The organism is Mesorhizobium sp. M1B.F.Ca.ET.045.04.1.1, from assembly GCF_003952465.1.
Lineage (GTDB): Bacteria > Pseudomonadota > Alphaproteobacteria > Rhizobiales > Rhizobiaceae > Mesorhizobium > Mesorhizobium shonense.
Genome location: NZ_CP034448.1, coordinates 1 through 114,223, shown reverse-complemented (window position 1 = coordinate 114,223; position 114,223 = coordinate 1). Strand labels below are relative to the sequence as shown.

97 protein-coding genes, 1 tRNA gene, 5 pseudogenes and 1 riboswitch (1 of these 104 cut by a window edge) are annotated in these 114,223 nt (G+C 64.2%); of the genes and pseudogenes, 51 read left to right on the top strand and 52 right to left on the bottom strand.

Going from position 1 to position 114,223, the window contains the following annotated elements:
- Both fabB and fabA read right to left on the bottom strand, forming a co-directional pair.
- Positions 1-1,151 (bottom strand): annotated as a pseudogene (gene fabB, locus EJ071_RS00520) (beta-ketoacyl-ACP synthase I); it reaches 69 nt to the left of the window's first position.
- A 127-nt stretch (positions 1,152-1,278) separates the two neighbouring features.
- Positions 1,279-1,794 (bottom strand): 3-hydroxyacyl-[acyl-carrier-protein] dehydratase FabA, encoded by a 516-nt coding sequence (gene fabA, locus EJ071_RS00515; RefSeq protein WP_027165888.1) that lies wholly within the window; start codon positions 1,792-1,794, stop codon positions 1,279-1,281.
- A gap of 245 nt (positions 1,795-2,039) precedes the next feature.
- On the opposite strand from fabA, the gene irrA reads away from it, so the two are divergent.
- Both irrA and EJ071_RS00505 read left to right on the top strand, forming a co-directional pair.
- Positions 2,040-2,471: an iron response transcriptional regulator IrrA gene (gene irrA / locus EJ071_RS00510; protein WP_126096323.1), complete on the top strand. Its 432-nt coding sequence runs from the start codon at positions 2,040-2,042 to the stop codon at positions 2,469-2,471.
- Between the two features lie 9 nt (positions 2,472-2,480).
- Positions 2,481-2,861, top strand: coding sequence for a DUF4260 domain-containing protein (locus EJ071_RS00505; protein ID WP_126096322.1), 381 nt, complete (start codon positions 2,481-2,483; stop codon positions 2,859-2,861).
- Here the strand turns inward: EJ071_RS00505 and EJ071_RS00500 are convergent.
- The gene (locus tag EJ071_RS00500) at positions 2,851-3,408 is read right to left on the bottom strand and encodes an SH3 domain-containing protein (protein ID WP_126096321.1); all 558 of its coding nucleotides are present in this window, start codon (positions 3,406-3,408) and stop codon (positions 2,851-2,853) included. The genes EJ071_RS00505 and EJ071_RS00500 overlap by 11 nt on opposite strands.
- 169 nt (positions 3,409-3,577) lie before the next feature.
- On the opposite strand from EJ071_RS00500, the gene EJ071_RS00495 reads away from it, so the two are divergent.
- Positions 3,578-4,579 carry a D-glycerate dehydrogenase gene (locus EJ071_RS00495; RefSeq protein ID WP_126096320.1) on the top strand — a complete coding sequence of 334 codons (1,002 nt, stop codon included), beginning with the start codon at positions 3,578-3,580 and terminating at the stop codon, positions 4,577-4,579.
- A 15-nt stretch (positions 4,580-4,594) separates the two neighbouring features.
- Here EJ071_RS00495 and EJ071_RS00490 read toward each other — a convergent pair whose 3' ends face one another.
- From EJ071_RS00490 to EJ071_RS00440, 11 genes are all read right to left on the bottom strand, one after another.
- A complete protein-coding gene (locus EJ071_RS00490; protein ID WP_126096319.1) occupies positions 4,595-5,002 on the bottom strand; it encodes a DUF126 domain-containing protein in 408 nt (135 codons plus the stop codon).
- Positions 4,999-6,252, bottom strand: a complete 1,254-nt coding sequence (locus EJ071_RS00485) for an aconitase X catalytic domain-containing protein (RefSeq protein ID WP_126096318.1) — start codon at positions 6,250-6,252, stop codon at positions 4,999-5,001. Before EJ071_RS00485 ends, EJ071_RS00490 begins: the two co-directional genes overlap by 4 nt.
- On the bottom strand, positions 6,249-6,737 hold the full coding sequence (locus tag EJ071_RS00480) for a GNAT family N-acetyltransferase (RefSeq protein ID WP_126096317.1): 489 nt from the start codon (positions 6,735-6,737) through the stop codon (positions 6,249-6,251). The genes EJ071_RS00485 and EJ071_RS00480 overlap by 4 nt, the downstream gene beginning before the upstream one ends.
- A gap of 4 nt (positions 6,738-6,741) precedes the next feature.
- Complete coding sequence (locus EJ071_RS00475) at positions 6,742-7,497, bottom strand: molybdopterin-synthase adenylyltransferase MoeB (RefSeq protein ID WP_126096316.1); 756 nt, start codon at positions 7,495-7,497, stop codon at positions 6,742-6,744.
- Between the two features lie 205 nt (positions 7,498-7,702).
- The gene (gene recF, locus EJ071_RS00470) at positions 7,703-8,842 is read right to left on the bottom strand and encodes a DNA replication/repair protein RecF (RefSeq protein WP_126096315.1); all 1,140 of its coding nucleotides are present in this window, start codon (positions 8,840-8,842) and stop codon (positions 7,703-7,705) included.
- 68 nt (positions 8,843-8,910) lie between these two features.
- Entirely contained in the window at positions 8,911-10,029 is a 1,119-nt protein-coding gene (gene dnaN / locus EJ071_RS00465) for a DNA polymerase III subunit beta (protein ID WP_126096314.1), read from the bottom strand.
- A gap of 174 nt (positions 10,030-10,203) precedes the next feature.
- Entirely contained in the window at positions 10,204-11,676 is a 1,473-nt protein-coding gene (dnaA, locus tag EJ071_RS00460) for a chromosomal replication initiator protein DnaA (protein ID WP_245460144.1), read from the bottom strand.
- A gap of 908 nt (positions 11,677-12,584) precedes the next feature.
- A complete protein-coding gene (rpsT, locus tag EJ071_RS00455) occupies positions 12,585-12,851 on the bottom strand; it encodes a 30S ribosomal protein S20 (protein ID WP_059185001.1) in 267 nt (88 codons plus the stop codon).
- Between the two features lie 244 nt (positions 12,852-13,095).
- Positions 13,096-13,869 (bottom strand): enoyl-CoA hydratase, encoded by a 774-nt coding sequence (locus tag EJ071_RS00450; protein ID WP_126096312.1) that lies wholly within the window; start codon positions 13,867-13,869, stop codon positions 13,096-13,098.
- A 36-nt stretch (positions 13,870-13,905) separates the two neighbouring features.
- A complete protein-coding gene (mutM, locus tag EJ071_RS00445; RefSeq protein WP_126096311.1) occupies positions 13,906-14,796 on the bottom strand; it encodes a bifunctional DNA-formamidopyrimidine glycosylase/DNA-(apurinic or apyrimidinic site) lyase in 891 nt (296 codons plus the stop codon).
- On the bottom strand, positions 14,780-16,027 hold the full coding sequence (locus tag EJ071_RS00440) for a phosphopentomutase (protein ID WP_126096310.1): 1,248 nt from the start codon (positions 16,025-16,027) through the stop codon (positions 14,780-14,782). The genes mutM and EJ071_RS00440 overlap by 17 nt, the downstream gene beginning before the upstream one ends.
- A gap of 238 nt (positions 16,028-16,265) precedes the next feature.
- Here EJ071_RS00440 and EJ071_RS00435 point away from each other — a divergent pair, with 238 nt between their 5' ends.
- Entirely contained in the window at positions 16,266-17,201 is a 936-nt protein-coding gene (locus EJ071_RS00435; protein WP_126096309.1) for a PhnD/SsuA/transferrin family substrate-binding protein, read from the top strand.
- Between the two features lie 4 nt (positions 17,202-17,205).
- Here EJ071_RS00435 and EJ071_RS00430 read toward each other — a convergent pair whose 3' ends face one another.
- From EJ071_RS00430 to EJ071_RS00420, 3 genes are all read right to left on the bottom strand, one after another.
- Positions 17,206-17,826 carry a TadE/TadG family type IV pilus assembly protein gene (locus tag EJ071_RS00430; RefSeq protein ID WP_126096308.1) on the bottom strand — a complete coding sequence of 207 codons (621 nt, stop codon included), beginning with the start codon at positions 17,824-17,826 and terminating at the stop codon, positions 17,206-17,208.
- Between the two features lie 40 nt (positions 17,827-17,866).
- Entirely contained in the window at positions 17,867-18,442 is a 576-nt protein-coding gene (locus EJ071_RS00425; RefSeq protein ID WP_245460395.1) for a TadE/TadG family type IV pilus assembly protein, read from the bottom strand.
- A 168-nt stretch (positions 18,443-18,610) separates the two neighbouring features.
- Entirely contained in the window at positions 18,611-19,033 is a 423-nt protein-coding gene (locus tag EJ071_RS00420; protein WP_126096306.1) for a pilus assembly protein N-terminal domain-containing protein, read from the bottom strand.
- 356 nt (positions 19,034-19,389) lie between these two features.
- On the opposite strand from EJ071_RS00420, the gene EJ071_RS00415 reads away from it, so the two are divergent.
- The 9 genes from EJ071_RS00415 to EJ071_RS00375 all read left to right on the top strand — a co-directional run bounded on the left by EJ071_RS00415 (position 19,390) and on the right by EJ071_RS00375 (position 28,685).
- Positions 19,390-19,566 (top strand): Flp family type IVb pilin, encoded by a 177-nt coding sequence (locus EJ071_RS00415; RefSeq protein WP_126096305.1) that lies wholly within the window; start codon positions 19,390-19,392, stop codon positions 19,564-19,566.
- A 177-nt stretch (positions 19,567-19,743) separates the two neighbouring features.
- Entirely contained in the window at positions 19,744-20,262 is a 519-nt protein-coding gene (locus EJ071_RS00410; protein ID WP_126096304.1) for a prepilin peptidase, read from the top strand.
- A gap of 298 nt (positions 20,263-20,560) precedes the next feature.
- Entirely contained in the window at positions 20,561-21,373 is an 813-nt protein-coding gene (gene cpaB / locus EJ071_RS00405; protein WP_126096303.1) for a Flp pilus assembly protein CpaB, read from the top strand.
- On the top strand, positions 21,370-22,911 hold the full coding sequence (locus tag EJ071_RS00400) for a type II and III secretion system protein family protein (protein WP_126096302.1): 1,542 nt from the start codon (positions 21,370-21,372) through the stop codon (positions 22,909-22,911). The genes cpaB and EJ071_RS00400 overlap by 4 nt, the downstream gene beginning before the upstream one ends.
- A gap of 14 nt (positions 22,912-22,925) precedes the next feature.
- Positions 22,926-23,666 (top strand): CpaD family pilus assembly protein, encoded by a 741-nt coding sequence (locus EJ071_RS00395; protein ID WP_126096301.1) that lies wholly within the window; start codon positions 22,926-22,928, stop codon positions 23,664-23,666.
- Positions 23,667-23,696: 30 nt separating this feature from the next.
- Positions 23,697-24,980, top strand: coding sequence for a CpaE family protein (locus EJ071_RS00390; RefSeq protein WP_189521515.1), 1,284 nt, complete (start codon positions 23,697-23,699; stop codon positions 24,978-24,980).
- A 30-nt stretch (positions 24,981-25,010) separates the two neighbouring features.
- Positions 25,011-26,510 carry a CpaF family protein gene (locus EJ071_RS00385; protein ID WP_126096299.1) on the top strand — a complete coding sequence of 500 codons (1,500 nt, stop codon included), beginning with the start codon at positions 25,011-25,013 and terminating at the stop codon, positions 26,508-26,510.
- A 131-nt stretch (positions 26,511-26,641) separates the two neighbouring features.
- The gene (locus tag EJ071_RS00380; RefSeq protein WP_126096298.1) at positions 26,642-27,655 is read left to right on the top strand and encodes a type II secretion system F family protein; all 1,014 of its coding nucleotides are present in this window, start codon (positions 26,642-26,644) and stop codon (positions 27,653-27,655) included.
- A gap of 13 nt (positions 27,656-27,668) precedes the next feature.
- Positions 27,669-28,685 carry a type II secretion system F family protein gene (locus tag EJ071_RS00375; RefSeq protein ID WP_126096297.1) on the top strand — a complete coding sequence of 339 codons (1,017 nt, stop codon included), beginning with the start codon at positions 27,669-27,671 and terminating at the stop codon, positions 28,683-28,685.
- Between the two features lie 199 nt (positions 28,686-28,884).
- On the opposite strand, the gene EJ071_RS00370 is transcribed toward EJ071_RS00375, so the two are convergent.
- Positions 28,885-29,712, bottom strand: a complete 828-nt coding sequence (locus EJ071_RS00370; RefSeq protein ID WP_126096296.1) for a tetratricopeptide repeat protein — start codon at positions 29,710-29,712, stop codon at positions 28,885-28,887.
- 123 nt (positions 29,713-29,835) lie between these two features.
- Between EJ071_RS00370 and EJ071_RS00365 the strand changes: the two genes are divergently transcribed.
- The 5 genes from EJ071_RS00365 to pdeM all read left to right on the top strand — a co-directional run bounded on the left by EJ071_RS00365 (position 29,836) and on the right by pdeM (position 36,279).
- Positions 29,836-31,200 (top strand): leucyl aminopeptidase family protein, encoded by a 1,365-nt coding sequence (locus EJ071_RS00365; protein ID WP_126096295.1) that lies wholly within the window; start codon positions 29,836-29,838, stop codon positions 31,198-31,200.
- Positions 31,201-31,442: 242 nt separating this feature from the next.
- Positions 31,443-31,793, top strand: coding sequence for a MarR family winged helix-turn-helix transcriptional regulator (locus EJ071_RS00355; RefSeq protein WP_126096294.1), 351 nt, complete (start codon positions 31,443-31,445; stop codon positions 31,791-31,793).
- A gap of 29 nt (positions 31,794-31,822) precedes the next feature.
- Positions 31,823-32,683 (top strand): NlpC/P60 family protein, encoded by an 861-nt coding sequence (locus tag EJ071_RS00350; protein WP_189521390.1) that lies wholly within the window; start codon positions 31,823-31,825, stop codon positions 32,681-32,683.
- A gap of 264 nt (positions 32,684-32,947) precedes the next feature.
- Positions 32,948-35,482, top strand: coding sequence for a ligase-associated DNA damage response DEXH box helicase (locus EJ071_RS00345; protein ID WP_126096292.1), 2,535 nt, complete (start codon positions 32,948-32,950; stop codon positions 35,480-35,482).
- Positions 35,483-35,562: 80 nt separating this feature from the next.
- Positions 35,563-36,279, top strand: a complete 717-nt coding sequence (pdeM, locus tag EJ071_RS00340) for a ligase-associated DNA damage response endonuclease PdeM (protein WP_126096291.1) — start codon at positions 35,563-35,565, stop codon at positions 36,277-36,279.
- Between the two features lie 3 nt (positions 36,280-36,282).
- On the opposite strand, the gene EJ071_RS00335 is transcribed toward pdeM, so the two are convergent.
- From EJ071_RS00335 to EJ071_RS38305, 4 genes are read right to left on the bottom strand one after another with little or no spacing between them, the layout of a single operon-like run.
- Positions 36,283-37,221 (bottom strand): DmsC/YnfH family molybdoenzyme membrane anchor subunit, encoded by a 939-nt coding sequence (locus EJ071_RS00335; protein ID WP_126096290.1) that lies wholly within the window; start codon positions 37,219-37,221, stop codon positions 36,283-36,285.
- Between the two features lie 12 nt (positions 37,222-37,233).
- Positions 37,234-37,968, bottom strand: coding sequence for a 4Fe-4S dicluster domain-containing protein (locus EJ071_RS00330; protein WP_126096289.1), 735 nt, complete (start codon positions 37,966-37,968; stop codon positions 37,234-37,236).
- Positions 37,965-40,895 (bottom strand): molybdopterin oxidoreductase family protein, encoded by a 2,931-nt coding sequence (locus EJ071_RS00325; RefSeq protein ID WP_126096288.1) that lies wholly within the window; start codon positions 40,893-40,895, stop codon positions 37,965-37,967. The genes EJ071_RS00330 and EJ071_RS00325 overlap by 4 nt, the downstream gene beginning before the upstream one ends.
- A complete protein-coding gene (locus EJ071_RS38305) occupies positions 40,892-41,050 on the bottom strand; it encodes a hypothetical protein (RefSeq protein WP_189521389.1) in 159 nt (52 codons plus the stop codon). Before EJ071_RS38305 ends, EJ071_RS00325 begins: the two co-directional genes overlap by 4 nt.
- Before the next feature lie 123 nt (positions 41,051-41,173).
- Between EJ071_RS38305 and EJ071_RS00320 the strand changes: the two are divergent.
- Positions 41,174-42,050: pseudogene (locus tag EJ071_RS00320) on the top strand (LysR substrate-binding domain-containing protein).
- A 329-nt stretch (positions 42,051-42,379) separates the two neighbouring features.
- Here the strand turns inward: EJ071_RS00320 and EJ071_RS00315 are convergent.
- The 4 genes and pseudogenes from EJ071_RS00315 to EJ071_RS00300 form a co-directional block, all read right to left on the bottom strand.
- A pseudogene (locus EJ071_RS00315) lies at positions 42,380-43,635 on the bottom strand (Hsp70 family protein).
- A 310-nt stretch (positions 43,636-43,945) separates the two neighbouring features.
- Entirely contained in the window at positions 43,946-44,740 is a 795-nt protein-coding gene (locus EJ071_RS00310; RefSeq protein WP_126096287.1) for a TIGR02186 family protein, read from the bottom strand.
- Positions 44,740-45,663, bottom strand: a complete 924-nt coding sequence (locus EJ071_RS00305; RefSeq protein ID WP_126096286.1) for a sulfite exporter TauE/SafE family protein — start codon at positions 45,661-45,663, stop codon at positions 44,740-44,742. Before EJ071_RS00305 ends, EJ071_RS00310 begins: the two co-directional genes overlap by 1 nt.
- 210 nt (positions 45,664-45,873) lie before the next feature.
- Complete coding sequence (locus EJ071_RS00300; RefSeq protein WP_126096285.1) at positions 45,874-50,019, bottom strand: peptidoglycan-binding protein; 4,146 nt, start codon at positions 50,017-50,019, stop codon at positions 45,874-45,876.
- 460 nt (positions 50,020-50,479) lie between these two features.
- Here EJ071_RS00300 and EJ071_RS00295 point away from each other — a divergent pair, with 460 nt between their 5' ends.
- From EJ071_RS00295 to EJ071_RS00270, 6 genes are all read left to right on the top strand, one after another.
- Positions 50,480-50,941, top strand: coding sequence for a MerR family DNA-binding transcriptional regulator (locus tag EJ071_RS00295; protein ID WP_126102429.1), 462 nt, complete (start codon positions 50,480-50,482; stop codon positions 50,939-50,941).
- A gap of 339 nt (positions 50,942-51,280) precedes the next feature.
- Positions 51,281-53,077: an acyl-CoA dehydrogenase gene (locus tag EJ071_RS00290; protein WP_126096284.1), complete on the top strand. Its 1,797-nt coding sequence runs from the start codon at positions 51,281-51,283 to the stop codon at positions 53,075-53,077.
- Between the two features lie 118 nt (positions 53,078-53,195).
- Entirely contained in the window at positions 53,196-54,365 is a 1,170-nt protein-coding gene (locus tag EJ071_RS00285; RefSeq protein WP_126096283.1) for an acyl-CoA dehydrogenase family protein, read from the top strand.
- A 33-nt stretch (positions 54,366-54,398) separates the two neighbouring features.
- Complete coding sequence (locus EJ071_RS00280) at positions 54,399-55,607, top strand: acetyl-CoA C-acetyltransferase (RefSeq protein ID WP_126096282.1); 1,209 nt, start codon at positions 54,399-54,401, stop codon at positions 55,605-55,607.
- A gap of 14 nt (positions 55,608-55,621) precedes the next feature.
- Positions 55,622-57,841: a 3-hydroxyacyl-CoA dehydrogenase NAD-binding domain-containing protein gene (locus EJ071_RS00275; protein WP_126096281.1), complete on the top strand. Its 2,220-nt coding sequence runs from the start codon at positions 55,622-55,624 to the stop codon at positions 57,839-57,841.
- 9 nt (positions 57,842-57,850) lie between these two features.
- The gene (locus EJ071_RS00270) at positions 57,851-58,393 is read left to right on the top strand and encodes a thioesterase family protein (RefSeq protein WP_126096280.1); all 543 of its coding nucleotides are present in this window, start codon (positions 57,851-57,853) and stop codon (positions 58,391-58,393) included.
- Between the two features lie 25 nt (positions 58,394-58,418).
- On the opposite strand, the gene EJ071_RS00265 is transcribed toward EJ071_RS00270, so the two are convergent.
- A complete protein-coding gene (locus tag EJ071_RS00265) occupies positions 58,419-60,101 on the bottom strand; it encodes an ankyrin repeat domain-containing protein (RefSeq protein WP_210211906.1) in 1,683 nt (560 codons plus the stop codon).
- Between the two features lie 277 nt (positions 60,102-60,378).
- Here EJ071_RS00265 and EJ071_RS00260 point away from each other — a divergent pair, with 277 nt between their 5' ends.
- Both EJ071_RS00260 and EJ071_RS00255 read left to right on the top strand, forming a co-directional pair.
- On the top strand, positions 60,379-61,020 hold the full coding sequence (locus EJ071_RS00260; protein WP_126096279.1) for a helix-turn-helix transcriptional regulator: 642 nt from the start codon (positions 60,379-60,381) through the stop codon (positions 61,018-61,020).
- Between the two features lie 10 nt (positions 61,021-61,030).
- Positions 61,031-61,906, top strand: coding sequence for a thermonuclease family protein (locus EJ071_RS00255; protein ID WP_348628128.1), 876 nt, complete (start codon positions 61,031-61,033; stop codon positions 61,904-61,906).
- On the opposite strand, the gene EJ071_RS00250 is transcribed toward EJ071_RS00255, so the two are convergent.
- Positions 61,869-63,518 (bottom strand): lysine--tRNA ligase, encoded by a 1,650-nt coding sequence (locus EJ071_RS00250; RefSeq protein ID WP_126096277.1) that lies wholly within the window; start codon positions 63,516-63,518, stop codon positions 61,869-61,871. The genes EJ071_RS00255 and EJ071_RS00250 overlap by 38 nt on opposite strands.
- A gap of 157 nt (positions 63,519-63,675) precedes the next feature.
- On the opposite strand from EJ071_RS00250, the gene EJ071_RS00245 reads away from it, so the two are divergent.
- Positions 63,676-64,086 (top strand): tellurite resistance TerB family protein, encoded by a 411-nt coding sequence (locus EJ071_RS00245; protein WP_126096276.1) that lies wholly within the window; start codon positions 63,676-63,678, stop codon positions 64,084-64,086.
- Positions 64,087-64,279: 193 nt separating this feature from the next.
- On the opposite strand, the gene EJ071_RS00240 is transcribed toward EJ071_RS00245, so the two are convergent.
- Positions 64,280-65,131 carry a transporter substrate-binding domain-containing protein gene (locus EJ071_RS00240; RefSeq protein ID WP_245460143.1) on the bottom strand — a complete coding sequence of 284 codons (852 nt, stop codon included), beginning with the start codon at positions 65,129-65,131 and terminating at the stop codon, positions 64,280-64,282.
- Positions 65,132-65,379: 248 nt separating this feature from the next.
- Here EJ071_RS00240 and EJ071_RS00235 point away from each other — a divergent pair, with 248 nt between their 5' ends.
- The 3 genes from EJ071_RS00235 (at position 65,380) to EJ071_RS00225 (ending at position 67,781) form a co-directional block, all read left to right on the top strand.
- Positions 65,380-66,111, top strand: coding sequence for a LuxR family transcriptional regulator (locus tag EJ071_RS00235; protein WP_126096274.1), 732 nt, complete (start codon positions 65,380-65,382; stop codon positions 66,109-66,111).
- A gap of 273 nt (positions 66,112-66,384) precedes the next feature.
- Positions 66,385-67,023, top strand: coding sequence for an acyl-homoserine-lactone synthase (locus tag EJ071_RS00230; RefSeq protein ID WP_126096273.1), 639 nt, complete (start codon positions 66,385-66,387; stop codon positions 67,021-67,023).
- An 11-nt stretch (positions 67,024-67,034) separates the two neighbouring features.
- On the top strand, positions 67,035-67,781 hold the full coding sequence (locus tag EJ071_RS00225; protein WP_126096272.1) for an enoyl-CoA hydratase-related protein: 747 nt from the start codon (positions 67,035-67,037) through the stop codon (positions 67,779-67,781).
- A gap of 86 nt (positions 67,782-67,867) precedes the next feature.
- Here EJ071_RS00225 and ppk2 read toward each other — a convergent pair whose 3' ends face one another.
- Complete coding sequence (ppk2, locus tag EJ071_RS00220; RefSeq protein ID WP_126096271.1) at positions 67,868-68,773, bottom strand: polyphosphate kinase 2; 906 nt, start codon at positions 68,771-68,773, stop codon at positions 67,868-67,870.
- A gap of 195 nt (positions 68,774-68,968) precedes the next feature.
- Here ppk2 and EJ071_RS00215 point away from each other — a divergent pair, with 195 nt between their 5' ends.
- The 3 genes from EJ071_RS00215 to EJ071_RS00205 all read left to right on the top strand — a co-directional run bounded on the left by EJ071_RS00215 (position 68,969) and on the right by EJ071_RS00205 (position 72,166).
- A complete protein-coding gene (locus EJ071_RS00215) occupies positions 68,969-70,234 on the top strand; it encodes an ATP-binding protein (protein ID WP_126096270.1) in 1,266 nt (421 codons plus the stop codon).
- Positions 70,235-70,342: 108 nt separating this feature from the next.
- Positions 70,343-71,068, top strand: coding sequence for a phosphate signaling complex protein PhoU (phoU, locus tag EJ071_RS00210; RefSeq protein WP_126096269.1), 726 nt, complete (start codon positions 70,343-70,345; stop codon positions 71,066-71,068).
- 87 nt (positions 71,069-71,155) lie between these two features.
- The gene (locus EJ071_RS00205) at positions 71,156-72,166 is read left to right on the top strand and encodes a magnesium and cobalt transport protein CorA (RefSeq protein WP_126096268.1); all 1,011 of its coding nucleotides are present in this window, start codon (positions 71,156-71,158) and stop codon (positions 72,164-72,166) included.
- 178 nt (positions 72,167-72,344) lie between these two features.
- On the opposite strand, the gene EJ071_RS00200 is transcribed toward EJ071_RS00205, so the two are convergent.
- Entirely contained in the window at positions 72,345-72,863 is a 519-nt protein-coding gene (locus EJ071_RS00200; RefSeq protein ID WP_126096267.1) for a GcrA family cell cycle regulator, read from the bottom strand.
- A gap of 354 nt (positions 72,864-73,217) precedes the next feature.
- Between EJ071_RS00200 and EJ071_RS00195 the strand changes: the two genes are divergently transcribed.
- The 3 genes from EJ071_RS00195 to EJ071_RS00185 all read left to right on the top strand — a co-directional run bounded on the left by EJ071_RS00195 (position 73,218) and on the right by EJ071_RS00185 (position 76,485).
- Positions 73,218-74,417 carry an aspartate aminotransferase family protein gene (locus EJ071_RS00195; RefSeq protein WP_126096266.1) on the top strand — a complete coding sequence of 400 codons (1,200 nt, stop codon included), beginning with the start codon at positions 73,218-73,220 and terminating at the stop codon, positions 74,415-74,417.
- Between the two features lie 16 nt (positions 74,418-74,433).
- Positions 74,434-75,345: an ornithine carbamoyltransferase gene (gene argF / locus EJ071_RS00190; protein ID WP_126096265.1), complete on the top strand. Its 912-nt coding sequence runs from the start codon at positions 74,434-74,436 to the stop codon at positions 75,343-75,345.
- 108 nt (positions 75,346-75,453) lie between these two features.
- Positions 75,454-76,485: an Hsp33 family molecular chaperone gene (locus tag EJ071_RS00185; RefSeq protein WP_126096264.1), complete on the top strand. Its 1,032-nt coding sequence runs from the start codon at positions 75,454-75,456 to the stop codon at positions 76,483-76,485.
- Positions 76,486-76,735: 250 nt separating this feature from the next.
- Here the strand turns inward: EJ071_RS00185 and apaG are convergent, their stop codons facing one another.
- On the bottom strand, positions 76,736-77,128 hold the full coding sequence (apaG, locus tag EJ071_RS00180) for a Co2+/Mg2+ efflux protein ApaG (RefSeq protein WP_126096263.1): 393 nt from the start codon (positions 77,126-77,128) through the stop codon (positions 76,736-76,738).
- 218 nt (positions 77,129-77,346) lie between these two features.
- Here apaG and EJ071_RS00175 point away from each other — a divergent pair, with 218 nt between their 5' ends.
- Positions 77,347-78,492: a ceramide glucosyltransferase gene (locus EJ071_RS00175; protein ID WP_126096262.1), complete on the top strand. Its 1,146-nt coding sequence runs from the start codon at positions 77,347-77,349 to the stop codon at positions 78,490-78,492.
- Between the two features lie 31 nt (positions 78,493-78,523).
- Here EJ071_RS00175 and EJ071_RS00170 read toward each other — a convergent pair whose 3' ends face one another.
- Positions 78,524-79,711, bottom strand: a complete 1,188-nt coding sequence (locus tag EJ071_RS00170) for an O-succinylhomoserine sulfhydrylase (protein ID WP_126096261.1) — start codon at positions 79,709-79,711, stop codon at positions 78,524-78,526.
- 67 nt (positions 79,712-79,778) lie between these two features.
- Positions 79,779-79,856, bottom strand: a riboswitch (SAM riboswitch).
- Positions 79,857-80,058: 202 nt separating this feature from the next.
- Between EJ071_RS00170 and EJ071_RS00165 the strand changes: the two genes are divergently transcribed.
- A complete protein-coding gene (locus tag EJ071_RS00165) occupies positions 80,059-81,153 on the top strand; it encodes a 2'-deoxycytidine 5'-triphosphate deaminase (RefSeq protein WP_126096260.1) in 1,095 nt (364 codons plus the stop codon).
- Between the two features lie 191 nt (positions 81,154-81,344).
- On the opposite strand, the pseudogene EJ071_RS00160 reads toward EJ071_RS00165, so the two are convergent.
- The 5 genes and pseudogenes from EJ071_RS00160 to chvE all read right to left on the bottom strand — a co-directional run.
- Positions 81,345-81,596: pseudogene (locus EJ071_RS00160) on the bottom strand (GIY-YIG nuclease family protein); the annotation flags it as partial.
- 200 nt (positions 81,597-81,796) lie between these two features.
- On the bottom strand, positions 81,797-82,786 hold the full coding sequence (araD1, locus tag EJ071_RS00155; RefSeq protein WP_126096258.1) for an AraD1 family protein: 990 nt from the start codon (positions 82,784-82,786) through the stop codon (positions 81,797-81,799).
- Positions 82,787-82,994: 208 nt separating this feature from the next.
- A complete protein-coding gene (gene mmsB, locus EJ071_RS00150; RefSeq protein ID WP_126096257.1) occupies positions 82,995-84,287 on the bottom strand; it encodes a multiple monosaccharide ABC transporter permease in 1,293 nt (430 codons plus the stop codon).
- Positions 84,284-85,819: a multiple monosaccharide ABC transporter ATP-binding protein gene (mmsA, locus tag EJ071_RS00145; protein WP_126096256.1), complete on the bottom strand. Its 1,536-nt coding sequence runs from the start codon at positions 85,817-85,819 to the stop codon at positions 84,284-84,286. The genes mmsB and mmsA overlap by 4 nt, the downstream gene beginning before the upstream one ends.
- Positions 85,820-86,008: 189 nt before the next feature.
- Entirely contained in the window at positions 86,009-87,079 is a 1,071-nt protein-coding gene (gene chvE, locus EJ071_RS00140; protein ID WP_126096255.1) for a multiple monosaccharide ABC transporter substrate-binding protein, read from the bottom strand.
- A 293-nt stretch (positions 87,080-87,372) separates the two neighbouring features.
- Between chvE and EJ071_RS00135 the strand changes: the two genes are divergently transcribed.
- Both EJ071_RS00135 and EJ071_RS00130 read left to right on the top strand, forming a co-directional pair.
- The gene (locus EJ071_RS00135; protein ID WP_126096254.1) at positions 87,373-88,362 is read left to right on the top strand and encodes a LysR substrate-binding domain-containing protein; all 990 of its coding nucleotides are present in this window, start codon (positions 87,373-87,375) and stop codon (positions 88,360-88,362) included.
- Positions 88,363-88,466: 104 nt separating this feature from the next.
- Positions 88,467-88,823: a protamine-2 (modular protein) gene (locus EJ071_RS00130; protein WP_126096253.1), complete on the top strand. Its 357-nt coding sequence runs from the start codon at positions 88,467-88,469 to the stop codon at positions 88,821-88,823.
- 235 nt (positions 88,824-89,058) lie between these two features.
- Here EJ071_RS00130 and EJ071_RS00125 read toward each other — a convergent pair.
- Positions 89,059-89,132 (bottom strand) — tRNA-Gly (locus tag EJ071_RS00125).
- 217 nt (positions 89,133-89,349) lie between these two features.
- On the opposite strand from EJ071_RS00125, the gene EJ071_RS00120 reads away from it, so the two are divergent.
- The gene (locus EJ071_RS00120; RefSeq protein WP_126096252.1) at positions 89,350-89,613 is read left to right on the top strand and encodes a DUF6460 domain-containing protein; all 264 of its coding nucleotides are present in this window, start codon (positions 89,350-89,352) and stop codon (positions 89,611-89,613) included.
- Positions 89,614-89,623: 10 nt separating this feature from the next.
- Here EJ071_RS00120 and EJ071_RS00115 read toward each other — a convergent pair whose 3' ends face one another.
- Positions 89,624-90,526, bottom strand: a complete 903-nt coding sequence (locus tag EJ071_RS00115; RefSeq protein ID WP_126096251.1) for a histone deacetylase — start codon at positions 90,524-90,526, stop codon at positions 89,624-89,626.
- Between the two features lie 205 nt (positions 90,527-90,731).
- Here EJ071_RS00115 and EJ071_RS00110 point away from each other — a divergent pair.
- Positions 90,732-91,992: pseudogene (locus tag EJ071_RS00110) on the top strand (MATE family efflux transporter).
- 102 nt (positions 91,993-92,094) lie between these two features.
- Here the strand turns inward: EJ071_RS00110 and EJ071_RS00105 are convergent.
- Positions 92,095-92,577, bottom strand: a complete 483-nt coding sequence (locus tag EJ071_RS00105; RefSeq protein ID WP_189521388.1) for a MarR family transcriptional regulator — start codon at positions 92,575-92,577, stop codon at positions 92,095-92,097.
- A 108-nt stretch (positions 92,578-92,685) separates the two neighbouring features.
- Between EJ071_RS00105 and EJ071_RS00100 the strand changes: the two genes are divergently transcribed.
- Positions 92,686-93,090, top strand: a complete 405-nt coding sequence (locus EJ071_RS00100) for a VOC family protein (protein ID WP_126096250.1) — start codon at positions 92,686-92,688, stop codon at positions 93,088-93,090.
- A gap of 224 nt (positions 93,091-93,314) precedes the next feature.
- Here EJ071_RS00100 and EJ071_RS00095 read toward each other — a convergent pair whose 3' ends face one another.
- Positions 93,315-94,391 (bottom strand): quinone-dependent dihydroorotate dehydrogenase, encoded by a 1,077-nt coding sequence (locus tag EJ071_RS00095; RefSeq protein ID WP_126096249.1) that lies wholly within the window; start codon positions 94,389-94,391, stop codon positions 93,315-93,317.
- Positions 94,388-94,738, bottom strand: coding sequence for a DUF952 domain-containing protein (locus EJ071_RS00090; protein WP_126096248.1), 351 nt, complete (start codon positions 94,736-94,738; stop codon positions 94,388-94,390). The genes EJ071_RS00095 and EJ071_RS00090 overlap by 4 nt, the downstream gene beginning before the upstream one ends.
- Positions 94,739-94,927: 189 nt before the next feature.
- Here EJ071_RS00090 and EJ071_RS00085 point away from each other — a divergent pair, with 189 nt between their 5' ends.
- Positions 94,928-95,365, top strand: coding sequence for a hypothetical protein (locus EJ071_RS00085; RefSeq protein WP_126096247.1), 438 nt, complete (start codon positions 94,928-94,930; stop codon positions 95,363-95,365).
- Positions 95,366-95,484: 119 nt separating this feature from the next.
- On the top strand, positions 95,485-96,144 hold the full coding sequence (locus EJ071_RS00080) for a response regulator transcription factor (protein WP_126096246.1): 660 nt from the start codon (positions 95,485-95,487) through the stop codon (positions 96,142-96,144).
- 15 nt (positions 96,145-96,159) lie between these two features.
- Here the strand turns inward: EJ071_RS00080 and EJ071_RS00075 are convergent, their stop codons facing one another.
- On the bottom strand, positions 96,160-97,422 hold the full coding sequence (locus EJ071_RS00075; protein WP_126096245.1) for an MFS transporter: 1,263 nt from the start codon (positions 97,420-97,422) through the stop codon (positions 96,160-96,162).
- A gap of 154 nt (positions 97,423-97,576) precedes the next feature.
- Entirely contained in the window at positions 97,577-98,233 is a 657-nt protein-coding gene (locus tag EJ071_RS00070) for an O-methyltransferase (protein ID WP_126096244.1), read from the bottom strand.
- 94 nt (positions 98,234-98,327) lie between these two features.
- Between EJ071_RS00070 and EJ071_RS00065 the strand changes: the two genes are divergently transcribed.
- Positions 98,328-98,969 (top strand): TetR family transcriptional regulator, encoded by a 642-nt coding sequence (locus EJ071_RS00065; RefSeq protein ID WP_126096243.1) that lies wholly within the window; start codon positions 98,328-98,330, stop codon positions 98,967-98,969.
- A gap of 19 nt (positions 98,970-98,988) precedes the next feature.
- On the opposite strand, the gene EJ071_RS00060 is transcribed toward EJ071_RS00065, so the two are convergent.
- Positions 98,989-102,474, bottom strand: a complete 3,486-nt coding sequence (locus EJ071_RS00060; protein ID WP_126096242.1) for a PAS domain-containing hybrid sensor histidine kinase/response regulator — start codon at positions 102,472-102,474, stop codon at positions 98,989-98,991.
- A gap of 325 nt (positions 102,475-102,799) precedes the next feature.
- Between EJ071_RS00060 and mscL the strand changes: the two genes are divergently transcribed.
- Positions 102,800-103,219: a large conductance mechanosensitive channel protein MscL gene (gene mscL / locus EJ071_RS00055; protein ID WP_126096241.1), complete on the top strand. Its 420-nt coding sequence runs from the start codon at positions 102,800-102,802 to the stop codon at positions 103,217-103,219.
- Positions 103,220-103,330: 111 nt separating this feature from the next.
- The gene (locus EJ071_RS00050) at positions 103,331-104,497 is read left to right on the top strand and encodes a pyridoxal phosphate-dependent aminotransferase (RefSeq protein ID WP_126096240.1); all 1,167 of its coding nucleotides are present in this window, start codon (positions 103,331-103,333) and stop codon (positions 104,495-104,497) included.
- A 70-nt stretch (positions 104,498-104,567) separates the two neighbouring features.
- Here EJ071_RS00050 and hemA read toward each other — a convergent pair whose 3' ends face one another.
- Complete coding sequence (gene hemA / locus EJ071_RS00045) at positions 104,568-105,845, bottom strand: 5-aminolevulinate synthase (protein ID WP_126096239.1); 1,278 nt, start codon at positions 105,843-105,845, stop codon at positions 104,568-104,570.
- Positions 105,846-106,176: 331 nt separating this feature from the next.
- Between hemA and galE the strand changes: the two genes are divergently transcribed.
- Both galE and EJ071_RS00035 read left to right on the top strand, forming a co-directional pair.
- Complete coding sequence (gene galE, locus EJ071_RS00040) at positions 106,177-107,172, top strand: UDP-glucose 4-epimerase GalE (RefSeq protein WP_126102426.1); 996 nt, start codon at positions 106,177-106,179, stop codon at positions 107,170-107,172.
- A 111-nt stretch (positions 107,173-107,283) separates the two neighbouring features.
- Positions 107,284-108,540: a D-amino acid dehydrogenase gene (locus EJ071_RS00035; protein ID WP_126096238.1), complete on the top strand. Its 1,257-nt coding sequence runs from the start codon at positions 107,284-107,286 to the stop codon at positions 108,538-108,540.
- Between the two features lie 277 nt (positions 108,541-108,817).
- On the opposite strand, the gene EJ071_RS00025 is transcribed toward EJ071_RS00035, so the two are convergent.
- From EJ071_RS00025 to EJ071_RS00005, 5 genes are read right to left on the bottom strand one after another with little or no spacing between them, the layout of a single operon-like run.
- Positions 108,818-110,176: an FGGY-family carbohydrate kinase gene (locus tag EJ071_RS00025; protein ID WP_126096237.1), complete on the bottom strand. Its 1,359-nt coding sequence runs from the start codon at positions 110,174-110,176 to the stop codon at positions 108,818-108,820.
- Positions 110,173-110,487, bottom strand: a complete 315-nt coding sequence (gene rhaM / locus EJ071_RS00020; protein WP_189521387.1) for an L-rhamnose mutarotase — start codon at positions 110,485-110,487, stop codon at positions 110,173-110,175. Before rhaM ends, EJ071_RS00025 begins: the two co-directional genes overlap by 4 nt.
- On the bottom strand, positions 110,487-111,488 hold the full coding sequence (locus tag EJ071_RS00015; protein WP_126096236.1) for an ABC transporter permease: 1,002 nt from the start codon (positions 111,486-111,488) through the stop codon (positions 110,487-110,489). Before EJ071_RS00015 ends, rhaM begins: the two co-directional genes overlap by 1 nt.
- On the bottom strand, positions 111,485-112,462 hold the full coding sequence (locus EJ071_RS00010; protein WP_126096235.1) for an ABC transporter permease: 978 nt from the start codon (positions 112,460-112,462) through the stop codon (positions 111,485-111,487). The genes EJ071_RS00015 and EJ071_RS00010 overlap by 4 nt, the downstream gene beginning before the upstream one ends.
- A complete protein-coding gene (locus tag EJ071_RS00005; protein ID WP_126096234.1) occupies positions 112,459-114,018 on the bottom strand; it encodes a sugar ABC transporter ATP-binding protein in 1,560 nt (519 codons plus the stop codon). Before EJ071_RS00005 ends, EJ071_RS00010 begins: the two co-directional genes overlap by 4 nt.
- Positions 114,019-114,223: the final 205 nt, after the last annotated feature.

Sequence of the window (114,223 nt, the reverse complement as noted above, 5' to 3'; positions counted from 1 at the left end):
GGTGTCGATCTTGGCGTTGTCGATGCGCTTGCGCACGATCGGCATGCCCTCGAATTCCGGATCGAGCTCCTCGATATGGGCGCTCTCGCCGACGAAGCCGCCCTGCATCATCAGGATCGAGTAGATCGATTCCTGGACCCCGGCGGCACCGAGCGAATGGCCGGTCAGCGACTTGGTCGAGGTGATGTACGGCATCTTGTCGCCGAACACCTCGCGGATGGCGCCCATCTCCTTGGAATCGCCGACCGGCGTCGAGGTGCCGTGCGTGTTGATGTAGTCGACCGGCGTCGAAACCGTGGCAAGCGCCTGCCGCATGCAGCGCACCGCGCCTTCTCCCGAAGGGGCAACCATGTCGTAGCCGTCGGAGGTGGCGCCATAGCCGACGACCTCGGCATAGATCTTGGCGCCGCGCGCCTTGGCGTGCTCCAGCTCTTCCAGCACCAGCACGCCCGCGCCGCCGGCGATGACGAAGCCGTCGCGGTTGACGTCATACGCGCGCGAAGCGGTCGATGCCTTGTCATTGAATTTCGACGACATGGCGCCCATGGCGTCGAACAGGTCCGACATCGTCCAGTCGAGATCCTCGTGGCCGCCGGCGAACATCATGTCCTGCTTGCCCCACTGGATCAGCTCGTAGGCATTGCCGATGCAATGCGCTGAGGTCGAGCAGGCCGACGAGATCGAGTAGTTGACGCCGTGGATCTTGAACCAGGTGGCTAAAGTGGCCGAAGCGGTCGAAGACATCGCCTTCGGCACCGCGAACGGGCCGATGCGCTTCGGGCTGCCGTTCTTGAGCGTGGTTTCGGCGGCTTCGACGATGGTCCTGGTCGACGGCCCGCCGGAGCCCATGACGATGCCGGTCCGTTCGTTGGTGATGTCGCTTTCGCCTAACCCGGCGTCCGCGATCGCCTGGTCCATGGCGACGTGGTTCCAGGCGGCACCTTGGCTCAGGAAGCGCATGGCGCGGCGGTCGATCATCGCCGACGGGTCGAGCGTCGGCGCCCCCACACCTGGCAGCGGAAGCCGTGCTCGGCAAAAGAATTGGAAAAGCTGATGCCGGACTTGGCATCGTAAAGCGAGGACTGCACCTCGTTGGCGTTGTTGCCGATCGACGACACAATGCCGAGGCCTGTCACTACGACACGTCTCATTCGCAACTCCTTCCGGCGTACTTTGGCGAAAAACCTAGTCGGTTTTCGCCTTCGATCATACGCAAAATAAACTGTCGCGGCGTCCTTGCGCATCCGTCGGACACGCGAGGCCCCGTGGCGGTGGCGATCAGGCGGCCGACTGCTTGGACAGGCCGACCTTCAGATCCGTTGCCGCATATATGGGTTCGCCATCCGCCTTGAGCCAGCCATCGGCGATGCCGAGCACGAGGCGTCCGCGCATCACGCGCTTGAAGTCGACGCCGTATTCGACCTTCTTGACCGACGGCGTCACCATGCCCTTGAACTTCACCTCGCCGGTCGACAGCGCCATGCCCTTGCCGGGCTCGCCGAGCCAGCCGAGATAGAAGCCGGTCAATTGCCACATGGCGTCGAGGCCGAGGCAGCCCGGCATGATCGGATTGCCGATGAAATGGCAGGCGAAGAACCAAAGATCCGGCTTGATGTCGAATTCGGCGCGGATGAAACCCTTGTCGAAGGCGCCGCCGGTCTCGCTGATCTCGGTGATGCGGTCGAACATCAGCATCGGCGGGTAGGGCAGCTGGGCGTTTCCCGGTCCGAACAACTCGCCGCGGGCGCAGGCAAGCAGTTCCTCGTAATCGTAGCTGGACTTTTGACCCGCCATTAACTCCGTCCCCGTTTTCGTTCCGGGCGGCAGGGCGCCCATGTCGTTGGTTTCCTAACACACTCTGTTTGCGGCCGGAAACCGGCGTTTGCGCTTAACCCGTGCGCCTGCCTGGGTCAATGCGCGCTATTGATCGCATTTGGGCGACAGAATATATGTCGAGTGATGTCCAGTTTTTGGCGATGACGTCTTTTTGCCATTCTGGGCCTGTCTATGGGGCTGGGCCACGAGCTTTGACGGGATAGATGGATTCGGGTTGCCGGAAGGAAAATGTCGCTGTGGACAAGCGGGTTCGCGAAGCCGGCCTGAGGCCGACGCGCCAGCGCATCGCGCTGGCCGATCTGCTTTTCGCCAAGGGCGACCGTCACCTCTCGGCCGAGGAACTGCATGAAGAGGCGGTTGCCGCCGGCGTGCCGGTTTCGCTGGCGACCGTCTACAACGCGCTGCACCAGTTCACCCAGGCCGGCCTGTTGCGCATCCTCGCGGTCGAAGGATCCAAGACCTATTTCGACACCAACACCTCCGATCACCATCATTTCTATGTCGAGGGCGAGAACCGGATCTTCGATATCGCCAGCGGCCCGGTGAGCGTGTCCAACCTGCCGGACCCTCCGGAAGGCATGGAGATCGCCAATGTCGACATCGTGGTGAGGCTGCGCCCGAAGCGCCGCGATTGATCGTTGGCGATGCGGCCCGTCGATCTGATGGTCCGGCTGGAATGGGCCGCCGTCGCCGTGGTGGCCATCGTCTTCTATAAAATGACCGGCGTGTCGTGGTGGTTGTTTGCGCTGCTCATCCTGGCGCCTGACCTGTCGATGCTCGGATACCTGGCTGGGCCGCGTGTCGGCGCCTTCGCCTACAATGCCTTGCACATCCTGATTGCCCCGCTTGTCCTTGCGCTCGCCGGCGTCCTGCTTGCCGGTCCGATCACCACTGCCGTGGCGCTGATCTGGATCGCGCACATCGCCATCGACCGCGCCCTGGGCTATGGCCTGAAACTATCCACCGGTTTCCAGGATACGCATCTCGGTCGCATCGGACGCGATCGGGGCAGGATCAGTTCTTGACCTTTTCGCCCGGATAGGCGCCCCAGACCTGCGACTGGGCCATCCAGCCGGTGTGGCCGTCGAAGGTCATTTCGCACCATTGACCGTCGCATTTCTTGATCGAGCCTATCACCCCCGGCTCGATGATGGCGACGACGTTGGCGTCCTTGTTGGGATCGTCGAGCAGATTGATTCGCCCGCCCTTGCCGCGCTGCCAGGGCGCGACGATCGCCGTGCGGCGGCCCGAGAGCAGCGACTGGTTGATCCAGCCCTCGGAGCCGTCGGCATCGCGCACGCGGCGCCAGGTGTCGAATTCCTGGATGACTTCCATAGGCAACCCGGCCTTCATGTACATCCAGTTGACGGAATAGTTGGCGCCCGGGCCGACGCGCGAGTTGACGCGCGCCGGCTTAAGGCTGACGAAGCGCGGCAGCGGCAGGCCGCTCGGCCCCAGAGTCACCGTTTGCGCAGGGGCGGCGGCACTTTGCGCGGATGCCTGCGGCGCGCAAAGCATAGCGCCGAGAACGGCTGCGCTGAAAGCCAGGCGAAGCGACGCGAAACCAGACACTTTCGTTCCTTTCGGCGCCGGTCCGTCGGGATGAGCGCCCCTTTTTCTTTGTCTTCGGCGGCACCGCTTGTTACAGGAGTGGGCTGGTACCGCGATCGGCTACAAGTTTCGCCGGTCTTGGTTAAAGAGGTCTCAACGAGATCGGTTTCGAGGAAGCTTCGGGGATAAAATGGCAGGCAAAAAACGGCCCCTCGTCGTCATCACGCGCAAGCTGCCCGATCCGGTCGAAACCCGCATGCGCGAGCTGTTCGACGCGCGCCTCAATGTTGAGGACCGGCCGATGACCCAGCCGGAACTGGTCGCGGCCGTCAAGGAAGCCGACGTGCTGGTGCCGACCATCACCGACCACATCGATGCCGCGCTGATCGCCCAGGCCGGCGAGAACCTGAAGCTGATCGCCAATTTCGGCAACGGCGTCGACAAGATCGATGTCGCCGCGGCGGCCAAGAAAGGCATCACCGTCACCAACACGCCGAATGTGCTGACCGAAGACACCGCCGACATGACCATGGCGCTGATGCTCGCCGTGCCGCGGCGGCTCGCCGAAGGCGCCAACGTGCTTACCGGCGAGAAGAAATGGGCCGGCTGGTCGCCGACCTGGATGCTCGGTCGCCGCATCTGGGGCAAACGCCTCGGCATCGTCGGCATGGGTCGCATCGGCACGGCGGTTGCGAGACGTGCCAAGGCGTTCGGCCTGTCGATCCACTACCACAATCGCCATCGTGTGCTGCCGGCGGTCGAGGACGAGCTGGAAGCGACCTACTGGGAGAGCCTCGACCAGATGCTGGCCCGCATGGACATCATCTCGGTCAACTGCCCGTCGACGCCGGCGACCTTCCATCTCTTGTCCGCCCGGCGGCTGGCGCTGATGCAGCCTTCGGCCTACATCGTCAACACCGCGCGCGGCGACATCATCGACGAGGAATCGCTGGTCAAGCTCATCCACGACGGCAAGATCGCCGGCGCCGGCCTCGACGTCTACGAGCACGAGCCGGCGCTGAACAGCAAGCTTTTGAAGCTCGCCGCCAGGGGCAAGGTCGTTCTTTTGCCGCATATGGGCTCGGCCACGCTCGAAGGCCGCATCGACATGGGCGAGAAGGTGATCATCAACATCCGCGCCTTCTTCGACGGCCACCGCCCGCCGGACCGCGTGCTGCCGCTCAGGACTTGAAAATACCTCGGGTGTTCAGGCGACGGTGACGACGCCGTCGCCGTCGACTTTGACGCCGCTTCCGCGATAGGTCTCGAACAGGCCACGCTCGAGCCTCACCGCCATCGGCGTTTCCCAGCCCATTTCCCGGGCGACGATCAGTCCGAGCAGCAGGATGGCGTCCGGCTCGTGCAGCACCAGGGCCGCCGGCGCGCGGCCGTTGTGGACCAGCTCCATCAGCACCGCCGAAGCCGACGATGAGCCGATAGTGCCCGGCAGGAACAGCACGCGGCCGGAAATCACCTCGCCATGCTGCGGGTGGCGAACATCGGCGATGCGCCCGGTCTTCGGGTCGACGCCGCCCCAGAAACTGATAGGCGCCGTCAGCACCAAAGCCTCCCCTTCGCCGGCCTTGCCCGGCACAAGGATCTCGGCGGCGCTCATGCGGCGATATCCGTGAAGCGCGGTTTGCCGACGACGGCGCTTTCGACGCAATCGGCGAGCGAGGCATAGAGCACCGCGTAACCGGTGTTGCCCGGCGCGTAATGCGCGAACTTGCCCGAATTGGTCATCAGCACGCCGCCGTCGAGATCCGGCATGATCGGCGTCACCACCACGCAGGTGTCGGCGACGATGACGACCCCGCTTGTTTCGAGCGCCTTTCGTCTACCGTCCTGCTCGAGCGAGGCCAGCACGTGGCGGCCGGTGCAGGCATAGATCGGCACGGCAAGCCGTCTTCCGGCGATCAGCCGCTCCAGCATGCTAAACTCGGCGTCTGACAGATGCGGACTGCCGATCGCCACCGCATCGATCGCCTTGGTCGCTGCGGCGGTCGACAAGCCGGCGCGAGCTTTCGCCACCATCTGCGGCGTGACGTGGATCACCGCCTCCGGTTCCGGCCCGGCCAGAATGGTTTCGGCGTCGGGAGCCTCGGGCGTCACGCCGGCAATATGGAAGAGCCCGACCGCGCCGGACGACGCAGCCGCTGCGCCGAAAGCCTTCAGCGCATCCTCGCCGGGGTGATTGGCGATGCCCGAGACGACGCCGACCGCATTGCCGACCTCGCGGCCGTAGAGGCTGCCCAGCACCGGCCAGGCGATCTCGGTAGCGAGGAAGGAAAGAGGAAGGTCAGAGACGTCGAACATCAGCCGCGCTCTGCGGTTCTCCGGGCGATGCAGGCCATAGTCGGGCGCCTGGCCGGTTATGGCGCAGGCAATGTCGAGGAAGTCGCCGTAGCGGTTGGTGCGGGCGCCCAGCACCGAATTGCAGAACACCACTGCATTGGACTCGCCCCAGGCGACATCGCTGCCCTGCGCGGGCCTGTGCCCGGCCTGATAGGGCGCGCAGGTCCAACTCTGCTCGCAGCCGAGCCTGCGATAGGCCTCCATCATCCGCCGCGCCATGCCGCGCTGCGGCTCTTGCAGCCGAATGCGCGAGCAGCCCATCAAGTCGAGCGCTCCGACATTGAGCGTCGAGCGCACCGCCACCCTGGCGCCGTCCTCGACCAACCGCTCGGCGAACAACGTGCCGGAATCGCCATGGTAGAGCGCGCCGTCGATATGCGCCGAAGCGATTGGGATCAGCCGCGGCGCTCCGAGAAGCCGCGCGCTCTCAGCGACGATGCGCATCGCCATCCCAGCGCCGTCCTTGCCGGCGGCGATTGCCTGTTGTTCGGGGCTGAGCGCGAGGCTCAAGACAACGCCTTTCGCATGGTGATCGAGGTTGGCCGGTCGTAGCCCTCATGCGCCGTGCGCGCGATCTCGCGAAAGCCAAGACGAGCAAAGGCCGCGTGATTTGCGGCGAGCTCGATCCGCGTCTGCAGCTCGATCGCATGCTTGCCGCGCCGCCGGGCAAAATCCTCCACGGCCTGCATCAGCCGCCCGCCGATGCCCCGCCCCTGAAGGCCGGGCTCGACGGCAAGCTTGCCGACATAGAAATCCTTCGCCCTCTCGAGCGCGAAGATGCAGCCGACGACCTGGCCGTTCTCCACCGCCAGGAACGCCGTTTCCTGCCCTGCCTTGCTCATAAGGTTTTCCGGCGTCAGCAGACGCGCCGAGGATGGCGGGTCGATGACGCCGTCCATATAGGCGAAGGCGCGCAGAATCAGCGCCAGCAATTCGTCCCACCGCGCGAAGTCCGGCGGAAGCTCGCTGACAAGGAGAGCGGCCGGCTGGTCCATGCGCTCAGACCGCCTTGTAGCGGACGGTGTCGAAACGGGCGGTGAGCCCGTCGTAAAGCAACAGCCGGCCGACCAGCGGCTCGCCGATCCCGGCAATCAGCTTGATCGCCTCCATCGCTTCGAGCGTGCCGATGACGCCCGTCAGCGCGCCGACGATGCCGGCGACGGCGCAGGATGGCACCAGCCCTTCGGGTGGCGCTTCCGGGAACAGGTCGCGGTAGCTTGGATTGCGCTTGCCGTCGGCACCCGTTTCGTACGGCTTCAGCACCGTCACCGAGCCGTCGAAACGGCCGACGGCGGCGGTGACCAGAGGCTTCTTTTCCAGGGCGCACGCATCGGCCAGCGCATAGCGTGTCTCGAAATTGTCGGAGCCGTCGACGACGACGTCGTAGCGGGCGACAAGGGCGGGGGCGTTTTCAGCCGTGAGCCTGAGGCGATGCAGTTCCATCCTGACATTGGGGTTGATGCGCATGATTGCCGCCGAAGCGCTGTCGGTCTTTGCCATGCCGATTGTGTCGCTGCCATGGATCACCTGCCGCTGCAGGTTGGACAGCGAGACATCATCGTCGTCGACGATGCCGAGCGTGCCGACGCCTGCCGCGGCAAGATATTCGAGCACCGGTGCGCCCAGCCCCCCGGCGCCGATCACCAGCGCCCGCGCCTGCTTCAGCTTCTGCTGGCCGGGGCCGCCGATTTCCGGCAGCACGATGTGGCGGGCATAGCGTTCGAGTTCTTCGTCGGTCAGGGCGGCATTGGTCATAGCTGGACCTTATAGCGGGCGGAAAACCTTGTCATGTACGGGCAAGGCGAAGCCTTGTCCCGCAGCGCAAGTACGGGCAAGGCGAAGCCTTGTCCCGCAGCGCAAGTACGGGCAAGGCGAAGCCTTGTCCCGCATGGCAGGCACGGGCAAGGCGAAGCCTTGTCCCGAAGGGCAGGCGGTGACGCCCGTTGGTTTTTTCAAGAGGTTAGCCGGTCGGCCCGACGCTGCCGTGATCGACCGTCAGGAACTGCGCCCGTCCGGCAAGGCTTGAAAACAGCGCCGCGTCGGTGCCGGTCATGAAGGCCTGGCAGTTCAGCTCCTCAAGGATGGAAAACAGTGCCGCCCGCCGGCCGCTGTCGAGATGCGCGGCGATCTCGTCGAGCAGCAGGATCGGCGTCAGGCCCGACATCTCGCCGGTCAGCCTCGCATGCGACAATACGATGCCGACCAGCAGCGCCTTCTGCTCGCCGGTCGAGCACAGTTCGGCCGGCATCGACTTCGGCCTGTGCCGGACCACGAGATCCGAGCGATGCGGACCGTCGAGCGTGCGGCCGGCGGCGCGGTCGCGCTCGCGGCCGTTGGCGAGGGCAGCGCGGAACCACTCCTCGACATCGACCGCCGGCGCGACGGCGATCTCGCTCTCCAACTCGCCGGAGAGGCTGATGTCGGCCTGCGGAAACGGGCCGCTGCCAGGCAGCTTGTCGATCATGGCGGCAAGCAGCCGCACCAGTTCCGCCCGCGCCGCCGCGATCGCCACGCCGGTTTCGGCCATCTGCGTCTCGATCGCGTCGAACCAGTCGCTGTCGCGGGAACCTTCCGTAAGCAAACGGTTACGACCGCGCATCGCCTTTTCATAGTCCAGCGCCCGCTGGCCGTGGCTGGGGTCGATTGCCAGCACGAGCCGATCGAGGAAGCGGCGGCGGTCGGCGGCCGGCCCCGGAAACAGCCCGTCCATCGCCGGCGTCAGCCAGACGACCCGCAGCCATTCTAGCATGTCCTCCGCCGACTTCGCCGGCGCGCCGTTGATGCGAACGCGTCTGCCGCCTTCTCCGGCACCGTCGCCGCCGGCAATGCCGGTGCCGATTTCGACCTGGCCTTCCGGTCCCTCGATGCGGGCATGCAAGGCAAAGCCGCCGTCACCGCCCTCGCGCGCCACGTCCGCATAGGGGGCGCGACGGAGCCCGCGTCCGGGTGTCAGCAGCGAGATGGCTTCGAGCAGATTGGTCTTGCCGGCACCATTGTCGCCGGACAGCACAACGGCGCCAGGGCCGAGCTCGAGCGAAAGTCCAGCATAGTTGCGAAAATTGGTAAGCGTAAGCTTACTTATATGGGTCTGTTCCGGCAACCGCTATCCGTCCGTGCAAGCCGCCGTAATCATCGCTCCATCGCCAGCCGGCGCGAAACCGGATGCGGCTAGACCCGCATCGGCATCAGCACGTAGAGCGCGGTCTCGTCGGCCATGTCGTGAATCAGCGTCGGCGAGCCGGCGTCGGCCAGCATGAACTTCGCCTCCGAGCCGGTGAGCTGGGCTGCGACATCGAGCAGATATTTGGCGTTGAAGCCGATCTCGATCGGGTCCGACGTATAGTCGGCCGCCAGTTCCTCGGTGGCGCTGCCCGAATCCGGATTGTTGACGGCAAGCGTCAGCTGGCCTTCGTGAATCGACAGTTTCACCGCCCGGCCGCGCTCGGACGAAATGGTCGAGACGCGGTCGACGGCGGCGGCGAAGCTCTGGCGGTCGATGATCAGCTTCTTGTCGTTGCCGGTCGGAATGACGCGCTGATAGTCCGGGAAGGTGCCGTCGATCAGCTTCGAGGTCAGGATGACGCTGCCGATGGTGAAGCGGATCTTAGTGTCCGACAACTCCGTCGTCACCGCCACATCCGGATCGTCGACCAGCTTCTGCAGCTCGCTCACCGTCTTGCGCGGGATGATGATGCCGGGCATGCCTTCGGAGCCTGCCGGCGCGTCGATCTCGGCGCGCGCCAGGCGGTGGCCGTCGGTTGCGACCGAGCGCAGCTTCAGCTTGCCGCCGGCCTCATGCGTGTGCAGGAAGATGCCGTTGAGATAGTAGCGCGTCTCTTCGGTCGAAATGGCGAACTGCGTTTTTTCGATCAGGCCCTTGAGCGCCACCGAGTCGAGCCGGAAGATGTGCGAGAAGGAGCCGGCCGAGAGCTCCGGGAAATCGGACTGCGGCAGGCACTGCAGGCGGAAGCTGGAGCGGCCCGACGTGACGGTCATCGCGTTGCCGTCCTCGTCGGTCTTCAGCATCACTTCGGCGCCGTCGGCGAGCTTGCGCACGATGTCGTAGAGCAGGTGCGCCGGGACCGTCGTCGCGCCGCCGCGCTCGACCTTGGCGGGCGTGGCTTCCGTCACTTCGAGGTCGAGGTCGGTCGCTTTCATTTCGAGGCTCGCGCCTTCGGCGCTGAGCAGCACATTCGACAGGATCGGAATGGTGTTGCGCCGCTCCACCACGCGATGAACGTGGTTGAGGGACTTCAGGAGATTGGACCGTTCCAGGATAACACGCATGACGAAACAGGCTCGCTTCAATGAATGGCGGGTCACCGGGGAGCGGCATCCCGCGAAAGCTCCGAAAAGCTCAGAATCTGTGTAAGCTGACAGTAAAAAACCTGCAAGCGCAAGCCCGCGACACCGGTTCCGGCCGGTTGCGCGGGCTTTCTGGGGATAAAGCCTGCGAAGCGCTCAGGCCTGCTCGTTGATCAGCCTTCTGAGCAGTTCGAGTTCCTGTGCCAGCGTGTTGTCGGCACCGGAAAGATCCTCGATCTTGCGCACGGCATGCAGAACCGTCGTGTGGTCGCGGCCGCCGAAGCGCCGTCCGATCTCGGGCAGCGAGCGCGGCGTCATCACCTTCGACAGATACATCGCCACCTGGCGCGGCTTGACGATGGTGCGCGTGCGCCGGTTGGACAGCAGCTCCGTCTTCGACACGTTGTAGTGGCGCGCCACGATGCGCTGGATGTCCTCGATGCGCACCCGCTTCGGCTCGCCCGAGCGGTAGATGTGGCCGAGGATCTCGTCGATGCGGTCGATGGTGATCTGCGGTTCGAAGGACTGGCGAAACAGAAGCTGGTTGAAGGCGCCTTCGAGCTCGCGCCCGCTGCCCGTCACCGTGCGGGCGACGTGATCGAGGATCTCGTCCGAAATGTCGAGCGAGGAATCGTCGATCTTGGCGGTGGCAAGGCGCAGCTTCAGCATGCCGAGCCGCATGGCGAAGTCCGGCGCCGACATTTCGAGCGCCACGCCGCCATTGAGGCGCGAACGCACGCGCGGTTCCAGCGATTCCAGTTCCGACGGCGGCCGGTCGGCGGCGACCACCACCTGCTTGGCGCTGTCGAGCAGCATGTTGATGAGATGGCAGAACTCATGCTGGATCGACTTGCCCTGCAGGAACTGCATGTCGTCGATGATCAGGAGATCGATGTCGCGCAGTTGCTCCTTGAGGGTGAGCGCATTGTTGTCGCGGATCGCGGTGGCGAAGCGCCACATGAAATATTCCGCCGTGAGATAGACCACCCGCGACTTCGGGTTGTGCCTCAGCGATTCCGCCGCGATCGCCTGTAAAAGGTGCGTCTTGCCGAGGCCAACGGTCGCGTGAAGGAAAAGCGGGTTGAAGCGCACCGCGCTCGACTGCGATTCCGCCACCGCCTTGGCCGCCGCGAAGGCCACCCGGTTCGAGGGCCCTTCGATGAAAGAGGTGAAAGTGTAGCGCGGGTCGAGCGGTGACCCCAGCACATTGTGGCGGAACTCGGTCTCCGCCGGCATGCCCTGGCGGGGCGCCGGCGTCCGCTCCACCCGGCCGGCGCTCGCGGTGCCGGCGGCGAGCGCGGTCTGCGCCTGCTTGGTCATCTTGCGCGCAGGTGCGATCTCAGGCTCGACATTGTTGCGGCCCTGCCGCGTGGCGGTCCGCACGATGATCTCGATCTTGAGAATGTCGGGATCCTCATGTCTCCACAGTTCCGCGATAAGGTCGAGATAGTGGCCGTTGATCCACGACCGCAGGAAGGCCGTGGGCACGGAGATGCGGACAATGCCGCGCGAGGCCTCGGCAACCTTCATGCGGCCAAACCAGCTCGAATAGACCTCGGCTCCCAGACGCGCCTTAAGCTGGGTCTTGACCCGCTCGAACTTCTGTTCAGCGTCGCTGGATGCCGTCATTCCGTCCCCTCCGACGAAAGTTGTAGGGAATGGGAGTTCGCCCGCTATCTCCCGTTCGATGCCGCTCTGCATGATCAAGTTCCTTGTCTTCTCGTACCCTTTTCCCGCCGGGAGTGCGCCTCCTGCACCCTGGACCCGGCGACGTTTTTCGCTGCGCTGTCATCGCCGCCGCCGGCGATATGGTCGCAACGTTGCGCAAGGGACCGATGCCGGCTTTTGCAAGCCGGCTTGATCATGCCAGGGCAATACAACACCGTCCGGCGAAAACGCCGGCCAAACGTCGACTGCCATGTACAATTACGCCAGTCCCCTACCCACCGAAGAGACAGACCAAGCCGCACGCGGAATTGCTCCACGTCATGAATTCCGCCATTTTGTGCTGGCCGATTCAGGCTGGGTCAGGGGCTAAAGCCCGTCCCTTCGATGAATGGACATTACCGAAATCGCTGTGGATAGGGCAAGGCCACGTCTAACCGATTTTTAACGAATCTGGTTACCGGAGACGTGTTCGAAGCGGGTGCCACTGGGGCGTGTTTTGACAAAGCCATTGTGATTCAAACCCTTTTCCGGCGAATATGAAAAAGGCCGGCCGATACGAAATTTTCTGAAATAATTCTCTTGACAGCTACTTGTCCCCCGCCGCTCCTCCGCGCGTTGAACAAGCTGTGGATGACCATCCGTAAGTTTCTGAAAAATAAGCGGAATTTTTGACAGGCTAATTTATGGCCATGCCCGCATTCGACGGGCCTCAACATCAGCGATTATGTATATGCCGGCAAAACATTCGCAACTTTGAAATTCGGGCCGAGCTTCGTTATGCACGCGTTCTTTTTAAGTACTTGCCGGCAAACGAAAAAACCCGGCCTATGCGGCCGGGTTCAAGGATAACGGTTCTAAGCGGAAGTCGGTCAGGCCGACAGCACCTTGACCCTCTGGGCCAGCCGCGAAACCTTGCGGGAAGCCGTGTTCTTGTGGATGACACCCTTGGTTGCGGCGCGCATCAATTCCGGCTCGGCGACCTTGAAGGCTTCGAGCGCCGCGGCCTTGTCGCCGGCGGCAAGCGCCTCTTCGACCTGGCGGACATAGGTGCGGACGCGCGACCGGCGGTTCTTGTTGATCGCCGCGCGGCGGGCGATCTTGCGCGTTGCCTTTTTGGCCGAGGACGTATTGGCCATGGATGCCTCTCTTCTGATCTGGTGAGCGCCAGCGGGATGCCGCAGGGCGCAAAAAACAAACGGGCAGCCACGGGGCCGCCTCGGTTGGTGCGGCTTATAGTTCAGCTTTTCCGGCGCGTCAACGCCGCTTCGCGGTCTTTTTGGCGCCTTGTAACGCGCCGCGCTGAAACGCTCGACGCACCGCAAGTCTTTGCCTTATGCGTGCCGTTTTCCAAACTGCCACGCGCTTCCGGAGGGACACGCATTAGCTGTTGGTGAAATTCGGCTTCCGCTTCTCGACGAAGGCGGCCATGCCTTCCTTCTGGTCGTCGAGCGCAAACAGCGAATGGAAGAGGCGACGCTCGAAGCGCAGCCCTTCGGCAAGCGTCGTCTCATAGGCCCGGTTGACGGCTTCCTTGGTCATCATTACCGACGGCAGTGAAAACTCGGCGATCTTGCCCGCCGCCTTCAGCGCTTCCTCGGTGAGCTCGCCTGCCGGCACCACCCGCGACACCAGCCCGCAGCGCTCGGCTTCGGCGGCGTCCATCATGCGCCCGGTCAGGCACATGTCCATCGCCTTCGATTTGCCGACGAAGCGGGTCAGCCGCTGCGATCCGCCCATGCCCGGCATGACGCCGAGCGTGATTTCGGGCTGGCCGAATTTTGCATTGTCGGCGGCGATGATGAAGTCGCACATCATCGCCAGCTCGCAGCCGCCGCCGAGCGCATAGCCTGCAACCGCCGCGATGATCGGCTTGCGCGCACGCGTAAGCTCCTCCCAGCCGACGAAGAAATCCTGGGTGTAGGCGTCGACGAAGGAGATCGCCTGCATTTCCTTGATGTCGGCACCGGCCGCGAAGGCCTTTTCCGAGCCTGTGAGGACCAATGCGCCGATGCCGGCATCGGCGCCGAACGCGTTCACCGCGGCCACGATCTCTGCCAGCACCTGCGAATTGAGCGCGTTGAGCGCCTTCGGCCGGTTCAGCGTGATCAGCCCGACCTTGCCGCGTGTCTCCACGAGAATGGTTTCATAGGCCATGGCATCGTCTCCTTCGATTGAGGAGACCGGTCTAGCTCACCGCTGACAGGTCCGGCAATAGAAGGTCGAGCGGCCGCTCTGCACGATGCGCTCGATATGGCCGCTGCAGCCAGGTTTCGGACATGGCATTCCTTCGCGGTCATAGACCGCGAAGGAATGCTGGAAATAGCCGAGCGACCCGTCTGCCTGGACATAGTCGCGCAGCGAGGATCCGCCGGCGGCGATCGCGTCGGCGATGACCGAGCGGATGGCCTCGGCCAGGCGTTCGCACTTCTCTTTTGCTTTCTTGCCGGGGCCGGCGATGGTGCCGGCTTCGCGCAGCGGCGACAGGCCGGCGCGCCACAGCGCCTCCGACACATATATGTTGCCGAGCCCGGCGATCAGCCGCTGGTCGAGCAATGCCGCCTTGAGCGGCGACCTGCGGCCTGCGAGCAGCGAGGCGAGCAGGGAGCCGTCAAGCGCGTTGCCGGTCGGCTCGATGCCCAGGCCCGCCAGCATCGGATGCGTGTCCGGCGCCCCTTCGGCAAACAGCATGAAGCCGAAACGGCGCGGGTCGTTGAAGATGACGCGGGACCGCTCGCCCTTCGGCGAAGCGATGTCGAACACGACATGGTCGTGCGCCGCGCTTTTCGAGCGCTGATGGTGGAAGCCGCCGGGCGTGTCGCTGCTCCCGGCGGCTTCGACGCGGAACGATCCCGACATGCCGAGATGGCAGATCAGCACCGGACCGTCTTCGATGTGCATCGTCAGATATTTGGCGCGCCTGCCAAGCGCCGTCACGGTCTTTCCGGCAAGCCGCTCCGAAAAGCGCTCGGGAAAAGGAAAGCGAAGGTCGGGCCTGCGCGCCTCGACGTTGACGAGGCGGGCCCCTTCCAGAACCGGCTGCAGCCCGCGCCGGACCGTTTCGACTTCAGGCAGTTCGGGCATGGCCGCCTATCGTCGCCAGGAAAGAGCTGCCGTGGCGGCCGGGCGCCAGGCCGAGATGGTCCGCGACGGTTTCGCCGATATCGGCGAAGGTCGGCCTGAGCCCGATGTCGCCGCCCTTCAGCCCCGGCCCGATGCCGATCACCGGAATGCGTTCGCGTGTATGGTCGGTGCCGCGCCAGGTCGGATCGTTGCCATGGTCGGCGGTGAGGATGAGCAGGTCGCCTTGCCCGATACGCGACAGCGCTTCCGGCAGCCGGCGGTCGAAGGCCTCGAGCGCTCCGGCATAGCCGGCGACGTCGCGCCGGTGGCCGAACTCGGTGTCGAAATCGACGAAATTGGCAAAGACCAGATCGCCGTCGCCGGCGTCGTCCATGGCGCCGAGCGCCTTGTCGAACATCGCCATGTTGCCGCCCGCCTTGCGCACCTCAGAGATGCCGCGATGGGCGAAGATGTCGCCGATCTTGCCGATGGCGACGACCTTGCTGCCGCGCTCCGTCAGCCGGTCGAGCAGGGTCGGCTCCGGCGGCGGCACGGCATAGTCGCGGCGGTTGTGGGTGCGCTGGAAGGTGGCTCTCGTCTCGCCGACGAAGGGTCGCGCGATCACGCGCCCGATCTTGAGCGGATCGACCAGCCGGCGCACCGTCAGGCAAAGCTCATAAAGCCGCTCCAGGCCGAAATGCGTCTCGTGCGCGGCGATCTGCAGCACGGAGTCTACCGAAGTGTAGCAGATCGGCTTGCCGGTGCGGATGTGCTCCTCGCCGAAGCGCTCGATGATCTCGGTTCCGGGCGCATGGCAATTGCCGAGGATGCCCGGCACCTTGCCTTCGTGGACGATCGCGCTGGTCAGCTCGGCCGGGAAGGCCGGCACGGTGTCGGGAAAGTAGCCCCAGTCGAAGCGCACGGGCAGGCCGGCAATCTCCCAGTGGCCGGACGGCGTGTCCTTGCCGCTCGAGACTTCCTGGGCCGCGCCATGGAAAGATGAGGCAAGCAGAGGCGCGTCGAAACTTATGGGCAGTCCCGCTGCCGTCCGTGCGGCGTGGGCAAGCCCGAGCGAGACCATGTTGGGCACGGCGAGCGGCCCCTCACGCAAGCCTTCACGATCCGCGCGGCCCTCGGCGCAGGCCTGCGCGATATGCCCGAACGTGTTGGCGCCGGCATCGCCGTAGCGTTCGGCATCGGCCGCTCCGCCGATGCCGAAGGAATCGAGAACGAATAGGAAAGCCCGCGCCATAGGGTGCCGTCGTTGCCAGTCCAGTGCATGTCTCCCGAAAGTGAGAACCAGTTTCGGGACAAAGGCATGCGTAAAATCAAAAACCTGAAGCGCACGGAGCGAATCTGAAAGATTGCGACGCGCTTTAGGCAGCCAGACATAAGGTTCCGCGGTCGCGTTGGCAAATCGGAAACCAAACCGCAACGGCTTGGCGCCATAGTCGCGCAATCGGGCGCAGTGTCGGCGGAGTGCGGCAAGGATGGGCAAGGGCACAAGATCCGCGGCAAGCCTGACTTTGAGGACGTGCGCGGCGGCCCTTGCGGTGCTCTCGGCGGCCTCGTCGGCGCGCGCCGACTGGCGCGACGACATCGGCACGTTTCGCATCGGCATCGTCGCCGAGCCCGGAGGCGGCAACACGGTTCCCGGCCTGGCACGCCTGACGGATGCCTACACGAACGCGCTCGGCATGAAGGTGGAGTTCGTGGTTGCCCGCGACTATGCGGCGCTGATCGAGGCGCAGGCGAGCGGCCGCGTCCAATATGCGATCTATTCGGCGCTCGCTTATGCAGCGGCCTCCGAGCGCTGCGGCTGTGTCGAACCGCTGGTGGCGCCGGTCGATGCCGATGGGGCCGCCGGCATCCGCTCCGTGCTGGTGACGCGCGACGGCAAGGTGCCTGACCTCGCCGCCATGGCTTCGCATCGGATCGCGATCGCGCCTGCCGACAATGTCGGCGGTTCGCTGCTGCCGCTGACCGGGCTGGCTGGCCAAGGCGTCAAGATCGCGGACGATTCACCTTTCCTGGCGCGCGCGCCTTCGGCCACCGCGGCCGAGACGATGCTCGGCGACGGGCAAGCCGACGGCCTGTTCGGCTGGGAATCTGTCGGCGCCGATGGCCGGCCCACCGATACGGGCGGCACGATCATGCGGCTCGAGGCCGCCGGCATCCCGAAGACGTCGCTTCGGGTGCTATGGACCTCGGCTCCGCTGCGATACGGGCCTCACGCCGTGCTCAGCGATCTCGACGCCGAGGCGAAGCGCCGGCTGGCCGTGTTCCTGACCAATCTCAAGTCGATGACGCCGGACGTCTACGATCTTCTGGAATCGAAGCACTCCGGCGGGTTCGAACTCGCCGTGGCAAAGGATTACGCGACGGCGCTCGCCATCGTGCGGCGGGAAGCGGGCGGCCGGGAATAATCTTTCAGCAGTCGCTGCAGGGAACCGTGGGACCGCGCCGGGGCCTCAGATAGTAGGTTTCGCCCATCGGTATCTTGTTGAAGACCGAAGTCAATCCAGCCGCCTTCGAACCGCTGGCCGACCAGGTGATCATCGCCTCATAGCCGAGGTCGCTTTCCACCCGGACAAGGAAAGTGTTGCGGATATTCAGCGTCGCCGGAACGGTGGTGATGCTGTCCTTCAGCGCGTCGGCGCTATAGGTGGTGCCCACGAGCTTGCGCGACCATGCCACCTTCACCTGGGGCGACGCCTCGTCGGTGATCTGGATGCCGGTGATGATGATCGACGGGGTGGAGCGGTTGTAGGGCTGCAGCGTCGAGGTGCCGATCTTCATGATCGCATCGAGGTCGGCTTTCTTGACGGTCGTCTGCTGCGTGACGAGATCCGCCACCATGCTGCCGATGCGGCTGACCTTCTTGCTGGTCTCGATCGCCTGCGAGGCTTCCATCGTGATGAAGTACATGATGAGCAGCACCGGCACGATGAACGCGAACTCGATTGCAGCGACGCCCTGGCGATCGCGGCAAAACCGCACCGCCTTCGCCATAATGGCCGAAATTTTCCAGTGTGCCCCCGCACGGTGCATTTTTACCTCCACCCGCCGCAGTCTCAGCCGTCGAGCGGTCTCAGTTGTCGAATGGCTCGTTCTGCCAGGTCACGGACGCGAAATGCAGCGTCTTGCCGTCCTTCAGATTGGCCATCTGTTTGGCCAGGAAATCGGTCATCACCGGCCATTTGTAGAAGACCCTGAGCATGTTCTTCGATTCCGCCAGCCCGGGAGAAACCGTGAAAGTCGTCGAGGTCGTGCCCGTCAGTACGATCTCCTTGTTCACGATCTTGAAACCAGCCGCGGCGGCGTCGGCGAAGGTCGCATACTCGCGCAGGTCCACCAGCAGTGACGCATTTGGCTCAGACCCCGGGCAATTCGTGGTGACCATGATCGCCATCCTGTCGCAGATCAGCGTCTTGATCGAGGCTTCGGTGACGTTGGCCTTCCTGAGCTGCCCGGTCCGCAGCTGACGGGCGATATCGTCGGTGACGTTGGCCATCACCTCCTGGCCGGCGAACGAGATGCAGCTTTCGAGGATGGCGAAAACGAGCAGGGCGAACGGCATGGCCAGCATCGCGAATTCCAATGCCGTGCTGCCTCGCCTGTCGCTGAAGAAGCCATGGCGGGGCTTTGCCCGTCCCTTGCTGTCCATGCCACCCCCCGGTGCCGGATCCTTGCTCATATTCCGTTCCTGCCGATCCCTCGCAATGTCGGCGGCAACATAGCGAAAACCCATTGAGGTCCGGTTTGGATGAGCGTTAAATTCGCCGTACGGCCCTTAACCCGCCATTAATGTCGCGTGCGCCTGCCTGCGTCGACCTCAGCGGGCGGCGTTCATTTCGGTTTCTGAAGTTCTCTCGGCCTCGCTCTTGTACGAGCTTTCGCAATAGGGCGTGCAGGACATGGTCTGGACTTCGGCGCGCCTGTAGATGCGCACCGAAGACGCAGCTTGCCGCACGACCGTCACCTGCTCATCGATGATCGGACTGCCATCCTCATCGAGCACGACCAGATTGGTGACGCCGAAACCCTTGCCGGTGAGCACGACCGTCGAGGCATCCTGCACGGCGGCATCGGCGATTGCCGGATTGCCGACGACGATCGTATCGGCGGCGCGCGACAACTTGACGATCTTTGCCTGGTTCATGGTGACTTCGATGCCGGCACCGGCGCTGGCCGGCACGACGAAAGCCGCAACTGCCAGCAACGCGGCAACTGAAAATGGCGATCTCGACAAGGACATTGAGGCGCTCCGAAGCGGCAGGCTGTTCAACGGAACATGAACGAAATTGGTGAACCGACGGTTAAACGTCGCATGGCTGCGGTAAGGATTGGTCGCCTCAAGGACCATGCATCAGCAGCATGCGCTGTTTTAGCAAGATCGCGGGTGCACCGGATCTCCGCCCTTTTCCCGCCTGCCGGTCCGATCCCGGACGTTTAGTCCACGGTTAACTATGCAACGGGTTCGCCTCCGGAAAGGAATCGGTAAGGGTGTTTATTAAGCCGATTGAAAGAGCTTCTCCCTAGATTCGCAAGCATCCGATCGACCGCCAGAGAAGTTGACGGAAGTGCTGTAACACGTGGAGTAGGAGCTCTCGAATGTCTAACCTTATCGCACGTTTTGTGAAGGACGAATCCGGCGCGACCGCCATCGAATACGGTCTGATCGCCGCTCTCATCGCGCTCGCCATCATGGTCGGCGCCGGCCAGCTCGGCAACGCCCTGAACACCAAGTTCAAAGCGATCGCCAGTGCGGTCGAAAATACCAACAAGTAACTAACCGAGTGACGGCGAAGTCGTTCTCGACGAGAAGGGCCGCCTCCAGGCGGCCCTTGTTCGTTGCAGCATCTGGTCACCTATACCGCGCGATTTTGATCGCTCGGCACTCACCGACCGTTAATGCCATATGCCTGGACTGGGCATGTTAATTTTCCCACGGCGCTGTGTTGTCTCATGCTTGAAGCCGTAATCTTCGTCGTCTTTCCTTTCTGCATGTTGTTTGCAGCGATCTCGGACATCTTGTCGATGACGATCGCCAACCGCGTACCGGTGCTGCTCTTGGCGACATTCGCCCTGGTGGCTCCGTTGACCGGGATGGATTGGGCGACCTATGGCGGGCATTTCGCGGCCGGTGGCCTGGTGCTGGCAGTGACGTTCGGCCTGTTCGCGCTCGGCGGTATGGGCGGCGGCGATGCCAAGCTTCTGGCGGCGACCGCGGTATGGATGGGGCTCAACATCAGTCTGGTCGGCTATCTGGTGACCTCGACATTGATCGGCGGCATGCTGACGATTGCCATTCTGGCCTACCGGAAATCGCCATTTGCGATCTACACAGGCCACAATCGTTTTCTGCGCCATTTCGCCGACGAGAGCGTAGGCATTCCCTATGGCGTCGCGCTTGGTCTCGGCGGGATCGTCACCTTTCCGGATTCTCCGCTGATGGTCTGGGCACTGGACAGGCTCACCGCCTAAAGCGCATCGCGATCTTTCAGATTCGCTCCATGCGCTTTAGGTTTTTGATTTCAATCATGTCTTTGTCCCGAAACCGGTTCCCACTTTCGGGAGACATGCTTTAACTCGTTTTCCTAACCAGGGCATTTCTCGAGGCGGCGTGGCCGCCTTTTTCGTTAACGGCGAGCGGTTCCATCCAATTTGAGTAAACCTTAAATTAATCACGATCGTAAGCATTGCATTAACCTTGTTTTGACGATTGCAACTGCAAAGTCCGACCTGGCGAGGTGGTTTGCCTTGAGGCGAAGGGTTCGGACGAATGCCAGCATCCCGACTGATTATTCTGGGCGTGGCTGTGGCCGCGGCGGGTGGCGCGGGTTATGTCGCGAAGAACATGGTGGCGGTACCGCCGCCCCAGGTGGTCGTCGACGCCCCCAAGCAGCCGGCGATCGCGCTGCAGGATGTGCTGGTGCTTTCCGGCGATGTCGCCATGGGCAGCCAGCTCGGCGACAACATCGGCTGGGAGCGGTGGCCGGCCAGCGGCGTCAACGCCAATTTCATCACCCGTGCCGCCGAACCGGATGCGGTCGAAAAGCTCAAGGGCTCGGTGGCGCGTGTGGCCATGTATACCGGCGAGCCGTTGCGGCGCTCCAAGCTGGTCGGCGAGGGGCAGAGCTTCATGTCGTCGATCCTGCCGTCCGGCATGCGCGCCGTGGCGACCGCCATATCGGCCGACACATCGGCAGGCGGCTTCATTCTGCCCAATGATTTCGTCGACGTCATCATGACCCGGCGCGGCGATACCGGTAACGGCGGCAGCGGCTTCAACACCGAGACCATCCTCAAGAACATCCGCGTTCTGGCCATCGACCAGACCATCCAGGAAGACGAGGAAGGCAAGAAGACCAGGGTCGGCCAGACCGCGACGCTGGAGCTGACGCCGCAGCAGGCGGAGATCATCACTGTGGCGCAGCAGATGGCGGACCGCCTGACACTGGCGCTGCGTCCGATCGTGGACGCGAATGAGAAGAGCCTGGGCGAGGCCGACTATCTGGTGAACGGCAATGGCCGGCGCGGCACGGTGCGGCTGATCAAGTCGGGCGAAGTTTCCGAAGTGGGAGCAAGGAAATGAAGCTAAACGGCAAACTGCCAGTCATGGCGGCGGCGGCAATCGGCCTGTTCCTCCTCGGCGCCAATGCGTCCGGCCTCGTCGAGGCCAAGGCCGCGAACAGGGCGACAGGCGTGACGGCCTCGGTCGCCACGCAGCGCGTCAAGCTCGGTCTCAACAAATCGGTGGTCATCGATCTGCCGAGCGACGCCTACGACATCCTCGTCGCCAATCCGGCGGTCGCCGACGCGGTGACGCGCACGGCGCGGCGCATCTATCTGTTCGGCAAGGCGGTCGGTGAAACCAACATCTTCGTCTTCGGTCCCAACGGCGAGCAGATCGCCAGCCTCGACCTTGCGGTCGAACGCGACGTCGCCGGACTGGAAGATTATCTCAAGCGCTTCCTTCCGTCCTCTGACATCAAGGTCGAGTTGCTGAACGACAACGTGATCCTGACCGGTATGGTGGACACGCCGCTCGACGCCAAGCGCGCCGTCGACCTGGCGACCATCTTCGTCTCGGGCGGTGAAGCCACGACCGGCCAATATTCGCAGACGGCCGCCGGCGGATCGGCCAATGGCGGCGTCGACATCAACAATCCCGACCAGGAGCGCCGGGTCTCCAAGATCGTCAATTTGCTGCAGATCGTCGGCGACGATCAGGTGACGCTGAAGGTGACGGTGGCCGAAGTCAGCCGCTCGGTGATGAAGCAGCTTGGCGTCAACATGATCGGCAGCGGCAGCGCCAACGGCATTTCCTTCAGCACGGCAAGTTCTCCCGCCTTCGGGTTGGGCAAGCCGATTTCGCAGTCAACCGGCTTGTTGGTGGGAGACACCGTCGGTAACGGCATCCAGACCTACATCAATGCCATGGAGCAAAGCGGCGTCATGAAGACGCTGGCGGAGCCGACCCTCACCGCCGTTTCCGGCGAGAAGGCGACGTTCAAGGTGGGCGGCGAATACAATCTGGTCAGCGGACGCTCGAGCAACGTGTCGACTGACAACCAGACCGGCCTGACCACATATAGTTTCGACAAACTCGAGTACGGCATTGGCCTCGAGTTCCAGCCGGTCGTGCTGTCGGCCGGGCGCATAAGCCTCAAGGTCAGAACCGCCGTTTCGGAGCCGACTACCGAGGGTTCGGCGACTATCGAAGGCGGCGGCACCACGCCTGGCATGACGATTTTGTCGCTTCGCAAGAGACTGGCCGATACCACCGTCGAATTGCCTTCGGGCGGATCGATGATGATTGCCGGCCTCGTCCGCGACGACGTTCGCCAGGCTGTTTCAGGACTGCCCGGCCTGGCCAAGATCCCTGTGCTTGGCGCGCTGTTCCGTAGCAGGGACTTCGTGCGCAACGAGAGCGAGCTCGTCATCATCATCACGCCTTACCTGGCAAGGCCGGTGGCGCGCAACGAACTGGCCAAGCCCGACGACAATTTCAATCCGCCGAGCGACGGCGCCGGCATGTTCCTTGGCCGCGTCAACCGCGTCTACGGCACCATGCAGACCGACAGGCCACCCGGCCGTTATCACGGCGTGGTCGGCTTCATCTACAAGTGAGCGGGAAAGCGGACATGTCTCAGTCAGCATATAAGGCCATCACGATCGCTACGACAGGATCGGGCCGGGAGCGCATCCGCCGGTCTGTCGTCCCGGCCCTGGCGATCGCGCTTGCGGCGTCGCTCGCCGGCTGCGCCAACTGGCACAGCGACAGCGTGACGGTCGGCGCCATCCCGGACGACTACCGCACAAATCATCCCATCGTCATCGCCGAGAAGAACCAGAAGATCGACCTTCCTGTCGGCGCCGGCGATCGCGGCATGACTGGCGCGCAACGCGACTCACTGCTCGGTTTTCTCGATAACTACGACAGGAGCGCCGCGCCGACGTTGACGATCGCGACCCCGGTCGGGTCCGCCAACCAGCTTGCCGCTCGGGCGGCCAGCCGCGACTTTGCCCGGCTTGCCATGGCCGCCGGTGTGAAGCGCAACCGGATCGTCATGACGTCCTATCAGTCTGCCGTGCCGGAGGCCTCGGCGCCGGTGCGCGTCGCCTTTGTCGCGGTGAGGGCCCAGACCGACAGATGCGGGCGTTGGCCGGACGACCTCGCGGAGACGTCGGAGAACAAGCATTACGCCGACTTCGGCTGTTCCTACCAGAACAACCTTGCAGCTCAGATGGCCAACCCCAACGATCTGATCGGGCCGCGCAAGCAGTCCGATATCGATGCCGAGAACCGCGGCGCGGTGATCGATGTCTATCGTGCCCGAGGCATTTCGGACGAGTTCCTCGGCAATTCGGAAGTGACGTACTGAGCCGCGCCGGATGACGGAAAGAGCATGACGATGAGCAATCTTGCCTACGACACGCCCGCGGATACCGGCGATCTCTCGCAACAGGACATCGCCGCCATGCAGGCGCTGCGCCCGGTGCCGCGCATTTCCATCCAGGCCTTCTGCGAGACCGAGGGCGTCGCCAGCCCCATCGGGCGTGCCGGCGAGGATCGCCGCATGGCCAAGGCCCATCTCAAGGTCCATATGGGCGGCATCGCCACCGCGATCGAATTCTACCAGTCGGCGCCGACACCCAACCTGATCCTGCTCGAATCGCGCAGCGAGCCGAAACAGCTGCTCGAACAGCTTACTCAGCTCGCCGAATATTGTGATCCGTCCTCGAAGGTCGTGGTCATCGGCCATTACAACGATGTCGGCCTCTATCGGGAGCTCATCCGTTCCGGCATTTCCGAATATGTCATCGCGCCGGTTTCGATGACCGACATCGTCAGCGTCGTGTCGTCGATCTTCGTCGATCCCGAGTCCGATCCGATCGGCCGCTCCATTGCCTTCATCGGCGCCAAGGGCGGCGTCGGCTCCTCGACGATCGCCCACAACGTCGCCTGGGCGATGTCGTCATTGTTCAAGTCTGAAGTCGTTGTTGCCGATCTCGATCTCGCCTTCGGCACCGCCAACATCAACTTCGACCAGGACCCCGCGCAGGGCATCGCCGAGGCGGTGTTTTCACCCGAGCGCGTCGACGAGGTCTATCTCGACCGGCTGCTCGCTCAGTGCGCCGAGCATCTGTCCCTGCTGGCGGCACCCTCCACGCTCGAGCGCGTCTACGATTTCGATCCGGACGCCTTCTCCCAGGTCATCGAAACGGCGCAGCGCAGCGCGCCTTTGCTCGTGCTCGACGTCCCTCACGTCTGGAGCGGCTGGACCAAGAGCACGCTGATCAAGGCCGATGAGATCGTCATCACGGCCACGCCCGAACTCGCCAATCTGCGCAACACCAAGAATATGGTGGACATGCTGAAGCGGCTGCGTCCGAACGACCCGCCGCCGAAGCTGATCATCAATCAGGCAGGCGTTCCGAAACGGCCGGAGATCGCGGCGTCGGATTTTTCCGAACCGCTCGGCATCACCCCCATGGCGGTAATCAATTTCGAGCCGCTGCTGTTCGGCAACGCGGCCAACAATGGCCGCATGCTTGGCGAGATGGACGCCAAGAGCCCGGTCGTCGGCACGATCAACGAAATCGCGCATGTGCTGACCGGGCGCAGCGAAATCAAGGTGAAGAAGAAGGCAGGTCTGGGCTCCATCCTCGGCAAGCTTTCGCGCAACAAGAAGTGACGCTCGCAAAGCGGCATCGGGTAATCGATCATGTTTGGTAAAAGAGGCAAAGACGACGGCAGCCGGGCAGCTCCCGAATTCCGTCCGCCGGCACCTCCTCCCGCCGCTCCCGCTCCGGCCGGGACGATGGCTCCCGATCGGCCGGCCGCGTCGGCGCCGAGCACGCCTGCTGCGCCCCCCGTTCGCCGCCCGATCGAGGCGCCGCCGATGGCGCCCGAGCCGCCGAGAAGGGTCCAGCGCGAGCGCAGCGAGACGTATTACGACACCAAGAGCCAGGTGTTCTCCGCGCTGATCGACACGATCGACCTGTCGCAGCTCGCCAAGCTCGATCCGGAAAGTGCGCGCGAGGAAATCCGCGACATCGTCAACGACATCATCGCGATCAAGAACTTCGCGATGTCGATCTCCGAGCAGGAAGAGCTGCTCGAGGACATCTGCAACGACGTGCTTGGCTATGGGCCGCTGGAGCCGCTGCTGGCGCGCGACGACATCGCCGACATCATGGTCAATGGCTCCAAGAACGTCTACATCGAGGTCAACGGCAAGGTCGAGCCGACCAGCATCCGTTTCCGCGACAACCAGCAGCTCCTCAACATCTGCCAGCGCATCGTCAGCCAGGTCGGTCGCCGCGTCGACGAATCGAGCCCGATCTGCGACGCGCGTCTTCCCGACGGCTCGCGCGTCAACGTCATTGCGCCGCCGCTCTCCCTCGATGGCACCGCGCTCACCATCCGCAAGTTCAAGAAGGACAAGCTGACGCTCGACCAGCTGGTCAAGTTCGGCGCTATCTCGCCGCAAGGCGCGGAGATCCTCAAGATCATCGGCCGCGTCCGTTGCAACGTCGTCATCTCGGGCGGTACCGGTTCGGGCAAGACGACGCTGCTCAACTGTCTGACCAACTACATCGATCGCGAGGAGCGGGTCATCACCTGCGAGGATTCGGCCGAGCTGCAGCTGCAGCAGCCGCACGTGGTCCGTCTCGAAACCAGGCCGCCCAATCTCGAAGGCGAGGGCGAGGTGACCATGCGCGACCTCGTCAAGAACTGCCTGCGCATGCGGCCCGAACGGATCATCGTCGGCGAGGTGCGCGGTCCGGAAGTGTTCGACCTTCTGCAGGCGATGAACACCGGCCATGACGGTTCGATGGGAACGATCCACTCCAACAGCCCGCGCGAATGCCTGAACCGTATTGAATCGATGATCGCCATGGGCGGTTATTCGCTGCCGCAGAGAACGGTGCGCGAGATCGTCGTCGGCTCGGTCGACGTCATCATCCAGGCGGCGCGTCTGCGCGATGGCTCACGCCGCATCACCCACATCACCGAGGTGATCGGCATGGAAGGCGATGTCATCATCACCCAGGATCTCGTCCTCTACAACATCAAGGGCGAAGACTCGAGCGGCCGTCTGATCGGCGAGCATGTCTCCACCGGCATCGGCCGGCCGCATTTCTGGGATCGTGCCCGCTACTACGGGGAGGAGCAGCGTCTGGCCAATGCGCTCGAGGCCATGGAGAAACGCGCTGACTGATGCATCTGGAGGTCTGAAGCAATTCCAGGAAAAGTGTGAAGCAGTTTTCCGTCCGGAATTGCGTCTAAACAAAGAAATAGGGCGGTTCGCCGTTTCTTTGAAGCGGCGAACCGCCCTGGGGATCCCGGTCGATGTTCGGAATTGACACCACGGTTCTGGCTTTCGTCGTGCTTGCGGGCTTAAGCGCCGGCGCAGTGGCCTATGCTTTCCTGTTCAAGCGCATCGATAACGAAAAGCAGGCCGGCAAGCGGCTTGAGACGATCAAGGCGGCCGAGACCGACCGGTCGGTGGTGAAGGCTTCGCGCGACCGGGCCGCGGAAGTGGTCCGGCGGCGCAAAAACCTCCAGGATTCGCTCAAGCAGCTCGATGAAAAGCAGAAATCCAACGACCGCAATATCAAGAAGCCGCCTCTGAAGGCCCAGATCCGCCAGGCCGGCATGACGGTTTCCATCGAGCGTTTCTACCTCTACTCCGTGATCTGCGGGATCGTGCTTACCTTTCTCGTCTATCTCGCCGGTGCGCCATTGCTGGTCCTGCCTGGCGCTCTCTTGGCGGGCGCCTTCGGCCTGCCGCGCTGGTTCGTGTCGTTCCGCCGCGCGCGCCGGGTGAAGGCTTTCCTGGAGGAATTCCCGAACGCGCTCGACATCATCGTGCGCGCGGTCAAGTCCGGCCTGCCGTTGAACGATGCGATCCGCCTGATCGCCAATGAATCTCCCGAACCCGTTCGGGCCGAATTCCGCCGCATCGTCGATTCCCAGCAGATGGGTCTGTCGATCCCGGATGCCACGCTGCGCATGTCCGAGACCATGCCATGCAGCGAGGCGGGCTTCTTCGGCATCGTCATCCAGATCCAGTCGCAGGCCGGCGGCAATCTCTCCGAGGCGCTGGGCAATCTTTCGCGCGTGCTTCGCGATCGCAAGAAGATGAAGGCCAAGGTGCAGGCGCTGTCGATGGAAGCGAAGGCATCCGCCGTCATTATCGGCGCCTTGCCGTTCGTCGTCGCCTTCCTCGTCTATCTTTCAAGCCCGAACTATATCATGCCGCTATTCACGACCAGCGTCGGCAATCTGATCCTCGGCTGCTCCGGCGTCTGGATGTCGATCGGCATCCTGGTGATGCGCAAGATGATGAATTTCGAAGTGTAGGGACGCGGACCCAATGACAGACCAGGTCGTCAAGACGCTAACCGATCCTTCCTTTCTTATCGCGCTCCTGGTCGGCATCGCGGTTTTTGCGACCGTCTTCACGCTCATGCCGGCACTTGGCGGCAATCAGCTCAAGGCGCGCATGAAAAGCGTGGCGCTCGAACGTGACGAGCTGCGTTCAAAGCAGCGTGCGCGCCTCGCCAGCGAAGCCGACCGCCGCCGCAAGGGCCTGCGCGAGGAGCAGTCGATCGGCATGCGCAACATTGTCGAACGACTGGACCTCAAGCGCGCGCTTGCCGACGAAGGCACGCTGCAGAAGCTCAAAGTGGCGGGCTTCCGCGGCCAGAATCCACTGACGCGCTTCCTGTTCTTTCGCCTGGTCCTGCCCTTCATCGGTTTCGCGCTGGCGGCGATCTACGTGTTCCTTCTCGGCGGTCTGCCGCAGCAACCTGCCTTCATCAAGCTGTTCGTCTGCGTTCTGGTCGCCTATGCCGGCTTCTATGCGCCGATCCTCTATGTCAACAACCGCGCGACCAAGCGCAAGCAGTCGATCCAATTGGCATGGCCTGACGCGCTCGACCTGATGCTGATCTGCGTCGAATCCGGCATGTCGGTGGAAGCAGCGCTTCGCAAGGTCGCCGACGAGATCGGCGCCCAGTCCGTGGCCCTCGCCGAGGAATTCGTGCTCACCAATGCCGAACTCTCCTATCTGCAGGACCGCAAGGTCGCCTATGAGAACCTGGCAAGCCGCACCGGCCTGGATTCGGTGAAGGCGGTAACCCAGGCCCTGGTCCAGGCGGAGCGCTACGGCACGCCGGTGGCGCATGCGTTGCGCGTGCTGGCCTCGGAAAGCCGCGACATGCGCATGAACGCGGCCGAGAAGAAGGCCGCGGCACTTCCGCCGAAGCTCACCGTGCCGATGATCCTGTTCTTCCTGCCGGTTCTGTTCGCCATCATTCTGGGGCCGGCCGGCATCCAGGTCAGCCAGCGCGGCATCTTCGGCGACCAGCACAATTCCAGCAGCGAGTAGGCGAAGCTGTCTAAAGCATGTCTCCCGAAAGTGGGACCGGTTTCGGGACAAAGACATGCGTAAAATCAAAAAAAAAACCTAAAGCGCATGGAGCGAATCTGAAAGATCGCGACGCGCTTTAGGTCACGACAAAGCCGCGTGGCGGATGCCGCGCGGCTTTCCTTGTCCGGCAGAGATGGATTGCCGCGCAGCCGCGCGGTCAGTTGGTCGCGACCTTCGCCTTGTCCTTGTCCTGATCCTTGAGCTGGCTCCAGGCGTTCTGCTGGGCAAGCATTTGCCGCAGATAAGCGATGTTGGCTCGCGCCTGCTCCGGCGAAAGCTCCTGCGAGGCAATCTTTTCGGCCTCGTCGAAGCGGCCCTGCAGGCCCACGACCAGCGCAAGGTTCTGCCGCACGCGGCTGTCGGCGTTCGGTTGCTGCACGGCCGAACGCATATAGGTCTCGGCCGTGCGCAGGTCGCCCTCCAGCACATAGGACATGCCGAGATTGGAGAGGATCGAAGCTTCGTTCGGCTTGAGCTCGAGCGCCTTTCGATAGTCCTGACGAGCCTCGTCCCGTTGCCCCATCTGGTCGAGGATCGCGGCTTCCGCCGACACCAGGCGCCAATCCGGATATTCCGGGGTCTGGGCGCGGCGCACGGCATCGAGCGCCTGCTCGAACTGCCCGTTGGCGGCCAGCGCCTTGCCGTAGGCGGCGAGCACGTCACGGTCCTTGGGGTAGGCGATTGCGAGCTTGCGCATCACGGCCAGCGACTGGTCGGCGTCGCCATCCATCTGCAGCGCCGCGGCGAAATTTGTGGCGATGCGTTTGTCGTTCGGGTTCCTGGCATAGGAATCGCCAAGCCTTGTCGTTGCGCTGTGCAATTCGCCAGCCGACATCGTCTCCAGCGGCCTGCTGTCGGAGCGGGAGATGGAGCCGGTGGTGAATTTGCTGGTGCTGCCGCAGCCCGCCATGCTGGCCGCCAGCGCTGCCACGAATGCCGCGGTGATCAGACGCTTGTTTTTGACGTTCGGCGCTGCGATCGGCATCGGAACCTGGTCTCCGTTCCTGTGCGGCCCTTGGTTGGCCGTCTTCCCTCCCGCAGAAATATTCTGTTAACCCTAACGGACCGTTAAGAAGCCGACTCGCCGTGCCCACCTGGAGACCATCGAATGCCTGTCGAACTCATTGACCAGAAGCCGGAATCCGCCTTGCCAGTTTATCTCGTGGGAAGAGACGGCCTCGACGGCACTGATCTTCCGCCTTCCGCCGTCGCCTGGGCACGGGCCAACGGCTTTTCCGGCGAGGCGGGCCGCACGCTCGTTCTGCCGGGCGAGGATGGCGCGCTCGCCGGCGCGCTGTTCGGCATCGGCGACGGCGAGAGCCAGCTTGCCGTCGGCGCCCTGGCGAGATCGCTGCCAGAGGGCGAATGGCATTTTGCCCAGGATTTGCCCGCGCCGGATCTTGCGGCGCTGGCGCTCGTCCTCGGCGGCTATGTTTTTGCCCGCTACGGCAGGAAACCCGGTAAGACGCTGCGCTTCGCACTGCCGTCCGGTGCTGACGGCACGCATCTGCGTCGCATCGCCGAGGGTATTTTCCTGACGCGCGACCTCGTCAACACGCCGACCAGCGACATGGGCCCCGCCGAATTGGAAGAGGCAGCACGGACGCTCGCGGCGGTCCGCGGCGCCGACATCTCCGTGATCCATGGCGACGACCTGCTGGCGCGGAATTTCCCGATGATCCATGCCGTTGGCCGCGCCTCGACCGGCGCGCCGCGGCTTATCGACATGACCTGGGGGCCGGGCGATGCGCCGAAGGTGACGCTGGTCGGCAAGGGCGTCTGCTTCGACACCGGCGGCCTCGACATCAAGCCTTCGTCGGGCATGCTGTTGATGAAGAAAGACATGGGCGGCGCCGCAAACGTGCTCGGTCTCGCCTCCGTCATCATGGCGGCGAAACTGAATGTCCGGCTGCGCGTGCTGATCCCAGCGGTCGAGAATTCGATTGCCGGCAACGCCTTCCGGCCGGGGGACGTGCTGAGGAGCCGCAAGGGCATCACGGTCGAGATCGGCAACACGGACGCCGAAGGCCGGCTGGTCCTGGCCGACGCGCTGGCGCTCGCCGACGAGGAAAGGCCGGCCCTGCTGATCGACATGGCGACGCTGACCGGAGCCGCGCGTGTCGCGCTCGGCCCCGACCTGCCGCCCTTCTACACCGGCGACGAGCCGCTGGCGGCCGACCTGGCTGCGGCTTCGCTCGCCGTAGAGGATCCGCTGTGGCGCATGCCCTTGTGGCGCCCATACGATGCAAAACTGTCCTCGAAGATCGCCGACATCAACAACGTCACCACGGACGGCTTTGCCGGATCGATCACCGCGGCTCTGTTCCTCAAGCGCTTCGTCGAGAAAACGCCCGGCTGGGCGCATTTCGACATTTTTGCGTGGAACCCGAATGATCGTCCGCACGGCCTGACGGGCGGCGAGGCGCAAGGCATTCGCGCGCTGGAGCGAATCATTTCGATGCGGTTCGGATAGAGCAATTCCAGGAAAAGTGCGCAGCGGTTTTCCGTCCGGAATTGCGTCAGGCAAGACAGCAATTCCAGGAAAAGTGCGCAGCGGTTTTCCGTCCATAATTGCGTCAGACAAAGACAGCAATTCCAGGAAAAGTGCGCAGCGGTTTTCCGTCCGTAATTGCGTAAAACAAATACTCGGCGAGAACCCGGCAAAACGCGGTGGACTGAAACGGAAGCGAAACAATTTGCCGTCATGCTTACGGCATGTCGATCTCGATGCGCCCGGGCCAGGCCTTGCGACTGTGGCAGCAGGTGTTGCTGTCGCAGGTGCGCGATGGCGCGCCCGATCTCACCATGCGCCAGACGGCGATCCTGCTCACCATCTATCTCGATCCGCCGCCGCACACGGTGCGCGGGCTGGCCGCCAGGCTCAACGTCACCAAGCCGGTCATCACCAGGGCGCTCGACACGATGGGCGCGCTGAAGCTGGTCTCGCGCCACCGCGACGAGCTCGACAAGCGCAACGTGCTCATCCGGCGCACGGTCGAAGGCGCGCTCTTTGTCGAGCGCTTCGGCGATGGTATCGTTGCCCGGGCGCATGAGCTGCCCATCTGACCGATTGCCAAACTGACTGGATTGCCGATTTGACTGCCAGGGATGCCCGCCTTCACGCCTTCCGTTCCGATCTCGCCGATGCCAGGCTGAAGGGCGAAGTCGCCGCCGACCGCTTCGTTGCCGGCCGGCCGGCGCGGATCACGGCAGCCGTCGCCGACCTGCGCAAGGCGCCGCGCCCCAATGCCGGCGTCAACACCCAGGCGCTGTTCGGCGACGACGTGCTTGTCTTCGAGGACGCGGAAGGCTGGGCCTGGGTGCAGGCCGAGCGCGACGGCTATGTCGGCTATGTCGCCGACAATGTTCTTGGGGCTCGCGAGCATGCGCCGACCCACATCGTCTCCGTGCCACGCACCTTCCTCTATCCGGGGCCCGACTTGCGCTTTCCGATCAGCGGACAATTGTCGATGGGCTCGGCGGTGACGGTGACGGGCGCCGCCGAAACGCGCGGCACGCACTACGCGCTGCTGCCGTCTGGCCAGGCGATCATCGCCCGCCATCTGCAGCCGGTCGCGGAACTGGCCGACGACTATGTCACGGTGGCCGAGAGCTTCCTCGGCACGCCCTATCTCTGGGGCGGCGTCTCCGGCTTCGGCATCGACTGCTCCGGCCTCGTGCAGCTTGCGATGCGCATGGCCGGCAAGGATGCGCTACGCGATGCCGACATGCAGGCGGCATCGATCGGCACGCCGCTCGAGCCGGGCCCTGGCTTTTCCGGGCTCCAGCGCGGCGACCTCGTCTTCTGGAAAGGCCACGTCGCGATCATGACCGACGCGAAAGACATGATCCACGCCAACGGCCACACCATGCTGGTCTCGCGGGAAGGGCTGAAGGAGGCGGTCGAACGCATCGGCTATCTCTATGGCGGACCGACGGGTTTCAGGAGGCCATAGCGCCTCTACCTCTCCCCTTGTGGGAGAGGTCGGATTGCCCCGATTTGCCCTTCGCAAATCGGCTGGCAATCCGGGTGAGGGGTAGCGGCGCCAAGCTGGAACACCCCTCATCCGTCTCGGCGCTGCGCGCCGATCCACCGCCCGGGGGTGAGCCACGGGTCTCGCCCCGTTCTTCGGACCCTACAAGCGGAGAAGGGGAAGAACGATCCCCTTTTGTTCCGATTTTTCTTGGCGGGTGCTCGCCGTCGCGCTACCTCTTCACGCGTGACAGAGCAGCCGCGCCTTGCCGAACAGAATGCCGCCGTTCTCCTGCCCGAGCCATTCGTCAGATGGTTCGGAGCAAAAGGCTGGTCGCCGCGCGTCCACCAGCTCGAGCTGCTGGCGGAGGCTCAAAGCGGACAATCGGTGCTGCTGATCGCGCCGACCGGCGCCGGAAAGACGCTGGCCGGCTTCCTGCCTTCGCTGACTGAACTAGCCAGCCGGCCGCGCCGCAAACCCGGCCAGGCGCATCGCGGCATCCACACGCTCTACATCTCGCCGCTCAAGGCGCTGGCCGTCGACATCGAGCGCAATCTCGGCAAGCCGGTCGAGGAGATCGGCCTGCCGGTCACCATCGAGACCCGCACCGGCGACACGCCTTCGCACAAGCGCCAGCGGCAGAAGCTGGTGCCGCCCGATATCCTGCTCACCACGCCCGAGCAGCTCGCCCTGCTGATCGCATCAAGCGATGCCAAGCGCTTCTTCGAGGATCTGCGCTATGTCGTGCTCGACGAACTGCACTCGCTCGTCACCTCGAAGCGCGGGCATTTGCTGGCGCTCGGCCTGGCGCGATTGCGCAGCTTCGTTCCCAAGCTGCAGACCATCGGTTTGTCGGCAACCGTCGCCGAGCCGGACGAATTGCGGCGCTGGCTGGTTGCGCAGAATCCGCCCAAAAAAGCAAAGAACCCCGACATGGCCGGGCTGATCACGGTCGCCGGCGGCGCCAAGCCCGACATCTCCATCCTCGACTCGCGCGAGCGGGTGCCATGGTCGGGACATTCGGCCCGCTACGCCATTCCCGAAATCTACGAGGCGATAAAGCAGCACCGTACGACGCTTCTCTTCGTCAACACGCGCAGCCAGGCGGAACTGCTGTTTCAGGAGCTTTGGCGGGCGAACGAGGATTCTTTGCCGATCGCGCTGCATCACGGTTCGCTCGACGTCGGCCAGCGCCGGCGCGTCGAGAAGGCGATGGCCGACAATGCATTGCGCGCCATCGTCGCCACCTCCACGCTCGATCTCGGCATCGACTGGGGCGACGTCGACCTGGTCGTGCATGTCGGCGCGCCGAAAGGCGCCAGCCGCCTGGCGCAGCGCATCGGCCGCGCCAACCACCGCATGGACGAGCCGTCGAAGGCGATCCTGATCCCGGCCAACCGCTTCGAGGTGCTGGAATGCCGCGCCGCGCTCGACGCCAACTATCTCGGCGCGCAGGACACGCCGCCGCTGGTCAAGGGCGCGCTCGACGTACTCGCCCAGCATGTGCTGGGCGTCGCCTGCGGCGGACCGTTCGATGCCGACCTTCTGTTCGAGGAGGTGCGCGGCGCCGCTCCTTACGCGGCGCTTGAACGCGAGACTTTCGACCGCGTCGTCGATTTCGTCGCCACCGGCGGCTATGCGCTCAAGAACTACGAGCGCTATGCCCGCATCCGCCGGAACAAGGACGGGCTGTGGCGCGTCTCGCATCCGAGCGTCGCGCAGCAATACCGGCTGAATGTCGGCACCATCGTCGAGATGCCGGAGCTCAATATCCGCTATGTCCGGCAGGGCCGCGGCATGGCCGGCCGCGGTGGGCCGGTGCTCGGCAAGATCGAGGAGTATTTCGCCGAGACCCTACGTCCGGGCGACAATTTCCTCTTCGCCGGCAAGGTGCTGCGCTTCGAAGGCATCCGCGAGAACGAATGCGTCGTCTCCAACGGCGCCGGCGCCAACATCATCGTGCCGTCCTATGCCGGCGGCAAATTCCCGCTATCGACCTACCTCGCCGAGCAGGTGCGCGGCATGCTGGCCGACAGCGACCGCTGGCAGGTCTTGCCCGAGCAAGTGGCCGACTGGCTGCGACTGCAGAAGGAAAAGTCGGTGCTGCCGAAGCGCGGCGACCTCCTGCTCGAGACCTTTCCGCGCGGCAACCGCCATTACATGGTCGCCTATCCCTTCGAGGGGCGGCTGGCGCACCAGACACTTGGCATGCTGCTCACGCGCCGGCTGGAGCGCGCGCATGCCAGGCCGCTCGGCTTCGTCGCCACCGACTATTCGCTCGCGGTATGGGCGCTGGACGATATGGCGGCACTTTTCAAGGCAAAGAAGCCGTCGCTGGCCGCACTTTTCGACGAGGACATGCTGGGCGACGATCTGGAAGCCTGGCTGAACGACAGCTGGATGCTGAAGCGCACCTTCCGCACCTGCGCGGTCATCGCCGGGCTGATCGAGAAGCGCTATCCCGGCCAGGAAAAGAGCGGCCGCCAGGTGACGGTCTCGGCGGACCTGATCTATGACGTGCTGCGCAGCCATGAACCTGACCATATTTTGCTGCAGGCGACACGCACCGACGCCTCGGCCGGATTGCTCGATGTCAGCAGACTTGGCGAGATGCTCTCGCGTGTGCGCGGTCGAATCGTGCATAAGCATCTCGACCAGATCTCGCCGCTGGCGGTGCCGGTGATGCTGGAGATCGGCAAGGAATCGGTCAATGGCGGCGCCAACGACACGCTCTTGATGGAAGCCGCCGACCTGGTCGAAGAGGCGATGGGCCGAGGGTAGCGGGCTGGAAGCACTTCCAGGAAAAATGTGTAGCGGTTTTCCGTCCGGAATTGCGTAAAACAGATGGGAACGGAGAGGGGATGAATTTTTCGCTGTCGCGCGCAACGCTGATCGCCGAGGCCGATCTTGTCGGCGTCGCCGGCGAGCGCGCGGTTTGCGACCGGCGCGGCGTGCTCTATTTCCCCGATTTGAGGCTGCTCGCCGTCTCCGACCTGCATCTCGAAAAGGGTTCGTCCTTCGCCAGGCGCGGCGCGCTGATCCCGCCTTACGACACCGGCGCCACGTTGCTCAGGCTGCAGGCTGTCATCGCCGACTATCAGCCGCGGATCGTCGTTAGCCTTGGCGACTCCTTCCACGATGGCGGCGGCGCCGAGCGCATGCATTTGAGCTTCCGCGAGCGGCTGGAGGCGATGATGGCCGGCCGCGACTGGTTCTGGGTCGCCGGCAACCACGATCCGGATGCTCCCGCCGACCTGCCCGGCGAGACGGTGAGGGAACTCGCCATCGGCTCGCTCGTCTTCCGCCACGAGCCCTCGAAGCTGCGGGTCGAAGGCGAGATCGCCGGCCATCTCCACCCCTGCGCGCGCATCGTGCAGCGCGGCCGCTCGGTCAGGCGTCGCTGCTTCGCCGGTGACGGCGGCCGCATGATCATGCCGGCCTTCGGCGCCTATACCGGCTCGCTCAACGTGCTCGACCGCGCCTATGCCGGCCTGTTCCGGCTGGAAACGCTGATGGCCTATATGCTCGGCGCCGAGCGAATTTTTGCGATCTCAGGCTCGATGCTGCGGCCGGGCTGAACCCTACTCCCTGCCATAATAGAGCGTGACGGTGTGCTTCGCCTCGGCGAAGAACAGCCAGCGCTCGACAAGCATGCCGGCAAATTGGGAGATGGCCGCAAGCGCCGACGCAATCGCCGCGAAGGGCCACGGCGAGGCAAGGACAATAGCGAGCAAGATAGCCGGCACAGCGAAAGCTATAATTTGCGTGATCCGCCTCAGCTTCGCGCTGTGCTTGCGGGCGATGCGGAATCCCATTTCCTTGAGCAGGTAGTTTTCTTCCGTATGCGGCCATTCGATCGACCGCACCGTGCCGCCGGCGAGGCCCGTCGCCGTGTTGGCGGTGGTCGGGATCTCCAGCCGGTCGTTGTGCCGCCAAGTCGCGAGCTTCCAGGCCCAGCCCGCGAGCGTGGCAAGCAGCGCACAGACCAGCACCGCCGTCGAACCCACGGCGAAACTCTGGAGCAGGGCATTCAGCAACACGCCGCCTGTCATCGCCGAGAAAATAAGATAAGCCGGCAAAGTATAGCGGCTGTGCCACTGCGCGATCGGCTTCAGCGAGGCATAGATCATGCCCGTCGTGGAGACTGTCGCGATAGCGCCGGCCCCCGTCAACAGGCCGGCGACAGCCACCCAGCCGCCGCTACTGCCGAGCAGCACCCAGCCGATACCGAACAATGCGGCGGGAATGAAGGTCGCGACCGACGAAACACCTTCGCGCGACAGCCAGGAGCTACGCCATTGCGAGAAGGCGCGCCATGCGCGCTCGGGCCGGCCGAGATGACCGGTCGAGGACAAGAGGCCCGCGATGATCAGCCCGAGCGCCAGGCCCATGCCGGCAAGGCCAAGCCAGAAATCGGCTGGGATCAATCCAAATCCGCCGAGCACGCCGAGCAGCGCCAGCAGGCCGTAGCCGGCGCCGGTGGCGATGGTGAAGAAGACGACGGAAAAGGCGGGATGCATGATTGGCTGAAGCTAGTTCGAAAGCATGCGGTCGATCCAGCCGAGAAAGCCGCCTTCTGCTTTGATAGGCTCCAGCGCAGGCGCGTCCACCTTCGCCGCGCGTTCGCTGCGGGCGCGCGGCGGCAGGTATTTGTTGGTCGGCTTATAGCCGAGCTCAGGCATCAGGTCGACGCCGACGCGCTCCTCCACAAGCTGCGATATCGCGGAAGCCGGATCGCCGAGATCGCCGAAATGCCGGGCGCTGGTCGGGCAGGCGGCGACGCAGGCCGGTACCCGGTCTTCCGCCGCCAGATTGTCGTTGTAGATGCGGTCGACGCAAAGCGTGCATTTCTTCATCACGCCGACATCGGTGTCGAACTCGCGCGCGCCATAGGGACAGGCCCAGCTGCACAATTTGCAGCCGATGCACTTGTCCTCGTCGACCAGCACGATGCCGTCGGAGGCACGCTTGTAGGAGGCGCCCGTCGGGCAGACGGTGACGCAGGCCGGCTGCTCGCAATGCAGGCAGGAGCGCGGGAAGTTCACCGTGCGGCCGCCCAATTCCGTCGTGTGCTCATAGCTGTGCACGCGGTTGAACCAGACGCCGTCGGCACGACCGCCATAGGGATCGATGTCGGTCAGCGGCGCCATGTGGCCGCCGGCGTTCCATTCCTTGCAGGCGGTGACGCAGGCCTGGCAGCCGACGCAGGTGTCGAGGTCGATGACGAGGCCAAGCTTCTTCTCGGTATGAGCGGGAAGGCATGTCATTCGGCGGCTTCCCTCTTCATGCGGAACGCGGCGCCGAAGCGAAGCACGTCCGGCGAAGGCCCGACATTTGGCGGCTGCCGGAAACGCTCGAATTGCGGCTCGGTGAAGCCGGCTTCTTCGGGCGCGCATTTGGTGATGCGCACGCGCACGTCGAACCATGCAGCCTGCCCGGTGACCGGATCGGAATTCGAATAGCGTTTGCCGTTGGCGTCGGCCGGGGTCAGGTCGCCGATGATGTGGTTGAGCAGGAAGCCGCGATTGCTCTCTGCGGCATCGTCTTTCAGGCCCCAACTGCCCCGCCGTTTGCCGATCGCATTCCAGGTCCAGACCGTGTCCGGATTCACCCCGTCGATCAGCTTGATCTGCCCTTTCACCTTGCCGTTGGTGCTCTCGATCCACACCCAGTCGTCATCGGCCAGCCGAAGCCTCGCTGCGGTTTCGCTGTGCACGAACAGCCGGTTCTGGCTGGTGATCTGCCTGAGCCACGCATTCTGCGAGCCCCAGGAATGGTACATATGCATCGGCCGCTGCGTCAGCGCATGCAGCGGATATTTTTGCAGGTCAATGGCCTCGTCCTCGAAGGGCGCGTACCAGAAGGGCATGGGGTCCATATAGGCTTCGATGCGGCCGCGCTCGGCCTCCGGCGGCTGCGATTTCCCATGGCCGCGCGCGGCCAGCCGGAAGCGCTGCATCGGCTCTGAATAAAGCTGGAAAACGATCGGCTCCGCCCTGGCGATGAAGCCCATTTGGACTGCGAAGTCGAGATAGGCGCGGTTGCCCATCTTGTAGTAGCGCTGGTCGTCGGAAAAATCGTGGTGCCAGAAGCCGCCATTGTCGATGTAGCGCTGCAGCTGGTCTGGATTGACCTCGCCTTTGCCGATCGAACGTCCGTCCTTGCCGCGCCAGCCGGCGAGCGGACCGATGCCGGGCGCACGCTCGTGGTTGACGATGTAGTCGGCATAGTCACGGTATTTCGCCGAGCCGTCCTCGGTGACGAAGCCGGGCAGGCCGAGCCGCGCGCCGAGCTCGATCAGCACCGACTGGAACGGCCGCACGTCGCGATCCGGCTGCACCACGGGATAGCGGATGGCGTCGCCCGGCCCGTCCGCATGGCTGATCGGCCGGTCGAGCAGGCTGATACAGTCGTGGCGCTCGAGATAGGTGGTGTCGGGCAGCACCAGGTCGGCGAACGGCATCGTCTCGGAATAATAGGCGTCGGAATAGATGATGAAGGGGATCTTGTACGCGCCAGCCACGTCCTTGTCGGTCAGCATACGAATCGTCTCGACGGTGTTCATCGAGGAATTCCAGGCCATGTTCGACATGTACATCATCAGCGTGTCGATCGGATAAGGATCGCCGGCCCAGGCATTGCGGATGACCGAGTGCATCAGGCCGTGCGCGGCCAAAGGCGCCTCCCAGGAATAGGCCTTGTCGATGCGGGTAGGGCGGCCGGCCTCGTCGACGAGCAGATCGTCGGGCCCGCAGACGAAGCCGAGCGGCATGCCGTCCAGCGGCGTCATCGGCCGGACGTTTTTTCCGGCGGGTTTTGGTCCAGGTGGTGCGCAACGGGGATAGGGCGGCTTGAAGCGGAAGCCGCCAGGCACGTCCACGGTTCCGAGCAGCACCTGCAGCAGATGGATCGCGCGGCAGGTATGAAACCCGTTGGAATGGGCCGAGATGCCGCGCATGGCATGCATCGAGACAGGCCGTCCCCTGATCGTCTCGTGCCGCCGGCCCGCCCAGTCGGTCCAGGCGACCGGCAATTCGATCGTCTGCTCGAAGGCGACATGCGCCAGCTCCGCCGCGATGCGGCGGATCGTATCTGCAGCGACGCCGCAGCGCCCTGCAACAGCATCCGGCGAATAGCTCTCGTCCAGGTAGCGGTCGGCGATCAGTTGGAACACCGGCACGCAGCGATGGCCGTTGACCGTGTAGCTGCCGGTCAGCGCTGGCTTCGCCTCGGGATCGCCGGCGCCGACAGGAACCTTCCCAGCCCTGTCCCAGGCAAGCAGGTTGCCGGCATCGTTGCGGACGAACAGTCCGTCATCGGCCGCGCCGGGCTTCTGAGTCACGAGCACTGCGGCGTTGGTGTAGCGCAGCAGATAGTCGAGATCGACGCGGCCGGCCTTCAGCAATTCATGGACGAGCGCCAGCACGAACAGCCCGTCCGTGCCCGGCTGGATGCCGATCCAGTCGTCGGCGATCGCATTGTAGCCGGTGCGGCACGGGTTGACCGACACCACCTTGGCGCCGCGCGCCTTGAGCTTGCCGAGGCCGATCTTGATCGGGTTGGAATCATGGTCTTCGGCGACGCCGAACAGCATGAAGTATTTGGTGTTGTCCCAGTCGGGCTCGCCGAACTCCCAGAACGAGCCGCCGACCGTGTAGAGTCCGCCGGCCGCCATGTTGACCGAGCAGAAGCCGCCATGGGCGGCGAAATTCGGCGTGCCGAACTGGCTCGCCCACCAGCCGGTCAGCGATTGCGACTGGTCGCGCCCGGTGAAGAAGGCGAGCTTTTTCGGATCGGTCCGGCGGATCGCCGACAGTCGCTCGGTGGCGATGGCGAATGCCTCGCCCCATTCGATCTCGCGGAATTCGCCGGAGCCGCGCGGACCCTCGCGCAGCAATGGCTTCCTCAGCCGCGCCGGGCTGTAGTGCTGCATGATGCCGGCGCTGCCCTTGCCGCAGATCACGCCGCGGTTCACCGGGTGGTCCTTATTGCCACTGATGTAACGCACCTTGCCGTCCTTGATGTGGACGTCGATGCCGCAGCGGCAGGCGCACATGTAGCAGGTGGTCTTGGCGATGCGGTCGGAGACGCTCGGCGAGGTGTCGACCCCGTCGCCTTCGTCGGGCGCGCACGTGTCGGCTAGCGGTCGCTGGGAGGGTGCGGAATTGGCGCCGCGCGGCGCAGCCGAGTTCATGATCCGCGAACGCCCTTGCCGCCCGCCATCCTGGCCTTCGTCTTCGGCCCCGGTCCGCGCATGTAGTGAAGCTCGGGGTGGTAGCGCTCGCCGGCGAGCTGCCGCCTCAGCCGGCGGGTCCAGTGCGCGAAAAGGAATTTGAAGCGCCCGATCATTTCCAACCTTGGCTGTAGAACAGCCAATTTTTTCCAAGCTTTGGCAAAAACTTAGAACAAAGCAATTGATCTGTCTAACAAGCGGTACTTGTAATTCCGATCGGTTTTGCTTCTTAGTTGGCCATGACCCTCGATCAGTTGCGCATATTCGTCGCCGTCGCCGAGCACGGCCACATGACCAAGGCGGCCGAGCTGCTCGGCATCTCCCAGTCGGCAGCCTCGGCCGCGATCCGCGCGCTCGAAAGCCAGCATGGCGTGCGCCTGTTCAATCGGGTCGGCCGCAACATCGAGCTGGCGCAGACCGGTCATCGCTTCCTGCCCGAAGCCAAGGCGGTCCTCGAACGCGCGGCGGCCGCCCACAATGTGCTGGAACATGTTTCGCAGACCGTCACCGGCAGCCTTTCGATCGCTGCGAGCCAGACCATCGCCAGCTATTGGCTGCCGCGGCGCCTGGCCGCCTTCCACGAAGCCTATCCTGCGGTGCGCCTCAGCGTCACCATCGGCAACACCAGGCAGGTGGAGGCCAATGTTCTGGACGGCCGGGCCGATTTCGGCCTGGTCGAGGGACGCACCGAGTCCGACATCCTGCGGCGCGCCACGGTCGACGAGGATCGCCCCATGCTGGTGGTGGCGCGCTCGCACCCGGACATTCCGATGACGCCGGCGGGAAACCTCGACATCAGGGCGCTGGCGCTCGGATCATCCGGGAGCGCGGACGGCGAGGCGCGGGATCGCGCGCAGCGAGGGCGTCGCGCCGGCGGAGCTGCAGATATTTCTCGTGCTGCCCAGCAACGAGGCCGTGCGTCAGGCGGTGGAGGCCGGCGCCGGCGCCACCATCATCTCGGAGCTGGTCGTCGCGCGCTCCCTGGCGGAGGGGAGCCTCAGGTCCGTGCCGGTCGATCTGCCGAAGCGCGATTTCGCCATGATCACCCATCGCGACCGACAGGCGAGCCTCGCCCAGATGGCGCTGAAGGCGCATCTGGGTGGAAAGGTCGGCTGACGCCAAGCCGCGTCCCAGGATGAGGCGCAAAACACTCGCGATTGGCCGATATCTCCAAACTTCGTCATTCTAGGGCGAAGCAGTCGCGAAGCGACGTCGCGGAGACCCTAGAATCCATTCCGTTACATCGGCCGGCGAATGCAACGGAGCAGAATTCTGCGCGGTTGCGACACTCGGATGTCACGGAATGGATCCTCGGGTCTGCGCCGCGTCGCTGCGCTCCTTGCTCCGCCCGTGGATGACGAAGAGACGTGCGTTTTGGCCAATCTCCTAGGCATGCTGCCCGCTACTGGATGCACAACCCGCAGCTACCTTGCGACAAGAAAACTTCAAGCAAACTTACGCCGCGCATCCAACGCCAGGCCAAGCCCGACCGAGCCGAACATGTCGCCTTCGATGACGGAGGCCTGCGGCACCAGCGAGAGAATCCGCCGCTTTGCCAGCGGGATCGCGGTCGAACCGCCGGTGAGGAACACCGCGGTGATGGCCGAAGCCGGAACGCCCGCGTCGGCGATCGTCTGCCTGACTGTCGCGGTTACTCGTTCGATGTCTCCGCCGATCGTTTCCTCCAGGCCGGCACGCGTGATCCCGGCCGCGAAGTGGGCGCCGGGCAGCGACACCTTCACCTCGGCCGAAGACTGGTCGGTGAGCGCAATCTTGGCCCGTTCGACCAGGCCGGCCATCGCATGCCCATAACGATGCTCGACGATGTGGATGAAGCGGTCGACGAGGTCGGCCCGCTCGGCCTCGAAGCGGATCTGCTTCAGGTCCGACATCGCCTTGGCCGTATAGACGAGGTTGATGCGCTGCCAGGTCGCGAGGTCGATGAAATAGCTCGCCGGCAGATTGCGCTTGCCGTCCTTGGTCGGCGTCAGATAGCCGAGCTCGGGCATGACATGGGCGATGCTGAGCAGCCGGTCGAAATCGGTGCCGCCGATATGGATGCCGCGATTGGCCAATATGTCGCTCTTGCGGTCGTCCGAGCGGGCGCGCTCCGGCGAGACGCGCACGACCGAGAAGTCGGAGGTGCCGCCGCCCATGTCGACGATCAGCGCCAGCTCTTCGCGGGCGACTTTCTGTTCGTAGTCGAGCGCCGCCGCAATCGGCTCGAACTGGAAGGCGATATGCTTGAAGCCTTGCGCGCGCGCCGCCTTTTCGAGCTCGCCCTGCGCTTTAGCGTCGGCTTCGGCATCGTCGTCGACGAACTGCACGGGGCGGCCAAGCACGACGCGCTCGACCGGGCCGCCTGCTCCTCCTCCAGCCGCTTCTTCAAATGGCTGATGAAGAAGCCGATGATGTCGACGAAACCGATCAGGCGCGCCTTGATGCGCGTCTTCTCGTTCGCCAGCGAGCTGCCGAGCACGCTTTTCAGCGAACGCATCAGCCGGCCCTCGGTACTGTCGGTGTAGTCGGCGATCGCGCGACGGCCGAAATAGGTATGGCCGTCCTCAAAGTTGAAGAACACGGCGCTCGGCAAGGTGGGCTGTTCGCCCTCCAGCGCCACCAGTCGGGCGCGGCCGTTGCGGATCACGCCCACCGTGGAATTGGACGTGCCGAAATCGATGCCGCCGAATGCTGATTGCATCGCAGCCTCCTGTCATTGCTTCATGGCGGCAGGCAAACGCATCGACGCGCCGTCGCCCGGATAGCCGGACCGCTCTGCCGAAATTGAATGTGTGAGTGCTTGTCCTAGAGCATGATGCCGAAAAGTGTGAAGCGGTTTTCGGACGACATCATGCTCTATCTCTTTGATTTAGAGCCGGATTCAGATTTCGGATCGACCCGATCCGAAATCATCCGGCTCTAGGGTTGGGAGGCGGCGATTTATCGCAAAACCGGGAAAAGGAAAACCCCTCTTTTCACGGGAAATGGGTCTTCCCATTTTTTCGGCCGCATCAATCCTTGCGGAAGACGATGCGTCCGAGCCAGCCGGTCAGCATCGCAAGCGACACGGCGAACGCACCGTAGAGGAAGGAATAGTCGTGCGCGACGCGGAAGATCGACTGTTCGAAACCGGACTTGCGGATTTCGAGCTGGGCGGAGCTTTCCTTCACGAACATGCCGCTCTTGAACAGGAAGGCGCGCGCCTTGTGCGTGCCGACCGGAATGTTGGGCGCCAGCCGCACGGTGGCGCGGAACAGGCTCTGCGACAGGAACTGCACGCCGCCGACATTCTCGCTGTAGAGGCCGGTCGCCGTCTTGCGCTCGCGCAGCGCCGCCGTGAACTCCTCTATCGTCGCCGGACTGTCGGTCTCGTCGGCGGGCTTCATGTAGAGGTTCTGTGAGCCGAGCGAAAGCTGCTTGTACTTGTTCGGGTCGGCGATGTCCTGCAGTGGCCGCGTCGTGGCGACCGAATAGGACACCGGCACGTTCTCGAACGTCTCCGATTCCAGGTTGATCCAGACGCCGAGCACCCTGTCCTTGCGGCGCACGACCACCGGCCGCGGCGGCCCTTCGAGCACGACGACGACGTCGTAGCGCCCTTGCCGCGAGACCAGCGGATCGGGATTTTCAAGTGATCCGAAGATGGTGAGATCGGCGCCCGAGAAGCCGGCGGTGATCGAGATCGCGTCGGTCGACAGGCCGATCTGGATGCCCTCGGCGGTCGGCGGCGTCTGCGCCGTCGCCGGCGACAGGGCGAAGAACAGCGAAAGCGAAACGGTGGCTGCGAACGCTTTCAATTCCGCCATCAGCTCAGGCCCGCGGCGGAAAGCGAGTAGGGATTGGGCGGGGTCGCGAACAGATCGATGGCAAGGCGTATGGCCACCGCCAGCACTAGCAGCGCCAAAAGCGCGCGCAATTGTTCGCCGCGCAGCCTCTGGCCGGCCTTGGCGCCGTATTGCGCGCCGGCAACGCCGCCGGCCATCAAGAGGAAGGCGAGGATGACGTCGACGGTCTGGTTGGTGGTGGCATGGACCAGCGTGGTGTAGGCCGAGGTGAAGATGATCTGGAACAGCGAGGTGCCGATGACGACGTTGGTCGGCACCTTGAGCAGGTAGATCAGCGCCGGCACCATGATGAAGCCGCCGCCGACGCCCATGATCGACGACAGGAAGCCGATTGCCGCGCCGAGACCGAGCACCGGGATGACGCTGACGAACAGCTTCGAGGCGCGGAAGCGCATCTTGAACGGCAGCCGGTGGATCCAGTTGTGCTGACCGGATTTCTTCAGCACCGGTGCGGCGCCGCTGCGCGTGGCGCGCAGCGCATTCACGCTCTCGACCAGCATAAGGCCGCCGACCGTGCCGAGCAGCGCGACGTAGAGTAGCGAGATGAAGAGGTCCAACTGGCCGATCCGGCGCAGCAGAGCAAACACAAAGATGCCGGCGGTCGAGCCGACGATGCCGCCGGCCAGAAGCACGCCGCCCAGCTTGAAGTCGAGCGTGCCGCGCTTCATGTGTGAAAGCGCGCCGGAGAAGGAAGAAGCAATGACCTGGTTGGCCCCGGTGGCGACCGCGATCGCCGGCGGGATGTTGTAGAATATCAGGAGCGGCGTGATGAGGAAGCCGCCGCCCACCCCAAACATGCCCGACAGGAAACCCACCGCCGCGCCCATCGCCAGCAGCACGAAGACATTGACGGAAATTTCCGCGATCGGGAGATAGATGCCCACCCGTCTGTCTCGATCAGTTTGCCTCTCGGCGAATGCCGCCGTCCCCGGCAGTTCCTACCGAAAAAAGCAGTTTCGCACCGAAAAGCCAATTTTTTCTTGCGCCGACGCGGCGGCAGGGTCAAACCCCGCCGCCGCGCCGAAACAAAAACCATCTCAATCAGTTAACAGGCAAATCTGTGGCAAGCCGTCGCGGAAGCGACGCGCCCGCAATTATTTGCGCGCCAGCAGCGCCTTGACGAGTGGCGCATCGATCTCGCCGGTCGGCTTCATCTTGTTGTCGGTCTGGAAGGCCATGATGGCGCTCTTGGTCTTGTCGCCCATGACGCCGTCGGCGCCGCCGGCTTCATAGCCGTTCTTGTTGAGGATCAGCTGGATATTCTTCACCGCCTTCTTCATGTCGATGCTGGCGGTGGTCTGCGGCGTGCTGTCCTGCCAGGATTCCGGAATATCGGAGGAGTTGGCGGCCGCGTTGAGGGGCTTGGCCTTCCACAGTTCCGTGGCGGCGCGGGCGCGCTCGAGCTGCTCGGGCCTGAGCGCATTGGCGATCTCGTCGCGCTTGGACGCGGCGTCCTTGTCGCCGGTCTTGGCGACAAGCGCGAACCATTTGTAGGATTCCTCCAGATTCTGCTTCATGCCGACGCCCTTGGCCGAAAGGATGCCGAGGTTGAACTGGCTGTCCTTGACGCCGAGATCGGCCGCCTCCTGGAACCAGTGCGCCGCCGATTCATTGTCGGTGACGCCGTCCGCCGCCATGGCGAACAGCACCGCCAGATTATGCATGGCGCTGGCGTTGCCCTGTTCCGCCGCGAGCTGGTAGTAGGTCTTGGCCTTCTTGATGTCGCGCGCGACGCCGATGCCCTTCTCGTAGAAATTGCCGACGCGGTATTCGGCCGGGGCGAAGCCCAGTTCGGCTGATTTCTCGTACCATTTGGCGGCCGCCGTCATGTCTTCCTTCACACCGCGCGATTCGGCGTAGCGCGAACCGATCTCGAACAGCGCCTTGGCATCGCCGCCGGCGGCCGCGTCGCGCAGCGCGTCCGGGCCGATGTCGGTTGGGACATCGATCTTGGCGGCCGACATTGCGGGCTGGCCGCCGGCCGGCGGGACGGTGCCGGTGGTGTCAGCGGAGGTGGTTGCCGGCGTGTTGGCCGAAGAAGCGCCGGCTGCCGGAGCACCGGGCGCTGGTGTGCTGGCCGCCGGCGCGCCGGTCATGGGCTGCGCATCCGCATCCGTGTCCATGGCCGGTCCGTTCACGGCTGGAGAGACGGGCTCGGACGGCATGGTCGATGCCATCGGCGCCGGCTGGGCCGGCGCGGAGAGAGTCGTCGGGGCAGGCGCCGGTTCGGCCGGCGCCGCGGCGGCGGGCATCTCGGGACCGGACGGCTGAGCGGCGGCCTGTGGCGCCGGATCGTCCTTCGAGGGCTCGGCCTGCCTGACGGCGCGGGCCGGTGCGCCCTCGGGCTTCGCGGCGTCCGTGTCGGCCTTGGGCGCGCCGGCGGTATTGAGCGATGCGGTATCGACCGCCTGCCTGGACACGATCGGCGCCGCCTCGTTGCGGGCGACCGGCGCCGGGTCGGAGAAGAAGGCCTTGCCGAGCTGCAGGCCGGCCAGCGCCATCATGATTGCCGCGGCCGCCATCAGGATCGGCTTGCGCCGCGCCTTGAGCAGGTCGCCGATTCTGAGCGCCTTCACCGGGCCGGTCATCGTCGACTGCCGCTTCAGCGCGTCGGCTTCCGCGGCGGCGGCCTGCGCCGCCCGGCGGGCGGCCGCGATGAAATCGGATTTGGCGGCGTCGGTCTCGCTGCGCTTGGCCGGCTGGCCGCGCTCGTCGCGCACACGTTTCATGATGGCGTTGAGGTCCGGCGCGCCGGAGCCCGGCTCCAGCGGCCGGTTGGCCGCTTTGGGATCGAGCGGTTCGTCGATGTCGACGGTCGGAACGTCGCCGGCCGGTGCCGAGCCGGCAAGCGGTAGCGTGTCTTCGTCCTTCTTGCCCTTGAAGGCGCGTGCCAGCCCGCCGAACAACGATTTCTTGCGGCCGGTCTTTTCGGCCTGCTCGCCAATGGCGTCCGATCCGAGCGCGGCCATGGCAGCGGCCGCCGCGGCTTCGGCCGGCGTGCGCGGCCCAGGTTCGCCACGGGTAACAGGTTCGCCACGCGTAACAGGCTCGCCGTGCGTAAAGGGTTCACCGCGTGCGACCGGCTCATTGCGCACAATGGAGGCGGCACGTGCGTCGAGATCGGCGATGTCCCCGACCAACGGCAGCGGCTGGTCGATATCCATCGACGGCGCATCCTGCACCGCGATCTTGCCGGCGCGAGCGGCTCGTCTGCCGCCCGGCTGCGCATCGACGAGTTCGCTCACCGCTTCGCTGTGGTCGTCCGCTTCCAGCGAGCCGAGCCGGTCGACGATCTTGAGCAGCGTGTCGTGGATGGCCTCGAAGGTTCGCGAATTGCGCTCGTCGGAACGGCGGGTGAGCGCTTCGAGCATCTTCAGGTCCTGGGCCAGGCCGCCCACGGCGGCCGCGTTGGAAGCGGCCGTGCTGGAACCCGACTCAGCCAGCGACCTGACGGCGTTCTCTGCCGCCTCGCGCGCGACGCTGAGGATGGAATCGCGCGTGCCGGCAAGCGACTTTTCGATCTCGTTGAGCCGCGGGCTGATGTCCTCGAAATCGGGCAGCGCAGCGCTCGGCTTCGAAAGATGCGCCGAAAGCGCGGTCACCTGCGATTCCAGGCTGCGGATCAGCGCCGGATCGATGCCGGCGACCTGCGCGGCGGATGATTCCAGCCGGCTGGAAATGTCTTCGAGCCGGCTTTCCAGGCCGCGGATCGCCATGTCGTTGGCCGCATCGGGCGCGCGCGTCTCGATGCGCTTGGCAAGCGCGGTGAAGCGGGCGTCGATCGCCTCCATGATGCCGGCGCCGTCATCCTGCTGCATGCGCTGGTCGAGCCTGTCGGCGACCTCGTCCAGCCGCCGCTCGAGGTCGCGGAACAGCATGTTGCCCTGCTCGATCGCATCGCCCTGCCGGCGCTCGAGCAGGCTGGACAGCGCGTCGAAGCGCTGCTCCAGGCCCTGGAAGATATAGTCGGCGTCGGGCATCGCCGGCGCGCGGTCTATTCTGTCGGTGATCAAAGCGATCTGCTTGCCCAGACGCTCCATCGCCTGCTCCGGCAGGTTGGCGCGCCCGGCGAGTTCGTCCACCCGGCTGGACAGAAGGTTGAGACGGTCGATGACCTCAGCGGGCCGGGACTGCGCGACCTCCTCGATCTGCTGCGCCAGCGAAGCGATCCGCTTCTCGATCCGGCCGAAAGTTTCCGGGTCGAAGGCATTTGCCTGAGCGGCTACCGTCGAGGCGACGATGGCGCGCGAGATCTCGTCCAGCCGCTCGTCGATCATGGCAAGCGTCTCGCCGCCGCGCATCGTCTGCTGGCTGGCGAAACGGTCGACCGCGCCGGCAAGGGTGCGCACCTTTTCCTCCAGCGAGGCGAGCGATAGCGACTGCGGCAGGTTGTTGACCGCGCTGCTGATCTGTTCGAGCCGGTCGGTGAGGACCGAAAGGTTGGGACCTTCGGCGCGCTGACGCTGGTCGGCGTCGACGCGATCTTCGAACGCGCTCCAGCGGCGGTCGAAATCGTCCCAGCGGCGATCGGCGGCCCGCACACTTTGATCGACGGCCTGCACGCTTTCCTCGCGCGCTAGCGTGTCGAGCGCCGCCTTGACCTGTTCCAGTTCCAGTCGCAGCAGATTGACGCTGCGGTCGTCGCTCTTTTCGGCAAGCGTGTGGATGGCGCCGGAAAGCCGCTCGAACTCGAGGCCGAGCTCGGCGCTGCTCTTGTCGGCGGAGGAGCCATGCTGGCCGTTCGCCTGCATGGCACGATCGATGTCCTTGCGCAGCGCGTCGAATTCGCGCTGCAGGCCGGCGGTCATCTGATGGCGCAGCTCTTCGCGCAGGCCGCGCAGTTCGACGGCGATCTTGCCGACCATCGCGACGCCGTCTTCCTGTCCGCGCACCCGGTCGATGTCGCGGGCAATGGCTTGATAGTTGGGGCCGAAGTCGGAGGGCGCCGGGTTAAGCGGGCCCCGATTTTGCGCATTGGGATTTTGCGGTCCCCGATTTTGCTCTCTCTGCGAGGTGTAAGGGTCCTCGTACCAGCGCGGCGAACCATAAGGTTGCGCGGCCGCGTAGCGCGGCTCGGCGACCGGCCGCCGCGGATCGGGACGTTCGGGCATGTCGGTGCGGGTCCGTTCCAGCCGCTGCTCCAGCGTTTCGAGCGAGCGGTTCAGCTCCTCCAGCGAGGTGTGCGGCCGGCGTTGCCTGCCGGCGTTGAGTGTATCGAGATAGGACCGCTTGCTGTTCATCGATGCGCCCGTGTTCAGAATGACCGGCCGTGGCCGGTTTCCCAAAGTCCTGCCGGGAACGAAGGCGGCCGCGCGGTTCTGCTGCGGAGGAAGACGGGCTTCCCGGGTTTTCACCCACGCTTCGAAGACCGTGAAAAATTCGCTACAGGATAAACACGGGTGACCGACATGCGCACATTTCGCCCAACGTGGTAAACAAGGCGTTAACCAAGCTTAAGAAGTCGCGCATAATCGTAAGCCTACCCTAGGTGGGCATCTGGGTGCGGCATAAAGTTCCGTTCCGACAACGCCCTTGCGTCAGGTGCCGGCTATCGGTATAGAATTGACGTAAACGTAAAAGGTGCGAAGCCGTGCCTCTTGCGATTGATTTGTCGAAACCACGATTGGAAGCACGCCCCCGCTTCCACTCAGGCGGCGCTTGGTCCGTGACCGCGACGCCATCAGGGGAAAGCCAGTGACCATGAAACTTGTTTCGCCCGGCGAAGCCGCGGCCAATAGCAATGACATTCCGGCCGAGGCCGGTGAGGAATTCGTCCGCATCGGCGAGATGGCCAAGAAATACGGCGTGACCTTGCGCACGCTGCGTTTCTATGAGGACAAGGGCCTGCTCAATCCGAAGCGCGACGGCTCGACCCGTCTTTATACGCGCCGCGACAAGGCCCGGCTGAAGCTGATCCTGCTCGGACGCAAGGTCGGGTTCTCGCTGCGCGACGTCAAGCAGATGATGGACCTCTACGATCCGACCGGCTCCAACACCAAGCAGTTGCGGCTGGCGCTCGACAAGTCGGAGAAGCAGCTCGCCCGCCTGCAGAAGCAGCGGACGCTGATCGAGGACGCCATCAACGAGCTGAGCAATTCGATGACGGTCGTCCGCCGGATGCTCACCGAGCGGGCCGCGCCGCAGGCAAGCGCCGCCGGCTGATCGCGCCAGCACTTAAAGCGCGTCGCGATCTTTCAGATTCGCTCCGTGCGCTTTAGGTTTTTGATTTTACGCATGTCTTTGTCCCGAAACCGGTCCCACTTTCGGGAGACATGCTTTAACGGCGACGAGCCCAAGATAGAGAAGCCGCGTGGCCTTGGCCGCGCGGCTTTTTTGTTGCCCTTGCATCTCCGCTCACCAAAATTTTCCCGGCTGCGACAAGATTGACGTTTACGCAAACGTCAATTTTTGCTATCGGGGCCTCGACATTGGCTCGGCCTCCCGTCCGGACCTGGATCGGGAACTTGCTGGCTGGCCAGGACCGCAAGGGTGGAGGAAGGCATGACGATCTACAGGGCGCCCGTCCAGGACACGCTGTTCGTGCTCAACGAAGTGCTCGGCTATCAGCGCTATTCCAATCTCCCTGGCTTCTCCGACGCCACGCCCGACGTCGTCGAGGCGATCCTTGCCGAAGGCGCGAAGCTTGCCGAGAACGTCATGCATCCGCTGAACCGCGTCGGCGACATGGAAGGCTGCGTGCGCCATGACGATGGCTCGGTGACCACGCCCAAGGGGTTCAAGGAGGCTTTCGACCAGTATCGCGAGGGCGGCTGGATGGGGCTGGCGGCGCCGGCCGAGTTCGGCGGCCAGGGCCTGCCTTACACCGTCCACACCGCGGTCTCCGAATACATGGTCTCGGCCAACATGGCGCTGATGATGTATCCCGGCCTGACGCAGGGCGCGATCGCGGCCATCGTCACCCATGGCACGGACGAGCAGAAGGCCACTTGGCTGCCCAGGCTGATCGAGGGCACCTGGACCGGCACCATGAACCTGACCGAGCCGCATTGCGGCACGGACCTTGGCCTGCTGCGCACCAAGGCGGTGCCCAACGGCGACGGCACCTACAAGATTTCCGGCCAGAAGATATTCATCTCCGCCGGCGAGCACGACATGGCGGACAACATCGTCCACCTGGTGCTGGCCCGCGCAGAGGGGGCGCCGGAAGGCGTGAAGGGCATTTCGCTGTTCATCGTGCCGAAGCTCAAGCTCGATGGCTCGGGCAATGTCGGCGAGCGTAACGCGCTCTCCTGCGGCTCGATCGAGGAGAAGATGGGCATCCACGGCAACTCGACCTGCGTGATGAATTATGACGAGGCCGAAGGTACGCTGCTCGGCGAGCTGAACGGCGGCCTGAAGGCCATGTTCACGATGATGAACGAGGCCCGCTTGGGCGTCGGCCTGCAAGGGCTTTCGGTCTCCGAGATCGCCTATCAGAACGCCGCCGCCTACGCCAAGGATCGCCTCCAGGGCCGGTCGCTCTCCGGCGTCAAGGCGCCGGACAAGAAGGCCGACCCGATCATCGTCCATCCCGACATCCGCCGCTCGCTGATGACCATGAAGGCCTTCAACGAGGGCGGCCGCGCGCTGGCGCTGTGGACGGCGATCAAGTCGGACGTCGCGCACCGCGCGAGCGACGACAAGGACCGCCAGGCGGCTGACGACTACACCGGGCTGATGACGCCGGTGGTCAAGGGCGTGCTGACCGACAAGGGCTTTGACCACGCGGTGATGGCGCAGCAGGTGTTCGGCGGCCATGGCTATATCGAAGAGCATGGCATGAGCCAGTTCGTGCGCGATGCCCGCATCGCCATGATCTACGAGGGCGCCAACGGCATCCAGGCGCTCGATCTCGTCGGCCGCAAGCTGGCGCAAAATGGCGGCCGCGCGGTGCAGGCTTTCTTCAAGGAGGTCGGCGAGTTTTGCGAGGAGAACCGCGCCGACGAGAAGATGGCGCCCTTCACCAAGGCGCTGAAGAAGGGCCTCAACGACCTGCAGGCGGCCACCATGTGGCTGCTGCAGAACGCCATGGCGAAGCCCGACAATGCGGGTGCGGCCTCGACCGACTACATACATCTCTTCGGCCTGGTCGCGCTGGGCTACATGTGGGGGCAGATGGCCAAGGCCGCCCAAACGAAACTCGCCGAAGGCGCCAACGGCGCGGCGTCCTTCTACGACACCAAGCTGGTGACGGCGCGCTTCTTCATGGAGCGGATCATGCCGGAGACTGCGACGCGGCTGGCGCGCATTTCCAGTGGCGCGGATACGCTAATGGCGCTGCCGGTGGAAGCGTTCTAGAAATGCTCGGCGTCCCCCTCCTTGAGGGGAGGGGTGGCCAGACAAAGTCTGGCCGGGTGGGGTCGCCCGCGACGAACTCGACGCCAACTCCGACGACGTGCCTTGTGAGGAGAAGAGCATGACCAACCCAGCCGACATCCTTGGTCTCCCAAAACCCGCCTGGGCGGCGGACGAAGTCGGCATGCTCTACGACATGGCGACCCGCTTCATGGCGGAAGAGATCGCGCCGCGCTACGACGAGTTCGAGAAGAACGAGATGGTCGACCGCGAGAGCTGGCTCAAGGCCGGAGCCGCCGGCCTGCTCTGCGCCTCCATGCCGGAAAAATACGGCGGCTCGGGCGGCACCTTCGCGCATGAGAGCGCCATCATCGAGGCGATCGGCCATGTCGGCGTCGACGGCTTCGGCATCGGCCTGCACAATTCTATCGTCGCCCCTTACATCCTGCATTACGGCTCCGAGGAGCAGAAAGAGAAGTGGCTGCCGAAACTGGCGACCGGCGAGCTGATCGGCGCCATCGCCATGACCGAGCCCGGCGCCGGCTCGGACCTGCAGGGCGTCAAGACCCGCGCCGAGAAGGACGGCAATCACTACAAGATCAACGGCTCCAAGACCTTCATCACCAATGGCCAGCTCGCCAATCTGATCATCGTCGTCACCAAGACCGATCCGGAAAAGGGCGCCAAGGGCACCTCGCTGATCGTCGTCGAGACCGACGAGGTCGAAGGCTTCGAGCGCGGCCGCAACCTCGACAAGATCGGGTTGAAGGCCAACGACACGTCCGAGCTGTTTTTCAACGACGTGCGCGTGCCGACCTCGAACCTGCTCGGCCACGAGGAGGGCAAGGGCTTCGTCCAGCTGATGCAGCAATTGCCGCAGGAGCGGTTGCAGATCGGCACGGGCGCCATTGCCATGATCGAGCGGGCGCTGGCGATCACCATCGACTATGTCAAGGAGCGCAAGGCCTTCGGCAAGGCGATCATCGATTTCCAAAACACCCAGTTCAAGCTGGCCGAGCTGAAGACCGAGGCGACGATCGGCCGCGTCTTCTACAATGACTGCGTTGCCCGCCATATCGCTGGCGGCCTCGACCCGGTCACCGCCTCGATGGCCAAGTACTGGCTATCCGATCTGCAGGGCAAAGTCGTCGACGAATGCCTTCAACTGCATGGCGGCTATGGCTACATGAACGAATATTCGATCGCCCGCATGTACCGCGACGCCCGCGTCCAGCGCATCTACGGCGGCACCAACGAGATCATGAAATTGCTGATCGGGCGCTCTCTCTGAGCGCGGCGACCGGCAAACCCAAGGAGCAGAAAAATGGCCGAAGCTTACGTCTATGATGCCGTGCGCACGCCGCGCGGCAGGGGCAAGAAGGATGGCTCGCTGCACGAGGTGCCGGCGGTGCGGCTCGCCGCCAAGACGCTTCAAGCGCTGCGCGACCGCAACGGGCTCGACACCGGCAATGTCGACGACATCATCTTCGGCTGCGTCGATCCGGTCGGCGAGGCGGGCTCGGTCATCCCGCGAGCCGCCGCCTTCGAGGCCGGCTACGACACCAGGGCGCCGGGCATGCAGATCTCGCGCTTTTGCGCCTCGGGTCTCGACGCCATTAACTTCGGCGCCGCCAAGATCGCGCAAGGGGCGGACGAGATCGTCATCGCCGGCGGTGTCGAATCCATGTCTCGCGTCGGCATGGGCATGTCCGGCGGCTCCTGGTTCATGGATCCGTCGGTCGGCCTGCCCGGCTGGTTCGTGCCGCAGGGCATTTCGGCCGACCTGATCGCCACGAAGTACGGCTTCAGCCGCGACGACGTCGACGCATATGCCGTCGAGAGCCAGAAGCGCGCCGCCAAGGCCTGGGAAGAAGGCCGCTTCAAGAATTCGGTGATCCCGATCAAGGACCAGAACGGTCTCACCATCCTCGACCGTGATGAGCATATGCGGCCCACGACCGACATGCAGTCGCTCGCCTCGCTCAATCCGTCCTTCGTCATGCCGGGCGAGATGGGGGGCTTCGACGCGGTCGCCGTGCAGAAGCATCCGGAAGTCGAAGAGGTCAACCATGTCCACCACGCCGGCAATTCCTCCGGCATCGTCGATGGCGCCGCAGCCGTGCTGCTCGGCTCGAAAAAGGCCGGGAAAACCATGGGCATCAAACCCCGCGCGCGCATCCGCGCTTTCGCCAATATCGGCTCCGAGCCGGTGCTGATGCTGACCGGCCCGGTCGACGTCACCGAGAAGCTCTTGAAGCGCGCCAAGATGAAGCTGTCGGACATCGACCTGTTCGAGCTCAACGAGGCCTTCGCGTCCGTTGTGCTGCGTTACATGCAGGCCTTCGACATCCCGCACGACCAGATCAACGTCAATGGCGGCGCGATCGCCATGGGCCATCCGCTCGGCGCCACCGGCGCGATGATCTTGGGCACGGTGCTCGATGAACTGGAGCGCCGTGATCTCAACACCGCGCTGGTCACGCTCTGCATCGGGGCCGGCATGGGCACCGCCACCATCATCGAACGCGTCTGACGGGGAGAGAAGAGATGAGCTACACCAATTTCACCCTGGACGTCGACGCCGACGGCATCGCGCTGGTCACCTGGGACATGCCCGGACGCTCGATGAATGTCTTCACCGAGGAGGCGATGCTCGAGCTCAACGCCATCGTTGATAAGGTGGCGGGCGACGCCGCCATCAAGGGCGCGGTGATCACTTCGGGCAAGGACAGCTTCTCCGGCGGTGCCGACATCACCATGCTGCAGAAGATGCTCGCGACCTTCGCCGTCGAAAAGGAGAAGGACCTCGAGAAGGCGACCAAGGCGTTATTCGACAATGCCGGCTATATGACCGGGCTGTTCCGCAAGCTGGAGACTAGCGGCAAGCCTTGGGTGTCGGCGATTAACGGCACCTGCATGGGTGGCGCCTTCGAGATGTCGCTCGCCTGCCACGGCCGCGTCGCGGCAGATTCCGACAAGGTGAAGATGGCGCTTCCCGAAGTGAAGATCGGCATCTTCCCGGGCGCCGGCGGCACCCAGCGCGTGCCGCGGCTGACCGATCAGCAGCAGGCGCTGCAGATGCTGACCTCAGGCCAGAATCTCACGCCGCAGAAGGCGAAGTCGATGGGCCTGATCCACGAGATCGCCGAACCGAAGAAGCTCGTCGAGACTGCCAAGGCGATGATCAGGAACGGCCTGAAGCCGATCGCGCCCTGGGACGAGAAGGGCTTCAAGCTGCCCGGCGGCCCGATCTATTCGGCGGCCGGCGCCAATCTCTGGCCGCCGGCCATCGCCATCCTGCGCCGCGAGACCTACGGCAATTACCCGGCCGCGGCGGCGATCCTGAAATGCGTCTATGAAGGCCTGCTTGTGCCCTTCGACACGGCGCTCAGGATCGAGCAGCGTTACTTCACCGAGATCATGCAGACCAAGGAAGCGGCGGCGATGATCCGCTCGCTCTTCATGTCGCTGCAAGAACTGAACAAGGGCGCACGCCGCCCGGCCGGCGTGCCGGACACCAAGTTCAAGAAGATCGGCGTCCTCGGCGCCGGCTTCATGGGCGCCGGCATCGCCTATGTCACGGCCAAGGCCGGCATTCCGGTCGTGCTGCTCGACCGCGACATGGAATCGGCCGAGAAGGGCAAGGCGCATTCCGACAGCCTGATGGCCGATCAGGTGAAGAAGGGCCGCGCCAAGCCCGAGGAAAAAGACAAGCTCCTGTCGCTGATCACGCCGACGGCCGACTATGCCGATCTCGCCGGCTGCGACCTCGTCGTCGAGGCGGTGTTCGAGGACTCGGCCGTCAAGAAGCTCGCCACCGAGAAGGCGGAAGCGGTGCTAAAGTCGTCGGCGATCTTCGCCTCCAACACTTCGACCATCCCGATCACCGCGCTGGCGAAGAATTCGGCGCGGCCGAAGAATTTTGTCGGCATCCACTTCTTCTCGCCGGTCGACAAGATGATGCTGGTCGAGATCATCCTCGGCAAGAAGACCGGCGACAAGGCGCTGGCCACGGCAATCGACTTCGTGCGCGCCATCAAGAAGACGCCGATCGTCGTCAACGACACGCGCGGCTTCTACGTCAATCGCTGCGTGCTCCGCTACATGTCGGAAGCCTACAAGATGCTGATCGAGGGCGTCCCGGCGGCGATGATCGAGAACGCGGCCAAGGCCGCCGGCATGCCGGTCGGGCCCCTGGCGCTGACCGACGAGACGGCGATCGACCTTGCCCAGAAGATCATGAAGCAGACCATCAAGGATCTCGGCGAGAAGGCCGTCGATCCGAAGCAGATGGCGCTGATCAACACCATGGTCGACACGCACGGACGCTTCGGCCGCAAGAACGGCAAGGGCTTTTACGACTATCCCGCCAAGCCGGCGAAGAAGAAGCTGTGGCCGGGCCTCAAGGACCTCTATCCGCAGCTGAAGCCCGAGAAGGTCGACTATGAGGAGCTCAAAGAGCGCCTGCTGGTCACCATCGCGCTCGAGGCGGTGCGCGTCATGGAAGAGGGGATCGTCACCGATCCGCGCGAGGCCGATGTCGGCTCGATCCTCGCCTTCGGCTTCGCTCCTTTCACCGGCGGCGCGCTTTCCTACATCGACGGCATCGGCGCCAAGCGCTTCGTCAAGCTCGCCAAGGCCCTGCAGAAGAAATACGGGGCCGAGTTCAAGGCGCCCAAGCTTTTGCTCGACATGGCCGAGAAGGGCGAGACCTTCTACCAGCGTTTCGACCCCTACCAGAAGGGCGAGGTGAAGAAGGCCGCCTGACGCTCGATCATGTACGTCTGGGGGCGCCTCGCGCGCATGATGGCCACGGCGTCCAGCCGTGGCCCTTATGTGGTCGGTGAGCAGAGTCGGCTGGCCTTCCGCTGCCTGCCGACCGACATCGATTTCAACAGCCATCTCAACAATGCGCGCTACATGATGCTGGCCGACCTTGGCCGCATCGATGTCTTTCTTCGCGTCGGTCTGGTCGCGCTGGCGCGCCGGAACGGCTGGGCGCCGATGATCGGCGGGCTGCAATCGGCCTATGTGCGCGAGATCAGGCTGTGGCGCCGCTTCGAGGTGGTGTCGTCGATCGAGACCTGGGAAGGCACTTCCGTGATCGGCAAGCACTGTTTCGTCCTCGACAATGGCGAAACGGCCGCGCTGATCATGACCACGGGCGGCGTCTATGACCGTCGTGGCCGCCGCTTTCTCGAGATCGGCGAGGTCGTCGCGGCGCTCGGCCATTCCGTGCAACCGCGCCCGCCGACCGAGGCCGAACGGGCGTTCATGATCTCGCACAAGAATCTGCGCGAGCAGGCCAAGCAGGTCTGATCACGCAAGCCGGCCCTCCTTCGGATTAGGCTGTCGCGCCGAGCAGGTAGTCGGTCACCCCGTCCGAAAAGCTCATCTTGCCGTCGTCGAATACGACATCGCGCGTGCCCTCGGGGTCCGGGAGCCCTCTCGGCATCCCATGTGCGACCAGCATTTCGGCGCAACCTAGCCAATCGCCATTGGGCTCGGGCTCGTTCACCGATGCCCAGCCCAGCGTTCCGCGCACGTCGCCGCCGAAACCGTGCGGCTCCCGCCAGTCCGCGCCGTGCTCGAGCAGGAAACGCGTGAGGTCGACGTCGCCGTGAAAGACGGCGTGGTTCAGCGCCGAGGCATCCCAGTCGCCGCCGCGTCGGGAGATCGGCCAGCCCAGCCTGACCATGACCTTCACCGCGTCGCCGCTGCCCTGCGCGGCAAGCTCGGGCAACAGACGCAACTGCTCGCCCGACAGGGAGCCGGGCAGATCGGGGCGTCGGGCCTTGATCTGTCGGGCCGTCGCCTCGTCGCCTGCAGCGCAAGCGGCGACGAACCGCTCTTCATCGGGAAGCGGGCCGTCGTCCCCCGATTGACGCAGCAGCGCGGCTACGTCCGGCAAGCCGAACCGCAGCGCAACGTGGTAGGCGCTCAGCCCCTCAGGCGTCCGCGCGGAGGGATCGGCGCCAGCCGCGAGCAGTGCTTCGATATGCGCGGGCGAACGGCGCCGCCTGATCGCCCACAACAGCGGCGTGCCCCAATCGGAAGTCGGTCGGCTGCCGGCCGGCTCGTTCGGATTGACATCAGGAGCGGCGAGCAGCAGTTGCAAGGCTTCGATGCTGTCGAGATCGAGGACCCGATAGAGCGCGTTGGAGCCGGTGACGTGGGCGCCTGCCTCGAGCAGAAGCCGCGCGCAGGCCGGGTTCTCCAGCGAATGGTAGAGCGACTCGCCGTCGTTTGGATTGGCGCCGGCGTCGAGCAAAAGCTTCGCCATCTCGGGATCGTGGTTTTGCCCAGCCGCGCCGTAGAGCGCCGAAAGCGAGAACCTCTGCGAGGGACTTTCCAAGCTGTCTGGCGGCCACCGGCTGCCGACGGCTTGATTGGGGTCGGCGCCAGCCGCGAGCAAGAGCCTGGCTGAGGCGTAGAGAGCTTCGCGAAAGCGCGGCAGGCGCACGAGGCTGGAATGTGTCACGGCCACCAGCGGCGGCAGGTTGAGCGGTCCGCCCGGGCGGTTGAGCCATGTGGTATCGCGCTTCGTCATGTCGCGCAGAACCGCTTCTTCGCCGGCCGCGCAGGCAAGATAGGCATCGCCCCGCGCCAAGTCCGGGTGCTCTTCGATCATGCGCGCGGCAGCGGCCGGGCTCGCCCGATTGGTGGTGCCGGTGATGTCGCCCGGATAGATGAGGGCGGCCCAGTTGCGGATCGATCTGGCGCGGTCGGCCCCGTAATCGCGTTGCGCGGTGACGAAGCTGCTCATGTCACGCCATGATGGGAAGCCGTACTCGCGCGCCAGGCAGGATTGCGCGTCATGGAGGCGCAAGGCGAGCGCTTCGATCGCCCGGTCGTCCTTGCCCATGGCTGTCGGCAGAGCCTCGCGAAAGCGCGCCAGCGCAACCGGGTCGCCGCGCCTGTAAGCCGCGAGCAATTCCTTCGCCTGCTTCTTCAGCAGGTCCAGATTCGGACGGTTGGGGAGTCGGTTCATGGAAACCTCCGTGCGTTCATCGCCGAAGGTCCGCAAATCGGCTGCACAAAGGTTTGGTCGTCAACTCATAGTGGCAAGTGGGTTCAACCCTTTCCGCGGACCCGGACGCGGCTTGCACCGCGGGGCGGAGCATAGGGTCAGTCCAAGGCCGGGGTCAATCGGCTGATACCGGTCCCTGTAGGATCGAGCCTGATCAATCCTGCGGGAGCGGACGACTTTCTCTTCAATCTGCGGTTTGCGCCGGTGGACAATCACATGGCCGCGCGCTAGACAACGTTGAGGCATTTTTTCCTGTTTTCGAAGGAGAGCGGACTTGCTCTCACACGATCGCGTCTGGGCCGCAATCGACGCTCTCGCCGAGCGCTATTCGCTCTCGGCTTCCGGTCTCGCCAGGCGCGCGGGTCTCGATTCGACCGCTTTCAACAAGTCGAAGCGCCTGTCCTCCGACGGCCGACCGCGCTGGCCTTCGACCGAATCGCTGGCCAAGATCATCGAAGCCACCGGCGCCTCGCTGGAGGAATTCACCGTGCTGGTCGAAGGTCGCGCAAGCCCTGCCGCGCCGCAGTCGCGCATGGCCGTGCCGTTGCTCGGCTTCGCCCAGGCCGGCGCCGGCGGCTTCTTCGACGATGCCGGCTATCCCTCGGGGCAGGGCTGGGATCTGGTGGAGCTCCCGGCGCGGGCGGCGGAAACCTCCTATGCGCTGAAGGTCCAGGGCGATTCCATGCTGCCGCTCTACCGCAATGGCGACGTGCTGATCGTCGAACCAGGCGCGCCGACGCGCAAGGGCGACCGCGTCGTCGTCAAGACCGCCGCCGGCGAGGTCATGGCCAAGGTGCTCGAGCGGCAGACCGCCAAGTCTATCGTGCTGGTCTCGCTCAATCCCGCTCACCCGGACCGCGACATCCCGATGCGCGATGTCGAATGGGTGGCGCGCATCGTCTGGGCAAGCCAGTAGGTCCGGGCCGGTGCGGGTCCTCCATCTTGCCCTCGCGGGTCTGGCGGTTCCGGCAATGGCGGCGCTGGTCGTTGCCGGAGGCCGCTCGCTGAAAGGCAGCGAAAGCGTCGTTGCGGTCGACCAGATCGACCCGGCCGCCGTTATGATTCCGGGGCAAGGCGCCGACGCGGCGCCCGAAGAACCGGCGACCTCGGCCATTCCGGCGCCGGCTGCTCCGCAGCCGCCCAAGCCGGCGGCCGCCCATTCGCGGGCGATCGATCCCGAGGTGGTGGCGCCGCCCGAAATGCTTGACGAGACGCTCGAACGGGTCGAGCCGCGGGCGCCGCTCAGCGATCTGGCGCTGGCCGGTCCGCCCAAGCCGCCCAAGCTGAAAATGCCGGACGACTGGAATGGCACCAAGCTGTTCCAGCCGGTTGCCACCGCCGCCGGCCTCATCGAGGCAAAAGGCTACACTGTCGCCATCACCGGCATTGACGTCGTCAAAGCGGACGAAACCTGCAGCGACGACGGCAAGTCCTGGGCTTGCGGCGCGCGCGCCAGAACAGCGTTCCGCGCCTTCCTGCGCGGGCGCACCGTGGTCTGCACCGTGCCGCCGGAGGGCAGCCGCGATACCATTTCGGCCGAATGCCGCGTCGGCAACAAGGATATCGGCGAGTGGCTGATGGAAAACGGCTGGGCGCGCGCTGCGCAAGGCAGCCCCTATGCCGAGGCGGGCGACAAGGCGCGCGCGGCCAAGAAAGGCATCTTCGGCGCGGGGCCAAGTCTTGGCGGCCTGCCGGCATTGCCGGCCGCCACTGGCCCGGCGCCCGCCGCGCCGACCTCTATCCTGCCGGCGGACGACGGCGCGGTTACGCCGCCAGCTGACCAGCCAGCGCCCGCTCAATGAGCGCGCGCGTCTCTGTGATGCCGTAAAGCGCCGCGAAGGAGCCGAAGCGCGGCCCGCGCTCCTGCCCGATCAGCACCTGGTAGATCATCTGGAAGAAGGCGACCGACACGCCGGGGCCGCCTTCCGGGCTCTGCTTGGAATGGTCCTGATAGCGCTCGATCCGCCGCGCGACGTTGAGCGCAGCGTTCTGGATCGCCTCGCCGTCGGCGCCTTGCGGCAGGGCGCCGAGCGCTTCCGAGAGCTTCGCCAGCGCCTCCCGTTCCACCGCGTCGGGTGCGCGATAAACCTTGGTCGGCTTCACGAAGTCGTCGAAATAGCGGATCGCATAGCCGGTCAACCGGTCGAGCTCCGGATGCGTCTTCGGCGTCACGCCCGGCGCGTGCCGCGAGATGAAGCCCCACAGCACCGCCTTGTCATGCGCGTTGGAAGCGCTGACCAGGTTGAGCAGCAGCGCGAACGGCACCGGCAGGTCGATGGGCGGCGGATTGCCGTCATGCATGTGCCAGACGGGGTTGCCGAGCCGCTCTTTCCAGTCCTGCCGCGGATAGGCGGAGAGGAAGGCATAATATTCGTCGACCGCCTTCGGGATGACGTCGAAGTAAAGCTTCTTGGCCTGCCGCGGCCGCTGGTACATGTAGAGGCCGAGGCTCTCGGTCGGCGCATAGGTCAGCCACTCGTCGATGGTGAGGCCGTTGCCCTTCGACTTCGAGATCTTCTGGCCGGTCTCGTCGAGGAACAGCTCGTAGACGAAATGCTCCGGCGCGCGGCCGCCGAGGATGTTGCAGATGCGGTCGTAGATCGCCGCGTTGGTCTGGTGGTCCTTGCCGAACATCTCGAAATCGACGCCGAGCGCTGCCCAGCGCATGCCGAAATCCGGCTTCCACTGCAGCTTCACCTTGCCGCCGGTGACCGGCAGCGTGGTCTCGGTGCCTTCGTCGTCGAAGGTGATGGTGCCGGCCTTGGAGTCGACATTTATCATCGGCACGTAGAGCACGCGGCCGCTTTTTGGCGAGATCGGCAGGAACGGGCTGTAGGTCGCCTGGCGCTCCGGCCCGAGTGTCGGCAGCATCACCGCCATGATCTCGTCATAGCGCTCGGCGGCGCGCAGCAGCACCTCGTCGAAGCGGCCTTCCTTGTAGTACTTCGTCGCGCTGGCGAACACGTAGTCGAAGCCGAACGTGTCGAGGAAGCGGCAGAGCATCGCGTTGTTGTGGTCGGCGAAGCTCGCATAGTCGCCGCCAAAGGGATTGGGCACCGCCGTGAGCGGCTTGTGCAGATAAGGCTCCAGCGCTGCGCGATCCGGCACATTGTCGGGAATGTTGCGCATGCCGTCCATGTCGTCGGAAAAGCAGATAAGCTTGGTCTTGACCTTGTCCGCGGTCAGCACCCGGAAGGCGTGCCGCACCATGGTGGTGCGCGCCACCTCGCCGAAGGTGCCGATGTGCGGCAGGCCGGACGGGCCGTAGCCGGTTTCGAACAGCACGGTCTCGGGAAAATCCTTGTCCTTGTAGCGGGCAATGATCTTCTTGGCTTCCTCGAACGGCCACGCCTTGCTCTCGGCGGCCGCCGCAAGCATCTCGGGATTGAGATCGATGATGTTTGATCCCGTCATGTCAAAGTTCCAGTCACGTGCCGGCTTTCGCCGCGGGTAAGATTTTTCAACCGGTCTCTAGGCGCGACTGGCCGGAGCGTCAACGATTTGCGGCGGTTTTCCTTGCGGTGCCACAATGGCGTTCTTACGTTGGGGCGATGCTATCAAGGAGTTTTGAATGCCTTTGACGCCACACGAAGCCCTGATCCATCTGATGGTCATCACCTCGGCTTCCGACCGCGACATGACCGATGTCGAGCTGGCGCGGATCGGCGACGTCGTCCGCTCGTGGCCGGTGTTCGTTGACTTCAACCAGGACAAGCTGGTCGCGGTCGCGCAAGAGTGCCAAAAGGCACTGCAAGAGAAGGACGGACTGGAAGGCGTGCTCGCGGGCGCCGCGGAAGCGCTGCCCGAGCGGTTGCGCGACACCGCCTATGCCGCCGCCTTCGAAGTCGCCGCCGTTGATCTCGAAATGCGCATGGAGGAGGTGCGGGTGCTGCAGCTCATCCGCCTCAAGCTCGATCTCGACACGCTGACCGTCGCCGCGATCGCTCGCGCCGCCAAGGCGCGCCTGCGCACGCTGACTTAGGGTCTTTTGAGATTCAGGTGAGGGCCGGCCTGCGAATGGCGGCTTCCTGCGCTTCCGGCCTTCGCCGGCCGAAGCCCTCATAAGGGTCTCCGCTCTATGAAGGCTACGGCCGGCGTAGGCCGGTTCTCGGAAACCACCATTCTCGACTCGTCCTGACCTGAATCTCAACAGACCCTGGGCCGCGGCTTTGCTATCAGAAGAAGCTCACCGGGAAATAGCGCAGGTAGAACTCGGCGAAGGTTCCCTTGATCGAGATTTCCTGCAGCGCGTAGTCGAAGGCGGCCGCCAGCGCCGGATCGCCGGCCCTGGTGGCGATCGCCATGCCCGAGCCCAGATATTCCGGTGCCAGATACGGGCCGCCGGCGAAGCGGCAGCAGCCGGCGGCGTCGGAACCGCCAAGCCAAAACGAAAACCGCATGCCGTCGCCGAAGGCGGCATCGATCTTGCCGGCCTTGAGGTCGGCATAGAGGGCCTCAGGCTTGTCGAAGGGCACCACCTGAACGGTGCCGAAATAGTCGCGCAGCATCTTCTCATGCGCCGAGCCGGCAATGACGCCGACCCGCTTGCTGCGCAGCTTGTCGAGGATCGGCTCGGCGAAGGCCTTGGCCTTCGGCATGATGAAGCGCGCCGGGAACTGCAGGTAGGAACGTGAGAAGGCGTATTTCTCGCGGCTTTCCGGCGTTGCCGCGATGCCGGCGATGATCGCCTCGCCTTCCCCCTTCTGCAACGCGGCGTCGAGCTCGTTCCACGGCAAGGCCTGGATCTGGCATTTCTCGACGATGCCGAGTTCCGCGCAGATCGCCCTGGCCAAGTCGATGTGGAAACCCGACAACCGGCCTGAGCCGTCGAGGAAATTGAAGGGTGGAAAATCGGTGGTGGTGAGGAATCGCAACCGTGGCAGCGCCGAAAGATCGGGCTTGGGCAGCCGCTCCTTGGCATCCCACAGCACCGGAACCTGCGGCTCTGCGGCCTGAGTCGCGCCGGCAAACGGCAGCGCCCCGATCAGCGCCGACAGCAGGATCAGAAATATCCACCGGAAAGTCACGATAAGGCTCCGCCCAGTCATGTTCTTGGCTTTTCGTATGAAAACAGAGCGGGCACAATTGTTTTTGATTTCAAACTCGGGAATTCGGCGTATGGTTTAGCATGTTTGCAAGTGGCAGCGCGCGCCGGCAACGGGGGAGATCACCGGCGCGACGAGGGAGCTTGCAGCCCGGGGGTTGATGGCGAAGGGTGGTTCGGGCATCTATCTTCGATGATGAAAGCAGAAAGCAACATGGGGTAGATGTTGCGATGAGCATGTTCGATAGAACTCTGGAATACATAGACCAACTGCAGCACGCCAGCACGGCGGCGGCGGTGTGCGAGCGCCTGCTCAGCGTCACCTCGAATTTCGGCCTGACGGCGCTGATGGCTGGAACCGTGCCGCAGCCCGGCACCCCGCGCGGCCGGCAGAAGGACCATGTCCTGCTCTGCGACTGGCCGGGCGAGTGGCTGGAGCGCTACGTGGCGCGCAATTACGTCGACCATGATCCGGTTGTCAGCCACATGAAGCAATTGCAGGCCCCCTTCCAGTGGCGGGAAGCCTCGCAGGCCATCGTCATCGACAAGAGCAGCGACGAGGTCATGGGCGATGCCCGCGAGTTCAAGCTCCGCGACGGCCTCGCCTTCCCGCTGGTCACGCTCGACGGCCAGGTCGTCATGGTCTCGCTGGGCGGCGAGTCCGTCGAGTTGTCGGAGGCCGAGTTCGGGATGGTTTCGCTGGCGTCCACCTACGCCATCGGCCGCGCCATGCAGCTTCACACCATGGCCGGCAAGGTCATCGATCACATAGAATTGACGCCGCGTGAGCGCGAATGCCTGCAATGGGCGGCCGTCGGCAAGTCCGAGTGGGAGATTTCGCAGATTCTCGGCATCTCGGAGCACACCTCCGAGAAACACCTTCTCAACGCCAAGAGCAAACTGGGCGCCGCCAACCGCGTGCAAGCAGTCGCCGAGGCGATTAGGCGCGGCTATATTAGCTAGGCCGGTGACGGCCCAGAAATTGCCGCCTACGCATTCGCATAATATTTTAGACAAAAGCCGACTGTGTCCTCCTCTTAAGAAAGGGCTAATACTTTCTTAACGCCAAAGCAAACTGGACGCCGTCAACTGCGTGCAGGCAGTCGCAGAGGCGATTAGGCGCGGCTATATTAGTGAGGTCGGTCGGTGCCGACCTAGAAATTCTTGCCTACGCGATCGCGTAATATTTTCGGGAAAGCCCGGCCGTATCTTCCTCTTAAGCCCAGGAGACGGCTAATGCTTTTTTCCCTCACCACTCAGGAATTGATGGAACGCCCCGACCTTTGGGAAGCTGTCCATCGCCTGCGCTACAAGATCTTCGTCGAGGAGATGGGATGGGCCGATCTCGATCGCCCGGATGGGCTCGAGATCGATCAGTTCGACCATGACGAGGCCGAACATCACCTCGTCATCCGCAACGGCGAGCTCGCCGGCTATCAGCGCATGCTGCCGACGACGCGGGCGCACCTTCTGACCGACGTCCTGTCGGATCTCTACGAAGGGACGCCTCCGTCGGGGCCGCATGTTTGGGAGCTTACCCGCTATGCGGTGGCGCCGGGCTTTCGCGACGGCAAGCGTGGCGTTTCGACGGTCGGCACCGAGTTGATCGCCGGCTTCGTCGAATGGGGTCTCAAGCGCGACGTCAACCAGGTCATCATCGAGTTCGAACCGATGTGGGTGCTGCGGGCGCTGCAGCTCCACTTCCTGGCGACGCCGCTCGGCTACCAGCGCACCTATGGCAACCAGCAGGTCGTGGCGACGCTGCTCACCTTCACCGAGCATACGCTTGAGGTGGTGCGCCAGCGCCGTAGCCACTTCCTGCCGGTGCTCAACCGGGGTTATCCCGGACAGCTCGGCCTGAGGCAGGCTTCGTGATGGAGGCGGTCATGAGCTTCCATCCCGAACCGGAACTGCACGGCCACACGCTGGTCGTCACCGTATCCTCGCATGACGGCCGACCGGTGCTGGACAGGCATGCCTATGCGAGCCTCGCCGGGACCTTCCACGAGGCCGCCGTCAATGACGACGTCCGCGTGGTCGTGCTGCGCGGCCTTGCCGGCTGCTTCTGCCTCGGCGGTGACTTTTCGGAGTTCCTCGACGCCACCAAGCACCGAGAGCTGATCGCCGCCGTCACCGACATGTTCCGCACGCTGGCGACCTTCCCCAAGCCAGTCCTAGCCTGCGTGGACGGGGACGCAGTCGGTGTCGGCTGCACGATCCTGTTCCACTGCGACATGGTGATTGCCTCGAGGGGGAGCACCTTCAGGGTGCCGTTCGTCGATTTCGGCCTCGTGCCGGACGCGGCGACCAGCATCCTGGCGCCCCAGAAGCTCGGCTATGCCGGTGCCTTCCGCTTCTTCTGCCTGGGCGACACACTCGGCGTCGACGACGCCAAGGCGCTCGGCCTGGTCGGCGAGATCGTGGAAGGCAGCGCCGAGGAGACGGCCTTGGCGCGGGCAAGGCAGCTCGCCAAGAAGCCGGTTGCAGCGCTGTTGCAGACACGCGGTCTGCTCAAGGGCGATACGGGCGTACTGTGCGACCGCATCGACCATGAGATATCGCTGTTCCAGCAGGCGCTCCAGGACGACGCCACGCTGAAGCGGCTGCAGCGGATCGCCCGCCTGGCCGCCTGAGCACGATCGTAAAGCCTCAGCGCCGCGCACCCGAAAGATGCGCGGCGCTGTAACATTGGACGCCGGTCGTCGGGCGCCGGGAAAAGCTATTTCTGAAGGAACGACGGTCCTTCGCCGACGATTTTCTTGTCTTCCTTGCCGATGACGTCGAGATCGCGCCCGTCATAGGACAGCGACAACAGGATCCGCTGGATGACGGCGAGCCGCGCCCGGCGCTTGTCGTTGGCGCGCACGATGATCCAGGGCGCGAACTCCTTGTGGGTGCGCTCGACCATCAGGTCGCGCGCCCTGGTGTAGTCGTCCCACTTGTTGATGCCGGCAATGTCGATCGGCGAGAACTTCCAGTTCTTCAGCGGCGACCAGCGGCGGTCGTGGAAGCGTTCGAGCTGCGTCTCGCGGCCTATGTTCAGCCAGAATTTGAAGAAGTGGATGCCCTCGTTGCATATCATGCGCTCGAAATGCGGCGTCTCGTCGAGGAATTTCTCATGCTGTTCCGGCGTGCAGAACCCCATGACCGGCTCGACGCCGGCCCGGTTGTACCAGGAGCGGTCGAAGGTGACGAACTCGCCCGAAGTGGGGAAATGGTCGACATAGCGCTGAAAGTACCATTGCCCAAGCTCCGTCGGCGTCGGCTTGGTCAGCGCCACATTGCGCGCCGTGCGCGGATTCATGTACTGCCGCAGCACGAAGATCGTGCCGCCCTTGCCCGCCGCGTCCCGCCCCTCGAACAACGCCATCACCCGCTTGCCGGTCGCCTGCAGCCAGGCCTGCGCCTTGACCAGCTCGATCTGCAGGCGCTCGAGTTCCTTGTCGTAGTCTTCGTTTTTCATCTTCTTGTCGTACGGATAGCCGCCTGCGGTCAGCTTGTTGTCCTCGATCCAGTCCGGAAGCGCCGGGTTGTCGATGTCGAACTCGCGTTCCTTGCCGCCGATCCTGATCCTGATCGGTCCCGCGGCGGGCGCCGCTTCGGCGGTTTCCTTGGCATTTTTCATCGAGGCGAACCCTTTCCAGCTTGCGGACTCATGCTATGGAGCCTCCACGACGCCCGCGTCCGTCCGGACGTGGGGGCGTCGTAGCACTTTGATTTTGCGCATGAACATTCCAGAAAATCGATTCCGATTTTTGCGGGGTCATGCGCCGGTTCCGGTCCGGTGAACTTTCACCGGCGGAGGGATACGGGGCAGCGCATGGTCGATACAGGCGCAGAGCGGAAAGGTGGGACGCAAGCCATCGTCGCCCGGCTGCGGCGCAGCCGCTGGTTGCTGGCCGCGGCCGTCGTCGCTGTTCTCGTGGTCTACGGTTTCGGCGGCCTTTCGATCTACGTGCTGCTGCTGGCCCTGGCACTGCTGGTCGCAGCCGCGATGCTGCCCGCCGATGTCGAACGGCAATCCGCCGATGAGGCGGCGGCGATCGAGGCCGGCGGGCTGCAGCGGCTCTCCGGCGAATATCTTGCCGCGGCCGTTGCCGACCCGCTGATCATCTTCGACCGCGCGGCAACAATCGTCCACGCCAATGCGGCCGCCTTCGCCGCCTTCGGCGGGCTGGCGCCCGGCATGTCGCTGTCGCTCAAGTTCCGTGCGCCCGAAATGCAGGCCCTGCTCGACAGCATCGTCTCGGGGACCGTGGCCTCCGATGTCGTCGATTATACCGAGAAGCTGCCGGTCGAGCGCACCTACCGGGTGAGCGCATCCTCGGTCGGCCATGCCACCGATCTCTACGTTCTGGTGTTCAAGGATCAGAGCGAGGCGCGCCGCATCGACCGCATGCGCGCCGACTTCATCGCCAATGCCAGCCACGAGCTGCGCACGCCGCTCGCCTCGATCGCCGGCTTCATCGAGACATTGCGCGGCCCGGCGCGCGGCGATCCTGCGGCACGCGACCAGTTCCTGCAGATCATGCAGAACCAGACCGGTCGCATGGCGCGTTTGATCGACGACTTGCTGTCGCTGTCGCGGCTGGAGATGAAGCCCTATCTCAGGCCGGGGACCGAGGTCGATCTTCGCCAGATCATCGAGAGCGTCATCGATTCCCTTGGGCCGCTGGCCAGCGAGAACGGCCTCGTCATCGAGCGGGATTTCGTCGATGGCCCGCTTTCCGTGCCCGGCGACCGCGACGAGCTCTTCCAGGTTTTCGAGAATCTCCTGGAGAATGCCTGCAAATACGGCCAGTCGGGCGGGCATGTTACCGTATCCATCGCCCGCAGCGAAGATGGCCAGGATGCAGGCATCGATGTCACCATAAGAGACTATGGCCCTGGTATTGCCGAGGAGCACATCCCTCGCATCACCGAGCGTTTCTACCGCGTCGATGTGGAAAACAGCCGAACCCAGAAAGGCACCGGTCTTGGCCTTTCGATCGTCAAGCATATATTGACCCGTCATAATGCAAGGCTGTCGATCAGGTCGGAAGTCGGCAAGGGCGCGGCGTTCACGGTTCATTTGCCGGCTCAATGATCCTATATTGGTTGCCAACCGGCAGTTTCTTCTTTCTGTCATCCGGCTCGCGTATCAGCGACAGATTGAGGGAGCGCACCAGCCGGCAGAACCCGGGAAGGCATAGCCATGCAGTCCGTCCACATTGTCAGTGCCTATGACGAAGAACTGAAATTCCTGTCGAAGCGCATCGCCGCCATGGGCGGTCATGCCGAGCGCATGGTCGAACAGGCGATCGCGGCCCTGGTTAATGCCGATCCAGGCCTCGCCCAGAAGGTCATCCAGGACGATCTCGTCCTCGATGAGGGGCAGCGCGAGATCGACGACAAGGCGATCATCATCATCGCCAGGCGCCAGCCGATGGCGACGGATCTGCGCGAGATCGTCGGCGCCATCCGCATCTCCGCCGACATCGAGCGTGTCGGCGACCTCGGCAAGAATGTCGCCAAGCGCGTCGCGGCGGTCATCGACGGCCGCCAGCCGAACAGCCTGTTCCGGGGCCTCGAGGCGCTGGCCAACCTGGCGCTGACGCAGCTCAAGGAAGTGCTCGACGTCTATGCGTCGCGCTCGGTCGAGAAGATCGGCTTCGTGCGCGACCGCGACGACCAGATCGACGCCATGTACACCTCGCTGTTTCGCGAGCTTCTGACCTACATGATGGAAGATCCGCGCAATATAACGCCCTGCACGCATCTGCTGTTCTGCGCCAAGAACATCGAGCGGATCGGCGACCACGCCACCAACATCGCCGAAACCATCTATTACATCGTCACCGGCGACCAGATGCCGGCCGATCGGCCGAAGGGCGACAAGACTGACCAGGTGGTGTCCCCGGGGACGGTACCGGCTAAGTGAACGGGTGGCCCTCGAACGGCTTTCTAATTTAGGCTAAGCTCCTCCGCGTACAGCGATTTTGTCAGTCGCTGTCTCGGGAGGTTTGCGATGGAACAAGTTCGAAACCTGGCCCCGGCCCCGCAGTCGACATCCGGCATCATTGCCTCGAGCGTCTATTCAGCGGGCAAGCGTATCGCCGACATCGCGATCGAGGAGGCCGGCGGTTGGTCGGCAAGGCCCGGCCATGTCGTCTGGATCGGCCTGCTAGAGCCCGACCGCAACCTGTTGCTCAGGGTGCAGGCGCAGTTTCATCTGCATGATCTGGCCATCGAGGACGCCGAGCATCCGCATCAGCGGCCCAAGATCGAGCAATATGGCGACGCGTTGTTCATCGTCGCCCGCACTGCGCAGCTGATCGACGGTCGCGTCACCTTCGGCGAGACGCATCTGTTCGTCGGCACCGGCTATATCGTCAGCGTCAGGCACGGTCCGTCGACCTCTTACGCCCCGGTGCGCCAGCACTGGGAAAGCTGCCCGTCTTCGCTCGCCAAGGGCGAGGATTTCGTCCTCTATGCCATTCTCGATTTCATCGTCGACAATTACATGCCGGTGCTCGAGCAGATCGAGGACGAGGTCGAGCAGATCGAAGACAAGGTGCTGCTGAAGCCGATGACCGGCGCCGACATCGAACGGCTCTACATGCTGCGCCGCGATCTGCTCAGGCTGCGCAACGCGGCGCTGCCGCTGGTCGAGGTCTGCCGCCGCCTGACCAGCGCCGAGCTGCCGCAGATCCACGGCGCCATGCACCCGCTGTTCCGCGACGTGACCGATCACATCCGCACAGTGCAGGAAAAGATCGACAGCCTGCGCGAGGTCCTGGCCTTCGCCTTCGAAGCCAGCCTTCTGGTCGGACAGAGCCAGGAAACGGCGATTTCCAAGAAACTCGCCTCATGGGCCGCCATCCTGGCGGTGCCGACGGCCTTCGCCGGCATCTACGGCATGAACTTCGCCGACATGCCTGAACTGAAGATGGAATACGGCTATCCGACCGTGCTGGTGGCGATCGCGCTGATCTGCGTGTTTCTGTATTGGCGGTTCAAGAAGAATGGGTGGCTGTGAAAAAAGCGAATAGCGAATAGGGAGTAGCCAATAGGGACAAAAGAAGCTTGTGCCGGACTTGGATGCCCGAAACTGTTCTATTCGCTATTCGCTATTCGCTATTCGCTATTCGCTATTCGCTATTCGCTATTCGCTATTCGCTATTCGCTATTCGCTATTCGCTATTCGCTATTCGCTATCAGCGAGCGCGTCGCCTTTCCGCCGCCGGCTGGAACGCGACGCGGGCATGATATTTGCAGTATGGCCCGGTCTCGGCGGCGTCGTTGCCGCAGAAGCTGAAATCTTCCGACAGCGGATCGCCGTTCGGCCACTTGCAGGTGCGCTCGGTCAGCTCGACGAGTTGCAGGTGCCGCGAGATCGGCACGACGACATTCTCGACCGGGCGGATATAGTGGCGCGCCACCGGCTCCGCGTCGAACTGCACCTGCAGCGCGGTCGCGCCGATGGAGGCCGTCACGTGACGTGTCGCACTTGCCGCCCGGGCCACCGATTTCTGCATGGAGGCTCCTTGTGTCGCCTTCTTCTGGCGCGCCGGCGCTGCTGTGGCGCGGCCGCGGCCCGAGAGTTTCAGCCGATGCACCTTGCCGATGACGGCGTTGCGGCTCACCCCGCCGAGCTGTGCTGCGATCTGGCTGGCACTGAGACCCTCCGACCACAATTTCCTGAGAAGTTCAACCCGCTCGTCAGTCCAGTTCATGAGACCGCTCCTGCTGAGGCGTACGGCAGTCAGAATCCTTTCCCGCCCCGGCTCCCGCCGGGCAAACAACACCACATATACCGGGTGATTAGATCCGCCGCACGAAATCTAGTTATTTCTCGACTACAATTACCTTAAGCGCTGACTCGGTGACAAGAGTCCCCAGGGCAACACGATTCGGTTTTTTCGGTTTTCCCCAACTTGCCTGACCGCTTATGAGCCGACGTGCCGTCAGAGCCTTGCCGCGCGTTTCTGCGCGACGTTTTCGTTGACTTCATGGCCGAAAAACATGATAAGCCGCAAAGGCCGCCGCATTGGCGGCTTTTTTGATTTCCGGTTCCGGAGACGCATATAATGAGCGGTTCGGCGCTTTACGAGACTTTTGCTCGCGCACCCCTGGCTTTCGATCACGGGGAGGGGACCTGGCTGGTCACCGACAAGGGCGAGCGATATCTCGATTTCGCCGGCGGCATCGCCGTGAACTCGCTGGGCCACAGCCATCCGCATCTGGTGGCGGCGCTCACCGGGCAGGCGGCAAAGCTGTGGCACGTCTCCAACCTCTACGAGATTCCCGAGCAGCGCCGGCTGGGCGAGCGGCTGGTCGAGGCGACTTTTGCCGACAAGGTGTTCTTCACCAATTCCGGCGCCGAGGCGCTGGAATGCGCCATCAAGACGGCGCGTCGCTACCAGTTCGTCAAGGGCCATGCCGAGCGCTTCCGCATCATCACCTTCGAGGGCGCCTTCCACGGCCGCACGCTGGCCACGATCGCGGCCGGCGGCCAGTATAAATATCTCGAGGGTTTCGGGCCCAAGGTCGAGGGCTTCGACCAGGTCGCGTTCGACGACATCGACGCCGCCGAAAAGGCGATCACGCCGGAGACCGCGGCAATCCTGATCGAGCCGGTGCAGGGCGAAGGCGGCATCCGCCCGGTGCCGACGCAGTCGCTGAAGCGCCTGCGGCAGCTCTGCGACAAGCATGGCCTGCTTCTGATCTTCGACGAGGTCCAGTGCGGCATCGGCCGCACCGGCAGGCTCTTCGCGCATGAATGGGCGGGCGTGACGCCTGACCTGATGGCGATCGCCAAGGGCATCGGCGGCGGCTTCCCGATGGGTGCCTGCCTTGCAACCGACGACGCCGCGACCGGCATGACGGCCGGCGTGCACGGCACCACCTTCGGCGGCAATCCGCTGGCGATGGCGGTGGGCAATGCGGTGCTCGACGTGGTGCTGGCCGACGGCTTCCTCGATGATGTGCAGCGCAAGGCGCTTCTCTTGAAGCAGGGCCTTGCGGCGGTCGCCGATGAATTCCCCGGGATCATCGAAGGCATCCGGGGAACCGGCCTGATGCTTGGCCTGAAATGCGTCATGCCCAACAACAAGGTGAACATGGCGCTGCGCGACCAGCACCTGCTGGCGGTGCCGGCCGGCGACAATGTCATCCGCCTCTTGCCGCCGCTCACCGTCACCGACGAGGAGATCGGCGAGGCGCTGAAGCGCATCCGCTCGGGCGCCAAGGGCCTGACCGACGCGATTGCGGCCGAAGCCGCGAAATAATTCTGGAATCCTGCCGATGAGCGTTCGCCACTTCACCGATCTGTCAGCCGTTTCCGCGGGCGATCTGCGCATCATGCTGGACGATGCGGTGGCGCGAAAGACCAGGCTCAAGGCCGGCGAGCGTTCGAAGCCGCTCGAAGGCAAGGTGCTGGCCATGATCTTCGACAAGCCGTCGACACGCACGCGCGTGTCCTTCGACGTCGGCATGCGCCAGCTTGGGGGCGAGACCATCATGCTGACCGGCACCGAGATGCAGCTCGGCCGTTCCGAAACCATCGCCGACACCGCCAAGGTTCTGTCGCGCTATGTCGACGCCATCATGATCCGCACCACCTCGCATGACCGGCTGCTGGAGCTCACCGAGAATGCGACCGTGCCGGTCATCAACGGGCTGACCGACGATACCCATCCCTGCCAGCTCATGGCCGACATCATGACCTTCGAGGAGCATCGGGGTCCGGTGGCCGGCAAGACCTTCGCCTGGACCGGCGACGGCAACAATGTGCTGCACTCGCTGCTCGAAGCTTCGGCGCGGTTCCGCTTCAATCTCAATGTCGCAGTGCCGGAGGGCAGCGAGCCGTTCGAGAAATATGTCGACTGGTCGAAGGCCAATGGCGGCAAAGTCAGGTTCGCCCGCTCGGCCGAGGAGGCGGTCGACCAGGCCGATTGCGTCGTCACCGACAGCTGGGTGTCGATGGGCCAGGAGCATCGCGCTCGCGGCCACAACGTCTTCCTGCCTTACCAGGTCAATGCAGCGCTTATGGCCAAAGCGAAGTCCGACGCGCTCTTCATGCACTGCCTGCCGGCGCATCGCGGCGAGGAGGTCACCGACGAGGTCATCGACGGACCGCATTCGGTGGTGTTCGACGAGGCCGAGAACCGGCTGCACGCCCAGAAGGCGGTGCTGGCCTGGTGCCTGGGCGCTTGATCGAGGCCGACTTGATCTGGGCCAACTTGATCCGCGGATGCGTGATGCCTATTTGCGGGCCATCACGCAAATCGAACGCGCTTTGCCCCATGCCGCTTGGAAAGCGGGATGGATGCGCCCCGGAGCTTTGTCATGTTGGAAATCCGTCCATTGGCTGAACATCAACCCAAACTCGGTGAATTCGGCTTCGCCGGCGACGATCATGTCGTGCCATACGAGGTGGCGCCGCTCGATGTGCGCGGCCGCACCGTGCAGCTCGGGCCGATGCTCGACGCCATCCTCAGCCGCCACGACTATCCCGAACCGGTGGCGCGCCTACTGGCGGAAGCCTGCGTGCTGACCGTGCTGCTCGGCACGTCGCTGAAGTTCGAGGGCAAGTTCATCCTACAGACGCGCACCGATGGGCCGGTCGACATGCTGGTGGCGGACTTCACCACGCCGCATGCGCTGCGCGCCTATGCGCGCTTCGATGCCGACCGGTTGCAGGCGCTGGTTGCCGCCGGCGAGACCTCGCAGCAGAAACTGCTCGGCACCGGCGTGCTGGCGCTGACCATCGACCAGGGCGCGCACACCCAGCGCTATCAGGGCATCGTCCAGCTCGACGGCACGTCGCTGGAAGAAGCCGCGCGCACCTATTTTCGCCAGTCCGAGCAGATCCCGACCGATCTCAAGATGTCGGTCGCCAAGCTGGTGACGCCGGGCCCCGGCGGCGCCCGCGAGCAATGGCGTGCCGGCGGCATCCTTGCGCAGTTCCTGCCGCAGGCGCCGGAGCGCATGCGCGTGCCCGATATTTCCGGCGGCGACGGTGATCCGCGCGACGTGACGCACGAGCCGGCCGACAATTCCTGGCGGGAACTTCTGGCGCTGCTCGGCACCACCGAGCCGACCGAGCTCATCGATCCGACGGTGGGCGCCGAGCGGCTGCTCTACCGGCTGTTCCACGAACATGGCGTGCGCGTCTTCCGTGGCGTGCCCGTCGCCGACCGGTGCTCCTGCTCGCGCGAGAAGATCCGCGGCATCCTCGAAGGCTTTTCGGCCGACGAGATCAAGGACTCGACCGAGGACGGCGGCATCCATGTCGCCTGCGAGTTCTGCTCGACGCAGTACGACTTCGATCCGGCGGAGTTCGCGGCCGAGTGAATGCCCTTCCTTCTCCCCGTTTCACGGGGAGGTGAGGAGTGGTCCGCGCAGCGGGCGAATAGCCAATTGCTTGGCTTTTCGAACGACGAACGCCCGAAGGGCGGATGAGGGGCGGCGCCAAGTCTGGCCATGCAAGCGCCCCTCGCTCCGTCCGAAAGAAAATCTTAAAAAGCTTGGCGCTGCCCCTCATTGTCCTGCCGGGCATTTGTCCCCGTATAGTGACGGGGAGAAAAAACGCTCTCGCCAGCGTTTAGTTCACCGTTCGCCTCGTCCCCGGCATGTCGAGCGAGAAGGCGGGGATGGCGACATCGAACGTCTCGCCGCGCCCGTTGCGCATCGTGTAATGGCCGACCATGATGCCTGATGGCGTCGAGAGCGGGCATCCCGACGTGTACTGGTAGCTGTCGCCGGGGTTGAGCTCCGGCTGGTCGCCGACGACGCCCGCGCCGCGCACTTCCTCGACGCGGCCGCGCCCGTCGGTGATGTGCCAGTAGCGCGACATAAGCTGCACGAACTCGTCCGACTGGTTGTCGATCGTCACCTGGTAGCCCCATACATAGCGGTTCTCGGACGGATCGGAACGATCCTCCAGATAGAACGGCCTGACCTGCACTTCGATGTTGCGCGTCACGGCGCGATACATGGGTCACTCCGGTTTGCCGGCGAAGGGAACGTTTGTCGCGCTTCGTGGTTATTAGGTGAGGCGCCATCCTGCCAGTTTCTAGCGCACGTGCCGAAAAACAATGTCATTTAAGTGACACATGACAATGTTGGTGTGCACAAATCGTGCCGGGCGACTCGGGCGCTCTGTCGACTGATTGAAATGGCCGCGGGCGGCTTTTCCGGAGTGACCAGATCTCGATGGAACTGACTCTCGCAGCCGCCTTTGCATCGTCAGCCCTTCTTCTTTCCAATTTCGCCAGCATCATGCTCGCATCGTCGCGGCTGAAGGCACGTCGCATCATTCCTCCGCCCGCGGAGAAGCAGCCACCGGTCTCCATCATCGTGCCGTCGCGCGGCGTCGAGCCGTTCGCCGAGGAGACGCTTGATCGCGCCTTCTCGCTCGATTGGCCGCGCTATGAGCTGATCTTCTGCGTTGCCGGCGCCGAAGACCCCGTGGTCAAGCTGATCAATGCCGCGATCGCGCGCTTCCCCAAGGTTCCGGCGCGGCTGCTCGTCGGCGACGACAGGATCAGCGCCAATCCCAAGCTCAACAATTGCGTGAAGGGCTGGCAGGCGGCGCGGCACGACTGGGTGATCCTTGCCGATTCCAACGTGCTGATGCCCAAGGACTATGTTCAGCATCTGATGGCGGCCTGGCGGCCGGATACCGGCCTCGTTTGCTCGACGCCGATAGGCTCGCGGCCGGACGGGTTTTGGGCCGAAGTCGAATGCGCCTTCCTCAACACGCTGCAGGCGCGCTGGCAATATGCGGGCGAGGCGCTCGGCCTCGGCTTCGCCCAAGGCAAGAGCATGTTGTGGAACAAGCCGATGCTCGACGCGAACGGCGGTATCCAGGCTTTAGCCGCCGAGATCGCCGAGGACGCGGCCGCCACCAAGCTGGTCAACGGCTTGGGACTGCGCGTCAATCTCGTCGCCTCGCCCTTCGAACAGCCGCTCGGCCAGCGCACGTTCGCCGAAATCTGGTCGCGTCAGGCGCGCTGGGCGCGGCTGCGCCGCGTCACCTTCCCGCTGTTTTTTGCCCCCGAAATCCTGACCGGTGTGGCGTTGCCGTTGCTGCTCGCGCTTATCGCGGCGGCGAGTGCCGGCGTCAGCCTGCCCACCACGGCGCTTTGCGTTCTGGCGTTCGCCTATGTGCCGGAATGCCTGCTCGCCTGGTCCAAGGGCTGGTATCTGTCGCCGCGCAGCGTCACCGCGATGATCGTGCGCGACGCCATGCTTCCCGCCGTCTGGGCGCGCGGCTGGCTGGCCGGCGCTGTCGAATGGCGCGGCAACGCCATGACCATCCGCACCAGCGCGATAACCGAGCTGGAAGAGATTGCCTGAGCCTCGCTCAGGCGCTCTCTCGATCGGCCTGCTACTTCGCCGCTTTCAGCGCCTCGTCAATATCGGCCAGCAGATCGTCGGCGTCCTCAAGCCCGACAGACAGACGCAGTGTTCCCGGGCCGATGCCGAGCTCTGCGCGCGCCTCGTCGCTGAGGTTCTTATGCGTCGTCGTCGCCGGATGGGTGATCAGGCTCTTGGCGTCGCCGAGATTGTTGGAGATCAGCACGATGTCGAGAGCGTTCTGGAAGGCGAAGGCCGCCTGCTTGCCGCCCTTGACGTCGAGGCAGATCAGCGTCGAGCCGCCGGACATCTGCTTCTTGACGATATCGGCCTGCGGATGGTCGGCCCGGCCCGGATAGATGACGCGGGCGATCTCCGGCCGGCCGGCCAGGAAGTCGGCGATCTTGCCGGCGCTCTCGGTCTGCTGGCGCACGCGCAGCGGCAGCGTCTCAAGCCCTTTGAGCAGCGTCCAGGCGTTGAAGGGCGACAGGCTCGGGCCGGTGTGGCGGAAATAGTCGTGCAGGTTCTCGTCGATCCACTTCTTGTCCGACAGGATGACGCCGCCGAGGCAGCGGCCCTGACCGTCGATATGCTTGGTCGCCGAATAGACCACGACATGGGCGCCAAGCTGCAGGGGCTTCTGCTGCAGCGGCGTGGCAAAGACATTGTCGACGATCACGCGTGCGCCGATCGAATTGGCTAAAGCGGCAACAGCAGTGATGTCGACCACTTCCAGCGTCGGGTTGGTCGGGCTTTCCAGGAAGAACAGCCTGGTGTTCGGCCTGACCGCCTTTTCCCAATTGGCGATGTCGGTGCCGTCGATCAGCGTCGCCTCGATGCCGTAGCGCGGCGCCAGCGTCTCGACCACCCAGCGGCAGGAGCCGAACAGCGCCCGCGCCGCAACGATGTGGTCGCCGGCCTTGACGCTGCAGAGCAGTGCCGCGCTGACCGCCGCCATGCCGGAAGCGGTGGCGCGCGCATCTTCCGCGCCTTCGAGCGCGCACATGCGCTTCTCGAACATGTCGACGGTCGGATTGGCGTAGCGCGAATAGATGAAGCCCGGCTCCTCGCCCTTGAAGCGGGCTTCCGCGGCTTGCGCCGTTTCGTAGACATAGCCCTGGGTGAGATACATCGCCTCGGCGGTCTCACCGAAACCGGAACGCAGCGTTCCGCCATGCACGAGTGCCGTCTGAGGCTTCCAATTTCGCGTCTTCGTCATCGCCCTAGTCCAACCCTAAGAAGCAAACACAAAAAAACCGGTCGCGATGTCGCAACCGGTCCATACGGCCTTGCGGCCAGCGGTCCTTTAGCGACTTGTTTAACGTGGCTGCAAGCCGACCGGCCAAATCACCACGGGATAACGATCCTTTAGGCCCGCGCCGCGCTTGCGTCAATTGCCGGCTTGATTAAGAGGTTTGTACCAGGCAGGAGCCTGCACCCATGCGCTTGCCCGGCCTTAGAGCAATTCCAGGAAAAGTGTGAAACCGCCGGAATTGCGTCAAAACAAAGAGGTAGAGCGGTTCGCCGTTTCCATGAAAGGGTGAATTGCTCTAGCGGAGCCAGACCTTGCGGCAGACAGGCATTCTACCGGATCAGGACATCGCGGCGCTGTTTGAGGCGAACGCGCTGAAATCGCCGCGCGCCCTCGACACCAACCAGATCCAGCCGGCCAGCCTCGATCTGAGGCTCGGCGAAAAGGCTTTTCGCGTGCGCGCTTCCTTCCTGCCAGGTCCGGATCACCTGGTGGCCGACAAGCTCGACCGGCTGAAGCTGCACGAGATCAGCCTTGCCGAGGGCGCGGTGCTGGAAACGGGCTGCGTCTACATCGTGCCGCTGCTCGAGAGCCTGGCGCTGCCGTCAGAAGTGTCGGCATCGGCCAATCCGAAGAGCTCGACCGGGCGGCTGGACATTTTCACGCGCGTCATGACCGATCGCGGCCATGAGTTCGACAAGATCGCCGCCGGCTATCATGGCCCACTCTACCTCGAGGTCAGCCCGCGCACCTTCCCGATCGTCGTGCGCGCCGGCTCGCGGTTGTCGCAGATACGCTTCCGCACCGGCAACGCGCTGCTGTCGGAGAACGAGCTGCGCGATCTCCATCGCGCCGAGATGCTGGTCGCCACCGAGCCTCCCAACATCTCCGGCGGCGGCATCGCGCTCTCCATCGACCTCGACGGCGACAAGGACGGCCTGGTCGGCTATCGCGGCAAGCACCACACCGGCTTGGTCGACGTCGACAAGCGCGCCGCGCAGGATGTCGTCGACTTCTGGGAGCCGCTCTATAAGAGCGGTGCCGGCGAGCTGGTGCTGGACCCGGACGAGTTCTACATCCTGGTCTCGCGCGAAGCCGTGCATGTGCCGCCGCTCTATGCCGCCGAGATGACGCCCTTCGACCCGCTGGTCGGCGAGTTCCGCGTCCACTATGCCGGCTTCTTCGATCCCGGCTTCGGCCACTCCGCCGCCGGCGGCAGCGGCAGTCGCGCAGTGCTCGAAGTGCGCAGCCACGAGGTGCCGTTCATCCTCGATCACGGCCAGATCGTCGGCCGCCTGGTCTACGAGCATATGCTCAAGCGCCCGCAGGCGCTTTACGGTACCGATCTAGGCTCGAACTATCAGGCGCAGGGGCTCAAGCTCTCCAAGCATTTCAGAGCAGCGCGCTGAGGCTGGGGTCTCCCCCTTGAGGGGGAGATGCCCGGCAGGGCAGAGGGGGTCGCGAAGGAATGCCGTCCTATCCCTTCGTCATTCTAGGGCGGAGCAAGGAGCGAAGCGACGCGCGCAGACCCTAGAATCCATGCCGTGACGCCTGAGCGCTGCGACGGTTCAGAACGTTCACCAGCCAATTCCGCGAAACAAGGATTGGTCTTCTCGATCAATTCAACCTTCCATTGGCGTGGCCAGCGCTTCAATGAAGTCTCTCGCTGGATGGCGTCGGTGATATCGAAATACTCCTCGTACCAGACCAGACGCTGCACGCCGTAACGGCTGGTGAAGCTGGAGCCTTGGCCGGTCTTGTGCTCGGGCATCCGACGAGCAAGGTCATTGGTGACACCGATATAGATCGTGCCGCATTTCTGGCTCGCGGTCATGTAGACGTAGCCTGTCATGTTGCGATCTTAGCTGGCGCTGTCGCCAACGGCTATTCTGGACGGCAGCATTCTGCGGCCAATGTCACGGCATGGATTCTAGGGTCTGCGCGCGTCGCTTCGCTCCTTGCTCCGCCCTAGAATGACGAAGACGGATCGGCGGGACAGCGACCCCCTCTGGCCTGCCGGCCATCTCCCCCTCAAGGGGGGAGATTACGCTCTCACAGCGCCTTCACCGCCACCTTGACCGGCTTTTCGATCTCCAGCGGGTTGCGCAGCGGCAAGCCGAAGTCCTTGGCCTCGATCTCGAACACGTCGCCCGCTTCCGTCCTGATGCCGTCGGCGAAGGACAGCGTCGCCGTGCCGAACATGTGCACATGCACGTCGCCGGGCTGACGGAAGGCCGAGTACTTGAAGTGGTGATGCTCGAGATTGGCGATGGTGTGCGACATGTTCGCTTCGCCCGACAGGAACGGCTTTTCCCAAAGCAGCTTGCCGTCACGCAGGATGCGTGAAGAGCCCCTGATATCGGCGGGCAAGTCTCCGATCAGGATCTCCGGTCCGAAGGACGCATTGCGCAGCTTGGAATGGGCGAGGAACAGGTAGTTCACCCGCTCGGTCACATGATCGGAGAATTCGTTGGACAGCGTGAAGCCGACGCGGAACGGTGCGCCGTCGTCGCCGATGACATAGATGCCGGCGATTTCCGGCTCCTCGCCGGCGTCCTGCGCGAAGGCGGGCGACATCAGCGCGGCACCGGGCGCAATCGCCATGGTGCCGTTGCCCTTGTAGAACCATTCCGGCTGCACGCCGATCTGGCCCTTGGCCGGCTTGCCGCCTTCCAGTCCCATGCGGAACATCTTCATGGAATCGGTGAGCTGCTCCTCGCCGTCGCTGAGCTTCTTGTGCATGGAATCGCGCGTCGCGGCTGAGCCGAGATGCGTCAGACCCGTGCCGGTGAGGTGGAGATGCGCGGGATCGGGATGGTTGATCGGCGATACCAGGCGCCCTTTCTTGTAGGCGGCGTCGAGATCGACCGTCTCGCCGTAGCCCTTGCGCTCGATCAGCGCTTCGAGGCCGGTGCCGGTGCGCGCCGCCTCCATCGCCAGCGAATAGACGCTGCGCGCGCCGTTGATGATCCGGGTCTTGCCGCCGCTGCGGGCAACGACGCGGATCGTCTCGGCGTCGTCGAGGATCTGGGAAATCAGCATGATGTACCCTCTCTCTTTTGCCTTGGCCTGGCTGCCGACGGGCAAACCCTGACCGGCGCGGCCCGGAACCAATCCGCGCCGCGGTTGAAACTCTTCGTCCGGATTGCGCTCGCGAGCCCGGTCCTTCAGGGGACTTCTTGGCGCCGACGGGCTGCCGGCAGCGTCGCGATCTAGAACCCGTATGCCTCCTGAACCTCGCTTCCGGCCTTTAAGCCTTGTTCTTGTTGTAGACGTCGAAGATGACGGCGCCGAGCAGCACCAGGCCCTTGACCACCTGCTGCCAGTCGACATTGACGCCCATGATCGACATGCCGTTGTTCATCACGCCCATGATGAAGCCGCCGACCACGGCGCCGATAACCTGTCCGACACCGCCCATAGCCGAGGCGCCGCCGATGAAGACGGCCGCGATCACGTCGAGCTCGCTGCCGAGACCGGCGGCCGGCACGGCCTGGCCCAGGCGCGCCGCGATGATCAGGCCGCCGAGTGCCGAAAGCACGCCCATGTTGATGAACACCATCAGCGTCAGCCGTTCGGTGTTGATGCCCGACAGCTGTGCAGCCTTGGCGTTGCCGCCCATCGCGTAGATGCGACGGCCGATGGTCATGCGCTTGGTGACGAAGACGAACAGCGAGATCAGCACGCCCATCACCAGAAGCACGACCGGCAGGCCCCTGTAGCTCGCGAACTGGACGACCAGGAACAGCGCCAATGCGCTGCCGACCAGCGTCTTGATGACGAACAGCGGGAAGGGCTCGGCCTCGTAGCCATGACGCTCACGCTTGCGGCGGGCCCTCAGCCCGAAATAGGCATAGGCCAGAACGGCGATGAGGCCGAGCACGATCGTCGTCATGTGCAGGGTAAGCCCGCTGCCGACGATGGTCTTGCCGGCGGCATTCACCGTCGGCGGGATCAGCGTCAGCGGCCCGATCACGTCCGGAATGAAGCCTGAGCTCAGCGCCTTGAAGCTGTCGGGAAGCGGGCCGACCGAGGAGCCGCCGCCCAGCAGCGCCTGGCAGATGCCGCGGAAGATCAGCATGCCCGCCAGCGTGACGATGAAGCTCGGTATCCGGTGGTAGGCGATCCAATAGCCTTGCGCCGCGCCTATGCCGCCACCGACGATGAGACAGATGATTGAAACCACCAGCGGATTGCTGAGCGGGCCGAGCGGCCAGATGACCATCATCATCGCCGCCAGTGCGCCGATGAAGCCCGCAACCGACCCGACGCTGAGGTCGATATGGCCGGAAACGATGACCAAAAGCATGCCCAGCGCCATCACGATGATGAACGAGTTCTGCTGCACCAGGTTGCTGAGGTTGACCGGTTTGAACAGCGTTCCCGACGTCGTGTACTGGAAGAACAGCATGATGACGATCAGGGCGATGATCAGGCCGTATTCGCGCAGGTTCGTCGTCAGCGCCGAGACGGCGATGCGCGGCCCCTGCTTGACGTCTTCGGCAGCGCCGGTCTGCGGTGCGGGAGCGCTTTCTGTGCTCATGATGCTTTTTTTCCTTCTCCGCGAACGATGGCTCGCATGATCTTTTCCTGGCTGGCGTCACTTGCCGCCATTTCGCCGACGATGCGCCCTTCGTTCATGACATAGATGCGATCGGTGATGCCGAGCAGCTCCGGCATTTCCGACGAGATGACGATGATCGCTTTGCCCTCGGCGGCGAGGCGGGCGATGATCGTATAGATTTCGTACTTGGCGCCGACGTCGATGCCGCGCGTCGGCTCGTCGAGGATCAGCAGCTCCGGGTCGGCGAACAGCCATTTCGACAGCACCACCTTCTGCTGGTTGCCGCCCGAGAGATTGCCGGTCATCTGGTAGACGCTGGAGGCGCGGATGTTGGTCTTCTTGCGATAGTCGTTGGCCACCCTCATTTCGCGCATGTCGTCGATGACGCCGCGGCTCGAAACGCCGCTCAGGTTGGCTAAAGTCACATTGTGCTTGATGTGGTCGATGAGGTTGAGGCCGTAGGTCTTGCGGTCCTCGGTGACGTAGGCGATGCCATTTGCCACCGCCTTGCTCACCGTCGAAAGGTCGACGGGCTTGCCTCGGTGCAGGACCTCGCCGGTGATATGCCGGCCGTAGGAGCGCCCGAACAAGCTCATCGCGAATTCGGTTCGGCCGGCACCCATCAATCCGGCGATGCCGACCACCTCGCCCTTGCGCACATTGAGGTTGACGTTCTTGATCACCTGCCGCTCGGCATGGATCGGGTGGAAGACCGACCAGTCCTTGACCTCGAAGACCACCTCACCGATGTTCGGCTCGCGCGGCGGGTAGCGGTCGTCGAGCGAGCGGCCGACCATCGAGGTGATGATGCGGTCCTCGCTGATATCCTTCCTGGGCAAGGTCTCGATGGTGCGTCCGTCGCGGATCACCGTGACCTTGTCGGCGACGCGGTTCACCTCGTTGAGCTTGTGCGAGATCAGGATCGAGGTCATGCCCTGGCGCTTGAACTCGAGCAAAAGGTCGAGCAGCGCCTGGCTGTCCTTTTCGCTGAGCGAGGCCGTCGGCTCGTCGAGGATCAACAGCTTCACTTCCTTGCTGAGCGCCTTGGCGATCTCGACCAGCTGCTGCTTGCCGACGCCGATATTGGTGATCAGCGTCTTGGGGTCTTCCTTGAGACCGACTTTCTTGAGCAGCGCGCCGGTGCGCTTCTCGTTGGCGTTCCAGTCGATGACGCCGTAGGTGGCGTGCTCGTTGCCGAGGAAGATGTTTTCCGCGATCGACAGCATCGGCACCAGGGCAAGCTCCTGGTGGATGATGACGATGCCGATATGCTCGCTGTCATGGATGCCCTTGAAGTGGCATTCCTGGCCGCGAAAGACGATCTCGCCTTCATAGGTGCCGGACGGATAGACACCCGACAGCACTTTCATGAGCGTCGATTTGCCGGCGCCGTTCTCGCCGACGATGGCGTGGATCTCACCTTCCTCGACGCTGAGGTTGACGTTCGACAGCGCTTTCACGCCAGGGAACGTCTTGGTGATGTCGCGCATCTCCAAAATCGTCGAGGTCATCAGGAATTCCGCTCCCTGGGCGCATGTCTTCCGTTTCGGGAAAGTGTCATACGCGAAATCAACATACCACAGCTTCTATGAGCCGTGACGGCGCATGGCGCCGCAGAAGCCGGCAAAAACAATACCGAGGTCGCTTCTGAACGAAAAGGGGCCCTGCGTGGCGCAGGACCCCTCGTTTTCCAAGCCGGATTACTTCAGCTCGTCGGCCTTGATGTAGCCGGAGTCGACGACCTGAGCCTGGTAGTTCGACTTGTCGACCTCATGCGGCGTCAAAAGGATCGAGGGAACGACCTTGACGTCGTTGTTGTAGGTCTTCTCGTCGAGGCCATCGGGCTTGCCGCCGGACAGCACCTTGTCGACCAACTGCACGGTGGCTTTGGCCAGTTCGCGGGTGTCCTTGAACACCGTCGAATACTGCTCGCCCGAGATGATCAGCTTGACCGAGGCGGTCTCGGCGTCCTGACCGGTCACGATCGGCCAGGGCTGTGCATCCGTGCCGTAGCCGACAGCGCGCAGCGAGGCGGTGATGCCGCGCGACAGGCCGTCATAGGGCGACAGAACGCCATCGACGCGGCTGCCGTCCGAATAGTTGGCCGAGAGCAGGTTGTCCATGCGCGCCTGCGCGGTCGCGGCGAGCCAACGCAGCGTGCCGACCTTATCCATGCCCGTCTGGCCGGACTTGATCTTGATCGAGCCGTCGTCGATCAGCGGCTGCAGGACGGAGATCGCGCCGTTGTAGAAGAAGAAGGCGTTGTTGTCGTCGGGCGAGCCGCCGAACAGTTCGACGTTCCACGGCTTGGTGTTCGGGAAGCGCTCCTTGAGGCCCTTGACCAGGGAATTCGCCTGGATGACGCCGACGCCGAAATTGTCGAAGGTGGTGTAGTAGTCGACATTCGGGGTCTTCTTGATCAGGCGGTCATACGCGATGGTGACCACGCCGGCATCGTTGGCCTTCTGCAGCGCATCGGCCATGGTGGTGCCGTCGATCGAGGCGATGATCAGCGCCTTCGGGCCCTTGGTGATTTCGTTTTCCAGCTGGCTGAGCTGGTTCGGGATGTCGTCCTGCGCGTACTGCAGGTCGACGGTATAGCCGAGCGCCTCGAGCTGGGACTTGACGGCGTCGCCGTCGTTGATCCAGCGCTGCGAGGTCTTGGTCGGCATTAGCACGCCCACGAGACCCTTGTCGGCCGCGTGCGCCGAATAGGTCGTGGCGGCAATGCCAAGGGCCGCGATGGCGGCCAGCGTCTTGATGATCTTCACATTACTCTCCCTGGTTGATGGACGCGACACCTCGGGGCTTCGCGGGCCGCGCAGTCGAACAGGAGCGCGGTCGCGCCTCTGTCGGCTTTATCGATCTCCGGTATCCTCCCAATCGGCCCCGCGGCGCCTTTTCAATCGATACGATTTTGCTCGTTGCCGATCTCTGCGCCTCGGAACGCGCGAAGGGTGGGTTCCTTTGACATAACTGTCAAATGCGATCTTTGCTGGTTGCTATACCGAAACTGGTATGGTTTAAGGCGCAACAAAAACCTGGCGGAGAGGGCTCGAAATTCATGGCGGCATTGCGCGATCCCGATGCGATTTCAGTAAGTTACGAGAAGCTGCCGGGGGAGGGGGAGACACTCCTGCGCAGCGGCTTGAGCCTGCGCCATATGCGCATGATCGCGGCGCTCGACGATCACGGACGGGTGAGCGCCGCTGCCCAGGTCATGAACATCTCCCAGCCGGCCGCCTCGCGTATGATCGCCGAGATGGAGGCCGTGCTCGACGTGAAGTTGTGCGAGCGACTGCCGCGCGGCATCACGCTGACCCCTTACGGCCAGGCGCTCGCCAGGCGCGCCCGCTCCATCCTACTCGAGATGCGCGAAGCCGACCGCGAGATTTCGGAGCTTAAGGCCGGCAAGGGCGGCTCGGTGTTCCTTGGCGCGGTGACCGCGCCGGCGATCGAGCTTGCCGTACCCGCGATTCGCGAGATCCGCCGCATCTACCCGCGCATCGAGATCACCATGCAGGTCGAGACGTCCAACGTGCTCGCCCGCGAGCTAATCGCGTCGCGCCATGACTTCATCATCGCCCGCATTCCCGACGACCTCAATCCGCGGCTGTTCGAATCGCGCGTCATCGGCATCGAGAAGGCCTGCCTGATCGTGCGCCGCGGCCATCCGCTTGCCACCGGCAGGATGGTCGGCCTGGACGAGACGGCGGCCTATGACTGGGTCTTCCAGTCCGGCGGCTCGCCGCTGCGCCAGGCGATGGAAAGCAATTTCCTGAACCGCAACATCCCGCTTCCCGACCGCATCCTCAACACCTCCTCGCTGCTCTTGACGCTGGTGATGGTGGCGCAATCCGACGCCATCGCCCCCGTTTCGGTCCAGGTGGCCAGGTTCATCCAGAGCGCCGACGGGCTGGCGGGAGCGATCGACGTCGTGCAGACCGAATTCGACATCGAGGTGAGGCCTTACAGCCTGATCACGGTCAAGAACCGCGTGCTCTCACCCGCCGCCAAGATGCTGCACGACTTCATCCTGCGCGAAGTGGGGTAATGGAACGAGAATGCTACTTGCACGTTCAAACCGAGCGGCGGCTTCCCGAGCCTGTTTCCGGGTGACGGACGAGTTGTCGATGCTCAACAGCTCGGGAGGTTTCGATGGAACGTCGGTTGTTTCTGACTGGAATGCTTGGCGTTGCGGGGGCAGCGGCACTCGCAGGCCTGGCCGGACCGGGCAAGGCGGTTGCCGGCATCCCCAAAGGCAACGGGATTCTCGATGAATTGGACAAGCCGGATCCGGCCATCTACGAGGAGGATGACCAGGATCTGGTGCAGCCGGCTCAGTACTATTACCGCCGCCGCCGCTACTACCGCGATCGCTACTACCGCGATCGGTACTACCGCCGTCGCCGCCGCCGGCGGGTTTGGAGAAGGGTCTGTCGCCGCTACTGGCGCTATGGCCGGCGTCATGTCCGCTGCTGGCGCCGCCGCGTCTGGATCGGCTTCTATCTCTGAGGCGATAGCAACCATGTACCCGGCGCCTGCCGGGTGAATTCGCAGACTGGGTCTTGCACTGGTGTGCAAGATCCAAAGGCTCGCTTTGCAAACCGTAGACTCCACCCTTGCGCACACTGGTCGGCCTGAGTTCGATCCGATGCACCCGGCAGCCGCCGGGGAATCGGCCGCGTAAAACCCGGTGTAAAACTGCGCGATTTTGGTGAAGTCTGGCTCAAACCCTTGCATCGCAAGGTGGAGCGGGTAGCGGGAATCGAACCCGCGCGTTCAGCTTGGGAAGCTGACAAGCTACCATTACATCATACCCGCGCAGCAGCCTCGTTACCATGATGGCGGGGTCTCGAGCAATCGGCTCTTGTCGCGAGACCCGGATATGTTTCGATGCCTGCGCCACCTGGCCGACAGTACGCTTTCCTCGACGCGGCGCGGCCGCCCCCATACAGTTGCGCTGCTTGATGCTGGTCGACCAAATGCGTATTTCTGGGGCCATGCTGCCGAATCGGGCAGCTCGAACCGGAGAACGGCCTTGTCCGCACTGACACGCTTTCTAGGCGATACGCCGCTCAGGGTGCTCGTGAAGCTGCTGGTGGTTTCCTTCCTCGTCGGGCTCGTCATGCACGCCTTCGGCTGGAGCCCGATGGACGTGCTCTATGGCATCCGCCAGTTTTTCATCGATTTGTGGAATCTCGGCTTCCACGCGGTCGACCGCTTCCTGGGCTATATCCTGCTCGGTGCGGCGATCGTCGTCCCGGCCTTCATCCTGCTCAGGATTGCCAGTTACAGGAAGTAGCCTCGACGCGTCACGCATAGCGGGCTGCCGCCTCGAACAGGATGGCGTGGCGTGCGGCCAGCGCCGGCACATCGGTCGAATAGCCGCCGCCGATGACGCCGCACAGCGCAACGCCGGCTGTGCGGAAATGATTGATCACCATCTCGTCGCGGGCGCGCAGGCCGTTATCGGAGAGCGCCAGCCGGCCAAGTCGGTCCTCGGCATGGACATCCACTCCTGCGTTGTAGAAGACGATGTCCCAGCGCCGTCTCGCGGAAAGCTCTGGAAGAATGGCGCGGAGCCGGTCGAGATAGGCGGCATCGCCGGTGCCGTCGGGCAAGGCGATATCGAGATCGGAGGCGATCTTGCGCGCCGGGTAGTTGCGATCGCCATGCATGGAGAAGGTGAAGGCGCGGGGTTCATCCTTCAGGATGTCCGCCGTGCCGTCGCCCTGATGCACGTCGAGATCGACGATCAGGATGTTTTCGACGGCGCGCTCGGCAAGCAGCGCCAGCGAAGCGACCGCCACATCGTTGAAGGTGCAGAAGCCGGCGCCCTGCGCGCGCCTGGCATGATGGCTGCCGCCGGCGGCGTTGCAGGCAATGCCGTGCTTCAGCGCCAGCCGCGCCGCCAGCACCGTGCCCGCGGTGGCAAGCTGCGCCCTCAGCGACACGCGCCGGCCGACCGGGAAGCCGATCTCGCGCTCTATTCTTTCGGGCACCTCGCATGCGAGCACTTGGTCGACATAGTCGGCCGCATGCGCGAGTTTCAGCCACTTCGCCGGCGCTGGTTCCGGCATCGAAAGCGCTTCCGGCATGGCCAGCCCGCGGGCGCGCAAGGCCTCCATCAGCAGCGGATATTTGCTCATTGGAAAGCGATGGTTGACGGCAAAGCCGGCGTCATAGTCGGGATGGTGGACGATCTGCAAAGGCATGATGGGGGCGGCCTGCGCCAGTCTTCCTGCGCCAGTCTGGGAATTCGGTTGGCCGCCACCGGATGGCGATTGCGCGGCGGCGGCAAACTGGGGCACATCGGCGGTTCGATCAAGCAGCAAGGCAGCAGTCCCTTTGGATGCGACCCGGGCCAACGCCAGATCCTTCATCGTCACCAATCGCTCGGTGCTGGCGATCGCGGTGCCGATGACGCTCGCCTATCTGACGACACCGCTACTCGGCATCGTCGACACGGCGGTGGTCGGCCAGTTCGGCGACGCCGCCCTGCTCGGCGGCCTGGCCGCGGGCGCGCTGGTGTTCGACGTCGTCTTCACCACCTTCAACTTCCTGCGTTCCGGCACCACCGGCCTCGTCGCCCAGGCATTCGGGCGCGGCGATCCGCTGGAGGAACAGGCCGTTCTCTGGCGGGCCGTATTGATCGCGGTCGTCGCCCGGCGTCGTGCTTGCAGCGCTTGCGCCGCTCTTTGCCGTGGCTGGACAATGGTTCATGGGCGCCGAGCCGCGCGTCAGCGGGGCGATGTCGGTCTATATCCGCATCAGGCTGCTCGCCGCGCCCTTCTCGCTCGTCAACTACGCCATATTGGGCTATGTGCTGGGGCGCGGCGAGGGTGGGCTCGGGCTGATGCTGCAGGCGGTTCTCAACGGCATCAACATCGCGCTCTGTTTCCTGCTCGGCCTCGAGCTTGGCTGGGGCGTCGCCGGCGTCGCCTGGGCGACCGTCACCGGCGAGTTCCTGGCGATGCTGCTCGGCCTTGCCATCGTGCTCGGCCGCTTCCGCAAGCTGCAGCGGCCGTCGCGCCGGCGTATCCTCGACTTGCCGGCCTACCGTCGCATGCTGTCGCTCAACCGCGACATCATGATCCGCTCCTTCTCGCTGCTTGCCGCCTTTGCGCTGTTCACCCGGCAGGGCGCGCAGTTCGGCACGGTGACGCTCGCCGCCAACGCCGTGCTGATGAACTTCTTCCTCATCGCCGGCTATTTCCTCGACGGCTTCGCCACCGCTGCTGAGCAACTGGCCGGCCGCGCCATCGGCGCGCAGGCGGCGACACCATTCCGCCAGGCCGTGCGGCTGACGCTGATCTGGGGTTTCGGGCTCGCCGGCGTTGCGACCCTGGTGCTGCTCACGGCCGGCGCCAACCTGGTGGCGCTGGTGACGACCGCGCCGGAGGTCCGCGCGGTCGCCGACACCTATCTGCCCTGGGCCGCCTTCACGGCGCTGAGCGGCGTGCTCGCCTTCCAGATGGACGGCGTCTTCATCGGCGCCACCTGGTCGCGCGATATGCGCAACATGATGCTCTTGTCTTTCCTGGCCTTTTCCGCCGCGCTTATCACGCTGGCGCCGGCCTTCGGCAACAACGGCCTTTGGGCGTCGCTGCATGTGTTTCTGCTGGTGCGAGGATTCAGTCTTCTTGCGATGCTGCGGGTGCGGGCGCGGACTGCGTTTTAGACTAGAGCAAATTCCAGGAAAAGTGTGAGCGGTTTTCCGCCCGGAATTGCGTAAAAACAAAGAGTTAGAGCGGTTCGGCGTTTCCTGAAACGGTGAACCGCTCTAGAGGCCAGTGAGCAATTTCTTGAGCAGGGCGTTAAGAGTCTCCTGCTCCGCAGGCGTCAGCACGGAGATCAATTGCTCTTCCAGCGCCACCATCGGACCGATCAAGCCGTCTATCGCGCGCTTGCCGCCAGTCGTTAGTGCGATTTGCTTGCCGCGCCGGTCCTTGGGATCGGGGCGTCTTTCGATCAGCCCGGCGCGCTCCAGCCGATCCAGGCGGTTCGTCATGCCGGCCGAGGAGATCATTGCCTGTTCGTAGAGCTGCGTGGGCGAGAGCATATAGGGTTCGCCGGAGCGCCGGAGCGGCGTGAGCACATCAAACTCACCTACACTCAGGCCTGCTTCCGACAGCAGCGGGTTCATGTGATCGCGGATCACGCGCGCAGCTGCATCCAGCAGACGCCCCACCATTTCAATAGGCAACAATGGAAGGTCGGGGCGCTCGCGAGCCCATTGCTTGGCTGCGGCCTCGGCGCGATCCATGGCGAATATCCTCTCAACAAAATGTATCTTGAAATCAAGATACATTGCATCTACTAACATTTTGGCAAGACAATAGTGCAGGGCGCTGCCCCAGAGAAGGAGAAAGTGATGTCCAAAATGATTTTCGTGAACCTGCCTGTCCGCGACCTAGCGGCATCGACGGCGTTCTACGTGGCTCTAGGTGGCACCGTAAACCCGCAGTTTTCAGGCGAGAAATCCACCTCGCTCATCTTCTCGGACACGATCGGGGTGATGCTGCTGACCCATGACCATTACCGCGAATTCACCAAGCGCCCTATCGGCGACGCGCGGCGTGACAGCCAGGCAATGATCGCCCTCACTGTTGATGATCGCGACGCCGTCGATGCAACGGTGAACAGGGCGGGTGCGGCGGGCGGTCGCGCCGATCCCAACCCGGCACAGGATCTTGGCTTCATGTTTAACCGCCATATTGAAGACCCGGACGGCTATGTTTGGGAAATCGTATGGATGAACCCGGGGGCCAACGCCTAAACCTAGAAGGCTAGGCAATAAGCGCGACTAGAGCGGTTCACCGTCTTACGGAAACATTGAACCGCTCTATTTGTTGACGCAATTCCGGACGGAAGACCGTTTCGCACTCTTCCTGGAATGGCTCGACGCTCAGAGCGCGTTGATCGGAGCCAGAAGGTGACGGATGCCGCAATGCAGATGGCGGATATGAAGGTGTGGGCGCACCGGTTGGCGCGCCTTGGTTCTTAGTGAGTCTTGACGGCCCAATGATCTAGGCGGCTATCGCGCAAGTCGCGCAGCGACGTCAGCCGCTCCTTCTCGGCAAACCGCACCATGCCGGCGACGATGCGCCCAGGCAGCGTCGGGCCGGCGTAGATCATGCCCGTGTAAAGCTGGACGAGGTCCGCGCCAGCGCGGATCTTCTCCAGCGCGGTTTCCGCCGAGTCGACGCCGCCGACACCGATGATCGCCATTTCCGGGCCTACCAGCTTGCGCATTTTCGCCAGCACCGCGGTCGAGCGCTCGAACAGCGGCTTGCCCGACAGTCCGCCGGTTTCGCCTGCCAGGCTTGCGCTGCGCAACCCGGCCCGCGACAGCGTCGTGTTGGAAACGATGATGCCGTCGATCTTTTTTTCGATGACCTCGGCGGCGATGTCTTCCAGCTCGGCCTCGACGAGGTCCGGCGCGATCTTGAGGAAGACGGGCGGCTGCGCCGGCGCTTTCGCGCGAGCGGCCATGACGCGCGACAACAGCTCGCCGAGCTGCTCGCGCGCCTGCATGTTGCGCAGGCCCGGCGTGTTGGGCGATGAGATGTTGACGGTGAGATAGCTGGCGTGAGGCGCGAAGCGGGTCACGCCGCGCTCATAGTCGCTGATGCGGTCGGCGCTGTCCTTGTTGGCGCCGATGTTGACGCCGACTATGCCTGAGCGCCCCTTGCGCGCCGCAAGGCGCTTTTCGGCGGCTGCGTGCCCTTCATTGTTGAAGCCGAGCCGATTGATCACGGCTTCGTCCGCGGTCAGCCGGAATATGCGCGGCTTCGGGTTGCCCGGCTGCGGCAGCGGCGTGATCGTGCCGACCTCGGCGAAGCCGAAGCCGAGCCTGAGCAGCGCATCCGGCACCTCGGCATTTTTGTCGTAGCCGGCCGCCATCCCGAGCGGGTTCGGGAAATCGAGGCCGCAGACGCTGACCTTCAGCCGAGCGTCCCGCGGTGGAGGCGAGGCGACCGGCAGGCCGCAGCGCAGCGCCGCGATCGACATCCCATGCGCGGTTTCCGGATCGAATGAGAAAAGCAGTCTTTGGCCGATCCGGTCGAGCACGCTCATTCGCCCTCCAGTTTCGGAAATCGATGCGAGCCGTCGGCGCCGAGCGGCAGCGGCAACACCGAGACGACCGCATCGAGGCCGAGCGGAGCGTAGAGATGCGGGAACAAGGCGCCGGCGCGCGACACCTCGTATTTCAGCGCATCGCCCAGCTTTGCTTGGTCGATCGCGATCAGGAGCAGGTCCGTCTGCCCGGCGAAATGCTTGGCTGCCGTCTCGCGCGCCTGCGCCGCGGTGGAGAAATGGATGAAGCCGTCGGCAATGTCGATCGGCGCGCCGGTGAAGCGGCCGTTCCGCTCCGCTTCGCGCCACATGGCTTCAGGCGCGATCTTGTAGATAATCTGAGACATTGTCGCGCTATAGTCCGAACGAACCATGGGGGAAAGGGGGCAAGCAGGTTCCGGAAAAGTGTGACGCGGTTTTCCGGTAAGAACCTGCTGCAGGACCAAATCGCACTCTTCCCCATTTCAGGCGCAAACCTGTGATATTCTTGGCTCAACGGCTCATGGAGGACAACAAGGCTCATGGAGGACAACAACATGCGTCTGCAGCATATCCTGATCCCGGCGGCGCTTTGCTCGCTGGTCGCCGCATCGGCCTATTCCGAGGAGACCGACCGCTACCGGCTCGAAAAGTCCGCCAACGGCTATGTCCGCATGGACACCCAGACAGGCGCCATGTCGATCTGCGAGGAGCATTCCGGCCAGCTCGTCTGCAAGATGGCGGCCGACGAGCGTGCCGCCTTCCAGGACGAGATCGACCGGCTGCAAAAATCGGTCAAGGCGCTGGACGAGCGCGTCGCCAAGCTCGAGAACACGCCCTCCGCCCGCCTCGAATCCAACCTGCCCAGCGAGGAGGATTTCAACAAGACGATGAATTACATGGAGCGCTTCTTCCGCCGCTTCATGGACATCGTGAAGGACATGGACAGGGAAAACGGCGACGGCGGCGCCAAGCCCGACCCGCAAAAGACCTGAACCGCTCCGGGAAAAACCCGCGCGCGGCCTTTGCCGCTTGAAAAGCCGCCGCGCCGCCGCATAATCATTCCGATCCCGCAAGAAGCACATAATCAGCGATGGGATCCGGGGAGGAATATTTGCCGTCGGGCCACACCTTCGTCATTGCCGACGACCATCCGCTGTTTCGGGGCGCGCTGAAGGAGGCGCTTTCCGGCATCGGCGACGTCGCCGCCATCCACGAGGCCGGCGATTTCGAAAGCGCCAAGGCGCTGGTCCTTGCCAATGAGGACATCGACATGGTGCTGCTCGACCTCTCGATGCCGGGTGCCAGCGGCCTGTCCGGCCTGATCTCGTTGCGTGGCATCCATTCCTCGGTGCCGCTGGTGGTGGTGTCGGCGCACGATGATCCAGTCACCATCCGCCGTGCGCTCGATCTCGGCGCTTCCGGCTTCATCTCCAAATCGGCAAGCATGGAGGAGATACGCAGCGCCGTGCAGGCCGTGCTTGCCGGCGACATCGCGGCACCAGCCGGCATCGAGCTCGGCGTCGAGCGCGACCCGGAAATCTCGGACCTGATCAAGCGGCTGCAGGCGCTGACGCCGCAGCAGACGCGGGTGCTCGGCATGCTGGCCGAAGGCCTGCTCAACAAGCAGATCGCCTATGAGCTCGGTGTCTCCGAGGCCACCATCAAGGCGCATGTCTCGGCCATCCTGCAGAAGCTCGGCGTCGACAGCCGCACCCAGGCGGTCATCCAGCTTTCCAAGATCGGCGGCGACCCGCTGCAGCCGGTCGCCTGACCGCCCCTTTCGGCATCAGAACTGTTCCTCCGTTGCCGGGCTTGTCGACCAGGTCGCGGATCTCTCCGGCCTGATGTCTTCCGCATCGACCCCTATCGTTGAAGCGTGCCGCGCTCTTCCGATCGCGACACCCAACCCGAGCGACGCGATCGCCACCAGCGGAATGCCGGCTACCCAGGGCAGGCGGGGCGCAAGCGCATAGAGCGCGGTGCCGATCGAAGGTCCGAGCGAGTCCTTGAGATCGACGGCCACCGACGAGGCCGCCATGTAGGAGGCGCGCCGCGCCGGCGGTGCAAGCGCGTTGACGGCGGTCGGCACGAGCGGCCCGACCAGCATCTGCGCCACCGAGCAGAGGCTAACCGCGGCAATCAGTGACAGCATCGCCGGCGAGGCCATGAACAGGACAAAGGCGGCGATGGTCGAGAGCCCGGCGCCGGCAGTCAACCAGAGCGCGGATCGCGTCTCGGCGAAGCGGCTCACCAGCATCTGCAAGCCGACCGTCAGCGCGGCCGCATAGGCAAACAGCGTGCCGATGCCGGATGGGGAAAGTGTGCCGGCGTCCCGCGCATAGAGCGGGATCACGGCCTCGATCCAGTTGCCGGAAATCTCGAACAGCACGACCCAGAGGAGCAGCTTCGCCAGGCGGCCGTCGCGGAAGGCCGGCAGCAGCGCCGACAGGCCCTCCTCTTCTTCCTCATCGCCCCGGTCGCCGGCTGCGGAGCGTCCGCTGCCGATCGTCTCGCCAAGCGCCACCAGCATCACGACACCGCCAAGGATAAGCATGCCACCGGCGGCGAGGAACACGGCGTCGAGCGATATCAGCACAAGCAGGGCGCCGCAGGCCGGACCGAGGATCTGGCCCGCGCTTGAGCTCACTCGGGCCATGCTGAACCAGCGCGGATGCGCCGACGGCGCCGTCACATCGGCGATCGCGGTGAGGATGGTCGGATGGAGCACCGACTCGCACATGCCGGTCAAGATGAGCACGATCGCGGTGGCTGCAACGCCGTGGACGAAGAACAAGGCGATGAAGCCGCACCCGACGCCGAACGATGAGAAAATCAGCACCGGCCGCCGGCCGACCCGGTCGGCAATGCCGCCGATCAGCGGCGCCGCGATCAGCTCGCCGCCTGCATAGCAGCCGAACAGCAGGCCGACCGCGCCGACGGGAATGCCCCCTTCGCTGCTCGCCCAGAGCGGAAAGAACGGCACCAGCGCGCCGTCGGCGAAGCCGGCGCAGAAGAACAGGAAAAGGCCGAGCAGTGCCGGGCGCGGCATTGCACGCCAAAAGGAGGAAATTGCGGTTATGATGTCACCTGCGCGTCAAATGCCCGAGGATCGGGGATGGCGCGTTGGCTAACGTGAACGCCTACGGCCGCTCGAAGAGCAGCGCGAGTCATGGATCTGTTTGTTCCGCTCGTGGCGGGCTTGCTCAGCCGAGCCACATCGACAGTTCCACGTCGTCGCCGAACGGCGTCGACATGTAGCCGCCTGCGGGTGATCGCACCCGCTCCAGATATTCCGGAGAGAAGTCGGCATTGTCGGCGATGACCAGCGCGCCGGGCCTGAGCCGGCTCTCGACCAGGCTGAGGATCTCCGGATAGAGCGCCTTGGCGCCGTCGAGCAGCAGAAGGTCTATTCGGTCGGGCAGGTCTTTGCTCAGCGTCTCCAGCGCGTCGCCTTCGCGGATCTCGACCAGGTCGAGAAGGCCGCCTTCCGTCAGATTGGCCTTGGCACGCACCACCTTGGATGGCTCGAACTCCGTAGAGATCAGGCGGCCGCCGCCATTGTCCCTCAGCGCCGCGGCAAGGTAGAGCGTCGAGATGCCGAACGAGGTGCCGAACTCGACGATGATGCGCGCGCCGGTGCTGCGCGCCAGCATGTAGAGCAACGTGCCGGTCTCCGGCGAAACCGCGAGCCAGAGGTCCTTCAGGCTGCCGTAGAAATCGAGGTATTCGGTCTTGCTGCCGAGCAGGCGCGCCCGTTCCTCGCTCGAATACCGGGCCACCGCCGGGCTGGTCGCCGCGGCGGCTTCCTTGAACAGGCGGGTGAGCAGGGGCGCGAGCGGGGTTTCGGTCAGGGTCGTCATGGCTGTCTCCAGTCGGGAACAAATGCGTTCTTGTGTCGTCTCGAAAAATACGAATAATCCTTCAGGTTTCCAATTCGCATTCCCGAGCGCCGCCATGATCCAACGCCCAAGCCCTTCAATTTCCACCCGAAAACAGCCCAAACAAGCCCGCGCGACAGAGCTCGTCGCGGCGATTCTGCAGGCAGCTGCTCAGGTTTTGGCGAGCGAAGGCGCGCAGCGTTTCACCACCACGCGCGTGGCCGAGAAGGCCGGCGTCAGCGTCGGCTCGCTCTATCAATATTTCCCCAACAAGGCGGCGCTTCTGTTCCGGCTGCAGAGCGATGAATGGCGGCAGACGACCGACCTTTTGTGCGGCATCCTCGAGGACGTCGAGAAACCGCCGCTCGAACGGATACGCACCCTGGTCCACGCCTTCATCCGCTCCGAATGCGAGGAGGCCGCGGTGCGTGTCGCGCTGAACGACGCAGCACCCCTCTACAGGGACGCGCCCGAGGCCCAGGAGGCAAAGGCTTCGGCGGAGCGCACGGCCGAGGCATTCATGCTCGAGGCGTTGCCAGAGGCCTCGCAAGCCGCTCGCGCTATGGCTGGCGAGCTCATCCTGACGACGCTCAGCACAGTGGGGCAGGATTTTTCGGCGAGTCCGCGCACGTCTGCCGAGATCGAAACCTATTCCGACGCGCTCGCCGACATGTTCTGCGCCTATCTCAGAAGCCTCGGGCATCAGGGCGGAGGCTGAGGGCGTGGCCGGCCTGGATCTATTCCGCCGCCGGTGCCAGCGCCCTGACGCGCGCCATCATCGAGCGCAGCACGGCCGGCTTCAGCGGCTTGTTGACCACCGGAATATCGAGCTTGCCTGCCGCGGTGCGCACCTCGCTGGAACGGTCGGCGGTGACCAACACACAAGGCAGGTCCTGGCCGTAAGCGGCGCGCAGCCTGTGAATCGCGTCGAGCCCGGTGGTGCCGTCGAGATGGTAGTCGGCAAGCACGACATCCGGCCTTACCGCGCCGGGCCGCAAAAGGTCTCCCGCTCCCGAAGCCGTCTCGACGCTGCAGCCCCAGCCTTCGAGCAGCAGCCGCATGCCATCGAGGATGCGAGCGTCATTGTCGATGCAGAGCACATTGAGCCCGGCAAGCGAGGATGCCGCGCGCGCTGGCGTTTTGCCAACCTCACGCGGCGGCGTCGCGACCGCCGCGACCGGCAGGATGACGGAAAAGCGGGTGCCCTTGGCCGGATTGGAGAAGATGCGGATTTCGAGCCTGAGCACCCTTGCGATGCGGTCGACGATGGATAGGCCGAGGCCGAGGCCTTCGGCCTCGCGCGCGCCTTCGTCCAGCCGGGTGAATTCGTGGAAGACGGTGTTCAGTTTGTCGCCGGCAATGCCGATCCCGGTATCGATCACCTGGATTTCCGCCAGCTCGCCGCGCCTTCTGACGCCGACCAGGATGCGGCCCTCGCGCGTGTATTTGATGGCGTTGGAAACGAGGTTCTGGACCAGCCGCCGCAGAAGGTTACGGTCCGTCATTACGCCGAGCGACGACGGCATTATCTTGAGACCCAGCTTCTTTTCGGCGGCAAGCGGGCGAAAATCGTTGCCGATCTGGCTGAGCAGTCCGCCGAGGCTGAAGGCGGTGTCCTCGGGCTTCAACGCTCCGGCGTCGAGCCGCGAGATGTCGAGCACCGCGCCGAGGATGGTCTCGACCGATTCCAGCGACGATTCGATATTGACCGCGGCCTTGCCGGCTGGTCCCTTGCCGGCCTTCTCGATCAGAGACGAGCAATAGAGCCTAGCGGCGTTCAGCGGCTGCAGGATGTCGTGGCCGGCGGCGGCGAGGAAGCGCGTCTTGCTGAGATTGGCTTCCTCGGCCAGCATCTGCGCCTGCGCCAGCTCCTCGTTGACGCGGGTCAGTTCGATGGTGCGGGTCCTGACCCGCTGCTCCAGCGATTCGTTCGCCCGCTTCAGCGCCAGGTCCTGCTCGACGCGGCCGGAAATGTCGGCATAGGTGGCGACGATGCCGCCGTCCGGCATCGGGTTGGAGCGCAGCTCCAGGATCCGTCCGCTGGTCTTGAGCTCCATCTGCCAGGGGCTGACGAAGCTGGTCAGCCGGTTGAGCATCGTCATCCGCTGGTCGGCGGGGATGTCGCCGCGCTCGGCGAGGTGGCGCAGGATCTGATCGAGCGAGACGCCGACTTGGCCCATCTCGTCCGGCAGGTCGAACAGCGCCCTGTATTGCCGGTTCCAGCAGATCAGCCGGAAGTCGCGGTCGAAGACGGTGATGCCCTGCTCCATCTGGTCGAGCGCGATCTGCAACAGGTCGCGATTGTGCTGCAGCGCCTCGGTGGCGTCGTCGAGCAGCCGGAAGGCATCCTTGGAGTCGCGGTCGTTGCGGCGGAACAGCAGCGACAGGATCAGCCGCGCCGAGGACGAGCCGACGGCGCTCGCCAGCAGTTGTTCCGAGAAGCGGATGACGTCCATGCTGGCCTGTTCCTTGCCATGCAGGGAGACGCTCGCGTTCTTCTCGAAGGATTGGAAGGAACGCTCGGTGCGCTCGACGCCGAGATAGCGGGAGATCGTGTCCTTTAGATCATTGACGGTGACGGCGGTGCGGAAGCGGCGCAGGCTCGGCATCGGGCTGGCTTCGCGCGGCACGAAGATCGCCGCCTGGATGCGCTCCAATGGCACGGAAGCGCGGGACAGCGATCCCAGCACGAAGAACAGCGCGTTGATCGACAGGCTCCACAGCACGCCGTGGTTCAGCGGCTCGCCGACGGTGCCGAACAGTGCCTGCGGTCTGAGCGCCTCGAAGCCGAACAGGCCGTGGACGACGATATCGGTCTCTGGAGCCACGAGCGAGGGGAGCAGCAGCGTATAGCCCCACACCAGAATGCCGGCGACCATGCCGAGCGCCGCACCCCGGCCATTGGCGCCGCGCCAGATCAGCCCGCCGATCAGCGCCGGCGCGAATTGCGCGATCGCGGCAAACGACATCAACCCGATCGAGGACAGCCGCGCGCTGTTGGTGCTCTCGCGATAGTAGAGGAAGGCGATGAACAGCATGATGAAGATCGAGGCGCGGCGCACGTTGAGGATCAGCGTCGACCAGTCCTCATTGTCCGAAGAGGGGGTCTTGAGCAGCCGGCGCACGAACAGCGGGATGACCAAGTCGTTGGAGATCATGATCGACAGCGCGACGCTCTCGACGATGACCATGGCGGTCGCCGCCGACAGGCCGCCGATGAAGGCGGCCATGGCGAGCACATCGTGGCCGCTGAACAGCGGCAGCGATAGCACGTAGAGGTCGCTGCTGGTCCTGGTGCCGACCAGCGACAGGCCGGCAAAGGCGATCGGCAGCACGAAAAGGTTGATCGCCACGAGGTAGAGCGGAAACACCCAGGTCGCGGTGCGCAGCTCGGCCTCGCTGCGGTTCTCGACGATGGTGACGTAGAACTGGCGCGGCAGCATCAGGATGGCAAAGCCGCTCAAGCTCGTCAGCACCAGCCAGGTGGCCAAGGAGGTGTTGTAGCCCATGGCCTGGCGCACCTCGGCATTTGCCGCGAGCGTCGCGAACATGTCGCCGGGGCCGCCGAAGATCAGGAAGGTCACCATCAGCCCGATGGCGAGGAAAGCGGCAAGCTTGACCACGGTTTCCACCGCCACCGCCAGCACCAGCCCGTCCTGGTGCTCGGTGGCGTCGGCGTGGCGGGTGCCGAACAGCACTGCAAACAGCGCAAGCAGCATCGCGACCACCAGTGAAATGTCGCTGACGAACGGATCGAACGAAGGCGGCGATCCGGTATAGTGCTCGATCATCAGGCTGACCGAGCCCGAAATCGCCTTCAGCTGCAGCGCGATATAGGGCACCGCGCCGATCGTCGCGATCAGAGTGGCGATCGCCGCGACCACGAAACTCTTGCCGTAGCGGGCGCCGAGAAAGTCGGCGATCGAGGTGATCTTCTCGCTCTTGGCCAGCCGCACGATGCGGTTGAGCAGCGGGAAGCCGAACACGAAGACCAGCACCGGGCCGGTATAGATGCCGAGGAATTCAAGACTGCGCTCGGAGGAAAGGCCTACCGAGCCGAAGAAGGTCCAGGACGTGCAGTAGATGGCGAGGCTGAGCGCGTAGATGAAGGGCCGCGCCCGGCCGGGCCCGGCGGCCGCCGAGCGCCGGTCGCCGACGCTGGCGATGGCGAAAAGCAGCGTCACATAGGCGATCGCGATGATGACGACGAACCAGCCTTGCACGGCTCGCACTTCCTCCCTGGCCGGTCTCCCATCCGGTCCGCCCCAAGCAATTCCAGGAAAAGTTTCCGGTCGGAATTGCGTAGGAAACAAATACTTAGAGGGCTCGGCGTTTCCATTAAACGCTCAGCCGCTCTAGACGCAACCACAGCTTGGAGCCCAAGTCCATCGCGGCTTTCGGCGCATGTGCCTGACGGCGCAGCTAAGCACAAACCGGTGGCTTCGCCCTTTTTCCGGTTTTGCAACCGGGGGTTTTTGTTATGGTGGATTTGGGCCGGCGCCGGCGAGCCGGGGCGGCGGCACGGCCTGTCATGGCAAGGAGGGTCGAATGCTGAAAGAATTCCAGGAATTCATCTCCAGGGGAAACGTGATGGACTTGGCCGTCGGCGTCATCATCGGCGCGGCCTTCGGCAAGATCGTCGATTCGCTGGTCAACGACATCATCATGCCGATCGTCGGGGCGATCTTCGGCGGGCTGGACTTCAACAATTATTTCTTCGGGCTGTCCTCGAACGTCCATTCGGCCGCGTTGGCTGACGCCAAGAAAGAGGGCGCCGTTTTCGCCTATGGCAGCTTCATCACCGTGGTGCTGAACTTCCTGATCCTTGCCTTCATCATCTTCCTGATGGTCAAGGCCGTGAACAATCTGCGCAAGCGGCTGGAGCGCGAGAAGCCCGCTGCCGCTGCCGCGCCGCCGGCGGATGTCCAGCTTCTGACCGAAATCCGCGACCTGCTCGCCAAGAAGTAATCTCAAGCCAGACGCGCTGGACCAAAACCCCGGTCGCTCACGGCCGGGGTTTTCTGTTTGCGGCTGTCGTAAAAGACGTTAGCAGTCATGGAAAACCGGACGGATTCCTGCATGACCCTGATCCAGACCTTGCGTGCGGAAGCCCGCGCCGCACCCGAAAGCGGCATTGTCGCCGTCGTCAACCACGGCCGCCTGCGTGAAGGCCTGATCCCGCTCTGGGCCGGCGAGGGCGACCTGCCGACGCCTTCCTTCATCAGCGATGCCGCCGCCCGCGGGCTCGCCAATGGCGAGACCTTCTACACCTGGCAGAAGGGCATTCCCGAGCTCAGGCAGGCGCTCGCACGCTATTACGCCAGGCATTTCGGCAAGCGCATCGCCGAGGAAGAGTTCATCGTCACCGCTTCCGGCATGCATGCCATCCAACTGGCCGTCGACGCGATCGCAGGCAGCGGCGACGAGGTGATCTATCTGTCGCCGGCCTGGCCGAATTTCGCTGCCGCCGCCGGTGTTGCCGGCGCCGTCCCGGTTGCGGTCACGCTCGACCAGTCCGGCAATGGCTGGTCCTGCGACGTCGACAAGATCGCCTCCGCCATCACGCCGTGGACAAAGGCGCTGTTCGTCAACACGCCGTCGAACCCGACCGGCTGGACCGCCGACAAGGAGACTCTTCAAGCGATCCTCGATCTGGCCCGCGCCCGCAATCTCTGGATCATCGCCGACGAGATCTATTCGCTGTTCCACTACGGCCATGGCCGCGCGCCGTCCTTCCTCGACGTCGCCACGGACGAGGACCGCATCCTGTTCGTCAACAGCTTCTCCAAGAACTGGGCGATGACCGGCTGGCGCGTCGGCTGGATCAAGACCCATCCGGCCTTGCAGCAGGTGTTCGAGAACCTGATCCAGTATTCGACCTCGGGCGTCGCGCAGTTCATGCAGCGCGGCGCGGTTGCCGCGCTCGACGAGGGCGACGGCTTCATCGAGAGCCAAGTCGAGCGGGCACGCGCCGCGCGCGACCTCGTGTGCGATATCCTGGGTGCCAGCGGCAAGGCGCGCTTCACTGTGCCGCAAGGCGCGTTCTACCTGTTCTTCACCGTCGACGGCATCACCGATTCCCGCGCCGCCGCCTTCGACATCGTCGACAACGCCAATGTCGGCCTTGCGCCCGGCACGGCCTTCGGCCCCGGCGGCGAGGCCTTCCTCAGGCTATGCTTCCACCGCCGCCTCGATCAGCTCGAGGAAGCGGCGCATCGCCTGGCGAAATGGATGAAGACGGTGTAGCCGAGCCGTCGACGAAGCCCGAATTGAAACTCGCACCGGATGGCCGTCGGAGTAGAGTTTCAAACGGGCTTCAGCCGCCTGATTTCGGCACCAAGAGCGGAATAATTCGGTCGCTCTTGGCAACCGCAGGCCGGCCGGAGGCGGCATAGGGAATGCCGAGCGCGTCCCAGGTCTCGACCAGCGCGTCCTGCAGTTCGGCGATCAGCGCGTCCGAATGGAACGGCGTCGGCGTGATGCGCAGCCGCTCGGTGCCGCGCGGCACCGTCGGGTAGTTGATCGGCTGGATGTAGATGCCGTGGACGCCGAGCAGGCGGTCGCTGGCCATCTTGCAGAGCTCGGGATCGCCGACCAGCACCGGCACGATATGGGTGGCCGATTCCATCACCGGCAGGCCCGCCGCGGCCAGAACTTGCTTGGTGCGCGCCGCCTGGCGCTGCTGCGCGTCGCGCTCGGCCTGCGAGCGCTTCAGATGCCGGATCGAGGTGGTGGCGGCGGCCGCGATCGCCGGCGGCAGCGCGGTGGTGAAGATGAAGCCCGGCGCATAGGAGCGCACCGCGTCGATGACCGCGCTGGTGCCGGTGATGTAGCCGCCGAGCGTCCCGAACGCTTTTGCAAGCGTGCCTTCGATGATGTCGATGCGGTCGGCCAGCCCTTCGCGCTCGGTGATGCCGCCGCCGCGCGCACCGTACATGCCGACAGCATGCACCTCGTCGATATAGGTCATGGCGTTGTAGCGCTCGGCGAGCTCGACGATCTGCTTGATCGGGGCGATGTCGCCGTCCATCGAATAGACGCTTTCGAAGACGATCAGCTTGGCGCGCTCGCGCCCGGCGGCCTGCAAAAGACTTTCCAGATGCGCGACGTCGTTGTGGCGGAAGATCTTCTTCTCGGCGCCCGAGCGCCGCACGCCCTCGATCATCGAGGCATGGTTCAATTCGTCCGAGAGCACCAGGCAGTTGGGCAAAAGCCTGGCAATGGTCGAGATCGAGGCCTCGTTGGAGACGAAGCCGGAGGTGAAGACCAGCGCTGCTTCCTTGTCGTGCAGGTCGGCGAGCTCATGCTCGAGCTCGACCAGCGGATTGGAGGTGCCGGAGATGTTGCGGGTGCCGCCGGCACCCGAGCCCATCTTGCCGGCCGCGTTCTGGAAGGCGGTAATCACGTCTCCGTTCTGGCCCATGCCGAGATAGTCGTTGGAGCACCAGACGGTGATTTCCTGGGCGCGGCCGTTGGCGCGCCAGATGGCGCGCGGAAACTTGCCCACGATGCGCTCGAGGTCGGCGAAAACGCGGTAGCGCCGCTCGGCATGGAGCTGGTCGATCGCATCTTCGAAGAACCGCTGGTAATTCATGTCGGCTTCCCAATTTTGCGGCGGATCATAGTCATTGGCCTATGCTGCGTCCACCGCGCCCCACCGGTCAAAATGCCACGCCCCGGGCCTGTTCCTAACGATGTCGGATCGTGGCCTATTCCCGACTGTTTGATGCAGTTTTGTTTCAGTACGATGCCTCAGACGGGAGGAACTGTTACGGACTTAACATTATAGGGAGGCGTATGCATATCGCCCAAAAGTGCACAGCGCCTCTGGGGGAACGACATGCGCTTAACGGGCTTGCGGCGGGGTTTCCAGCACGGTGGCTGTTGAGACAGTTTCCGATAAATCTTGATCAGCGAGGTAGATGATGACGGTTTTGGTGACGGGCGGCGCCGGTTATATCGGCAGCCATATGGTCTGGGAGCTTCTCGACGCCGGCGAAGGCGTCGTCGTGCTCGACAGGCTTTCCACCGGCTTCGAGTGGGCGGTGGCGCCCGAGGCGAAGCTCGTCGTCGGCGACGTCGCCGATCGCGAGCTGGTCGGCCGGATCATCCGGGACAACAAGGTCGACGCCATCATCCACTTCGCCGGCTCGATCGTGGTGCCGGAATCGGTCGCCGATCCGCTTGGCTACTATGAGAACAACACCTGCAAGACGCGCACGCTGATCGAAACCGCGGTGCGCGAGGGCGTGCCGCATTTCATCTTCTCTTCCACTGCGGCGGTCTATGGCGGCGCCGGTCTGGAGCCGGTGCGCGAGGACGCGCGACTGGCGCCGGAATCGCCTTATGGCCTCTCCAAGCTGATGAGCGAATGGATGCTGCGCGATGCGGCGATGGCGCATGACATGCGCTACACGGCGCTGCGCTATTTCAACGTCGCCGGCGCCGATCCCAGGGGCCGCACCGGCCAGTCGACGCCCGGCGCCACGCATCTGATCAAGGTCGCCTGCGAGACCGCGCTCGGCAAGCGGCCGTTCATGCAGGTCTTCGGCAACGACTACCCGACGCCCGACGGCACCTGCATCCGCGACTATATCCATGTCAGCGACCTTGCGGCGGCGCACCGGCTGGCGCTGCAGCGGCTGCGCGACGGCGGCGAGAGCCTCGTCGCCAATTGCGGCTACAGCCACGGCTATTCGGTTTTGGAAGTGATCGACAGCGTGCGCCGCGCCTTCGGCCATGATTTCGACGTCCGCATGGGCGACCGCCGGCCGGGCGACGCCGCCGCGGTGGTCGCCAATTCCGACCTTGCCCGCAAGGAATTCGGCTGGACGCCGCAGCGCGACGATCTCGATCAGATCGTCAAGGATGCCCTGGCCTGGGAGCGCATCCTGACCGGCAAGAACTCGGCGCGGAGCTGACACAGCAAGCTGTTGGGCCAAGGGCTCGTCCGGGGTGTTGATACGCGCTATTGAGGGTTCCGAAACGGCGCGTGGAGGCGTGCCGTTCGGTTCGATCCTCAAGGGGGCGGCATGAAGGTTGTGGTGCTCGGGGCCGGCGTCGTTGGCACGGCGGCGGCGTACTATCTGGCCAGCGACGGCCATGAGGTGACGGTGATCGAGCGTCATGAAGCGGCGGCGCGCGGCACCAGTCAGTCCAATGCCGGCCTGGTCTCGCCGGGCGACGCCACCGCCTGGGCCTCGCCGGCGGCGCTGAAGACCTTCCTCCGCGGGCTCTGGAACCACGATCTCGGCATCAAGGTGAGGTTGCGCCTCGATCCCTATTTTTATGCCTGGAGCCTGCGCTTCCTGCGCGAATGTACGGTGAAGCGGCTGCGCGCCAACACCGACATCAAGCTCAGGCTTGCGCTCTATTCGCGCGATTGCATCAATGCGCTGTCGGATACGACCGGCATCCGTTACGACGAGCGCAAGAAAGGCATCCTCTACTTCTTCCGCTCGCAGAAAAGCCTCGACACCGGCACCGACAACTACCGCTATCTCGGCGAACACGGCCTGCCGATCGAGATCGTCGGCCGCGACCGTCTGGCCGAGTTGGAGCCGGGGCTCGCGGGCGTCAAGGACAAGATCGCCGGCGGCATCTATTCCCCCATCGATCAGACCGGCGATTCCAAGCAATTCGTCGACAAGCTTGCCGCCTATGCGGCCGACAGGCTCGGCGTCAAATTCCTGTTCGGCACGACAATCGAGGGCCTCGACATCGCGGGCGACCGGGTGCGTGCGGTGATGACCTCGGCTGGTCCGATCACCGGCGACACCGTCGTCATCTCCATGGGGCCGGAAAGCGGCCTGCTCGGCCGCCGCTACGGCATCGACCTGCCGGTCTATCCGGTGAAAGGCTACACCGTGACCGTTCCGCTTGAGGACGAAAACAAGGGGCCGACCATGGGCGGCGCCGACGAGGACCGGCTGATCGGCTATTCGAGGCTGGGAAACCGGCTGCGTATGTCCTCGACTGCCGAGTTCACCGGCTTCGACCGCAGCTTCAAGCCGCGCGATTTCAACTCGATCCTGAACACCGGCAAGGACCTGTTCCCGGGCGCTTTCGACGAGAAGAAGGCGCTGCTTTGGGCGGGGCTCAGGCCGATGATGCCGAACTCGGTGCCTATCTTCGGCCAGGCGAAATACCGCAACCTCTATCTCGACACCGGACACGGCCATCTCGGCTGGACCATGGCTTGCGGCTCCGGCAAATTCCTGGCCGACCTCGTCGCCGGCCGCGAGCCGGAGATCGATCCGCAGGGTTTGCTTTACGGGACGGCGGGGTGAGTGCAGAAACCGTCGACGACAGCGTCGGTCCGGTGGGTACTCAATCAATCCTTGATGCTGGCGCTGCCCCTCATTGCCCTGCCGGGCATTTCTCCCCGTATAGTGACGGGGAGAAAGACGATGTCGCGAAGGATTTCGCCGATCTCCAGCGTTGGAGAAAGGGCGCCAACGCCACAGCCAGACTCCTTCTCCTCGTCACTATACGGGGAGAAGGTGCCGGCAGGCGGATGAGGGGCAGCGCCGACCTGTCAGGCTGTGGCAAACACCACCGCGTTGACTACGTCTCGATGGCTTGCTGCCACGATCGCGCGTAATCGTGCCAAGCCGGATCTGCGGGTGGCTCGGTCCGCTCACCCTTGCTCATCACGGTAGCACCATCTGAGGCCAGCAATGCCGCGCCGATGCTGGTCCCCGTCGAAGTCTCCGACGCGATGACCGGCCGCCCGGTCGCTGCCGCCAGCATACGGATGAACAGCCGGTTCTGCGCGAAAGGGCCTTCGACCGTCGTCGGCCCGTCGCCGCCGATCAGCTCGAGACAGGTCGCGGTCATCAGCGCCAGATAGAACGAGATGGCGGCGAAGCGCTGGCCGGGGCTCAACGCCTCGGCATTGCGCCATTGCGCGGCGCGGTGCGGGAACGGTCCAGAACCCTGCTGGGTGGAAGGCAACAGCGAGGCTTTTTGCGCCAGCACGGCGGCAACATCGTCATCGCTCCATTCCTGCGGCTGACCATCGGTCAGCAACGAGAACTCGCGCCCGCCCATGAAGCGCGCCGATGGCACGGGATCGCCGAGCGCGTTGACATTGACCAGCGTGTCGCGCGCCGGGTCGAGATCTACCTTCTTGCCGCCGACGGCCATCGACACCACCCATGTGCCGGTCGAAACGACGCAGAAGGGCGGTGCGTCGGACAATAGATGCGGCAGCAGCGAGGCGTTGGAATCGTGCAGGCCGCAGAATACCGGCGTCTGCGGATCGAGCCCGGTTTGCGCTGCGAGTGCGGGCAGGATCGGCCCGAGCCGGTCTTTCGCTGGCCGCACCGGCGCCATCAGCCGGCGCCAGCCCATCGGGTCGACCAGCGACGAGTAGTCGGCCTGCCAAGGATTCCAGAGATCGGTGTGGCAGCCGAGCGATGTCACCTCGTTGGCGGCGACGCCCGTGAGCCGTAGCGCCCAGTATTGCGGATACATAAGAATTGCCGTCGCTCCGGCGAATTCGCCGGGAAAGCGCCGCTGCTGCCAGAAAAGCTGCGCGCCGATATTGAGGCCGGCCGGCAGGCGCGGCGTGCCCGTTTCGGCAAACGGCGGGCGGATCGTGTCATAGTCCTGCGTCAGCTCGTCGATCCCTGCGAATTCATAGTCGATCACCGGCAGCGCCAGTCCGCCTTCGGCATCGACCAGCACCGCCGTCGCGCCATGGGTGGTGATGGAAATAGCGTCGATGGGCTGCTGGCGGTGGAGGTCGGAGAGGCTTTCGAGAATGAAGGCCCACAGTGCCTCGACGTCGTGGTGCGGGTAGGGGCCATCCGTGGCGACGGCATTGGCCGTGCGGCGCAGCACCACCTCGGCCATGCGCTCAAGGTCGACCAGCGCCACCTTGGCGTTGGTCTTGCCGATGTCGATGACGGCGACAATCATGCCATATGGAACATTGTTTCCAGCGGCACCGCCACCGGCTCGTTGTCGGGCTTGGTCTCCATGAGGTCGGCCATATGCACCCACCAGCGCTGCATCACCGGGTGTTTCGGCAGGTCGGCCATGCCGTGATCGTCACGCCGCCACAGCACCCCGAACAGGATGCTGCTCTCCTCGTCGAGATGGATCGAATAATCGGAAACGCCGGCCTGCTTCAACAGAGTAACCAGCTCAGGCCAGATCTCGTCATGGCGGCGCTTGTATTCGGCCTTCATGCCGGGGTTGAGCTTCATCTTGAAGGCGTATTTCTCCATCAGGCGAAGCGTCCTTCGCGCAGCCGCCGCCACACGATGGGCAGGGCGATCACGATGATCAGCAGCAAGCCGATGAAGATCGACATGACGATGCCCGGAACGTTGAGCAGGCCGAGGCCGAACGTCACCAGCCCCATGATGAAGGCGGCCAGCACGACGCCCAGAATGCTGCCGGCGCCGCCGAGGATCGACACACCCCCAAGCACCACCATGGTGATCGCCTCCAGCTCATAGCCTTGCGCGATCGACGGCCGCGTCGAGCCGAGCCGCGAGGTGATCAGCACCGAGGCGATGCCCGACATCAGTCCGGTCAGGCAGAACAGGATGAACTTGATGCGGCCGACGCGCACGCCGGAGAACTGGCAGGCGACCGGGTTGTTGCCGATGGCAAAGACCTTGCGGCCGAAGCTCGTGCGGTGGAGCACGAACCAGTAGACGAGCGCCGCGACCAGGAACAGCGCCAGCTCGAACGAGAAAACCCACCAGACATAGCCCTGGCCGAAGAAGGCGAAGCTCTCCGGATAGCCCTTATAGGCCTGGTCGCCGAGGATGATGAAGGCGATGCCGCGGAACAGGCTCATCGTGCCGATGGTGACGACGATGGAAGGCAGGCCGAGCCTGGTGACCAGCAGCCCGTTGAAGGCGCCGCAGCCGAGCCCGACCACGATGCCGATCCCCACGAGCACCGGCGTGCCGGCGCCGGCCTGCACCGCCATGCCCATCATCGTCGAGGCGAGCGCCACGATCGCGGCGACCGAGAGGTCGATCTCGCCGGAGATGATCAGCAGCGCCATGGCGAGCGCGATCAGGCCCTTTTCGGTGAAGTTGAAGGTCAGGTCCGACAGCGACCACGGATCGAGGAAATAGGGCGAGGCGAAGCTGTTGACCGCGAAGATGATGACCGCGATGACGACGAGCAGCGCCTCCCAGGAGAAAACCGCCGAGGAGAGCGGCTTGTCGAGCCGGTCGGGGATATGGCGCGGGGCAGGGGTGTCAGTCATGCCGCTTCCGCCTTTCTGAGGATGATGCGGCCCTGCCGGCGCTCGCCGCGCGCGTTGAGCACCACGGCCAGGATGATGGCGCTGCCCGAGATCGCCATCTGCCAGAAGGGCGAGATGTTGATGACCGGCAGCGCGTTGGAGATGATGCCGAGGAACAGCGCGCCGAGCACCGCGCCGCCGACCGAGCCGATACCGCCGGCGATCGAGATGCCGCCGATGACGCAGGCGGCGATGATGTTGAGCTCATAGCCGTTGGCGACCTCGACCGAGGCGATGACATAGCGCGAGATCCAGAGATAGCCGGCGAGCCCGCCGATCATGCCGGAAATGCAGAACACGATGAATTTGGTGCGGCCGACATCGATGCCGGCATAGACCGACGCGGTAGGGTTGACGCCGATGGCATGGATCGAGCGGCCGATCTGCGTGCGCGTCATCACCAGGAAGAACAGCGCGATCACCAGCAGCGCGATCCACGACAGCACAGGCAGGCCGAGGAAGGCGGCGCGCTGGAAGTTGATGAAGTCGGGGCTCATCTGGTCGGCATTGACCCAGGCGCCGCCGGAGACGACGAAGGTCGCGCCGCGATAGATGGTGAGGGTGCCGAGCGTCACCACGATCGACGGGATGTTCAGCCGCCACACCAGGAAGCCGTTGATGGCGCCGAGCACCAGCCCAATGGCTAAAGCAATCACGATCAGCGCCGGGATCGGGATCGCAGGATATGCGGCGTTGAGCATCGCGACGACCATGCCGGTGAAGCAAAGATTGGACGCCATCGAAAGGTCGATCGAGCGCGTCAGGATCACCACCATCTGTCCCAGCGCCAGGATCATCAGGATCGAGGTGTCGTTGAACACCTGGCGCAGATTGGCCGGATTGGCAAAGCCGGGAAACCGCGTCGAAATCAGCCCGATCAGCACGACGATGCCGGCGAGCAGCCAGATTTCGCGATATTTGAGGAAGTTCTTCATGCCGCGATCCCCGCTGCCGTCCTGACCAGCGTTTCAGCGTCGAGGCCCTTGTTGTCGTAGGTGGCCGCAATGCGGCCTTCGCGCATGACGACGACCCGGTCCGACATGCCGAGGATCTCCGGCAGTTCCGACGAGACCATGATCACCGACAGGCCTTGCGCGACCAGCTCGGCCATGAAGCCGTGCACGGCGGCCTTGGAGCCGATGTCGATGCCCTTGGTCGGCTCGTCGAGAATGATCACCTTGGGCGTCGTCGCCAGCCACTTGGCGATGACCACCTTCTGCTGGTTGCCGCCGGAAAGCGTGCCGACATCCTGGCTGAGCGATGAGGCGCGCAGGTCGAGCCGCTCGGTGTAGGAGCGGGCGAGCGAGAATTCTTCCGCGAGCCTGAGCACGCCAGACTTCGACGTGTTCCTGAGCGAAGGGAGCGAAACATTCTGGAAGATCGGCAGGCCGATCACCACGCCCTGCTTGCCGCGCTCTTCCGGCACGTAGACGATGCCGGCCTCGATCGAATCCGCGGCCGATTTCGGCGCGATCGCGTTGCCGTCCAGCGAGATGTCGCCTCTGCTGGTGCGGGTGATGCCGGCGATGGCCTGCATCACCTCGCTGCGCCCGGCGCCGACCAGTCCGTAGAAGCCGAGGATTTCGCCCTTGCGCAGCTCGAAGCCGATGTCGTCGAACTCGGTCGGATGAGAGAGACCGGAGACCGACAGCACCGGCGCGCCGATCTTCGGCTCACGATGCGGGAAGATGTGGTCGACGTTGCGGCCGACCATCATGCGCACGATCTCGTTCTGGCCGGTGTCTTTCAGCAGGCCCTCGCCCACCATCTCGCCGTCGCGGAAGACGGTGTAGCGGTCGGCGATGCGATAGATCTCGTCGAACTTGTGACTGATGAACAGCACCGCCTTGCCTTCGCTCTTCAGGAATTCGATCAGGAGGAATAGCTCCTCGATCTCCTTCATCGACAGCGCGGCGGTCGGCTCGTCCATGATGACGATGCGCGCATCGATCGACATCGCGCGGGCGACGGCAACGAGGTGCTTGTTGGCGATGCCGAGGTCCTTCAGCCGCGCGTCGGCGTCGATATGGCCGGCGCGCATCGTCTCCAGCACTTCGCGCGCATTTTTGCGCATGGTGCGCCAGTCGATAGTGCCGAAGCGGGTGCGCGGCGCGTGGCCGAGGAAGATGTTTTCGGCGACCGAAAGGTCGTCGAACAGCACTGTCTCCTGATGGATGGCGGTGATGCCGTGGCCGAAGGCGGCATGCGCGCTGGGCAGCGTGGTAGCCTGCCCGTCGATGCTGATTTCGCCGGTGTCGGGCTGGTAGATGCCGGTCATGATCTTGACCAGCGTCGACTTGCCGGCGCCGTTCTCGCCGATCAGCGCCGTCACCTGGCCGGGGTAGAGCGACAGGCTGACATTGTGCAGCGCGCGCACGCCCGGAAAACTTTTGGAGATGCCGGAGAGCTTCAGGCGCGGGCTGGCGCTTGGGGCCGGGCCTGAAGGCTCGGGCTGTTGCGTCTCCGCTTTGCGCTGGGCTGTCGTGTCCATATCCGTATCAGGCCCTGAGAGAAGGTCCGTTTGACGTTGCGGCGGGACAATTGTCCCGCCGCACGAGCTTGAAGTCGACCAGGATCAATAGATCTTGGAGAACTTCTCGATGTTGGTCTTGTCGAACTGGAAGGGCGGAGCCATCGCAGCCGAGTTGGTGTCGTCGAGCGTCACTTTGCCGACGCGGCCGATCGACAGCGTGGCG

Bases quoted from the DNA above. Each gene is read 5' to 3' on its own strand.
- EJ071_RS00410 (WP_126096304.1), top strand. From the start codon at position 19,744: ATGCTTGAAGCCGTAATCTTCGTCGTCTTTCCTTTCTGCATGTTGTTT.
- EJ071_RS00390 (WP_189521515.1), top strand. From the start codon at position 23,697: ATGAGCAATCTTGCCTACGACACGCCCGCGGATACCGGCGATCTCTCG.
- EJ071_RS00480 (WP_126096317.1), bottom strand. From the start codon at position 6,737: ATGGACCAGCCGGCCGCTCTCCTTGTCAGCGAGCTTCCGCCGGACTTC.
- EJ071_RS00330 (WP_126096289.1), bottom strand. From the start codon at position 37,968: ATGACATGCCTTCCCGCTCATACCGAGAAGAAGCTTGGCCTCGTCATC.
- EJ071_RS00300 (WP_126096285.1), bottom strand. From the start codon at position 50,019: ATGAACAGCAAGCGGTCCTATCTCGATACACTCAACGCCGGCAGGCAA.
- EJ071_RS00075 (WP_126096245.1), bottom strand. From the start codon at position 97,422: ATGCCGCGCCCGGCACTGCTCGGCCTTTTCCTGTTCTTCTGCGCCGGC.
- EJ071_RS00235 (WP_126096274.1), top strand. From the start codon at position 65,380: ATGAGCATGTTCGATAGAACTCTGGAATACATAGACCAACTGCAGCAC.
- EJ071_RS00370 (WP_126096296.1), bottom strand. From the start codon at position 29,712: ATGCCGATCGCAGCGCCGAACGTCAAAAACAAGCGTCTGATCACCGCG.
- fabA (WP_027165888.1), bottom strand. From the start codon at position 1,794: ATGGCGGGTCAAAAGTCCAGCTACGATTACGAGGAACTGCTTGCCTGC.
- EJ071_RS00335 (WP_126096290.1), bottom strand. From the start codon at position 37,221: ATGCATCCCGCCTTTTCCGTCGTCTTCTTCACCATCGCCACCGGCGCC.
- EJ071_RS00400 (WP_126096302.1), top strand. From the start codon at position 21,370: ATGAAGCTAAACGGCAAACTGCCAGTCATGGCGGCGGCGGCAATCGGC.
- EJ071_RS00170 (WP_126096261.1), bottom strand. From the start codon at position 79,711: ATGACGAAGACGCGAAATTGGAAGCCTCAGACGGCACTCGTGCATGGC.
- EJ071_RS00200 (WP_126096267.1), bottom strand. From the start codon at position 72,863: ATGAACTGGACTGACGAGCGGGTTGAACTTCTCAGGAAATTGTGGTCG.
- EJ071_RS00245 (WP_126096276.1), top strand. From the start codon at position 63,676: ATGCCTTTGACGCCACACGAAGCCCTGATCCATCTGATGGTCATCACC.
- EJ071_RS00035 (WP_126096238.1), top strand. From the start codon at position 107,284: ATGAAGGTTGTGGTGCTCGGGGCCGGCGTCGTTGGCACGGCGGCGGCG.
- EJ071_RS00280 (WP_126096282.1), top strand. From the start codon at position 54,399: ATGGCCGAAGCTTACGTCTATGATGCCGTGCGCACGCCGCGCGGCAGG.
- mmsA (WP_126096256.1), bottom strand. From the start codon at position 85,819: ATGACCTCGACGATTTTGGAGATGCGCGACATCACCAAGACGTTCCCT.
- EJ071_RS00130 (WP_126096253.1), top strand. From the start codon at position 88,467: ATGGAACGTCGGTTGTTTCTGACTGGAATGCTTGGCGTTGCGGGGGCA.
- EJ071_RS00010 (WP_126096235.1), bottom strand. From the start codon at position 112,462: ATGAAGAACTTCCTCAAATATCGCGAAATCTGGCTGCTCGCCGGCATC.
- EJ071_RS00195 (WP_126096266.1), top strand. From the start codon at position 73,218: ATGAGCGGTTCGGCGCTTTACGAGACTTTTGCTCGCGCACCCCTGGCT.
- EJ071_RS00380 (WP_126096298.1), top strand. From the start codon at position 26,642: ATGTTCGGAATTGACACCACGGTTCTGGCTTTCGTCGTGCTTGCGGGC.
- EJ071_RS00090 (WP_126096248.1), bottom strand. From the start codon at position 94,738: ATGTCTCAGATTATCTACAAGATCGCGCCTGAAGCCATGTGGCGCGAA.
- EJ071_RS00270 (WP_126096280.1), top strand. From the start codon at position 57,851: ATGTACGTCTGGGGGCGCCTCGCGCGCATGATGGCCACGGCGTCCAGC.
- EJ071_RS00250 (WP_126096277.1), bottom strand. From the start codon at position 63,518: ATGACGGGATCAAACATCATCGATCTCAATCCCGAGATGCTTGCGGCG.
- EJ071_RS00490 (WP_126096319.1), bottom strand. From the start codon at position 5,002: ATGAGCGCCGCCGAGATCCTTGTGCCGGGCAAGGCCGGCGAAGGGGAG.
- EJ071_RS00310 (WP_126096287.1), bottom strand. From the start codon at position 44,740: ATGGCGGAATTGAAAGCGTTCGCAGCCACCGTTTCGCTTTCGCTGTTC.
- EJ071_RS00365 (WP_126096295.1), top strand. From the start codon at position 29,836: ATGCCTGTCGAACTCATTGACCAGAAGCCGGAATCCGCCTTGCCAGTT.
- EJ071_RS00505 (WP_126096322.1), top strand. From the start codon at position 2,481: ATGCGGCCCGTCGATCTGATGGTCCGGCTGGAATGGGCCGCCGTCGCC.
- EJ071_RS00100 (WP_126096250.1), top strand. From the start codon at position 92,686: ATGTCCAAAATGATTTTCGTGAACCTGCCTGTCCGCGACCTAGCGGCA.
- EJ071_RS00435 (WP_126096309.1), top strand. From the start codon at position 16,266: ATGGGCAAGGGCACAAGATCCGCGGCAAGCCTGACTTTGAGGACGTGC.
- ppk2 (WP_126096271.1), bottom strand. From the start codon at position 68,773: ATGAAAAATGCCAAGGAAACCGCCGAAGCGGCGCCCGCCGCGGGACCG.
- galE (WP_126102426.1), top strand. From the start codon at position 106,177: ATGACGGTTTTGGTGACGGGCGGCGCCGGTTATATCGGCAGCCATATG.
- EJ071_RS00205 (WP_126096268.1), top strand. From the start codon at position 71,156: ATGGAACAAGTTCGAAACCTGGCCCCGGCCCCGCAGTCGACATCCGGC.
- EJ071_RS00295 (WP_126102429.1), top strand. From the start codon at position 50,480: ATGAAACTTGTTTCGCCCGGCGAAGCCGCGGCCAATAGCAATGACATT.
- EJ071_RS00185 (WP_126096264.1), top strand. From the start codon at position 75,454: ATGGATGCGCCCCGGAGCTTTGTCATGTTGGAAATCCGTCCATTGGCT.
- EJ071_RS00230 (WP_126096273.1), top strand. From the start codon at position 66,385: ATGCTTTTTTCCCTCACCACTCAGGAATTGATGGAACGCCCCGACCTT.
- EJ071_RS00475 (WP_126096316.1), bottom strand. From the start codon at position 7,497: ATGACCAATGCCGCCCTGACCGACGAAGAACTCGAACGCTATGCCCGC.
- apaG (WP_126096263.1), bottom strand. From the start codon at position 77,128: ATGTATCGCGCCGTGACGCGCAACATCGAAGTGCAGGTCAGGCCGTTC.
- cpaB (WP_126096303.1), top strand. From the start codon at position 20,561: ATGCCAGCATCCCGACTGATTATTCTGGGCGTGGCTGTGGCCGCGGCG.
- EJ071_RS00115 (WP_126096251.1), bottom strand. From the start codon at position 90,526: ATGCCTTTGCAGATCGTCCACCATCCCGACTATGACGCCGGCTTTGCC.
- EJ071_RS00375 (WP_126096297.1), top strand. From the start codon at position 27,669: ATGACAGACCAGGTCGTCAAGACGCTAACCGATCCTTCCTTTCTTATC.
- araD1 (WP_126096258.1), bottom strand. From the start codon at position 82,786: ATGCTGATTTCCCAGATCCTCGACGACGCCGAGACGATCCGCGTCGTT.
- EJ071_RS00135 (WP_126096254.1), top strand. From the start codon at position 87,373: ATGGCGGCATTGCGCGATCCCGATGCGATTTCAGTAAGTTACGAGAAG.
- EJ071_RS00440 (WP_126096310.1), bottom strand. From the start codon at position 16,027: ATGGCGCGGGCTTTCCTATTCGTTCTCGATTCCTTCGGCATCGGCGGA.
- EJ071_RS00415 (WP_126096305.1), top strand. From the start codon at position 19,390: ATGTCTAACCTTATCGCACGTTTTGTGAAGGACGAATCCGGCGCGACC.
- EJ071_RS00005 (WP_126096234.1), bottom strand. From the start codon at position 114,018: ATGGACACGACAGCCCAGCGCAAAGCGGAGACGCAACAGCCCGAGCCT.
- EJ071_RS00225 (WP_126096272.1), top strand. From the start codon at position 67,035: ATGAGCTTCCATCCCGAACCGGAACTGCACGGCCACACGCTGGTCGTC.
- EJ071_RS00215 (WP_126096270.1), top strand. From the start codon at position 68,969: ATGGTCGATACAGGCGCAGAGCGGAAAGGTGGGACGCAAGCCATCGTC.
- EJ071_RS00105 (WP_189521388.1), bottom strand. From the start codon at position 92,577: ATGGATCGCGCCGAGGCCGCAGCCAAGCAATGGGCTCGCGAGCGCCCC.
- EJ071_RS00290 (WP_126096284.1), top strand. From the start codon at position 51,281: ATGACGATCTACAGGGCGCCCGTCCAGGACACGCTGTTCGTGCTCAAC.
- EJ071_RS00425 (WP_245460395.1), bottom strand. From the start codon at position 18,442: ATGGACAGCAAGGGACGGGCAAAGCCCCGCCATGGCTTCTTCAGCGAC.
- EJ071_RS38305 (WP_189521389.1), bottom strand. From the start codon at position 41,050: ATGATCGGGCGCTTCAAATTCCTTTTCGCGCACTGGACCCGCCGGCTG.
- EJ071_RS00070 (WP_126096244.1), bottom strand. From the start codon at position 98,233: ATGACGACCCTGACCGAAACCCCGCTCGCGCCCCTGCTCACCCGCCTG.
- EJ071_RS00355 (WP_126096294.1), top strand. From the start codon at position 31,443: ATGTCGATCTCGATGCGCCCGGGCCAGGCCTTGCGACTGTGGCAGCAG.
- EJ071_RS00385 (WP_126096299.1), top strand. From the start codon at position 25,011: ATGTTTGGTAAAAGAGGCAAAGACGACGGCAGCCGGGCAGCTCCCGAA.
- EJ071_RS00050 (WP_126096240.1), top strand. From the start codon at position 103,331: ATGACCCTGATCCAGACCTTGCGTGCGGAAGCCCGCGCCGCACCCGAA.
- EJ071_RS00275 (WP_126096281.1), top strand. From the start codon at position 55,622: ATGAGCTACACCAATTTCACCCTGGACGTCGACGCCGACGGCATCGCG.
- EJ071_RS00065 (WP_126096243.1), top strand. From the start codon at position 98,328: ATGATCCAACGCCCAAGCCCTTCAATTTCCACCCGAAAACAGCCCAAA.
- EJ071_RS00095 (WP_126096249.1), bottom strand. From the start codon at position 94,391: ATGAGCGTGCTCGACCGGATCGGCCAAAGACTGCTTTTCTCATTCGAT.
- EJ071_RS00450 (WP_126096312.1), bottom strand. From the start codon at position 13,869: ATGGCCTATGAAACCATTCTCGTGGAGACACGCGGCAAGGTCGGGCTG.
- mutM (WP_126096311.1), bottom strand. From the start codon at position 14,796: ATGCCCGAACTGCCTGAAGTCGAAACGGTCCGGCGCGGGCTGCAGCCG.
- EJ071_RS00420 (WP_126096306.1), bottom strand. From the start codon at position 19,033: ATGTCCTTGTCGAGATCGCCATTTTCAGTTGCCGCGTTGCTGGCAGTT.
- irrA (WP_126096323.1), top strand. From the start codon at position 2,040: ATGGATTCGGGTTGCCGGAAGGAAAATGTCGCTGTGGACAAGCGGGTT.
- EJ071_RS00085 (WP_126096247.1), top strand. From the start codon at position 94,928: ATGCGTCTGCAGCATATCCTGATCCCGGCGGCGCTTTGCTCGCTGGTC.
- EJ071_RS00495 (WP_126096320.1), top strand. From the start codon at position 3,578: ATGGCAGGCAAAAAACGGCCCCTCGTCGTCATCACGCGCAAGCTGCCC.
- dnaN (WP_126096314.1), bottom strand. From the start codon at position 10,029: ATGCGTGTTATCCTGGAACGGTCCAATCTCCTGAAGTCCCTCAACCAC.
- argF (WP_126096265.1), top strand. From the start codon at position 74,434: ATGAGCGTTCGCCACTTCACCGATCTGTCAGCCGTTTCCGCGGGCGAT.
- EJ071_RS00325 (WP_126096288.1), bottom strand. From the start codon at position 40,895: ATGAACTCGGCTGCGCCGCGCGGCGCCAATTCCGCACCCTCCCAGCGA.
- EJ071_RS00015 (WP_126096236.1), bottom strand. From the start codon at position 111,488: ATGACTGACACCCCTGCCCCGCGCCATATCCCCGACCGGCTCGACAAG.
- EJ071_RS00175 (WP_126096262.1), top strand. From the start codon at position 77,347: ATGGAACTGACTCTCGCAGCCGCCTTTGCATCGTCAGCCCTTCTTCTT.
- mmsB (WP_126096257.1), bottom strand. From the start codon at position 84,287: ATGAGCACAGAAAGCGCTCCCGCACCGCAGACCGGCGCTGCCGAAGAC.
- dnaA (WP_245460144.1), bottom strand. From the start codon at position 11,676: ATGACGGCATCCAGCGACGCTGAACAGAAGTTCGAGCGGGTCAAGACC.
- EJ071_RS00430 (WP_126096308.1), bottom strand. From the start codon at position 17,826: ATGCACCGTGCGGGGGCACACTGGAAAATTTCGGCCATTATGGCGAAG.
- rpsT (WP_059185001.1), bottom strand. From the start codon at position 12,851: ATGGCCAATACGTCCTCGGCCAAAAAGGCAACGCGCAAGATCGCCCGC.
- EJ071_RS00395 (WP_126096301.1), top strand. From the start codon at position 22,926: ATGTCTCAGTCAGCATATAAGGCCATCACGATCGCTACGACAGGATCG.
- mscL (WP_126096241.1), top strand. From the start codon at position 102,800: ATGCTGAAAGAATTCCAGGAATTCATCTCCAGGGGAAACGTGATGGAC.
- EJ071_RS00025 (WP_126096237.1), bottom strand. From the start codon at position 110,176: ATGATTGTCGCCGTCATCGACATCGGCAAGACCAACGCCAAGGTGGCG.
- pdeM (WP_126096291.1), top strand. From the start codon at position 35,563: ATGAATTTTTCGCTGTCGCGCGCAACGCTGATCGCCGAGGCCGATCTT.
- EJ071_RS00285 (WP_126096283.1), top strand. From the start codon at position 53,196: ATGACCAACCCAGCCGACATCCTTGGTCTCCCAAAACCCGCCTGGGCG.
- phoU (WP_126096269.1), top strand. From the start codon at position 70,343: ATGCAGTCCGTCCACATTGTCAGTGCCTATGACGAAGAACTGAAATTC.
- rhaM (WP_189521387.1), bottom strand. From the start codon at position 110,487: ATGGAGAAATACGCCTTCAAGATGAAGCTCAACCCCGGCATGAAGGCC.
- hemA (WP_126096239.1), bottom strand. From the start codon at position 105,845: ATGAATTACCAGCGGTTCTTCGAAGATGCGATCGACCAGCTCCATGCC.